Consider the following 115,343-nt stretch of genomic DNA (forward strand, 5'->3'; position numbering starts at 1 on the left):
AAACCATTTAATTGTTCATGACTCACAAACATCAACAATATATAAATGGTGTACTGATTCATAAAAGAGTACCCTATAATGGTGCTCTTTTTTATTTTTTGTAACAACTTACACTCATCTTACATACATTATCTTGAATCCTTACTTGTTAAACCATTTAATTGTTCATGACTCACAAACATCAACAATATATAAATGGTGTACTGATTCATAGAAGAGTACTATATAATGGTGCTCTTCTTTATTTTTTTATAACGATTTATACTCATCTTACATACATTATCTTGAATCCTTACTTTTCGAACCATTTAATTGTTCATGACTCACAAACATTAACAATATATGAATGGTGTACTGATTCATAGAAGAGTACCATATAATGTAGTGATCCCTGTCAAGTAGACAGGATTTAAAAAGCGCAACTAAGCAACCTGAGTTCTATATTTATATGGACTCAGGTTGCTTAGTTGCGCACGGCAAATTTAACCTCATCTGCTTTGCGGAAGGAATATAAATGAAAGCATTCTGCCTTAAAGTGACTGAAGAAGTTTTCCATCCAAGCTTTATCCCAACAGTTACCTCGTCGAGACATACTTGCCTTCAGCTGATTTTTTTTAAGTAATTGATTATATTGACGAGATGTATATTGAGACCCTTGATCACTATGTAAGAGGATTCCCGTTACATTTCTTTTTTCTTTACCTTTTTAAGTGTATCTAACGCAAGCTTTAAGTCGTTTCTACGACTGGTTTCATAGGCAACAATTTCATTGTTGTACAAATCCTAAATAGCTTATAAGTACAGGCGTTGCCCATTGAAAATCAAGTAGATTATATCCGTTACCCATTTCTCATTTGGTTTTGAAGCTTGAAATTCTCTATTTAATGTTTAACTAAGAATTATAGAAAAAAATCCTTTTCTCTACTTTACATACACATAGGCTTCATTTGCAGTTACATAGTATGTTGTGCCTTTACTGTTGTGTACTTTGTATTGTGGTGAACCATTAACGGATACTTTAGCATCAATAGTAAATCCAAGTCTTTCATCTACCGTTCCTGCTACATCTTTATCAGACCAAGAAGCAGAGTCATAGAAACGAAGGTCATCCACTTTAGAAACAACACGTTTTCCTATTACAGAACTTGAAGTAGTAGTTTGTTCCCCTTGATATTTAATGTAAGATGGGTTGTTATAAATCCATTGATTACCGCCAAGATTTAACCAATCACCTTGTTTTCCCCATACTTGATATGCTTCTCCGTTATTTAATTGACGGATAACACCATAATTTGTTGATGGTCCACTTCTTAGGTTTATGTTAAATCCATCAATATAAGCTACTCCTGTTTCGCCTACAACGTTTTGAGATAGTTCTTGTGGTTTTGGTTTAACTGTAACTGTTTCGCCTTCATATGCCTTTTGTACGTCTACTCTGAATTGTGATTCTGATACACCGTGACTGCGAAGGTAATCAATCGGATCTTCGTGGTCAGTTCCACCTAATTTGTAAGTAATATCTTTATGTGTCCATAAACCTTTGCTTGGATGAATCCCTCTATATTTTAAAATCTTAGCTAATAGTTTTACATAACGCTCATAAGAAGATTTAAATTTATCTGGGTTGCTAGTTTCAGAAAGTTCTACGTGAACAAATCTTTTATTTGCAGCTGGTCCAGCACCATAAGCAACATATTTTGTATCGGCAATTTGGACTGTTTCGTTCCAATCTACAGCATAATGTACAAATGCATTTCTCCATGTTCTAGCTTCATAATTTCGAATGTTAATTGCTGGTGCTTCTGGTGTTGCAGTACTATGTGCTACAACGCCCTCATAAGCGCCTACACCGTAGCGATATGCTTGTTTCGGTAAGTCTTGGATAATTAGTACTCTATCGGCAAAAGAAGCCGTAGCAAACGAAAATAAGAGCAATAGAGTCATAAATAATGAGCTAAATAGTTTAATTGGTTTTTTCATTGTGTATTTTCCCCTTTTTGCCAAACAAAAAGAGCACCGTCTTTTGACAATGCTCTCCTTATGTAAGGCGTGTATTTTTTATTTGGTATTATGTTTTTCTTTTCGTGCATCACTTCTTTGGATTTTCGCTTGAATTTCGGACGCTACACTTTCTAATAACCATGCAGGAATCCATTTTTCCCAGCCGATTCGTGCACAGTTTGCTGCGAAACTATTAAAAATGTGGTAACTCAATCCACCGACTACCATGAAGAAAAAGAAATCAGGTAGTTTAAGAGCAATATCAAATAAATGTGCAAGGGCTGGTAATGATAAAAGCACCACGGTTCTCGTGATGCCCTCAATTCCATATTGTGATGAGTATGTTCCATCTAGTTTTGAAGCCTTACTACCAGTAATCCAGTCGAGCATGATAATCCAGCAGTAAATCGAGATCCAAATTAAGTTCGCTTTACCGTATAACAAATTAATTATTGTTCCTAATCCACCACCTATAGCACCACCTACTTTAAATTGAGTACTTGTAATAACATCGCTTATATTCAATGCCTTGATGAGTTCGTGAATTCTTTCCAAGTTCTCACCTCCTTTCAAATTTTGACCAAAATAAAAAAGCCTACTGTTGTACGCTTAGAATTTACGTATTTAGTCTCTTCCAAGAATGCTCTAATGGTTCTTTACGAGGGTAGTTCATTTCTTGTTTTGAATCATTATTTACTATTAAATCCTCACAAAAAATCATTCCGTTTCGTTTTAGAGACTTTCTACTTCCGATAAAAAAAATATCGTCAATAATTTTTCCGGTTCTTTGAACTGAACTTCTCTTTAATAATAGGAGTTCAGGCTCAAGAATAATGCCTTTAAAGACAGTAATGATAATCACCTCATTCAATACGAAATGCTAATGGAGCAGGTAAGGAACCATAACTACCACTTGCATATACGTATTTATATTTTTGTATGTTCCCATTCACTTCAATTTCTAATATATCGCCACTTACTATACCCGTATCTGAAGTCCGATATATTCCTTCCAATTTCCCACGCACACCATAACTATCTGATAAAATATAAAACGGAGATAGTAGAAAGGTATTATCGATATTTGGATTTAATCCTGTAGGTATTTGCAACCAAGTACTACGATATGATTGTGAGATATTCGTCTCATTAGATCCTTTTGGACGATTAAAAGTAAGCCCGGTGTTAGATGTTGAATAATTTCCACTCCAAGCACTAGCGTACCAAACTAAAGCGCGTGTATATGGTTCATGTTTTTCCTCTAGCATTAATTCTCCTAGTACCCCAATATATGTAACTGCAGGAGCTAATCTTGTGCTTACAGGTGGAATTGTGCAAGTTATAATTTTTTCCTTATCAACGAATAGATAGAATTCAATCTCAGTATCTATAGCGATTTTAGGGCCATTTGAAGTAACACCATCAGAGTAATTCCTTCCACGGAACCAACTAGCCGGCCAAGATTGATCCGGAGTAGTCCCACGACCTTTCTCTTTATCATATCCATAACAAAATTTAAAGAAAGCATCAGAATATAGCGTTGATCTCACATCAAAATCTAATTTTTGTGGGCTGTCCTCCATGTTTCTCCCGTCATATGGTATAAGTTCGATATAGATATTTTTTTTACCATCATTTCCGTTCGAATACATGACATAGACATCATTTGAAGTTGGTTTTCCTTCATTCAGTTGTTTCCAACCAACACGTAACATCTCGTCAATAACCAGATTAAATATATTCTTTTTTAACGGTGTGAATCTTTTGAAGATATGTTCTGTCATAGAAGACACTCCTTTATTGTAAACTTACTGCTTTAATGATTAATGTAAATAAAGCTGGTTCATTTCCTTTGTTTTCAATAAAAACATGAGCAGCACTTGTTTTATCTTTATCTTCGCAAGGGATTGCTAATATATCGTAAGTTTTCTTCTCTTGATTACTCTTATATATTTGTAGTCCGTTTTGTTTCTTATCAAAAATTGAAATAATAGATTCAATATCTTTATCGTTTGTTACATGAATAGTTCGAATATCAAATTTGTTGTATTCCATATTCATTGAAAGGTATTGAGTTTGTCCGTTTTGTAAGAGTATTTGTTCAGATTTTTCAATAAGTACGGGTGATGAACTATCACCTACAGTTTCTTTGTAACGATTGATTTTCATTTCAGTACCCATGTAAACACCTCAATCATGTTGCAATTTAATGTTAAATAAAATAGGTTCAAACCCAATGTAGTTTAAATCTTTAGTTACCAGTACCCAAAACTCCCTAGAACTATTTGCGCTTAATGTATTTATTGAAATTTGTTTTACCCAAGCTAAGCTATCTAACGAAATATTTGCCCACGTATATCCCACCTTTTCCATATATTGCTCAATAGAAATTTTGAGATTATGAACAGCTACAGAATTTTCATTTTGGACCATCATTTTAATGATTCTTTTTCCCTCAATCATATTTCCTAAATTAGTTGGATCGGTATCGTTTAATTCTTTAGAGTCCATTATGATTTTTAAAGGAGAACCCATATTATAGATGTCACCGCCATAAAATAGGGCTTTCTTTTCTGCTATAAGGCTATTTTGTTCATCGTAAACTTCAATGGTTCCTTGGAACTCTAAAGATGGTAGGTTTATATCTATACCGGTATTTAATTTGCTCACTTGATTAATAGATAGTGTAGTGCCATTTTCATCTCTTAAAATTACTCTGTTATTTGGGAACAGTTGTCTTAACTTTAATTTGTGGCCACTCGTGATAATGATACGATCAATATCTAGCGGCTTGTATGAATCTGAGACACCTTTCTTTAATACAACACCGATTTTAGTCGCTTCTAATTTGTCGCTATCTGCATAATCAAAGGTAGCATCTACCTTGCTATAAAAGTCCCATTGTTCACCAGTAGAAGTAGCAAGCCATTCTCTGTGTTCTTTAGAACTATTAATAGAATGAGATTCAAGAAATTCTATTTTATTATCAGCGTTTTGATATATAATCAATCCGCCCTTATCCCCTTCAACATCAGGAGTATAATCAGCAATGACTTGTATTGCTATATCTCCTTGCGGTTTGTTGATTAGTAACATTACATCTTTATCTGCTGTATGATTCAATCTTATAAAGCCTTTTCTTGCAGCGATACTAAAAGATTCGGAAGGTGATATAATCCATTCCGGGTTTATGGAATCGAAATCCTCTATAAATATTTTCCCTGCTTCTTTTTTATATAAAGAGACTTTTCTCATAAAATCAATTAAGTATCCAGAACTATCAATATCAAAAGCGTTAAACCTATGGAATGATATATTGTTGTTTTCGATTTTAATAATACACTCACGGATTGCCTGTTCCGTGAATTGCTTTTCATATTTTAAAACATAATTTTCATCTGCTTTACTATTTAAAGAGAAGTAATCTTTATTTCCGTCTATCGATATAGAAACTTGTCCAGGAAGATTAGAAACTTCCGCAATAACACGTAGCTGTTTACCAAAAAACTTGAATCGTATATATTGACCATTTGTAATACCGGAGTAAAATCGGTCAGAGCTACTTAGGTCAAAGTCTGTATCAAATAGTGAGAAATTTTGAGAATTACAGTCATATCTTCTCCACCCCAGTTCGGGTGTCTTTAACACTTGTCCAATGGTAGCCATTTCATCACCTTCTATCTTGTTTTCTTCCAATTAGAATTTGTCCACCAAGAAGAACGGCTATGACGTAACCATAGTTTCGGTTTTTCTTTTTGAACTTTTCTATTTTCATCAACTTCAATGATTTCAGTAGGGTAAATATTATTAACAATAAAATCATCAAATTGTATGTACTCGGTTTCAATGAATTTATTAATAATAAACCGTTCACTTTCGATGATTTCAGTATCAATTCCCAGAACTTTCTCCGCTGGTTCAAATTCCGCCACTGAACTTTCTATGCAAGTATCCCTGTTAAATCGCTCAAATTCTTCTATATCAGTTGCTACACTTACATCTCTATCAAATGTATCTAGTTCTAGTATTAAAGACTGCTTTGCAGGTGTGTCAGCTGCATCATAATCATTAGCGATTTGTGAATCTAATTCTAATACAGGTCTTTTAAAATCTATTATTCCGGACACATCCGTCATGATATTTTGGGTGCAACGCTCCATATCAATGCTATCAGCTATTTCAGAAGTTATAGTAACTTTGGAACGATCCATTATATCGGACAACACCGTCGTTGCTTGTAACTCCCGTTTAACCCTTGCAAATAAATCATAATCGGGTAAATAAACAGGTAATCCCATACCTTCAAATAAATCAATTTCTTCATTTTGGGCTTCTAATTCGATAACACTTCTTTCTGCTGTAGAGGATTCTCCTTCTATAACATCAATTTGTTTGTTTTCTCGTGTGCTCAATTCATCTGTTGTAATGTATGAAAGGATATTTTGTGATTTCCTATTAAACTCCCGTGATTCAATGGAATCTGCTATTACTTCTGGTACTACTTTTTGAGCATTAGTTCCATTGTCTAATATGGTATGGATCAGTTCTTTTTCACGAGTAGCATTATCAAATCCAATGATGTTTTCTGCGATAAGATACCGAGTTAAAACAAAATCACCTGCAGTATTGACCACATCAATAGCAAGTTCACGGCCCTTATTATCCATCGATTCCAATACTTCGATAGAATTCCCAGTTAATTCATTTGTAACTCGAATTGATTGTGTTTCATCTTCAATTTCACTATCGTGACATGAGTGAATTTTATTTGCCTGTTCATATCGTGCAGAGGATGCTATTACTTCATTTTGAGTTCTTTTTGAATCTTCCATATCAAAGGTTTCTAGTTCCACAGATAAGTTTTTTCGTATAAATGTTTCATCTGTTGGGATCGCTGCTATAGTTTCTATCTGTTCTCTTTCAACTAATTCGAATGATATTGAACCTCCATCAACTTGAATAATATTTCTATCTGCAGTATCAAATTTTGTATAATCTGCTTTTAATTCTCTTTGGATTCTTGCAAATAGATCATAATTAGGTAAATAAACAGGTATTCCTAGATCATTAAATAAATCATACTCTTCATAAGAAGCAGCAACTTCATGAATACATCTATCTGCCATTTCTAAAGGATGTGTTGTTACTGCAGTTAACTCCTTAATTACAATCTCACCTGTGCCATTCTCAAATATATTAGACTGCAGTTCTTTTTCTTTTCGGTCTGCCAATATACTTTTGTAGAATTTTTCTCCATACAATACACGAGCTACTTTCACCCATTCAGGAAGTTCTTCTACTTCTGTAGCAAACTCACGAATTTTCTTATGAAGAAGCTCTTCTTCTATACTTTCATTTATTTCATATTCATCTGTAGTTCTAGACATAATAGATTCATTTACGATTTTAATTTCACGCGTATCAAATGGTTTATCTGCAAGTTCTTCTTTCGCATGGTCCATATCAAAAATACGACTGCGTTGCTGCGCTGACTCATCATCTGTAATATCTATTGCAAAGCATCTTGATTGTGTGAGGTTTTCCATTTCAGAAATATCTATATTAACGTTACGATCTATATCGAAATAGTTGAATGTCGTAATGCTTGTATCAACTTCAATAATGTCTCTAGAAGCCCGGTTAATCACGTCAGATAAAACACCTTTAATTCTGTTTACCTTTGTTGCAAATACACCTGCATTATCCTCTTTAACAGCCTTAAACCTTGAATTAGGCGGCATACTTACAGGAAACTCATGCTCGTTTTCACCAAAAGGATTAGCAATTGAAATAGAAAGACAATAAGTCTTTTCATACGAAAGACTTGGACTAACAGAAACTATATGATTCTTTTCATTTATAAATAAAGAAGGGGCAGCAATCGAATAATTTTTCTCGTTCATCTTTTGCCTTCCCCCTTTCTTGTTTAAATATCTTCTTTATAGATTGCTAGGCCAATTGGATTGAAAGGCGAAAACTTACTTGTGAATGGAGAAACTGCTGTTGTTGGTAGTGTGTAGCGATATAATTGCGCCATTTGATAATTAGCTAGAATTTCACCACCAGGGTATTCCTTAAAAGTTACAGTTTTATCTTCCGGATTATAATCGTAATCCGTTTTAGGAACTTCCTTACAATCCATGAATAGATTCAATGTATTTTCTTTTGGTTTGTGCTCTAAATGGAATATCTTTTTAGTTCCATCGCCTTTACCAATCACTTCATCTGTTACAGTTTTTTCAATTTCAAGCTCATCTGCTTGTTGAATATTTTTTGGATGTACTGCGTATACATCATCAAGTTTCCCTACATATCCATCATTAGGATGTACGATATAAATTTGTGATAAATGGTATTTACCGCTATACATAGAAGGATTAAATCTCCCTTGGCCACTATCGATATCGGCATTATGAGTTATAAAGGCAAGGTAATGCTGCTGATACATAGATCCAGTTAATGATTGAGACAAAACAGGCGTAAGATTTCCACCCGATGTATTTTCGCCATAATCCATATTTGCATTACCAATTTTCTTTGTAGAATTGCTGAATTCTTCCCCAGAACGGCAACCGCCCATAATAATTAAATTCTTTTGCGGTTTATTATCAAATGTATACATTCTTCCAATGTACAATGGAACAAATAATGCTCGTACAGGGCTTGGTGTTGGATCAATTCGCATAAACATTACAACACGATCTTTATGAGCGTTACCGTACATGTAAACAACGGAATCACGTTTCCAGTCCTTTGTGAATCTTTGCTCCGGTGTCAAACTTAGTACTGTATAGGGAGAAGCGTTCACAAAATTGATAGATTTAAAAATTTCAGCCAGGACACTATTTGTGCTCTGTACGGTAAATTGCGTCTTAGCAGGTAGTATTTCTGTTACATCGCTACCGTTACTAGATTCTAGCAAACGAGTACCTGCAATTTTTATGTTGTCTGCACTTGCAGGAGCAACTTTGAAAATAATTGTATCCCCTGTAAACGTATAGTTGTTTGCATCTAAAATTGTTCCGTTTTTGTATACTGCAAAACGGCTTTCATCAAAATCTGGGTATGGTAATTTAAAAGCTGTTTTTGTACCATTACCATTTCCTAAATCTGCATCTTGATCACTCATTTTCACTTCCTTCTCAATAAAGTATCGAGTATAAGTGAAGAAAATAATATCGTTCGTTGGTTCATAGGCATCGTTAGCTAAACGATATTCCCCCGTAACTCTAGCTCCTTTTGCTACTGGTGTATTAAATTTAATTAATCCTGTTCTACCATCCACTGTATAAGTGTTTTTTTCTTGATAGATACTATTTATATAAACAGATAAGGAACTAGCAATGATTGGAGAAGTAGGAATAATGAAGTTTGTTTTCTTACCATCTCCTACTCCAAAATCCCCTAATCTTGATTCAGTGGCTACATATCTGGAATCTGCGAAATCAGAATCCGCAGTATCGTATGCAACTGCAAAACCAAATCTTCTACGCTCCAAATCACTTCCAGTGGATTCGAATAATCGCACATCTATGAATTTGCTGGTTTCTCTTCGGATACGGAAAAATAGATCACGTTTCCATCCGTTATCTACAAATAACTTTTCTAATTCGGTAGGTAAGGTTTGTAAATTTACAATTTTATCGAACCACATTTATATTCATCCCCTATATTGTTTTCTCGAAAATACCTAATCCTGCTGGACGATATACAGTAGCTGGCATCTTTGTAATTGGTGAAATTGCATCCACGGTAAAGAATCTGTAGATGTCGTGTGTATCTGGACATGTATTTTTTCTAACTTTTAATTTATCTCCATTTAGCAACCCTAACGGGGAGAGAAGTACAACGTACGGCATATAACCACGTACCCCTTCATCTGGATGTACAATATAAGCCCTAGATGTATGAACTCTACCACTATATAAAGATGGATTGAATTGATACTTATATTCGTCATTATCGTGGCTTTGCCATGCTGTAGGATATTGGCCACCATTAGCACCTTTCCGATCTGGTGGCATAATATTACTTGGTATATTCCACGCAATATAATGTGCTTGGTATCTTGCACCAAAACGGGAACGTTTAATAATTACATTATCAATGCCATTACCTGGCGACTTAGGGTATTTCTTTGTGCGTGGCATATAGTTTGATACGTCCCTAAATGGCGTTTTACTTTCAAAATTAAAGCTGTGAGAAGAACTTTCTCCACCTTCATCGTAAGCAGTTCCAGCCCAAAGAGCATCTGCTATGGTGTCGTCATTTCCATAGCTTTCTAAGCGTCCCATGTATACTGGGGTTACAGGGACAGTATTATTTTCAAATGCTGGCGTTTTATCTGCTTGTATTAGTAGGACAACTCTATTTTTATCAACTTGTCCTGTAATACGAACTAAAGAATCTGGCCACCAATTTGTATCAGCATCTATATTTAGCAATTTAGGGTTTCTCAAAGTAGATTTAACCCAAGGAGACATCATTAAATCAGGCTTATCTGTATAGTCATAAACGGTATATGTATAAGGTCTTCCGTTGTTTATTTCTGTTTTTTCTGTAGCTATCACTTCGGCCAATTCTACATCTATAATGGATTGGAACTCTTTCTTGTCCTCGGCTCCCATAATAACTACACTATCCTCTTGATAGCTTGGTAGTTTTTCAATCATATATAAATACATACATGAACGATCTTTATATTGTGGGTTGTTTTCTAAGTATGTTTTAAATGCAGTTTTACCATCAGGCTTAGAAAAATCGATGTCTAATTGAGTCTTTGCGGTCCACTTCCAAGCTTGAACAATTCCGTATAAACCACCATCATTATTTTTTAAAATTACATGCTTTGCAGCCCAATAATTATGAACAGGGTCGTCTGATTTCGTAGCTTTATAAATAACCTTGTAAAAGCTGCTTACTTTCTTCCATCCATTTTCAATCATGGTGTTTATTAACTCCATATGGAATTCTGCTTCTGATACTATTTTTTCAATATATGCCATAGGTTTCACGCTCCTAATCTCTTAATAGTTGATAATTCAGCTTTACTACTTTGGATGTTCCGGTTATATTGTGGTATTCGAACTTTAATACAGCGTTAGCCGGAATAGGTCTAATAATAGAAAAATTGAATCCTTCTGGTACGTCTTTTACATAAACATTTTTAAATATTTGTTTTCCATCGATAAATAGATTCCAATAATCACGATCACTATAACTTGATGCAGCTATAGAGAATGCAATTAACTCTGTATCAAATGGTAGTGAGAATTCATCATTTTTTACTGGATCATCTATTCCAATTCTTCTACCTTCTATATACGGTTCCGTTTTTGTAGGGAAATAAGGAGCGTCAAATCTACCGCCCGCCATATATGTAACAGCAAAACTCATGATATCCCTCCTTTATGATAAAAAATGCAATTCAAACCATACTGTTTTATCAAGGATTCCTTGGTTTTTAAATGAAAATTGAACCGTACTACCTGCTGCTAAAGGCTTATAAACCATAAAGTGCATACCTTCGGGAATATCCTTGGTATATATGTTTTTACACATAGTTTTACCGTTTACAGTTAAGCTCCATTTATCATCTAATTCATATATAGATGCACTTACACTTATTGCATAAAGCTCCATATCTGCAGGTACAGTATATGTAGTTTCATTTGTTTGGAATGAAAAAGAATCCATAATGAATCCAGGTATGAATGGTTCTGTTTTAGTTGGATGAAAAGGCGGATCTAATCGACCGCCGGCTAAATAGGTTGTTTCAAACAAGAGTAATCACCCTTTTTCGTGTATTAAAAAATTCCCGTGCATCATTACGATACATCGGGAATTGGTAAATCAGACAGCATACCGTTACCTTTGTTTAGAAGGCGCGGTTGCACACGTTCTAGCTGTTTTTGTGCATTGTATATTAATTGTAACTCCATCTCTTTTCCAGTTACTTTATGAGAGACAAGGACCTTTTCTAGCATACCTTGTGCGTTGAAAACCAAATCATAGTGTAGGTATTTATCGCCATCGACTGCAGATAGGCGGGCACCGTCACGAATAAGTGTATATCCTTCGGTCATGCCTTCTTTAAATACGTCATTTGGATCATTCCCGGGCATTGGTTTACCACCGTTATAAATTTGCCTATCAATTAAGCCCTTCATCAAATACATGATTGGATCATATAAGTTTTTTTGCATTATCATAGAATCACCCCTAGTTCACCCTCGTAACAGACCAAGTTTTTGCTGGTCGTTGGATATAATAGTGATCTTTGTCTTGATTTACCCGAGGAAATGATAAATCTGGTAAGGAACCATAATCGAACAAGATATTGTTCTGCGTATCCAGTACTTGCAAACGCCCTGTAAGAATCCCCTTAGGATTTCGAACTGCTTCAAATACAATAATATTCACACCATATTCAAGTGGAATATCAACATATGTTGGATTGTTTCGGATGAAATAGTTTTCCGCGACTAATTTATCATTACAGTAAATATTTAATAAGTCCCCATCCTCTACATCCCAATCCCAAAGTTTCAATCGTAATGTATCTACGTTTACTGTGATACCAGTTATATCTGTATATGGGGCTGGTTCATAACCGTAATTAACAGTTAAATCTAAAGTTTGATAGAATCCATCATCTGCAGAGATCATTGTATTAATCCCTTTAACAAAGTAATTCCATTGTTGGCCAGAATCTCTATTGTAAACAGAAATAACATCAAATAATTGAACCCTTGGATCACCTATTACTGCGACTGTTAATGTTCTGAACTTCTGAATCGCTTTTAAATGATAAGCTGCAGCAACCGCTCTTCTTGCAAAGAACGTTGTCGCCCAAGGAACTTCTATCATTTCTTCTCGTAAATCACCCTGCGATACATTTTTTAATAGAAATGAATTAAGAAATCCGTTTGCGTAATCTCCACATTTAACAACAATACTGTTACTTATGTCCTGGTCAGTTAGCTGCATATCTAAAGAGATAAGATTTTCACCTTCTCTAAAACTAAATTTTGCAGGTTCGTTAATTGCATAGTCCGGCATCTTCATGAATGTACAACTTCCATCCGGTTCATGTTTTATATAATGGAATGTTGTATCTATAATATCGCGTACAATTTCATCCCACTTTTGAAACCTCTTACCGGTTGCTCCTTCAACAATCCAACTTTGATTAGTCCCAGGAATGTTTACCCTACTTCCGTGTAATGTAACTCCTGCTTTTTCAAAGAAGAATTTAACCACATCATAAACATTACCGGTGGGCGCTACAATTTCATCAGAACCCGGTGTCGGAATAACTGATTTATGCAGAACCTTCTTATATGATGTTGTACAGGTTACTGAAATCGTACCACTTTCAGCATTTACCTTCACATCAGATACAAAACCATGTATATACGGTAAAGCTTCTTCACCGTATCCGATAGACACCTTAAATTCAGTCTGCGGATATAGCTGATTTGTATTTGTTACTTCACTGTTATAAAACCATTCTTGAATAGAAGAGAACTTGCCATACCAGTTATCAGGAGCCATTTGCCCGTATTCATTCGCAAAGGTAATAGTAAATGTACTAGCAAACTGATCTGCGTTCTCCTGTACTTCTAAGCCTATTACACGGTGTTGTATTTGTACGTAAGAAGAAGAGTCTCTTCTTTTCATATAAACAATTAAATTAGGGGAGTTATCCCCAACCTGGAAATAGCTCCCCAACATTCTAATTAAAGAAATAGATCCTTCTCTCACATTCCATCAACTCCTACTCCTGCTTGTGACATGGATATTAATTTGCATTTTGCTATGACTAGCGTTCCTTTTCGTATTGCATCTACTTCATTCGGTGGTATTATACCCCCATAGGTACCGTAATCGCCAGTAATAATATGAGGGCGGTATATTTCCCTCATGAAATCACGCCAATAACTGATATCGTTAAATAAAACATTGAATTCTACTTCGCATCCTTTATTCCCGTTACTTTGGAAACGGGGATAACCATGCATAATATTATAGTTTTTTAATCCGTCTAATGATTTAGGCATTTTTGTTTGCTCAATCATTGCGATGTTTGGGACGAATCCAAAAGCGTAATAATGAACGTCACGTATATAAGCTACATCTGCACCGCCATAACCGCTTGTTGTGAATTCAATTGTTTGTGGTCCTGCACCAACAAAAATTTCTCTGGATTCCCAGGCATAGGCACCTCTTGCTCTAAATTTTTCAATACCATTTACCCGAACAATAAAGTATTTATCCGGTAACATACCATCAGAACCAATAGGAACTTGGGACATAAAAGAGAAGTTATATGTCCCAGGCCATGAAAAATTAATAGTATATGTAATTGTACTTTTTAATTCTGTAGCATCCCATAAGAGGTGATATGAACCACCTCTTCTATGCAATGTTTTTAATATACTCATACATTTCGCACCGCCATTCCCATTAGATCATCAGCAACTACGTTTTGTAGCAGCTTTCTCATTTTTACAAAGTCGTCTGCAGATTGTAGTTTTTCAACAGAGACTTTAAATGTAGCATTTTGAATTGTTACGCCATTATCCGTTTTCTTCTCAACGTGGGTTTGTCCAGCAAATGGATGTGCAGTTTTACCAATTAAATCAGCAGAACGTGCGCCCATTTGTCCAATTTGATTAGATACATCGGTTACTAGTTTCATTGGTTTAGGTGGAACGACAGCTTTATTTAATAGTTCAGAAGCTTTGTCTACTGCAGGAATCATTTTTTCCATCCCTACACCAAGACCTTCTGTAATATAGCCCCCGTATTCCATCATTAACCGGGATGGGCTTCGGATACCAAAGAACTTTAATACGGCTTTAGGTATTCCCGAAACAACTCCTTTAGCTTTTTTTATAAGCCAATCTGCCATACCGGACATACCTTCACCAATACCGGAAATGATATCTTTTCCCCAGCTAACTGCATCTTTTGCTACATTTTTTACTATAGAACCAACTTTACTAAATACATCCTTTACAGTATCTACAACGCCTGTAAATGCACCAGTGATTGCTTTCTTTATAGTTTTAAAGTTACTAACAATAAATTCTTTTATACCGCCAACAACATCGGTTATTGTGTTATATAATTTGTTGAAATTAGTAATTACAAACCCAACAAATTCACGAACTGCATTAATGATTGTAAACTTTATAAAATTCCAAGCTGATTGAATCACATTTTTAATTGTGTTCATAACGCTAGAAATTGTATCTTTAATAGATTCCCAAGAAGATTTCACAAAATCTGTTAAGAATTTTAATACTGTAGTAAAGGTTGATTTAATTGCGTCCCAGGCTTTTTTTACAATTTCCTTAATCTTGTTAAAAACACTGGATATTGTATTTTTCATTTTTTCGAATTCAGTTTTTACGTACTGCTTTATTATTGCTAAAGCCATAGAGAAAATTCTCTTAATAGCATTCCATCCAGTAGTAAAAATTTTCTTCCAGGTGTTAACCGCCTTTTGGACACTATTCTTAATGAATTTCCATGTGCCATCTACAATTTTTTTCAAACCACTTAATGCTAGATTAAAAACAAATTTAATAGCATTCCATCCAAATTCGAAAATATTTTTCCAAATTTTAATGTTGTATTCAATTCTTTGTTTTATATATTTCCAAGCTTCTTCTAAGACTTTACCCAAAAATGATGAAGCAGATTTGAAAAGTTTTTTTGTACCATTCCAAAATCCAGAGAAGAACTTACCTAAACCATTCCATGCCTTTTTTGCACCTTTTACGGTTGCGTCCCAAGCTTTAGAACAGACATCGCCAATCCATTTAACTGCTTTCTTGGTGTATTTTACGATGTCATCCCAGTTTTTATAAATTAGATATACTAATCCTACAATTGCTAGTATGGCAATCGTCCAGGGATTCATCAGTAAGGTCATCATGGATCTGCCCAACAGCGCTAGAGCTTTCCCAATTCCACCAAACATACCGATAAGTTTAGGGCCGACTTTAAGAATACCTGTAAATAATAATGGTACTTTAGTAAGTATTGGTACTAGGAACCTTAATGAACCAACAAATGCACCAACTCCACTTGTCATAAAGCCCATCATGGCGACTAATGGACCTAAGACAGCGACCATACCTAGAATTGCTACAACACCAATTTGAATTGGCTTAGGCATAGAACTAAATGCTTTTGCAGCAACTTCTACCGCTTTAATAATTGGAGGGAGTGCCACTTCTGCAATATCTAAAATAGCTTGTCCTAATGGTTCTAAAGATGCCATTGTAGTACGCATTAACTTTTGCCAACGAACACCAAAAGCTTCTTGCTGCGTCTTCTGCATTTTTCCCATTGTGCCCTCGACATCGCCTAACGCACCATTTGCATTATTAAGACCTAAGACAGCTTGAGCACCCATGTCTTCCCATTTTGTACCGAATACAGCAACACCAAGTTGGTTTGCTTTTACTTTATCGTCCATCTTACCTAAATCACCTAAGACGGCATTAAACACATCTGCAGAAGTTCCTTTACCTTTGTTGAAGTTATCCCAGACCTTTTGTGTTTGGGGTGACATTTCAGCAAAGGCATCAGATACACCTTTAGAACCATCCTGTACCCGAATACCGAACTCTTTTACAAGGTCGTTAATGTAATCGAGATTATAACTGCCATCACGAGTCCCGTTTGCCATAATGGTAAACATCTCGTTAGCAGAGAAGCCGGCTTGTTTGTACAATGGCGCATATTCGGCCACATTATCAAACATTTCATTTGAATAGTTTAAACCTTCTTGTCCACCAGCAGCAAATAAATCAAATGCTTCTTTGGAAGAAATACCAAATTGATTCATTAACTGTCCTGCACCACGAGTTACTTCATTGATATCAGAATCAAATGTTTTACCCAATGTCATAGCGCTTTTTGTAGCTTCTTCTAATTCTTCATGAGGAACATCTTTCATGTTCTGATACACTTTTATCAGAGACTGATCGACTTCTTCAATACTTTGACCAAATCCATCTTTCCAAGTTTCTTTTGCGATTTTACCAAGATTTTCAGCACCTTTTTCAGTAAGTCCTAAAGAAGATTGGATGTTTCTTTGAGAAGTATCAAAATCAGAAGCTACTTTAACAGCGGCAGCACCAATACCAGCTAAAGGTAAGGAAACGCCCGTTGTCATGTTAGTACCAACATCTTTCATTTTGTTACCTGCATGACTAATTGAATCTCCTGCTTTTTGGAACTTATCATGCATTCCATTTGCAGTTTTTTGTACTCGATCTTCAAATTGTTGTAAATCTTTATAAGCGCCTTCTGCTTTAATACCAATCGTTCCGAACAGTTGGAACATTTCAGCTAACATTTACGCACCCCCTTTCCTGGGGCTGATAACCATTTTATTCTTCATCGTCTTCTTGGAAGTGAGCTATGATTTGAGCAGCATGTGCTTCACACTCTTCTTTCGTCCATACTTCACCCATTTCATAAGATGATTCTTTATCGTCCTTGGTGTCAGTTAGTCCAAAAGCTTGAAGATAATCATTAAAAGTAGTACCTTCTTCAAGTTGACGGGTTTGAAAGCCAATGAACGCCATCTTCTTCCACTCATTTAGTTCTTCTTGCTGCTCTTCTCGTGCAATTAGAGAAAACAGGTCCATTAAACGCGAATACGGTATTGATAAGACATAATCATCTGTCCATCCATACCGTTTTTGTATCTTGTCGAAAGCACGTAACATATTTTGTTCTGCTTCCTCTAAATATTCATCTGAGTCTTCATTTACGCTAGGATTGGCGCTGCTGCTGATTGGTTCCATTTCTCGCTCTGAACTTTCACTAGCCCCTGCACTTGGTTGAAAAAAGTCATTAAGTCTTCACTTTCCAGTAATCCTTGAATAACAGAAACCATTGCTTCGGGAGGGAGTTGGCAAAATTCCTCTTTCTTAGCTTTTAGTAAACTTGCAAAGAACTCTGTGAAATCATCCTCACAAGCCGGGATCATTGTTAGTACACGTAAAGCAAACTCTAAACCTTTTTGTTTTTGTTGCTCTTTAAGTGCAGCTAACTGAACGTTTTTTTCTTCTTCTGGAAGAGACTCTGCAGCTTTTGTTAGTTCATCCATTTCATTTTTAGCTTTACCGAAATCTGCAAAATCAGCTATTGCATGGCGTCCAACTTTAGAAATAATCTTAGCGAACCGCCAAACATCCGTTACATTTAAGCGACGCATCAATATCTTCTCCCCTAAAATCGTGATTTCTGTACCGGTATTCATCATTTTTTCTAAAATAGATTTCATTTCGTGCTCTCCTTTTAGCATTTAGCTCATTTTATGTAATAGAAAACCGACTACCATTTATGCGGTAGCCGGTGCTTTTTGTACTGTTGCTTTCTTTTTCTTTGGTAAATAGATTTCGTACGGTGGTGTAGTTGGTGCAGATTCACTGTAATGACCGATAAACTTACATTTCAAACCAACAGTTCCTTTACCATCTTTTAGATCCACTTCAATAGATGAAACTACCATTGCATTACGAATTACAAAAATTACTGGTAACTCACTACCCGAAATCATACCGATTAGTGCGATATCATGGTAATTCGAATCTGGAATATCATTTGAAGGTTTCATAATATCGTAATCTGTTTCAGTTGTGCTATCTACCGTCATCCCTGGTAAAGCTAACTGCAGGTTTTCTTTTGTAAACTCTACTAATGTAAGTTCTACATGCGGTTCATCTTTTAATAACCACTTACCACGCACCATTTTACCTAGTACACCATCAATATCTGCATCATAATACTCACGATCAAAACCAACTTTTGTTCCGCCTGTAGTCGCTCCTACAAGTTCACCTAATTCTTTTACACTTTTAAATCCTTTGTACATGACACCAGGACCGATAACAAAATTATCTGTAGTTCCTTCACGGACACCATTAATTAATTTCCAGCTCATTTGTCCTACCCCCTAATACAAGTCCGTTCGCATGGTTCGGACAAGAAATTTTGCATTTATATGAATGATAGATGGGTCTTCATCCGGTACCGGCAGTTTACCGGCACGATGTATAGAAAGTATCCCATCATCTTTTAAACCAACTTCTCTATCTAGTAACTTTTCAATACGTGTAGCAATTAACTTTGCCTTATCATAATCCCCATTATCACAATACACATCGAAATTTAGAATCATACGATCTATAATTTCAACATCATCCGGATTATCTGCTTCAATTCTCATAACTACATAAGGCATTTCCATATCATCTTGTGCAGTTTGGAATGAAAGAGCAGGGCCTTTGTCCTCGCCTTCACCATATTCTGATAGATTAGCTTTTATTATTTCATCGTTCTCTACAAGCATTCTAATAGCTGCAATAGCGTTAGACACCTATTACCCTCCCATCATTCTTTTAAGTTCTCTACGTTCTTTTTCAAACGCTTTTAATAGGAATGGACGGGCTTCCATATGACTTGTACCAGTTTCAAGCCATATTGCTTTCTGCAAGTCGCTCCCTACTGCACCTAATACCTCTGATTGTGACCGTTTAACATTGTATTTAATCGAATTTAACAAGTCACCGGTACGAACAGCAGGAGCTTCACCTGGTTTAGAAGCAGTATATTTACGACTCATATGAGGTATTTTGTATTGTTTACCGCTACGGCTACCCGTGAGATTCTTCTTCACTTGATTTTGTAAATGAATAGATGCTGCTGTGACCTTTTCAACACACATAGCGTTAATATGCGTCTTGATTTGCTCCATATTGCTTGAATACTCAATTTCTACTGAATTAGCCATATAGAATCATACCTTTTCGCAATAAATTTCAATGTGGTGATTCATAAACGCAGGATTGCGCGGTTCTCCTTTAACTTCAAACGTATAATCAACGCCCACATCTTCATTTTTGAAATAAATAAGATCATTGGGTTTAATTATGTAAGAAGCAGGTGCATATATCTTAAAGGTTGTATCAAAATTTTGTTTATCACGCTTAAATCTCTCATTATCAGTAGCAGAATTAGTAGTTATACGGCAAATCATCTTCTCGTAAATGTCCTCTGGTATTTCTGCATAGTTACCAGCGGATTGCTTCTTTTTCTTTTTTCGTTTTACAACTACCTCATGAATATATAAATCATCCATTCCACCATCATCGAAATACATTTCGTTCATGTGGCCATCACCGGCTTAACTCTTGCTCTAAAGCTTTTTAAACCATTGAGTATCTTATTGTTTGTTGCTGGTTCATCCAGCGTTTCTGGGCTAATCTGGTACGAATAATCGCCAATACTCTCCGATGTTTTCATACCTTTTCGTTGTAAGTTAGCACGAACTACTGCAGAAACAACCAAATCAATAATACATTTCTTCATAAGTACCTGCAGATCATCATAATCTTGTATCTTATATTCGAATTCATACAATTGATTTTCGGATAAACCATAAACAATACGGCCATTTACAGTAATAGAATCGGTCATATCCTGTTTCGAACTAACATGAGTGACTTTTGCTATAGATTCAGCAGGAAAAGAAAGCCACGCTAGTTTACTTGTTTGAATGACTTCTTTCATTGGATTCTCCGACTTAACTCTTAAATACTTCTTAACAATAACTGCATAGTAATCTATTAGTTCTTGAATTACTGTATCAGGCATCTTCTGCACATTTACGCGGTCTTTAATGTCTTGCGAAGTAATATCCATTATGTTTCTTTCTCCTTCTTATCGACTTCTTTTACAAGCTCAAAATGTCCAGTACTTACAAGGTAATCAGCTTTATCATTTGTAACTGTTTCTTCTTGGCCATTCTTAAACTTTTGTCCATAAGCGGTGTAAGTGCCACCGTATCGCAGCGTAACTACTTTCATAATTAACACCCCTTTCACGAATGTAAACTATTGCATGAAAGTTTACATTCGCATTGTTGGTTTTATTGGTTATATCTCATTTTCCATTAAAAACAAGAAAATATTAAAAAAGTATACATTCAAAACCCTAATAACAAAGAGTTTGTTTCCATAAAAAATACGCCTGGATATTAGGCTCCAAACGTATCCGGAATATTTGTTAGGATTGCTACTGCATCCATTTCTTGAATTACAGCATCATCATCAAAGTGGATTACATAAAATCGTTTATCTTCCATTACTGCAGTTTTACCTTCTGTAGTTTTACGAACACGAGTATCGTATGTATTGACTGCAATAAAGTTTTTAGGGTCTGCAAGAATAATAACATCGTCTTCTAAAGATGGAACCGTAACAATTCCGTATCCCATCGGTTTATTAACTTGATCTCCTGCTCCAAGTAACGCAGCATCACCAGCACCAGTAGGACGATTTGTTAAATACTCAATCCATTTCTCTCTACGGCTTGGAGACATAATCCAACGAAGGTTGCTGTTTTTATATTTATTCGGCATTGCACCGGATAAAGCAAAGATAGAACCTTTCCCAAATCCATTTGCCGCAGCAGCTTCACCTGTAACAGTTACCAATTTAGCATGATCGACAATATGAGACTCTTTTGATTTCTTGATTTTTTTCAACCAACCATCATTGATAGATAACATTCCGTCGGAAGAGTCTGTATCACCATTCCAATGTAAATCTTCTAAATCGATACCTAATTGTGTAGACATAAGAGCCATTACAGTATCTTCATAACCTTCACCTTCAATATTTTCGCGGAGTAATTCTTCTGTAATTTCCCAAGGTAAACGAATAGCCTTTGTATTGTACTCAATTTTAGAAGTTTGAACACCTGCGCGGTAATTATCATCGCTGTTTTCTGTTTTCTTGCGTAAGATACGGCCACCAATTGCAATTTTATCTAATTCACCTTGTTTTGCTTTACGCATTTCTTTACGGTGTAATTGTGAGAATGGCGTTGTATCAAATGCCATACGGAAGAACTCTTTACTTTGTTCTGGATTTAATAATCCTGCATTCATTCCACTTGTTGTCATTGCTGCCTTTTCAATACGATCTAAACGTTTTAATAATTGTGCGTTAGTCATTGTCATAATGATAAATCCTCCCCTTACAGGTTCAATCCTGCCCATTTAGATTTTTTAATTTGTTGTTGTCCTGGTGTAACTTCTTCATCTGGATCTAAACCTTTACGGATAGAAGCAGCATTTTCGATATTTTCAAGTCGCTTTGTAATTGGTTCTAATGCTTTTTGAATAACTGCTGCAGCTTTTTCTTCTTCTGTTTGCTCTTCTGACGTTGGCTCTACCTCTTCACCATTCACCTGCTTTTCAATCTTTTCTAACTTAGTAGCTAGTGGCTCTACTGCTTGTTTAACAATCTCTGCAATATCTTCTGCTTTCATTTCATCTTCCTCCTGTGGTGTAGCGGTTTCTTTTATTTCACTAATTAAAGCTAATGCTTCATCTAATTTTGCATGATTTTTTTGGGACAATACTTTCCCAGCTTTTTTAATACTTTCTAATACAATGCTTTCTGCTTGTACACTATCTTCTGATTTAGCGATGGTATAACCGCCTTTAATAGAAGAAAGTATGTCCTTCATATCATCAAGAGCAGCCGCCATTCGATCGATATCAGGGTTACTTTCCCAAATCTCCCAATAGAACACATCTTCAAACAAATTAAATACAGCTCGTAAATCACGTTTTTGTTTTTCATCAATAAAGCGGTCTTTTACTTCGCCTTTTGTGATTTTGTGAGTTTCACCTTTAACGAAATCTAACATCTTTCGAATAAGACCTTTATCTTCATGAGTAAAATCATCAGTCTTAGCGATTTCCACACGTTCACCAAATCCACCCATAGAAAAACCAGTGACTTCACCTTTTTTAATTTCTTCCCAGGTATCTGCATCATCAACGCGAACGGTCATAAGCCATGTTCCTGCTTGTACTTCTTGTTCGCCTACTGTCATATCACTTTTAGCAATCCAGTTTTCAACAACTGTTCCTTTACCAGCAATTTCATCATGTTGCTTGTCGATGTGTTGGTAGTTTTCCATAAAAGTATAAGCAGCCTTTTCTATTTCTTCTGCGGTCATTTTATCCCCGTGTGAATCTTCTACATCTGGTTCATATACCACACCTGTAACAAGCTGCTTCTCTTCTTCTGTTTTAAGAATTGGAACTTGCTTTGTTATATTTTGTTGTTTAGCAGATTCACTTTTCATAATGGCGAATTGACGACCGTTAGCGCCCTTTGTAACTAATGAAACATAGCTGATATTGGCGTTTTTTAGTTCGTATCCCATCGTTTTACCTCCTTCCCTATAAATATTGGGGTTCCACTGTCAAAACGCATAGCAGCCAATTTAAAGCCGTATACATTTTGACGATGAAACCCCAATCAAATAGGTGTATTTTATTACTCTTCTGAAATCATAGTGCAGCGACAATGTGGATGAGCTGGCGGACACATCTTTCCGTTGCTAAATAAATCATCAATATCTACTGTTTCGCCATGTAAACCACCACATTCTTTACAAACACGCTCATCGTTTCCTGTAAGCCATGTTTTCTTGTTTCTATTTGCGCCCTTATAAGCAATTAAATTGCCGTAATTCATTGCATATGTTGTTTCTGTACGTGCAATCATCATTGCTCTGTAGTTGCTTGCTTCTGACATTACATCTGCAATAGAAACACTTAATGCATCGACACCCATTCCCTCACTAAGATTCTTTAACATTGTTTCTCTTAATCTATCTTTAGTAGTTTCATGGATTCCCTTTGCTAATTCAAAGGCATAAGCAGCAACCCATTTTGCAGCAACGTCACCTATTGGATCTAATACCATCCAGGTTAAACCGTTTGATGCAATAGCACTTTGTACAAATTCTGTTACATCATCATGCAGAGTGTCTGTGACTTCATCGACAAACATTTGTCTTTCTTCATCCCAATCGACACTATCAAGAAATTCATCAACTTCTGCTTCAGCAATTACAAGATCAATCTCTTCATCTGCTTTATTAATACGAATTACGGGAAGCAGGTTTAAGAGCCGTTTTCCCTGTTCGGAAAAAAATCCGCTACCTTCTTTTGCATAGCTTTCTCTACTTCTTCATGCTTTTCCCTAAATTCATTAATAGCAATTAAGTTATCTTGCTCATTATCTGCAGCTTTTGCAATTGGTACAGGAGAAGAAGATTCGGTTTTACCATCAAAGAATTTGTCCCCTTCTGGTACAGGTTCATAACCTACTACTTTACGGGACTCATTCAGTTTTAATATTCCACCCTCATAACTGTCTTTTGCATACTTCAAATCCGCTTCACGATCATCCGTATCAATTTCATTTAATTTAAAATGCCAATCTAAACTGCCTAGTATTTCAGCAAATACACGGAACAATTGATAGTTTAATCGATGTTCTAATATTCCTTGTCCAGGCTCAATAATAGAACGCTTGTACATCTCGTTCATTTCTTTAGCGGTTGTTTGTCCTAATGAGCCTGTCATAGCCCAGCCGATACGATAAGGCGGCACACGATGAGCCACACATATCTCCATTGCGCTATCCTGCTTATATAAACGAAAACTGCCTTCTTTTACATCTGGACTAACTTTTTCTAATCTAGCTTTTGCCCCTGGCGGTACGGGGACAACGGCCAATTTATGATGTTCTCCTTTTGTTTCTGCAGAGAAGAATGCTTTTAGTTCATTTTCCGTTCCATCATCTATTTCATCAACGCCCTCAAGAAATAGCAGAGCATCTGGAATTGTCTTTCCTGTAAAGAAGTTAATATTGTAATCTCTTACTGCTTGAGATCCAACTATCGAGCCGATAGAACTAACATAATTAGGTATCCCATAATAAGAAGAACGAGAACCGAATTTACGAATAACAATTACTTCTCCAGCTTTTTCTGTTCCGCTTTCTGCAACATCCTCTGCATTTATCGCCCTACCATCAGCAAGACGGAAATCATCGGGATAATTGAACTTTTTAAACCATCGTTCTTTGTTATTTACAATTTGAGCAAATCGGACTTTATCCTTATGAGCACGAACCGTATGTGCTGGAATATGGTACAGTTCCGATGGTTCGTTTTTTTGATTCCGAACAACTTCGATAATCCCCCAGCCAACGGTTTCATAATCATCCCATACAGCTCTAAGAATTTCTGAACTCGTCATTTCTGGATTACAATTCCGCATAAATTCTTTTAACCTTTTATATTGCTCCTGGTTCGCTTCTTTCACTTCTTCAAAAGGAGCAAAGTCGAAACCAACACCTGCAATATCATCGACTTTCGCGCTAATACAAGCAGAATGGATTGGATTACTTTCCTTTATTTCCAACAGCACTGACATATCATACGGTGGTTTAACCAACCCTTTATCGCCATATATTTGCGCGAATGGATCTACAGTCATTTGCTTACTGTTGTCTTCCCAATTCTTTGGGTCATCTGCTGCTTTATTAATACCAAATACTTTTACATTCTTAATTGTTTTCTTATCGCTCATATCGTTTGTATGTCCTCCTTTCTTCTATTAATAAAGAGCAAAAGAAATAGCCGAACAATAAATGTCCGACTATACTCTTTTAACCTTACCGCCCATAACTACTTTTGGTTTATAGAAGGCTAAAACTATAGCATCTGCTCTATCGGGTGATTGCAATCCGCGTTTCTTCATTTCTTCTTTTCGCTCTAATGCAATCTTACCTCTACTTGTTATTCTGTATTTACGGCTAGAAAATTGAGAAATCATTTTTTCATCATTTGGAATCTCCATTGTAGGTTCTTCACCCTGTATAAATGCTTTCATATTCTCTTCAAGTAAATCTCTTACTACGGCCCAACCTTCTGCACCTGCATTATCATAATGCTCATCATCAAGCGGCTTCCCGTTATTCACAACCGGATATACTTTGAATGGTAATCGTTCAGATTTAATAACTTCTTTCAATCTGTCCGTAACACCACCACCAACACCACTATCATCGACTTTTATATCAACTCTTTTTAACTGCTTGTACTTTGCCATGTATTCCTTAGCTAATTTCAATACATGACCAGCAGTTTCCATAGTATCTTGTTTATAGTGGTTTAATAATTTAAAGACTTTATTTCCTATCCTTGGAGCAATTACAGTTTCATCATCACCAAATCGTGCAACGTCAACACCTAAGTCAAGTGTTTCACCAGTCGGTTCCACTTTACAAGATGCTGCTTGCTCTACAATTTCTAACGGGATAAATGCATCTGCCTCTGCTTTAGGAAATTCACCAAGTACACGTACACGCCAAACATCTGAACCCTCACCATATTTCTTTTTCAATACCTCTATATTGTCTTTACTGGTTCGAGGGCTATCTAAACTAGAGACTTTATGTATTTTATATAAATCTCTGTCACGATTATGAGAATCATAAAATACACCGCTTGTTCTTGTTGGGTTTCCGCATAAAAACAATTTATTTTCTGCGCCAGATAAAGTACCAAGTATAGCTTCCATAATAGGATCTGCTATACCAGAAGCTTCATCACATACAAATAACATATAATCTTCGTGGAAACCTTGCATATTCTCCGGCTTCGTTGCTGTTCTAGCAGTAGCAAACCAACGTTCTTCACTACCAATCATGTATACTCGTGTTTTAGTCCATTTAAGAAGATTTTTAACTGCACTTCCTTCTAACCATTTGGCTATTTCGGCCCAAAGTACAGTAAATAACTGCTCCTTTGTAGGGGCTGTACATATAACTTTTGGATTCGGCCTACAGCAGAGGAACCAAATAACAACAACTGACTCAAGACCAGTTTTACCAACACCTTGACCAGAACGCACAGAAACCTTTGGACTTTGTGCCAAATCCATAAGAACTTTTCTCTGCCATTCATCCGGATAAAAACCCAGCATATCCTCGGCAAACGCAACCGGATCATCCCAATAAACATCGATAATCTCCATAAATTCACTAAAAGCCGTATTACTCATTAGCTTCAGCTTCCTTTTGTTTACGCCTGCGCTCCGCTATCTTCATAAGAGACTCTTTCCAGTCTTCAGTATTCTGATTCGTATCACCATCAACTTTAATAGCAGCGATCTCTTTCTTGAGTTTCTCAATGCGTAGTTTTTGTTCTTCTGTATTAGCTAATCTATCGTATTTTTCAATTAGATTTACTAGCGTTGACATTGCTTTCGATTGAGCATTTAAGAAACTAGCTTGTTTATCCCAAGCGAATTGTATCTCCCACTCTTCTTCAAAACCACTTTCAGTAAGTTTATTTTTCCGCAGTTCTTTGGTCATGTCTTCGTTGTCTTTAACAAACATAATACGTTGAGCATGGATGATTTGAGTGTACTGCAGCATAATACTGTCCCAAATGATTGTTAAGGAATCGTTGTTAACTGCTTCTTTTAATTCTTCTTTTAAATCATATATTTCTTGCGGTAAATACTTTCTATACAATCCATGACTAACAGCATTACCATTACGAAGTGGAGCAGCGCCACCGGAATTACCAACAGCATTTTTATTACCCTTTTTGGCTCCACCACGATTGTTTACAGCATTCTTATTACCCTTGGGTGCTCCTGGTTTCTTTTTGGAGTACTCCGTATCTTTCTTTGGAGTACTCCGTTCATTTTTATGGAGTACTCCATTTAATTTGTCTATCCATCCATCTTTAGATTTCCATCCGCCAACCGTTTTTTCGCTTACAGTTTTTTCGGATGTAGACAACAATTCGGCAATTTTACGATTCGTAATATCACCATTATGTTCTTTAAATATTTCATACGCTTTGTTACGGTCTGGACTTCGTTGTCTGGCCATAATTACATAACACCTGCCCCCTTATCCAATTGTTTGCACTTCCTTCTCTAAACACTCAATGCATATATGAGCATTATCCGTATTTGCTTCACGGAGATAAGTTTTATCAAAATGAGTAATAGTTAATGGCATTTTTAATGTCCACATGCACGGCTCATTACAAACAGAGCATGTAGGAACGTTTATAGTTTCTTCTTCCATTTACACCACCTCACGCTAATTGCTTTACAAAATAAAAAAGCAGCGTAATCGCTACTTTTTTGGTTTCTAATTTATAAACTGAAATCTTCTAATGATTTATCTATCTCATCTTGTTGGATTCCTATATAACGTAATGTAATCGATGGAGCAGAATGATTAAAGATTGTTTGTAGCATTACTACATCTTTTGTCTTTTGGTAATAATGATATCCAAAAGTTTTTCTAAGAGTGTGCGTTCCAATTTCATCAAGCCCTACTTTTTCAGCAGCAGCGTTCATAATTCGATAAGCTTGGATTCTCGTGATCGGTTTCCCTGTCTTTTTAGAAGCAAATAAGCAATCTGTTTCGTTCATTCCATTTACATACTCATTTATTTTTTCTCTTAACGTTGTATTGATAATGAAACGTTTCTCTTTTCCAGTCTTCTGTTCTTTAATAACAATGTGAGTTCTTTCTTTCACATCATTTACATGTAACTTTAATAAGTCACTAATTCTTAGACCTGTATTGATTCCCATTTCAAATAAAAACAAATCACGATAAGATTGGCGACGTAAAACTTCTTTCACTTCTTCTAATTTTTTCTTATCTCGAATTGGTTGCACAAACTTCATTCCTTACCCCTCCACACGTTATGTTACATTAGATGTATCTTTATTATACAATATGTTACATAAAATATGGTAGTTATTTTTTAAAATAGAAAGAAACGTTGATATAACGGCATTTCTATTCATAAATTTAATGTAACAAAATATATGATTTGTTACATTAGATAGTTTTTGAAACTTTTTTACAATATTTGGTTTGTGTTGAGTTTGTTTTGTTAGAACAAGGTAAATCTATCAATTTAACTATTACATATTAATATTCAATTCATATACTGTAGTAGTTTACTAGAAGGGAGGCGTAACCATGGAAAGTTGCGTTGTGTTTGTAAATGGCCAACCTTTTTAGTTCTTACAGTAGCTGGTATCGAGATTGCTAGATTAGAGATTTCTCTTCAAGTAGCATTAGCTCTAAGAGTGCTTGGAATACCGATTTGTGATTAATTAGCATATCAAAAGAAAAAGAACCTGAATGGATGCTCTGATATCAATTATTTATTTGTATTTTAATTACGGTAAATAAAGTTTTACCCTTCTTCCAATCACCTAATGTGGCTGCACCAATCTTTTTATGCATTATTAAGTAACTGGAAGAAGAGCAAAAGCTCTCCTTAATAACGGTATCATTCAATCACTACCATCTGCTGGTTTCGGATTTTATGCGCCGTCATTACGAACCGTTTAGAATTTTAGAAAAAACATAGTGGGTAGTGTTTTCCGCCACTTCTCACAATACAAATATAACACGTTTATACCAAAACAACCGGCACATTTCCTGCCAAAAAGCGGTCACGACTCTGCCACTTATTTTAATTCACTAATAACCTTTATTTTTCTAGACAACCTCACTGCAACAGTCAAAGAATAGATTGAATTTTATTTAGGTATTATGCTTGATCTGATTGTAGAACATGTAATGGAGGCGGAATAATCCAACCTTTTTTCTTATTCAGACGAAGTAATATAGCTCCAGCTTGTGCTTTTTTCATATGAAATTGACCAAACATCATTCCTACATCTTCTCGAAGGGATTGTCCCATAGCTTGGCTACATGCTACTAACCCAGCAGCAAGATCCATAGAAACTTTAGCTGCAATTTCCGCATCATTAATACGAGCACCAGGAGGAATCGTTTCAATAGATGCAACCGGTCTTTCTGGAGGTGCTGGCGGTAATGCAACTCCATTTAATTTTAATAAATTTTTTAATTCTTCAACCTCTGATTGGATATCATTCTCTACAAGGTTTTCTAAAAATTTCTTTAAATCCTCGTCTCCTGTGTGGTTAATTAGAACTTGATATCCAGCAATTGCACCTTGTGCCGCTGCAAGGTAACTCCAAATCCCAAAGACCTCTCCATAGTGCATTGGTTCATTTTGTGGATTTCCACTTAAAATACCCATAAAAATATTCCTCCTTAAAGAAATTAGACTTTTAGCAACAATACTTACTATAGAAAAAATTTTCCTAACCATGTTCTGGATTAAAGAAAATAAGTTCTTATAACTCATAAGGAACACCTTACCCAAATATAGTAATTACCCCTCATAGAATGTACCGTTACCAAAAATTTATTCTTATAAATAATAAATACATTTCAATTAACTTAATTAAGTATTATAAGTACTTTTAATAATAAAAATTAAAGATGTTTATCATAATTTCAATTCAAATGGTTTTATATATTTTCAAACGAATATTGTCTAAAGAAACCGGAGACATTACTGAATATGAAAGGAGGGGAAAACTATGAAGAAAAAATTCTCATCTATTTTAAGTGCCCTATTACTAACTATTATGGTTTTTGGTACCAATGTTCATGCTGAATACGATGGAAATAATATGGATAGAGTTAATAATAATGGTATTACAACTCGAGTTAATGACAATAATATGAATAGAGTGAATAATGATACTAGAACTCGAAATGTGAATACAACGAATGATTTGAACAATGATCGTGATAATAATAATAATTGGGCGTGGCTTGGTTTATTAGGACTAGCAGGTTTATTTGGTCTTAGAAGAAAAGAAAAAGAACCAGAAAGACGTTAATATAGAACATTGTATTTAAAAGATACTTACTTATCAAAAGAACGCAAAATGAATAAACTATGAATCGCCTTTACTAAGGCGATTTTTTATTCTTTCAAAATCTATAACAATTACATAAAACGGATACTATTAATCGGAAACAATGAATTTCTTAACTTGATGATAATGAAGCGTTACGTTCATTTGACGAACTACGCTTCTTTTTATACCGTTTCTTCACTTACCCATATCTTATATTGTGTGTAACTAATCCCTTCGCCGAATTACTTGATATCATTGACTTGATTAAACTTTTCCTTTTGAGTTACACAGTATAAAATTTATGAGTAACTGTATAGGGATACCACCGACATTTTAAAAACACACTAAGCAAAAAACTAGCCCGCACAAGAGAGGCTAGTTAACGTAAAATTCGTTATTGGTAGATAGTCTGTTTGTAAAAATAACTTTTTTATAGATAGTACAAATATTTAAGAGGAAATAAGGAAATTGACTTTCAGTGGATTTCAGAAGAGAAAGAGATGGAGGATTTACCTCGTTTTAAACATGTCTATCTAAATCACAGCAACAGTTATGTTTCTTCTTTGGAGCTGTTAGTTTGAAGAAAACATCAGGATTAATTTGACCATTTAGAACATTTCGATTATCACCCCAAGAGTGAAGTAAACAACTTCCGGGACCTGCAATGATTTGATTGTAATCACCCATATAGCATCCGGAAGGTATTGGATCAGGGTTAGCAATCGTAATCGGCACTGGAGAAAATTCAGTACTTACCATCCTCTCTTCACTTAAACCATCAAAAAGAGAGAAGCTTTTCATAAATATTGCGAATGTTCCATCACCCACTCCACTGACTCTACCACGACGGTCATTAAAACGATTATACTGAATATGAGCTCCTTGACAATTGGCTGCTACTGATGGAAAAAACGAAAAGGTTAAACTTTTATGAGTAGAGATATTCACTTCATTCCATGTATTTCCTTCATCAGTGCTATATGCTAAAAGGACATCAATAAAACGCGTATTCCCAATAACTCTACCAGCATTCCATACAACATATAAAGTGCCATCTGGTCCAATAGCAGCTTGTGGGAATTCATTCGTACGAATCAGTCTTGTATTATCAACACGTATTGTTGGACGATTATCTCCAGCACAATTTGATATTTCATTTGCTGCTGCAAAGAAAGGTGTTGAAACTGGCACGTTAATCGGAAACGTATTGCCACCGTCAGTTGATTTAAGCATTCGAATCGTCCTGTTAGAATTATTTAAATTATTTCGAGGCTCCAATATTTGTTCATAAAAGACATAGATGACACCTCGATTATCTACGACTACAAAAGACCCACTGACAAAAGTATTGGGTGCCGGAGGAACAATAACTTGGTCTGTAATGATAGGTGTTAAGTTGACTCCTGTTGTATATTTTGAAAAGCGAATACTTCTTGGGTTAACAGTAAAATCAGTCCACGTAATATACAGTGCTTCATTCCCTGGATTATCAGCATCAGGTCCTACTGCAATCCATTCTTTATCTTGAGAGGCGGTATTAGGATTTGGATTTTGACCTCGTCCAACAACTTGAGGCAGATTCATTGTGATAGTTCCAGTAGGATTAACGGTTCCAGTTGAAACACTAATTACACCTTGCAGAGTTCCTGCTACAACTTCTCTCCCAACTTGACCATAATAGAAAACACCATTTCTATCTACAGCTATTACAGGATCACCGTCATTGAATCCTCCTGGATTTACAGGTACAGGACCACCATCAGTCCAGGTATCACCTAAATTATTAGAGAAAGCAAATCCTGAAAAGCTATGAGTCCCTGGTATCTCTGGCGGGGGTGTAGTGTTATTAGTATCATTAAATCCATAGAGTATAAAATCATTAAAACGCGCTAAGCTTGTTTCACTTTGAGTTATGCGTGGAAAATTAGCTACATCATTGGCTGGGTTATTAACTTGCCTCTCTATTTCTTTACGATTGCAACAACAGTCATCATGTTTCTTATGATCATCTTTCTTATTGTTGTTATGATCGGAACAACAATTTACATTTATTTCAATAGAATGATCATCGAATTCATTTTTGTAATACTTGTAGTATTTATCATCATCACACCTATCTTTGTAATACTTATCTTTATAGTGTTTATCTTTGTAGTATTTATCTTTGTAGTATTTATCTTTGTAGTATTTATTATAGTCTTCCATATTTTAGCTCCTTTTCAATGTTATAATAAATACTATTAAGATTTTTATAGTATTGCTTGTATGATTATCCAATATTTCCTACAAAACTTTCAAAATGTATACGGTATTCAAGAAAGATTTACATAACCTATCATCCTATCATTGTCAGTAGCAATAAAAAGTGGGTTCTTACTCTCAGAAGAACTCCCTTTTTTTCTGTTTTATAACTCTATTCACCTTTAAATATATATTCCTATCCTGGCATGGTTTTTAGGGTTCGCGTTTGTTACTGCATTCACCGAAAACTGTATAAATTTTTTATACCATTAACGTGTTTTTTCAGAAACGCTGGCGATACCCTAGATTTAAAAGAGAAAATGCAAAGATTAGATTTTAAACCTAGTCATTGCTTTATCCATTGCATCTTGGTTTACACCTATATAACGTAAGGTGACCTTCTCTGACGAGTGGTTGAATATCTCCATGAGTAATGCTATGTTTTTCGTTTGCATGTACATATGGTACCCGTATGTCTTTCTCAGCGTATGCGTTCCTACTTCATCTAATCCAAACTCTCCCGCTGCACCACTTAATATCTTATATGCCATACTGCGACCTATTGGACGATTCCTACCTTGTCTACTTTGCAATGGGTACTCGTTATCTTCTCTTTCTTCAATAAACCATTTAAGTTCTCTTTTCAATGCTGCTGTAATTTGTATTCGTTTCTGTTTCCCTGTTTTCATTTCCCTCATTGATATATGACTACCTTTGACATCCCCGACCTTCAGTTTCAAAATATCTGAGATTCTAAGACCTGTATTAATGCCCATAATGAAGAGAATGTAATTACGTAAGCTCTTTTCCTTAAAATACTCTTTAAGCTGCTGTATTTGCTCCGGATCACGTATTAGTTGAACGAAATTCATTATTCATTACCTCCCGTTTCTTCTGTCTCGTAAACTTCTAATCCAAGTGCAAAAGCAAGTTTATAAAACGCCTTGGACTTCCAACGTCGATAAGTGCGCTCTGACATACCTATTTCGTTATAAACCATGTAATCACATACGTCCTCTTCTTCTAAATAGCGTTTATAAATAATCTCTCTCTGAATGCTTCCTGCACGTCCATTTCCTAATCGATTTAGAAATTGGTCAATACGTAATGATATTCTTTCAAGCCATTCTTCTCGTTTGCTCTGTTGAATATTTGCTATAGCAACATCTTCTAACGGTTTACCAACTGCATGTGTAGGGCCATGCTCACGCATTTCATAAGAAGGAGTGACCTTCATTTCTTTACGCATCATCCCGAATTGTCTATGTATACGTACACTTTCCAACACACCTTCTAATTCCTCTTGTGTCGCTGTTCTATCAATTTTTGGTAAGAAAGATAATTGTTTAGTCATGAACAACCACTCCTTTTTATTTTTGAATTATTTTTGTCTGATTGCTCCACGTCTTCGTTCATAACAAGGTCTATGCATCCCCATTAAATCTTCAATTTCACGAGTGCTAAATTTCTCTTTTCGTTTTTTCTTTTTTGCTTGATTCGATTTCTTTTTCCATTCACGTAACTGGTCCTTTAACCCTTTCATTTCCTCATCTCCCTTTTCAAAATAAAAAGGACACCTATTCCTAAAACAGCTCAAATTGCTGCTTTAATGAATTGGTGTCCTCTAGTTTTCTAGCCGGACTATATTTTGTTTGCTTTACTTTAAAAGGATTATTTTGTTTAAATTCTCATATACACTTTTTAAATTCCTTAACATTGGAAATAGCTATATAATGAAAAAGACTACATTTTAGGAGTGCTCTAAATGTCCGATATAATTAAACTCTGTATTGTATTAATCGTTACCCTATTTTTAACATTTTCCATAATAGCGGAGTTTCAAAAGCCTCAAAAAGATATGTTTTGGTTCTCGATTGAAGTAATGTTTCTCCTTGCAGGTTTTTTGATACTAAAAGACTATATCGTCAAGCATATAACATAATCCGATGAATAAAACTCAATATTCCGTCGATACTATATACACCCCATTTCGAACCATATTCCATTACCTGAGCAGTTAGCTTTTGCTAGCTGCTCTTTTATTGAATAAATTTCTAAAACATGTTAGACAATATAGATACACCACGGTTGAATACGAATGACCATTACGTTCTTCTTATTCACTATGCAGTTAGCTTTTGCTAACTGCTTTTTATTGCGTTCCAACTCTTGCTTCTTAAAGAATTCTTTAACCGCGTTTTCTCAATAAGTGCACATTATCCATCCCCCCTTGAATAAATCTATAAACCTTGTCCATACTATAAATACACTTGAGTTCTGAACTTCCTTCTTAACGTTTTTTCAGAGAGCAGTTAGCTTTTGCTAGCTGCTCTTTTAATTACACATTTTTGTCTTAACACTCATATAATATTGAGAATTAAAAAATCATCTCATGTATAAAGGGAAAGTATTCTTTTTCATTACTCCACTCCCTCTTTAAATAACACTGTTTGAATAAGGCTTTTAAAGAGGGAATACATCTAAAAATCTTGGTTACACTGTAAACAGGCTCGTGAATAGCCAATTTTACTAATACCCACTCTATGTCTATTATCTTGAGCCGAGCAATTAGCAAAAGCTAATTGCTCTTTTATATTGAGTTAATAATAAAATTTAGGTCTTATTCCTTTTCTACATCATATACTTTTAACCTAACCATCCAGCTCAAAGTGTTACCTCCTATCTTAAAGAGCACTGATGCATGGTGCTCTTTTTAGTTTCCTTATTTCTATAAAATGAAATTTTTATTGAATTTTTCCCACATAGCATTTCAAGTTCTGTACATACTATAACTGTAACTTAAAGTTACATATAATTTACTTGTATGCGTGGGCTTCTTTTTCAACAAACCGCAATGGAGCAGTTAGCTAATCCAGCTAGCTGCTTTGTTGTATAAAAATCTGCACACCTACCTAAACCAACAAAAAAATTCGGGAGCAAAATCATGCAGATAACAATCAAAATTCTTAAATATTTATTTTTATAATTGGGATTGGCTTATTAATTACTTTAGATATATTTGCTATTTTTCCATTGTTATTCAAATAACGTTTTTGTTAAAAACTTATCACCTTTTAACTGGACAAGCATATGTTATTGTATCGAAGCATCCATTCATAAAAACCTACCTTTCTTGTCAAAGAGCATGCTTATATGCGTGCTCTTTTTTTCTTGCTATGAAATAACGATTTTGTTTAAAAACTGCACATACATTAAGAACATACATACAATAATCATATTCACCTTTATATAAAGCTTAGTCATAGAGCGCCTTTGAAAGCGCTCTTTAGTTTTCAAGTAAAAATTCTGGTCAAATGATTCACATTCTTAGAAAAAGTCACATATATTATCCTGTACTCTTTTACAGTAAGAGTCTTGGTCCTAAGAGCACTGTCAAAAGTGCTCTTTTAATTTATTGCAATGTATCACGTTTTACATACAATAGACATACAATGCAATGAGCACGCAAGACATAGTTTCTATATAATCGTGTACATTTTTTGTGCGCGATTTTTTTATTAAATAAGGCTTTTATTTAACTTTTATTCATTTTTTTGTTTGCTTTGAATACATTACTATTAAGCCAAAGAATACACAGGTTTCTCTGGACCAGTTTCCTTGTATTCCTTGAACTCCTTGTACACAGAACCTGTTATTACTAACAGGTTCTTTAATTTTTGTCATTATACAATAACTATTTTATTATGTTTCCTAACTTACAGTAATGTCCTTGAAAAACATTCATATATATTTATCGAATGCACTTTAAAATCCCTACAGTATCAAATACTTTTAAGAATTGACTGACCAATACTATTCGGCTAAATTTTACAAACTTATTAAAAATAACATAGATACACAAAAAAGCTACGTTTTATATGAGATAAAAAATTATCTTACACAAAGGAGTTTGATTATTTGTGAATTACCAAAATGATAACAACTCTAAAATTCACAAACCTTGCACTTGTCCATCCCCCACGGCTAACAGTTTAAATGTTGTTCAAACTACCCCAACAATAGTTTCTGTAAATTCTGCGATCCCACTAGATACCGTGGTAAATTCTAATGGTACAGCAATTTCATTCACACCACCAACAACTGTTTTACTTGAAGGTGGAAGAACCTATTTGGCAATCTATGAAGTGCAAGTTATTATTCAACCAGGAGGTAATTCGGCAGGTATCACTATGTATCTGAATAATAATCCAATCATTGGCTCAGGTACTTCTCTTGGATATACTGCAGGATTCACTTCTGTATCAGCACCCGCAATTTTCACTACACCTTCAGGTATAACAAGTACTCTTACTGTTAATGTAGGACCATATTCTAATACATTAAATACGTTGGGCTTAACTCTTGCTGTTGTAGCATTAACATAATAAAATCTAATACTCTCTAAAATGATTTTCTTTGTCCTTTAACTGTGGTTTTTGAGCTAGCCTCTAGGAACTCAACATAAATACATATAGAAAAAGAACATTATTTGGATCGATAGTACTGGGTGACTCGGCTGGCGCACTTGCTGAGTCACCTATTTTCCTATAATAAAATAACGCTTTTATGAAAATTCCATTGTCTAATTCCTCACTTGTCCATTTCGCTTTTCTCTATCCCTGCATTTACTATTAGTAATACTAACTATTCAGAGGTGAAAATATAATGGACGATTTTTTATCTTCTGCTGCAATAAATCCTAATTTAGTTGGACCTACTTTACCACCTGTTCCACCATTGACACTACCTACTGGGCCAACTGGACCGTCTGGGTCTACTGGACCGACTGGGCCGACTGGGTCTACTGGACCGACTGGGCCGACTGGACCGACTGGGCCGACTGGGCCGACTGGGCCGACTGGGCCGACTGGGCCGACTGGGCCGACTGGAACACTTTCAGTAGCTTACGGAACTTTTTGGCAAACGGAATTCATTACAGTCCCTTTCGAATCCCCTTTTTCTTTTAATCAGGCTGACCCTATGGTAGGGGGAATTTCTCTGTTAAATCCAACCACAATTAATATCACACAAGCTGGAGATTATCGGATTTCTTTCATTTCCTCGATTAACTTGACTGTAGCCCTTTCATTCCCTTATTCGCCTACCATTTCTATATTATTAAATAACAGTCTGATTCCAAATTTCAAAGCTACTTTCGGTCTTTTAATACGAGATTCAGAGGATGTAGATTGCACTCAACTCATTGGGGACACTATTTTATCAGTCCCAGCCAATTCAACACTTCAACTTATTAATAATAGCTTTCTAGGCGACACAGACATTCTTACATGCGATAATGGAATAAATGCTTTGGAATTAAACATTATCAAATTAAACTAGTGCAAGTACTCCTTTAAAACTAAGTGCTATTATGGCATCTAGTTTTCAGTTTCTAATGAAATTTTTGTACAAAGAATACACACAAAATCAAAAATAAATTCATAAAATATTTTATATTCTTTTCTTTTAAGAATGAATAGTCTTTACAGAGCACTTCCCGGAGTGCTCTTACATTTACATATCAAATAACGTTTTTAATTAATTACAAGAGCGGATTTTCTTATTTTGTACAAGCACTCTATTCTTTTTTTAATAAAATATAGAGATATCTCAAAGAAAGGAGAGCGACATAAGTATGGCTGATTATTTTTATAAAGATGGTAAAAAGTATTATAAAAAACAATCGTACACTCACCATCAAAAAGATAACTGTTTTATCGAAACCCATACAATAACTGGTTCGAATACAGCTTTAAATTTCAACGTACCGGCTAACACTACAAGAACTGCTTTTGAAGATTCCACCAATAACCACAATAAAACATTACTTGATTTTCGCATCCCTGGTACTTCTCAACCAATTGAAGTAACTATCCGAACAAGAAGTTCTCGTCTGCCGATTACTGTAACAATAGTTGCAGGTGAAACCAGGGTATTCCAAGTAGAGGATTTCCATAGCCTCACTCTCACAAATAATACTAATATCAATAGCAATATTGGTATATTTATTCAAAAAACATTTTGTATCTGCTGCAATAATCAAAATGATTCTCGTAACAAGTATTATAAAGAACAATCAAATTCTCACTATCAAAAAAATAACTGTTTTATCGAGACTCATACCGTAGCTGGTTCAGAAACTACACCAACCGAAAATGAACCTTTAACTATTATCGTACCCCCTGACACTTCAAGAAGAGTTTTTGAAGATTTCACTAATAATCACAATAAAACATTACTTCAAATATCTGTACCCGGAGATGCCTTCCCTATCGAAGTAACTATTCAAACAAGAAAATCTTCCACACCAATTACCGCGACTCTTGCTACAAATGAAACAAGAGTATTTCAAGTAGAAGATTTTCAAAGCCTTACTCTCACAAATAATACCGAATTCATTAATTTCATTGAAGTATTGATCAAAAAGACCTTTTGTATCTGCTGCAATGATAGGAATGATTCGTGCGATGAATATTATCGCGATTACGAATGTGAGTGTTAGATTGACTCCCCAAAAGAATCCTTATAAAGGGTTCTTTTTCTTTTACTTTAGTATCATCTAATCATTCACATTTGTTCAACATTTCATCTCTTAACAAAATTCCAATTTAATTAATATCCTACAAAATAATACTTTCATTAAAAAATCATTCATATTTCATTTTACGAATAATCTTTTTTATATCGTACATACTATCTGCAAGCCGATTTCCCATGGCTGTACTCTTTCCAAACGGAGCTCTCTCCTCCGTACCACTTGAGAACAGGCGGGTAACTTAATTAGTTGCCTGCCGTTTTTACGTATAATCGTAAAACTTCTTTTCCGTACTTTTTAGAGAAAACATCTTATGCCATTTGGAGCGACCTCCGGCACATGATATTTGTACGGCCGTTCCTATAAAAGGAGCGGTCGTATTTTATCTTTGCTTGCCCCTTTTCTATTCAAATAACGATTTTTTTAAATCCCATTGCCTAATTCCTCGTTTGTCCATTTCACTTTACTCTATCTTCACATTTACTATTAGTAATACGAATTTTTTAGAGGTGAAAATATAATGGACGATTTTTTATCTTCTGCTTCAATAAATCCTAATTTAGTCGGACCTACTTTACCAGCTATTCCACCATTCACACTACCGACTGGACCTACTGGATCTACCGGGAACACCGGACCTACCGGCAATACTGGGCCTACTGGACCTATCGGGAACACCGGACCTACTGGCAATACTGGGCCTACTGGACCTACCGGCGACACCGGACCTACTGGTAATACTGGGCCTACTGGACCTACTGGCGGCACCGGATCGGCTGGCATAGTTAATGTATTTTTTACAGGTGACAATGAACCTGTACCTGTATTTACCACACCTACTTTAAATCTTCCCCTTATAACTGTATTACCTGGACAAATAGTCGTACTTGATATTTTTGCTACAGGAGACTTCTTCCCTACCGACTCTGCGACCCAGTTTGGTGCAGGTGTTGAAATTAGGTTATTAAGAGATGGAAATACAATTACAACTGGAAATGAAAATATCTTCTCTGCACTTGTTAACCAAGTCCCACGAATAACCGTAAATCCATCTGTCATGTGGGTAGATATTCCACCTCCAGGAACATATCAGTATAGCCTATTCATCATCACAAGTAGATCATCTGATACAGATGATGATAGTAGCACTATAGGACCTCGTGCTATTAGAGCACTACTTGTTAACACACTTTAATGCTTAAGCAAAATTGTATTAACCTAAAGTCCCTTTTGATACTTACAGGGACTTTTATAATTTAATAAAATTCAAATTCCATTAAATTAACTGTGTTTTTCGTTCTTCCATACGAATAACTTTTCCACTTTGATATACAAATGATTGTTCACCAAATCCACCTTGGGGTGGTTTTATTAGTTGGACCTGACCATTTTTAACAACATATATTCCGTTTATTTTCAAATCTATTTCAGCTTTCATTTCTACAAGATTTTCTTTAATAATTCCCATTAAGACCACTCCCGTATGTTATGATTATTTTGTCGAAGCAAGTCGGGAGCAATCTCGACTTTTTTATTTGCTTATAAATACTGCACAACATTCTCTGGAATAAATGATTGTTCTAATGATAAATAAAGTCGTATTGAAATCGGTTCTTTATTATCTCTCGCAGACTTGCAAAGCTCCTCCGCTTCTTCCCACTCGAACTGTTTATCTTCCACTCGTTTAAATCTCCAAATCCCAATTGTATATTCCTCAAATAATTCATACTGATCATTTGGCGCTGTTGTTGGTTTTAATTCATCAGTAGCTCTTACTTGCTTTGGTACTTGAACAACTATGTCCGTAAAACGAACTTTAGAATTTAATCGATGAATATGTGCTTTCTCAGTATCGAATGCTACTACAGACTCAACATCAAATATTGTTAACTGCTTTGGCATTACAATCCTCCTAAGCCTCTTTTTTATATTTAGATAACACTTGTTCTAAACGTTTACGTTCACCCTCTAAATCCATTTCATCGTGCTTTACAGGCTGAGATTGCACTTCTGTATCTTGAGTATGTAACCAATCAGGGACGATTTCTTTTCTAGTATTACTTCTCCCACCACGAGACTGGTATTTCTTACGGAATTGAGTTTGTGCAGCTTCAACATCAGTAATACTCTTATACCCCTTAGCATGCCAATCTCTTAAAATACCTTGTACATAAGACATATTAGGTGCATTCTTTTCTAAAGCTATTTGCATTGCTTTAATAACAAGCTGCGCATTTAGATCATCAATCCAAGCGGTAATCCCCTCTGCTACAAATGGTTTAAGAACTCCAAAATTTTGCTCATAAAATGCTATTGGATTTTCTTCTGCAACTTTTTTATCTCTTGAGCAGCTTGCTGCTTCTTCTTTTGTTTTTGTTTCTTCTTTTTCTTTTGTTTCTGTTTCTGTTTTTGTTTTTGTTTCTTCTTTTTCCTTCATAGGGTCTTCGAAGCCCCTTATAAGCCACTCAAAACGAGCTTGGAAGTATTCCTTAATACGAGGAATTTTAAAATCTTGCTGCTGTTCTAAATCTAAACATGTCTCATAAAAATCAATTAAAAAATCTTCACACTTAATATTCTGGATTTCTTTTAACACACACTTTTCAATATTCATATTTGTAATAGCATTGAATTTAAGCCAATTAATCAACATAATTTCTTTCGTCTTTTTGTTGTAATGAATTTTCCCGTAATCAGCAAAACGCTCTAACAGCTTTTCAACCGTTTCACGGTTATATCCTGTATCCATTTCTATCACTCGTAATGGAAGCTCATAGATACCACTCTGAGAAGTTTTGCTATTAGTCATTAAGTATAAGTAGAAGTATTTCTCCTCCGGTGTAAGATCTAAAACGAAAGCATCTTGCCAATATGAAACTTGAACAGGTCTATAAACTGCCATATTATTCATCCTCCATTGTTTTACTTGGTTTGCTTTGATATACTTAATCTCCAATTCAATTTTTAGAAAGACTCTCTATTAGAGTCTAAAATCTATCACTCTGCAAAGTGATAGATTTTTTATTTTTTATTTTTTATTTTTTACGACTAACTAATGATGCATTAATCCCCTTTTCTTGAAACCTTTTAATAACTACACGATAACTCTTAGATATTTCATGTTCCTCTTTTTCATTACGAAGGCTCTTGAATTCTTTTGCGCATCTATTTAATTCCTTCTCCCAATGATCTGCTTCATCTAATGAACCAGCATTGAACATGTTATGAATACATGTAACCATGCAATTATGTAATTCATTCGCAAAGGTAAAATCCCCTGGTAGAACTAAATCAAACAGACGATTACATTCTGATTTCATGACTTATTCCTCATTTCTATTAATTTGATACTGTACGCATCGTTATGAACAGAAAGAAAAAGCAGAACCTCTTAAAAGATGGGGCTCAGACTTTCTGATCATAACGACAAGCACAATTGCTTGTCGCATTAAATTGAAGTATGCTATAATTCATATGTTAATTTTCTTGGCTATCGCGGGCTATGCGGTAGTCTTTTCTTTTTTATTTTTGTTTTTCAAAACGAAAGCTGCTTCTATAATTCGAATTCTTATCTCCATCAACTTCTTCTCTTGCTTTAAGTTTTTTGCTTTCCTATAGTCTCCACAAACTGATGCAATTCGAATATCACCATATAAATTTGCTTCCTTACGAATTAGAGCTTTATATTGATTTAAAGTTGGACTTACATAATCAATCTTCATAACTTAAACCTCCCCAATAAAATAATTAAATTAAGCTTTTATATACTTCCTAGCTCGTAATGATACTTTCCAGTACTTAAAGACTTCTTTCATTGAAATACCATATTGATCACATAGGACCGCTACGAGGCTCATCATTGAACCTGTAGCATCCAAGACTACATGCATTACCTTTTTCAAATCTTCTTTCTCACTTTCGGACCAAGTTTGTGAAGGCTTAAACCAACATACCGTATCGAGTTGTTTCAAAGCTTCATTTATTTCTTGATTGACCATGTACCTCATGCTTGTAGGATGAATATCTATATGCTCTCCATTAAAGAATGGGATACTTACATGACCTGTTGCTTCATTCCACATTTTAAAAAATAACTGCGGATCATCAATTCCTTCTGTAATGCATTTTCTTAAATCTTCTGGTAATCGTCGCTGTTCAGTTTCATATTTTGCTAGTGACTCACGACTCACGGGGATTTCTAAGGAGAGTTGTTCTTGGGTGATTCCCTTTCGTTTTCGTGCCATAGCAACTTCTTTTCCTATGGACATCGTTTACTTCCCCCATTCGTACCTAAAGCAATATTTATTTGTGACAACTTACTATGGTAATTTACTATTAGACGGATTCTTTAAATGGATTGTAATACTCAGTATTGTTTTCTACCCATTCAGTGTGATTCTCCATCCACTTAAAAAGAAGGTGTGTAGGAATAAGAACCCCTGCTTCACGACATACTGGAAAATCAGAACGGTTTAATAACTCAGATGCTTTTGTACGTTTGATATGTAACAGTTCCATTAATTCCGTAATAGTTAAAAATGGTGGTAATTCTTTCATTGGTTGAAGATGTTCGGTTGCTTTTTGAACTTCTTCTCGGATGATTCTGCGAAATGATTCAATGTCGAAATTAATCATATATACCACCTCTTCATGTAATTATTTGTTCCTTTAAGGAACATTGATTCCCAAAAAAATATGTCCAATCAAAATTCAAACTTCCCCCTATTTTTTTAGCTATTTCTACAGAAGGTGTTTTTGTTCCATTTTCAATATGAGTGTAATAACTTCTAGATATTTTGCATTTATTTGCAATATCTTCATGCGTATAACCTTTTACACATCTAAATTCTTTTAACCAATCTCTCAATATTATGACCTCCTTGTTTCTTAAAAGAACATCTTAACAAGATTATAAGTTACTTTAAGGAACAAATCAATAAAAATGTTACCTTTAGGAACAATTATTCAAGTTACTATTAGTAACACAAAAATTCGTTTATAATTAAAAGTAAGATTTAAATATAATGGTGGTGACTACTTTGAATACTTTTGGTGAAAAATTGAAGTGTTTACGAGAAGAGAAAAAGAAAGAAAACGCTAAATGGACACAAACACATGTAGCTAATCAACTAGGTGTTGCTCGTACTACATATACTGCATATGAAAATGACACTAAACAACCACCTATGGAGACTGTATTGAAGATAGCCAATCTTTTTTCAGTTTCTACTGATTTTTTATTAGGCAGAGTATCTAATTGTAAGCAAACTAAATCATCTGACATAGATGCCATAATAAATGATCCAGAACTAGGTCTCTGGTTTAAAAATATTAAAGAGGCTTCCCCTGAGAAACGCGAGGAATTAAAACGTTTTTGGGAGTTTTTGATGCAAGGAGAGAAAAATCAAAAATAAATATGAACGATGGGACATATAGCAAAGAAAAACATAACATTTTTACACTCTCCAGTTCTTATATAAACTGGAGAGTGTTTTGGGACTACCATTCTAAAATAGAATCAAAAATCAAATCTCAAATAAATTACTCAAGTGGGAATTACCAAAGTCACCACTTCGTTTCATACTAAAAAAGAAGATATACTAGCTAAGAAGGAAGTTAAAGCTCAAACAGCAGATTATTATTTTAAATGGGAATCAATTATTAAACAAGCAAAGTTCAAGAGAGATGCTTTCCTTGAGATTTATATAAAATAACCGTTAGAATCTGTAAAACAGTTCTAACGGTTATTTATTTGCAGTTACTTTAAAATGATTCCTATGCTATTATTTCAAACTGCTCAATATAGCTTCTAATAGAGTTAATTAATAAAATTACATTCTCATTATCTACATTCTTTGATTTTGTAGGACCATACCCTAAAGATTCATTTCTTTTATGAATAATGTCATAGATTTTAAAACTTGCATCAACTAATCTCTTAATATCACTATCTATTAATACGTTTCTCTTGTCTAAATGCTCTAGAAACTCAATATGATGGCGATTGGTTAAACCACCCAAACGAATATTATATTCTTTACTTAGTACACTTTGAATAGATAAATATAACTCTCTTTCAAATAAACTTACTTTTTGTAAATCAAAAACTACAGTATTATCTGTTTTCAATTCTCCTAAGAACTTCTTCATTTCTGGTAATTTCTCTATCATTTTGTCCTCCTATTTCTAAAGCTTCTTTACAAACAGTAAATAAAGCCTCTATTTCATTCAAAATTTCTAAAAGCTTTACTTCTGTTGGAAAATCTAATTGGAATCCTACTGCTCTCGTATAATTTAACCTCCACTTTGATAAATAAATATAATTATCTCGACTAAGTGGCGTGGACCCTATTCTGCCTACTAAATTATCAAATACAGAAATCCGACCAAATGTAGGATTGGATAATTTAAAACATGTAAGAAGGCATATATTTCTACAAATAAAGAATAATTGTGAAAGATCGTATTCATTCAATCCGTTTTTTTGCAAACTCGATTTTGCACTTATAAAGAGATTTTCATATATTAGATAGTTCTTTTTAAAATTAGTAAAAGGTTCTAGGCCATTATATAAATTCAGATCGGATTTTGTGTAAAGAATTCTTCCTTCAAGTTTTAAATGCCATAAAAACATAGAACCTTCTAATAGTAACTGCCTATATGTACTTATCGTATAAAGAGAAATACCTATATTATTAAATGGTAATTTAGTTTTTATTAAATTAATAATCTCTGTTATTCGAACTTGCGGAACATCATCAACCAACAAAAATATATCTACATCTGAAAAATCATCTTCATCTTTTCTTGCTTTTGAACCAAAAAGAACAATACTTAATAGTCCCTTAATTTCCTCAAAATCATCCCTTTTATTCACTTGGCTATCCTCCTATATACGCCCGAAACTAAAAATCCAATAAAAATTAATCCTAATACATTTTCAACTGCAAACAATAGTATACTTGCCGTTCCAAGTGGTGTGTAATGACCATATCCAACAGTTGTAAAATTAGTATAGCTAGCATATAGAGATTCCCAAAAATTCAATTTGGTATGGATATTTCCACTTGCTGTTACAGCTAAATAATCCTTATCAGTAAAATAATAGATTAACATACCAAACATAAGAATCGTTAATATTGCTGTTCTAAACAATCGAGACAATTTCAATCCATATCCCCAAATGAAATCATTCATCTGCAGCATAATGTAATTGAATAATGCACCAGCTCTCGAGACTAGATCTTCTCTGTTTCTATGATAACTTGTCCTACACATTACTCTTTCTAACAGTAATTCTTTTTCTGTATCATATATCTTTACTAATATTGCATCACTAGACTTGTTATCGCCTAAATCTAATTGGTTCTTTCTTAATTCTTTTAACAATGCTACCTTTAAATTTGGTTCTGTTGGTAAACACCCTAGAATTTCTTTAAGGTTCAACTTACAATTTCTAAATTTTACATATCTTAAGTTACATGAATTAAAATTAGCATTTTCTAGATCACAATCTTCAAAGGTGGATCCAGTAAAGTCTACATTTACAAATTTCGCTTTACGTAAATAACACCTTTCCAGACGAGTCTGTGTAATTGCACATGTAGAAAACTCAGCATGTTTCATACCTAAATTCACCAGTTTACTTCTCATTAGTTTTATATTACTTAATCTTAAATTATCCTCTTCATCATCAGTTATTTCAATTCGATTTGAATGAGCATTAGATTGTACATTCTGTAAATCAATTAATCGACTTACCATTTTAATTCAACTCCTACTATAATTTACATCTCGAAACAAAAAAGCCCTACTTATTGCACCATTCTTTGATAGGGTTATATGATAAAGTATTTTAATAGTTAAATAAAAAGGATGAGCATACATACTTTATTACGATTTTCTTATACTTAACTTTTTTTCTTTATGTTTAATTATTTCCCTAACAACTTATTTTAGAGTTCTTTTATATTTAGGGGAATTTTCTAATATTTGATACTTATGGATGTACATAATTTTCATACCATATTGTTCTTCTAGTGTTCTCCTTAAATTCTCTGCTTTTACCGGAAATCTTTCAGCAACAATACAAACAACCTTATTTTTATTTGTATCTTCCAACACAGATACATTTTTTACTACTTTCCCTATTTCTTTATCTGCAATCATCCCTAATTTCACCTGAATATATAATTTTTCCTCTTCATTTTCAGCTAATATATCAATTTTAAAATTTTGATCATAGTTAGGAGGTGCTTCTTCAGCTTGATAGTTCATACTTTTAAAAAAATCTATAGCTGCTCCCTCAGCTAATTGTCCTTTTGCCACCTGATATGTATTCAAAAACTTAGACAAATCCTTTTGTTTAGCTACCATACCATCCGGATGAGGTGTATTGATTACCGAACCTTCAAAATTTCCAATGAATATATTAATTACAAAAAAATCTTCAGGATTACTTATAATTGTATTTATAATCTCTTCAATTAATTCTTCCTTGACAGTAATTGAAATATCTTTTGTAATAATTAAATTACATATTTCATCAGAATTATCTTTCATAAATTGTATGTGAAGTTCACCTATATTTTCATTCATATAATAAATATCATATTGCTCACTAGATGCCGTTCTAATGCCTCTTCTAAATCTAAAATTATAACTATCCATTAAACACACCCTCTTATCTATAATCATTACAGTATATAATACTACTATCCACTAGTTTACCACTGATTAAATAAACTTATCTATTCTGTTATTCCATAGACAATCTGAAAGTCTTATATATAAATCCGGCGACCTATCTCTATGGAATTTATATGTTTGTTTGTGCTTTATTCTTCACTTTTAATTTATTATATTATATATAATAAAATATTTATTAAGCAGAAAGGATATTATAATGAATTTTTTACAAAGACTCAAAACAAATTTTAAAGACGGATCAGCTGCCGATAAGTTAAGCATTATTAGTAGTATTGTTACCATTTTCGGAGTCTTCAGTATACCATCTCTTATCTACCTACAATACGCCCCTAATTTTTTCTTTGCTGGTTTTTTAATTTGTATGTTCTTTATGGTTTCTCTAACTATAATCTATTTTGGAATTGTATTAGTACAAATTTGTTGGGGATGTTTTGAATCCACAATCCCTAAAATAATAATTTTTTTAGGGATTGTAGGTATTGGCTTATTCCTATTTTCCATTGTATTAAGCTTTTTACCCGCTGCCTATCGAGATGTATTTTCAAAGATTACACAACTTTAACACATTGAACATAAAGAAAAGGTTGGCCATCTGCCTCCTCTCTTTATGTTAATTTAGATTATTAATTGCACAATTAGAATAATAAAGGATATGCCTTATATATATTTCACTGTAATTTCCAATGTATAGAAAGTTAATACCGTATATATTTTAGAAGGGCTTCCTACTCAATCTAACTTTTTAAAATCTTATAAGCAATAAATATAATATAAGTAACTGTCTATCATATTTCATACTTTTTTACTCTCTCCTTTTCCTATCCTTCCAAGTTTATCATTTTTGTTATATTATAAGAACGTACGTTCTTATAATACGAATGGAGTGAAACTATGTTTCAATCGCAACCCTACTACACAACACAACTTGAAGACTATATCCAGCACTTGTACCAATCCTTATCTATTTTTGTTCCCGAGCAAATTGATATGATGGAGATTGCGAAAAAGCTAAACATTTTGCTGTACTTTGCTCCGTTTGGAAGTCATGCAATGCAACGAAATCAAATCTCTAACTTAGTTATTGATAATCGTATCTCTCAGCAAGAACAATGGGAGGATTTTGGCCATGAGATCTGTCACATTCTCTTTCATTCTGGTAATCAATTATTAATGCATCAAATGTTTCTAGATTATCAAGAAGCAAAGGCTAAAAACTTCGCACAACAGTTTTGTGTACCTACTTTTATGTTACGAAAGATTCCTCCCCTACAGTTAAAAGCATATATAATCTCAGAAAAATTCAATGTAACAACAAAATTTGCTGAAAAAAGGCTTTTACGTTATAAAAATCAATTATTAGCAAGTAAATTACAAAATCAAATATCAAAATACTGTAATTTTTAGAAATAACGATTCAGGAGGTGTTGACTATGAAAGGAAGTTTTCGTAAACGTGGAAATACATGGTCTTTTACAATAGATATCGGTATAGATCCGGCCACAGGAAAACGCCAGCAAAAAAGTAAAAGTGGATTTAGAACAAAAAAAGAAGCCCAAAATGCTGCTGCAGCGATGATTACAGAGATAGAGAAAGGAATATATTTTGATGACAAACAATTAACTGTTTTAGATGTATGGGAAAAGTTAAAGCCTCTTCGTAAGGCTGAATTAAAAATTACATCTTATGAGAAAGACATGAGCTTAGTAAATCTCTATATCCTTCCCCCATTTGGTTATAAAAAAATTAAAAGTATTAAACCTGTAATGATTCAAAGCTACTATGCTAAACTTAAAGAAAAAGGCCTGTCAAATGGTACAATCAGCAATATACATCGCTGCTTCAGATGCATATTCAAACATGCAGTAGAATGGGAAATCATACATGATAATATAATGAATAAAGTAAAAAAACCACGTGAAGAGCAAGGCGAGATGAAAACATGGTCTAGTGAAGAATGTAATCGATTCCTCCAGTATCTAAAAGAAAAAAATATTAAGTACCATATGTTCTTCTTACTTGCAATCTATACAGGTATGAGACGTGGAGAATTACTTGCACTAACGTGGAAAGATATTGACTTTGATAATAAACGTATCCTGGTTAATAAATCACTTGTAAAAACAGAAAAAGGACTATTTAAAGCTGCTACAAAAACTAAGTCCTCAAATAGAAGTATTAGTATCTCTTCTTTTGTTATAGGAAAGTTACAATCCTACCACTCCTATAAAAAGAAAGAATTTTTCCGTTGGGGTATACACTTGAATGAAGAGGCGTTTATTTTCACCGGCAATACGATACATTCGCCCTTACATATAGATGCTCCTCATCGCTTTTTGAATGATCACTATAAAAAAGCTGGTGTTCCTCGGATTCGTATACACGACTTACGACATACTCATGCTACACTTATGCTTCAGGCTGGAGAACATCCTAAAATCGTACAAGATCGTTTAGGACATTCATCTATTCAAATGACTTTAGACAAGTATAGTCATATCACACAGAACATGCAGCAACAAGCAGCGGAAAACTTCGAGAGCATAATAAAATCTAATGAAAACGTCTGATAAAAAATGAAAAGATTTAATGTGAGCAAAATGTGAGCATCGAGGAAAATCATCACTTAGAAACCCTGATATGATAAGGTTTTCCATACTATCTCGTTGAATCTTGGGAAAAGAATGAGCAGTTTTAAGGGTTGTTTATTTGATAAAATATAAAAAACACAAAAGTGCCAAACCCCTTATACCACAAGGATTTTGGCACTTTTTAATATCTAAAACAAATTTTATTGAAATAATTATTTTTATAGATTTTCATACTTTTTTATATAGTACGTGAACATATACAGTACAAAAATACACCTTTGTATACACATTTTTAGAAACATCTTACGTTTATCAAACAATAACCAAAAGACGTACCTGCAACCTCATCATATAAATAATAGATATTAAAAAGAGGACACTATAAGCGCCCTCTTCCTTAGGTTTTAAATATGTTCTCCATGATCCATAAACACTTCAATTGCTTCGTTTTGTGGTATGTCTTTTGCATTAGTAAGACCAAAAGTAAAAACAGCGGATAACATCATCATTAATAAGATTGCTTTTTTCATTTTAGCGCCCTTCTTTCTATGCTCTTTTTGTCTGCATCTAAAGCGATGTGCAAATACTTGCTTGCTTTTCTATGATTTTCTGAACCATAGAATATTTCACCTAAAAGAGAAGCATATTCTTTTACCCAATCATATAATTCTTCTTTTTCAAAATACGAAATACCTTCTATAACCACATTTTCTAATTCTTCTTGCGGTACATAGTTATGTACTGCTTTTAAAATTCGGAAATGATGACGATAACATAAGTCGCTAATCTTATAGCCATTCTCAATATATTCATTAGCGATATGACTATAACCTAACTTAAAATGTTCTCTTGCTAAAAGAAACATAGTTTTAGCGTTATTTTCTAATGAATCCTCTAAGTGTTTAATTGCTAACTCTGGCATGTTTTGACTTGCGTATAAAAGTCCTAAATTATGCTTAACTCGTTTAATAAGAAGTTCATCATTAGATTTTTGGAAGGTACCTAGTGCTGAAAGTAAATATTCCTCTGCACTTTCGAATTCATTTAGTCGAATGTGTGCCATTCCTAAAGTATTTAAGCATGCTGCAGTTTTTAATTCATACCCTGGACTAATTGAAAATACTTCATTCGCCTTTGTAGCAAATTGAACTGCTAGGATCGGTTTTAATACGTGATAGTAATGGACTGCAACCCAATAATTAAATTCAGCTTTTTCAATTTCATCATGCATGTACTCTAAAAACGTTTCAGCTTTTTCAAATTGCATTCTTGCTTCACTATGGTTTGCTTTATTAATAGCGTAAATTGCTTTAAATAAATGATGATAGTACTCTAAAAATGTTTCTGTAGACTCTGGTAAAGGCTCGATTTTGTCCAGAATATCTTTTGTACTATCCATATCCCGAATTAGCAGTTTATACCGTGCATTCAATAAAGCGTAGTAGACTAATATTGTTTGGTCTTCCTTAATATTATTGATTTTATTTGCAATATCTTCTTTTATTTTCTGAGACTGTAATACACGTTGTGAAATCATAGCTTGATACCAGTCGTTTAATAATTGTGTGATTTCTTCTTTAGAAATAATGTCAACACTCATCTACTTCTACCCCCTTTTGTTAAATGTTATCATGACATGCTTGTTTGCATAAATAAGTTTTTGAATATTCTAACTTGAAAAAATTATTTTTGAATATTCATGTTAACAAAATGGTCCCATTTCAAACCAAAAAAGAACACACGTTTGTTTGTAGTGGAGTTAAAAAAACAAAAGTGAGGTATTACATCATGGAATATAACGGCTTTCCTGTAGTACGTGGAAGAGGTATGGTGAAATGGAATCCGTTTGCTTCAATACCGGAGCAATACGAGGAAATACATAGAATGTTTGAGGAACAATATAAAGTACCTAAACCTTTTTTAACACAAGATACTATGGAACGAATAGAAAGAGCGTTAATGCAATCTTTTCACGAGGAAGAAGAAATACATATCTCATACTATCGTGATGGAATGGTGCAAGACATGTACATAAATGTATTACATATTGAACCGATGACGAAAACTATATATTGTACAGATGCTTTTGGTTTGAATACTAAGTTTAAGTTTGATGACTTGGTGAATATAAATTAAAAGAAGCCGCCCGACAGGACTGAAGTGCACCCCAATTGTTAGACACAGCCTAACAATTGGGGTGCACTTCACATATATAGGTGGCTTTTGTACGACAAAAAAAGAGCTCTGCTATACAGCAGAGCAAAAGAAAAATATATAACCCTATAAAAATAATACAAATTATTGATACTTTCAAAAGACGAAATTTAAATTTCCATCACAATAATACCTATGTTTAAGTATGAAACATTCTACCTTCCCTATAGCTATGAATATTCTTATTTTAGAATTCCATAGTATCCAAATAGCTCTTTGAGAAATACCTCAATACCGAACTTCTTCAAAGAATCTTTTCTTTATTCAAAGAGAAGTTCTAAAACTTTTTTCTTATCTTTGTCTCTTCCATAATGAATCAACCTATGACAGTTCGGACATATACTAACTATATTTCCAACAACATCTAAACTATTTTCAAAATCATGTTGCATTCTTAACGGTATTAGATGATGGGCCTCCATATAATTTTTTCGGCTGGCTCCCGATACAAATGTTTCATGTGTGTCATCTATTTCACATTTAAATTCTGCCTGTTTAATAGCTTGTTTAGCTTTTTTCGGATCACGAGGCCATACTTCCCTACCAGATTCCATTTTAGTTTTTTTCGATTTTCCGATTTCTCTTCTTCTGCAATCTTTACTTTACTAAAATCCGAATCAATATTAGTAAATCCTTGTGGTGTATGGTTCAATTTGTAGCCAAAGAAAGCTGCGAATTCGATTGCTTTAATGTTTACAGGTTTTAGGTCCTTAATAAAATAGATGTATTCCCAAGTTTCATCATTATCGTTTGTTTTCTAAATTTTTCTAGCCACATCTGGGTTATGAGTCTTAGCAAAAATTGTCCCGAAAAACTTAAATTCCCCTTTAGAATATGCTAAAATCCCGTCACCCTCTTTTAACTTTTCCCATCTATCAACATTTGAAGAACCAGGAGTTGCTCCCCACATACATACATTCTCATGTAATTCATTATCTTTAAGTTTAGTTACTGTATCGGCATCTAAATCTGCTAAACATGTAGAAATAGGATATGTTTTTTCAATAGTAGCTTCCAAATTTTTTATAGCACTATCTTTACTTGCAGTAAAAAGATATAACATATTTAATTCCACCTTTTTTAAATTTCATTATATTTCTTTTTAGAGTCTCGAGATTTCTCTACTGGATATTTTTTATTATTTTTTCTATTTTGTTTATAATAATCTCTTCTAAGTCAATATCCAATTGATCTGCCAACTCATCTTTCATGTCTTCTTTTTTTGTTTCTACAGCTTCCTCACTGCTTTTCCACTGAAAATTCTCCAACAACTCACTCGCCTCTAAAGAAAGAGAAATAGCTAAATCTTTAGGATTGTGGAACTGCTTCCAGTTCCTATCATCCCGAAATTTTAGGACTTTCTCTAAAATAGTTTGATTCATTTTTTGAATCCCCCAGTTACTTTTCATTGGTAAACTCTTCTATTTATCAGGTAAACTATCATAAAAACGTTCAATGGCCGCTACTAAAACTAAATCTTCTAAATGAGCAGTTTTAGGGTTGTTTATTTTTAAAAACATCAAAAATGCCAAATCCCTTATATCACAAAGGATTTGGCATTTTTAAGTATCTAGAACACTCGCTAAGTTTAAGGAGAACTTAACAGACATGCGTCCGGCATAATGCCATGTCCACACCCAAGAATCGGTTACATAAAATAACGTATCTAACATGGGAAGTCTATTGGTCTTTTCCCCTTATAGTAACACTCTCTTCTACTAAGACCTTTTCTTTCTAGGGCCTACAATTAATTTAATCGCTGTTCTTTCTTCATTATTGATAGAAATCTCTTGAAATGCTGGTACGAAGGCTAAGTCAATACCACTTGGAGCGACGAACCCTCTTGCAATCGCAATTGCTTTAATCGCTTGATTTATAGCTCCAGCCCCAATCGCTTGAATTTCCACATTACCACTTGTTCTTAGTACACCCGCTATTGCACCCGCGACTGAATTTGGGCTTGATTTTGAAGATACCTTTAATATATTTTCCATGTAAGTTGCTCCCTCTATTATTTAATCTCTCTTTCGTTACAATTTTAAATATTTTAGCGTATCTTTAATTACTATTCACACCAAAAACAAACGATGCTTCATATGTACATTATTCTATATTTTCTGACTTCTTCCTGCTCAGCTACGCAAATAAAAAAATAAACTGAATAACCTAATATACATACAGTTAAATGCCATAACTTCACCAAATGATAACATCCATACAGCGAAAGATAATATTGCTGTTTGTCAGACGAAATTAATATAGTAAAGTGAAACTTTAATGAGTGGGGGTTTTGTTCATCCCCACCTAACTTCTTTGCTTTCGCTGAATTTTGAGATGGGAGTCTTACTGCTCGGAAAATAGCGGGATAAACGTTTCCTCATTACTTCAATCTATTTAGAAATTCCATTTATTTTTCTATCAAATTATGAACCTTATCATCTTCAAAAGGTGTTACAGGTAATACCCAAATACTACATTTCATCATTTGACCACTTTATATTCCACATCTATCTCCTTTTATAGTACAAGCATACACGCCAATTGTGATTCACCTTCATAAACTACTATGTGGTTTAAATTTATTAAGAATAGGAGGTAATATATTGGGTTCATACTATCATTCTTCAAACTCGTATAAAAAATGTTCATGTGACCATTCACATAAACGAAGCTGTCCTGCATACGGAACTTTTTGGCAAACTGAATTTATAACTGTTCCTTTTGGCGATCCTTTTCCATTTAATCACGTTGGACCTTTAGCAGGAGGCGTTTCCTTACTAAATCCCACTACTATACACTTTAGACAAGCTGGTGATTATAGAGTTTCGTTCATTTCCAGTATTAATACTACTTTAAATCCTGTATTTCCACATATCCCAGTCATAACCATATTTTTAAATAATAATCCACTTGCTAATAGTCAAGGTGACTTCGCTATTCAAATGAATACTTCATCAAATAACGAATGTCTTCAACTCGTTGGCGAAACGATTGTTACAGTGCCTGCTAATTCAACTCTTCAACTTAGAAATAATAGTGGTTTTAATCGTCAAAGTATTGTAACTTGTGACAATGGTATAAATTCAGTTGAATTAACAGTTACAAAACTAAGTTAATATTATTTCTTTACATTCAGATGCTATTTCAGCATCTTTTTTTATTGAATAACAGTTTTCTTCGACTTTTATTATCTTTCATCACGCAAAAAAAGTGCAGAATTCTTTCTAACACAAGATTTCTGCACTTTTTTATTATACTTATTTATTCTTCCTTATTTCTCTACATAAACCGACTTAACAATCGTACGATTATATGATTTTCCTTCTTTATTCATCCCTTTTATATCCATCGTAACGTTATATACTCCCGGTTGTTTTATATCTTTCAAAGCACCTGTAAATGTATTCGTATTAACATTTTGTAATTCATTAAATTCAGAGACTAACTTACCTTCTTTATTAACGACTCTTACTGTTATGGAAAGATCCCCTTTCATTTCAGGTGCTACAGGTGATTTTTTCAGTTTATACTCAGGTTTATTTACTTTAACTTTTGTAGGCATTTGAAGAACAAATGGCGCGCCATCCTTGTAATCGCTTACAACTAAATATGCATCTTTCGACTGCTTCGCCATCATTTTGATTTTCCATTCGCCTACTTCCAATTTATCAAACTTAAATGTTCTAATTGTCGCCCCATTAAAGAAAGATTCGCCTTCACTAGTAGTTATAGCGCTATCTTTATTTGCATAGATTTTTCCTTTTGGAGATACCATTTGTACTTCAACATCAGAAGAAGCAGTTAGTACAGAAACTATTCCTTCAGCCTTTTTATCAACAGAAATACTTTGCTCTATCCACTGATTTTGTGGTAATTCGCCTCCTAAAATATTTTGATTTGAAGTTGTATTTAATTGTTCTAGATTTTCATTTGAACTAGTGCTGGATGCTACTAAAGCTGGTAATCCCACATTTGTCGTACGTAAATATGGTTCAATTCGTGCAAAAACAGCTGATCCTTTTCTTATATTGTCATGATCAAATCTGGAATCTGTAAATAAATGTGTACCGTACGATAGCTTGGCACTCCATTCATTTACTAGTCCATCATTTGAACCGTACGATGATAAATATAACCCACCCATAGATAATGCAGAAAATGTTGGCCCCCAGCTAGTTCCAGTAGCCGTATAGTAACGGTTTAATTTAGCTGCTGGGTTGTTATCTATTATTGAACGAAACTTTGCCATTTCACCTATTTGTAACGAGTACGTACCATCATCTTTTTGACCTAATATAGAAGCAAGCCACCCTGCCCACCAACTATATGACAAATCTGCTAAATTTGAGCCGTGATGCGGTGTAGCAAGTGTAATAACATTTCCAACAAATCGATTCGCACCATATTCAACTAATGCAGCTTGTGTATCAATTCCACCTTTACTATGCGCTACAATATTAACTTTCTTACCGAAATGATTATATATTTCTTCAAGTTTTTGTGCCAACAATTTTCCGTTATCCCACTGACTAGCCGAACCTTTCCCCGCTGCATCATACAATTGTATAAACACTGTTTGATAGCCTGCTTTTAAAGCATAATCATACATATCATTTATATCATGATATACTGTCTTTCCATACCAACTATCAGCATTACCATTTCTTCCTTGTACAAAGAGAATTGGCGGTTTATTCTCATCATAATTAGCAGGTTTTTGGCCTAAAAACCATTCTCCAGGTGTGAATACTTCTGTATCAGGAAACCCCTTTCCAAGCTCTTTTACAACTTCTGCCTGTACATTTGTGCTAATCGTTGGAGCCATGATAAAAAATACAATTAGTAAGGCCACGCATCTTCTCATCAGTCGCATATTACTCCCCCTATTTTTTTGAAAGAAGGTGTTCTTTATAATATTTTATATTTTCCCTTCCTTAATAATAGCTAATCTTTTATTTTAAAAAGATGTTAGCCCTATTTTTAGAAGGTTACTAGTTGTATACCCTCTTCCTTAACTCTCGTTATTCTCTTTGTTTCTACCTCTTCCTTTTGATAGAATACGACAAAAAAGTTTCTCAATAATTGTTAACTTAGCTACATCCAGATATTTTTTAAATCAATATTGTTTATATAAAGCATACAAATCTTGAAAAAATTTTAGTGAAAAAACATTTTATTACTAGTTAGTTATTTAAAAATATAATAAAGATATGTACTTTCTTTTCATTAAATACAAACTAATTTTAAAGGAGCTTATATTATAAGACTTTCCTACGATTAAAAATTAAACTGAAATTTCAGAATAGAAAATCACATTTCTAGAAACATATATTATGATAATTTCCGCGCACTTGAATTAACTTTTTAGAAGTACTAACCTATCGGTGAGCAGAAGAAAATTCTGTAAAAAGAAAGGAGAATACTTTATGATGACCAATTTACAAAAGGAGTTTTTTAAACGCTTAAAAATTCCTGCAAAAGAAATAACATTTGATGATTTAGATGAAATTCTCTTAAAAATGGGAATGATTCTCCCCTATGAAAATCTTGATATTATGGCTGGTACTATTAAAAATATCTCAAAAGATAACTTAATAGAAAAGTTACTTATTCAAAAACGAGGTGGACTTTGTTATGAATTAAACTCCTTATTGTATTATTTTTTAATTGATTGTGGGTTTCAAGTATACAAAGTAGCCGGTACTGTTTATGATCTGTACGATAATAAATGGAAACCCGATGATGGTCATGTCATTATCATATTAAGCCATGAGGGTAAAGATTATGTTGTGGATGCAGGTTTTGCATCTCATCTCCCTTTACATCCAGTCCCTTTTAACGGAGAAGTCATCTCCTCTCAAACAGGAGACTATCGAATTCGTAAGCGAAATACTCAAAAAGGTACGCATATTTTAGAAATGAGAAAAGGAGCTAACGGAGAATCTACAAGTTTCTTACAATCTGAACCTTCAAATGAATGGAAAATAGGCTATGCTTTCACTGTAGATCCAATAGATGAGAAAAAAGTGAATAACATTCAAAAAGTGATTGTAGAGCATAAAGAATCTCCTTTTAATAAAGGGGCTATCACTTGTAAATTAACTACTTATGGTCACATATCATTAACAAATAAAAATTATACAGAAACCTTTAAAGGCACTAAAAATAAACGACCAATAGAATCTAAAGATTATGCTCGCATTCTTCGTGAATCTTTTGGAATAACGCAAGAGAAATATGTAGGAAAAACACTAGAAAGAGGTTAGTTAACTACAAGTACTTCATAATAAAGCAGATTCTATATTTAGAATCTGCTTTATTTTATACTTTGTTATAAATTAATTTAATTTTGTTGTTACCCTTTAATTTTCAATTATATATTCATCATCATATTTATCGTATTGTAACCCTTTCCCTATCTTTGATTCTGTAACTTGATCTCTTAAAAACGGTGCAGCATCCATTTTGCTAGTTGCAATTTCAATTCCATATTTTTTCGTTAAATAAGCTAACTCTAGTAAAAACCACTCTCTTCGCAATGTAATTGGAATATCAAATGTTTTTCTTTTCATATATAATAGCACCTCTTTTATTTTCATAACTTAAAAACATCACTGGATGCACTTATTAAAACTACCTTTCACCGCTAACATCCAATGAAACATTATAGTATATGCATGTCCATTTCAAACGTGCTATCACAAATATGATATTTAAGTTTACATAATTATATTATGTAATAGTAGAAAAGGAAGGCATGTCCCTTCCCCTTCTACTATAGAGATTTAAATTAAGAACATCTTGGTACACCTAAAGCTAAAAATAAACCTGCTACTCCCGCAGTAATCGGTACTTTTAACGTAATAACATCGTCTACCTTCGTTACTAAAAAGTAAGCATTACCTTCTTGTAATATACAAGTTACCAACAATTGAAATTCCATTCAAATCTCCTCCTTTCAATCGATATACTATAATTTATGAAATCTCTTTCAAAACGTAATAGGAAATATATCTATTTTTCCTTATATACAAAATAAATGTTTATAAGTCTAGTAAAAATATTAACTTTCTAAATTTATATAAAACGTGTAATATCCAATAAGTTCCTATATAATCAATAAGAAGAATCTTACAAATTGAGGTATGAAAATGACGATTTTAAGTAATATTGGTGCAGCTTTATTTTTTATTGCTTTTATTCTTTTAATCTTATGTATTATTTCATTCTTTAAGAAAAATGGAAAAGCAAAACAATATGGACGTCCTACCGTTATTCTTTTTATGATTTCTATTATATTAATAACGGCCAGTACAACAAAATCGGAACACCCCGTCGTCGAGTTTTTTTCTACTTTAAGTTTCATTCTATTTATATTCTTCCTTGTTCTAGCAATCTTATCTGTTATTAAGAAAACAGGTGTAGCGAAAAAACAATTTATTATTACAGCCGTATTATTTGTCATTTTTGTTGCGCTATCAGGTATTTCAGATTCTTCTTCTGAAAAAACGACAGCAACTAGTACAAAAGTTGCTTCTAACAATGAAGAACAGAAAGATAGCGAAAAGAAAAAAGAGGCGGACGAAAAAACTCAAAAGCAAGAAGATGAGAAGCGTCTAGCCGATGAACAAGCTCGTAAGCAAGAGGGTGAAAAACGTCAGGCTGATGAACAAGCCCGTAAACAACAAGAAGAGCAAAAACGTCTAGCCGATGAACAAGCTCGTAAACAACAAGAAGAGCAAAAACGCCTAGCTGATGAGCAAGCTCGTAAGCAACAAGAAGAGCAAAAACGCTTAGCTGATGAGCAAGCTCGTAAGCAACAAGAAGAGCAAAAACGTCAGGCTGATGAACAAGCTCGTAAGCAACAAGAAGAGCAAAAAGCACAGCAAGCTCAAACACAACCTGCTTCAGGAAATACTAGTAGTGCATATTACAAAAATTGTGCCGCAGTTAGAGCTGCCGGGAAAGCTCCTCTATATAAAGGACAACCAGGTTATGACTCACATCTTGATCGTGATGGCGATGGAGTTGCATGTGAAAAATAGTAGTAAAAAAGAAGCTTCTAGTAAGCTTCTTTTTTATTATCAGAAACTATTATGACGAATTCCCTCTCCCTCTTCCTTTTATAAAACTCATTTGATTATCCTTAAAATTGACACATTATAAGTGATTTCAATCACCACATTGTTTTTCATTTATTGCTATTCTTAATTTAGATATTACATTCAAACTTTATGGAGGCATTCATATGGAACATACATTTACTGAAACTTCTATTGTCGGTGAGATTGTTACACAATTTCCAAAAGCTAGTAATCTTTTTAAATCATATAGAATAGACTTTTGTTGTGGTGGTAATAAACCACTTATTGATGCAATTGATGAAAGAAATTTATCAGCAACAGAAGTACTTACAGAATTAAATACGCTTTATCATAATACGAAACGATTAAATGAATCTGAAATTGATTGGAAAAATGCTTCTTATCGTGAATTGATTGATTATGTTATAAATAAGCATCATCGCTATTTAAATGAAGAATTACCACAGTTAAGTCCGTATGTGACGAAAGTATTACGCGTCCACGGAGCAAGTCAGCCTCACTTAGCTCAAATTCATAAGCTATTTCACGAATTAAAGATGGAATTAGAACAGCATTTAATTAAAGAAGAAACAGAAGATTTCCCATTAATTTTAGAATTTGAACAAAATCCAATTGACGAAAACTATGTGAAATTACGTAAAATAGTAGATGAGTTGGAAAATGAACATAACCACGCAGGCAACATTATTAAAGAACTTCGTAAAGTTACAAATGACTTTACTCCTCCAGAAGGAGCTTGCGGTACTTATCGACTTGTTTACCAACGTCTTGAAGCGCTAGAGTCTGATTTATTTGAGCACATTCATTTAGAAAATAATATTTTATTTCCACGTGCCATTACGAGAGCATAAATAAAGAGCAGGACATGAGTATACATACTTATGTCCTGCTCTTTCATTTGGTAAAGACTATACACATCCCTCTCGAATAAATCCGAATTTTAACAATTTGTGAATCATTATAAAAATGTGATAAACATCACATCTCTTCCTTTTTGGATTTTCTATAATAAAAACATAATCCTTTGTTCAACATTTCACAGAAAAAGGGGAAACGAAAATGAAAAAACGTTTAGTTATGATCGGAAATGGTATGGCTGGCATACGCTGTATGGAAGAAATATTAAAACATGATAGTGATTCATATGAGATTACTATTTTTGGAGATGAACCTCATCCAAACTACAACCGTATTATGCTCTCTCATGTTTTACAAGGCAAAACAAATATGCAAGATATCATTATGAATGAATACAGTTGGTATGAAGGAAACGAAATAACTTTATATACAAATGAAAAAGTTCAAAGTATTAACCGAGAAGAAAAAATTATTATTACAGAAAAGAATTGTACTCTTACATATGACAAACTCATTATCGCAACAGGTTCTAGTGCTTTTATTTTGCCTGTAGAAGGTTCCACTCTCCCTGGTGTAACAGGATTTCGAACAATTGAAGATACACAATTTATGATTGATACCGCTAATGAAAAGAAAAAGGCTGTTGTCATTGGTGGTGGGTTACTTGGTTTAGAAGCCGCAAGAGGTCTTATTGACTTAGGGATGGACGTACATGTTGTTCATTTAATGCCAAACTTAATGGAGCAACAACTAGATACGAAAGCAGCTTCTCTATTACGCGAAGATTTAGAAGCGCAAGGCATGAAATTTCTAATGGAAAAGAAAACTGTAAAAATTCTTGGTACAGACCATGTTGAGGGCATTCAATTTGAAGATGGTGAAGTTGTAGATTGTGATTTAATCGTAATGGCTGTCGGAATACGCCCAAATACGCAAATAGCAAAAGATGCTGGTTTAATTGTAAATCGCGGTATTGTAGTCAATGACTATATGCTAACAAATGATGAGTCCATTTATGCAGTTGGAGAATGTGCAGAGCATGACGGTATCGCATATGGACTTGTTGCTCCTCTTTATGAACAAGGTGCGATATTAGCAAAACATATAACAAATTTACAAACTGATGGATATTCGGGCAGTATCGTCGGTACGCAATTAAAAGTTGCTGGTTGTGATTTATTCTCTGCTGGTCAAATTTATGAAGATGATCAAACGAAAGCAATATCCATCTTTGATGAATGTAAACGTTCCTATAAAAAAGTATTAATTCGTGATAATAAAGTCGTCGGTATCGTTTTATATGGTGACACAGCTGACGGTACACGCCTCTTTAGCATGTTAAAGAAGGAAGAAGATATACAAGAATATACACCAGCTTCCCTTCTTCACAAAGCTGGTGAAGAAAGTGAATTTGACGTTGCTACAATGAGTGCGGATGACACGATTTGTGGATGTAATGGTGTTACGAAAGGTTCAATCGTTCACGCCATTTTAGAACAAGAGTTAACGACTTTTGAAGAAGTTAAAGGCTGTACGAAAGCCGCAGGTTCTTGTGGTAAATGTCGTCCACTTGTGGAACAAGTTTTATCTCATACACTTGGAGATGCTTTTGATGCCTCAGCGCAATCTGCCGGTATGTGTGGATGTACACCTTTATCCCGTGATGAAGTCGTAGCAGCCATTCACGAGAAAGGCTTAAAATCTCCAAAAGAAGTACGAAATGTTCTTGGTTTTGCACATGAAGACGGCTGTTCGAAATGCCGCCCTGCTTTAAACTACTATTTACGTATGGCGATTCCAGAAGAATATGAAGATGATAAATCGTCCCGTTTCGTTAATGAAAGAATGAATGGTAACATCCAGCACGATGGTACATTCTCTGTTATTCCACGTATGTACGGAGGCGTTACAACAGCTGATGATTTAATGAAAATTGCTGAAGTTGCGAAAAAGTACGATGTTCCTCTTGTGAAAATTACAGGTGCAAGCCGAATCGGCTTATATGGTGTTAAGAAACAAGATTTACCTAACATATGGGCTGACTTACATATGACTTCGGGATATGCATATTCAAAATCGCTTCGTAATGTAAAATCATGTGTTGGTTCTCGCTTCTGCCGTTTCGGTACGAAAGATTCATTAGGACTTGGTATGCTCCTTGAACAATCATTAGAAATGGTAGATACACCTCATAAAATGAAGATGGGTGTAACGGGCTGTCCGCGTAACTGTGCGGAAGTACTGACGAAAGATTTTGGCGTTGTTTGTGTCGAAAATGGATACCAACTTTATATTGGCGGAAATGGTGGTACAGAAGTACGTGAAGCTGATTTTGTAATGATTGTCCCTACTGAAGATGATGTCCTTCGCATCGCTGCAGCTTACATGCAATATTATCGTGAAACTGGTATTTACGGAGAGCGTACCGCCTACTGGACAGAACGTTTAGGCTTCGATCACATAAAAGAAATACTACAAGATGCAAGTATGGTTACTACGTTAAATGAACGTTTCCAAACAGCTCGTAGAACATATACGGAAGCATGGGGACAAGCACTAGAAACGAAATCATTAAAAGCGATGTATGAAGTAGAAACTGTGAAATAAGGAGCTGTGATCTAAATGATACACACGAAAGAAAAAATAAAAGTTATGCGTGCGGAAGATCTTGCTATTCAAATCGGTAAAGAAGTGCAAATGAAAGGTATGTCTATCGCCCTATTCCGCCTTTCAAATGGCGATATTCGAGCTGTAGAAAATCGTTGTCCTCATAAAAACGGACCGTTAGCAGAAGGGATTGTGTCTGGAGAATTCGTCTTTTGTCCACTGCATGATTGGAAAATCTCACTACTAACAGGTGAAGTTCAAAAACCTGATGACGGCTGTATTCAAACATACGAAGTAGAAGTTATTGACGGTGACATTTATTTATACATGTAATTTTCGAAAGGAAGCCTCCTCTGGCTTCCTTTTAAATAAAAATTGATGAGGTGCAATTATGAACGGATATGTATATTTAGTTGGTGCAGGACCAGGTGATGAAGGGCTTATTACAAAAAAAGCGATAGAGTGTTTAAAACGTGCAGATATTGTTTTATATGACCGTTTACTAAACCCTTTCTTTCTTAGCTATACAAAACAAACATGTGAACTTATGTATTGCGGAAAAATGCCAAAGAATCATATTATGCGACAAGAAATAATTAACGCACACCTTCTTCAATTTGCGAAAGAGGGCAAAATTGTTGTCCGATTAAAAGGCGGAGATCCATCTATTTTTGGCCGTGTTGGTGAAGAAGCAGAAACTTTAGCAGCAGCAAATATTCCATATGAAATTGTACCAGGCATTACATCTAGCATCGCCGCTAGTAGCTATGCAGGTATTCCCCTCACCCACCGTGACTACAGTAATAGTGTCACTTTATTAACCGGACATGCAAAAGGTCCCTTAACCGATCATGGAAAATATAATTCATCTCACAATAGCGACACGATTGCCTACTACATGGGTATAAAAAACTTACCTACAATTTGTGAAAACTTACTACAAGCAGGAAAAAAAGAAGATACGCCAGTAGCAGTCATTGAATGGGGTACAACTGGTAAACAGCGCGTTGTCACAGGGACACTGTCTACCATTGTTTCTATTGTCAAAAACGAAAATATTTCTAATCCTTCTATGACAATTGTTGGTGATGTTGTTACTTTGCGGAATCAAATCTCTTGGAAAGAACGTAAACCATTGCACGGCAAGAAAGTTTTATTTGCAGCTGCAACAAATAAAAAAAGCGCAATAAAGCAAAAGTTACAAGAGTCCGGTGCAGAAATATATCAAATTCCAACTTTCAAAAAGAAAGAATACACAGTAACCTCTGAACAAATCAATAAGATTTTTAACGTTGATCGTCTTGTATTTTGTTCCGCTGACAGTGTAGACATCTTAATGCAATCATGCAGTAAATATCATAAAGATATTCGTTCCTTACAGGCAGGACTTCAGTATATGAACCTTTCTATTCAAGAAAAGCTCATGCAATATGGATTGTTCAGTAAACCTGCGCAATTTTCTTCGAATTCAACGATTTATTTAGGACGAAACATTAACCGAATTGCTGTTATTCAAGAAAAAATTGGTGCTGGTTCCTATATGATGACTCATGAGTACACAATTGATCATCGCTTCGATGAAATTCATTCACGTATTCTTTCTGAATTCTCATGGGATAGCATTGTATTTGAAGGTCGTGCTTCTATTGATACGTTTCTAGCAGAAATAAAACGCCTTGGCTTTATCAATATTCTTACTCTCCCATTCTCGTATACCGACGTTCCAACTTTACACTATGCAAATAAAGTTGGGTTTCATAACGTAGATCATCAATTACAAGAAACTCTTATGAAGAAAGACATGGTGAGACAATGAAAGGAATTGTATATGTTGGACATGGAAGCCGGCTACAAGAAGGTAATGAACAATTCATTCAATTTATTCAATCTGTTATGAAAGAGCGAAACGAAAGAATTCAAAAAATAGCTTTTCTAGAACTAACGACACCTACTATTTCGGATGCAGTTACAGAAACGATAATAGAGGGAGTAACTGAAATAATGATTGTACCTGTTTTATTATTTGCAGCAGCTCACTATAAACGTGATATTCCTTTGGAGATAGCGAAAATGAAAAATCAATATCCACATATCTCATTTTCAGTTGTACAACCTTTTAGTACGCATCCGCATATGGTTGAACTTGTAGTGAAAAGAATACGTGAAACTATGCCAATGCAAGGTAGTAGTGTTTTACTCGTAGGGAGAGGTAGTAGTGATTTTCAGCCGATACATGAGTTACAACAAATCGGAGCAGCTGTCGAACAAAAACTCAGTCTACCAGTATCATGCTCCTTTTTAACGAAAGGAACGCCCTCTTTTACTGCTGAGCTAAAGACTATAACATCGACTGCGTCCCATGTATATGTCATGCCGTACCTTCTCTTTACCGGATTATTACTTCAAAAAATTAAATTGCATACAAAAAAATATGATCACGTTACGACTTGTAACTGTCTTCAGTTTGATACATACATGAAGTTAACATTATTAGAACGAATGGAGGAATGCATATATGTATAACATGTACCCTCTTATGTTTAATCTACAAAATAAAGTGGTCGTTATCATTGGTGGAGGTAAAATTGCATATCGAAAAGCGTCTGGATTAAAAAATACAGGTGCTTTCGTCACTGTTGTCAGCCCAGAAATTTGCGAGGAAATGAAGGAACTTTCTTATATTACTTGGAAGCAAAAAACTTTTAGTAATGATGATATTAAAGATGCTCATCTTATTTATGCAGCTACAAATCAACATGCTGTAAATATGATGGTCAAACAGGCCGCTCATGATTTCCAGTGGGTTAACGTTGTAAGTGATGGTACAGCATCATCGTTTCACACACCTGGCGTCATACGAAATGATGAATATGTTGTCACTATTTCGACTTCAGGTATGGACCCCTCGTTTACGAAGCGTATGAAACAGGAATTAACTTCTGTCCTTCCTAAACTTATAAAAAGACTTTCTCGTACTCATAAAATGTAATCTATCACTTAGCTAAAATAGTAATTAACTGTGAACAAACGTTTTTTAGAGGCGTTTGTTCTTTTTGCTTTAGTTTCGTTTTTTAGGATCAGACAAACAATTGGACAAGAATCTGTGAAGAAAAATAACGGCAACAATTACGGACAAAAAAGCAGTTGCTTGAGAGCAACTGCTTCAATACAGGTTTTATATTGGATATTCATTCAACCAAATTAGCGCTTGTTCATAATCATCAAAAAATCTCACAGATTCTTTCGTATTAGATTGTTGTAAATAATCCATTATCTCCCCCTCTTCAAGGAGAAATGCAATTGCCTTACTGTTATTCAAAATGATTTCATTGAAGAACTTCTCTTTCCATACTTTTTGAACAGAAAAATGATTTGGCGTGTATCCTTTTCTATCCACCAACAATTTGTATTTCCGCCCTTCAGAAATGAATTGCTGACAAACCTGCTCAAAACCATTAAACCATTCATACACATCATCTGTTTTTATATTGCCAACTAGATGGGTAACAATTATATCTCCTGAAACTGTTGTGCTGATATTCTGTTTACTCAACTTGGAATCCCCCTTAGTTACAATTTTGCGGAAAAACCGCATAAAATCAATAAAGAAAAATTTCTTACTTGACACTCCCACCCCACCGCTATCAAACTAAGCTCATGTAACGTCAATTATAAGCGAAATTGTGTCTTTTTTCGCTAAGCTACTTGATTATCAGACATGGTACAATTGTAAACGATACCCAATATATCATAGACTGTTTTCTTCTCATATCTATGGGATTTCCGCCATCATTTACCGCCTCAAATCTATTCGTTTTAACACGTATATTCAAAACAAAATATATGACAAATAAATAACGACAGTTACTGTAATAATGCTGAAAAGTGTTGAAAATAAAACGATTTGTGCATGTAATTCAGGCTCTATTTGATATTCCATAGCAATGGTTGATGTATTTCTTGAAGTAGGAAAAGAACTTGCAATAAATAATGATTGTGCAACAATACCATCGATGTTTAGTATGTATATTACGGCAAGTGCTAATAATGGTCCCATCAGTAACCTTCCAATTAAAGCCCATGTTATGACTCGATGGAAAAAATTAAGCTTAATGTTGGATAATTGTGCCCCTAGCAATATGAGTGCTATTGCAACAAAACCATTCGCAAGCTGACTAAGAGGAATAAAGATAGAATTAGGTATTTGAATTGTAAAAGATTGAAAGAAAACCCCTAATACGAGTGCATGAAATACAGGCAGTCTTAGAAATGATTGAATAATACCTCCGATTGTTTTTGTTGCTGATAGTAAGTTATATATCCCATATGAATAAGTTGAAAGATTCTGGAAAATAACAATAAAAATTTGAATGGAAACCCCCACTGGATTGTGACTGAAAATCAATTGACTTACTGGTAACCCATAATTACCGGAATTCATTAACGAAATGCTATTTTTTAGAGCTGCACTTTCTCCTTTTTCTAACTTTAATATTTTTGAAATGAAATGACTTACTATGATCAGACTCAGACTATAAAGCATTAAATAGTATATTATCTGGAGCAACAAACCTGTTTCTATACGAATATCATATATATTCACAAATACAGCCGCTGGCATTAAGCAATAAGTAATAAGTGTAGATAGCTGCTTTAAGTTAAATTGGAACTTTCTTTGTAAGATTGCACCAATTAGCATCAATATTAATATCGGTAATATTACGTCTAATATAATAAATACAAACATTTAAAACCTCATTCTAAATATATTTTAGTTGGATTAAACGCTTTACTAAATGTGGACACATTTCATTCATCGGAAAACACCCTTAGTTCTCAATAATCAGAAAACTGAAATCGATAATATGAAAATGCTCATCAAAAATTCTTATTTCATTTCCCTCCCCTCTCTTTTCTTTAACATATCAAATATAACTCATAAAGAAAATTATGGATTATTTATACAAATTCATAATTTTATCTTATTGAACTAAACTGTATTCTTTAGTGTAGTACTTTTTTCACAATATCCGTTAGCCTTACCAAAAAATTTGGCCCTAAAAAAATCTGATACTGCAGTTACTATGCGAAGAATACTTACATCAATCCCATACTTGTCGCTTAAACCACCTAACACACCTGATACTTGTTTATCTTGAGTGGACTTATATTTTTTTCATCTAAACATCCCGATTCAATTAAATATTTGCATTCTAAAAATGAGTTCGATCTTTAGAATAGATTTAAGATTTCCTTCACTAATCTACCCTTTAAATGAATAACTTTTGACTTCTATATTTTAAAATAAAATTCCATAAGCCTTCTGTTTTTCATTTTAAAAACACATTCTTATAGAAAACAAGCGTTTATTGAGATATCAATAAAAACATGTTGAAGCCTATTACTAAAAGAACCATCCCAATATACTTTGGGATGGTTCTTTTTCCTTATTAATGATTCTTTAACATCACTAACAATTTCTCTTGGCTATACATCCATACTGTAATGATTAAACAAGCAAGTGCGACTTCTGATAGCGCCATAAATCCAATTGCATAATGACCTGTTAATTGGAATAGTAATGTTAAAATTAGCGGTGGGAAGAATCCTCCTAGTCCACCTAAAGCTGATACGAGACCATTTACAATACCAGCTTGTTCTGAGAAATACATTGGAACGAGTTTGAAGATTGTACCATTACCAATCCCTGCACAAAATGCTACTAGTAAGCAACCAAATGTATACACGTTCATACTTGGCATAAACGATAAAATAATACCTGAAAGTGTTAAACCGATAAATACGAAGATTAATATTTTAAATGGATTAAACTTATCACCGAGCCAACCACCAATCGGGCGCATAATTGTTGCGAGTACGATGAATCCGGCTGTCCGCATACCTGCATCTACTTTCTCTAATCCGAAGTGAGATACTAGAAAGTTTGGTAAGTATACTGTAAATGCGACAAATGATCCGAATGTTAAAAAGTAAAAGATACATAAAAACCAAAGTTTCTCATTTTTATATACACCTTTTATTTGTTCCATTAGTGGTGTATTCACTTTTTTCTCCTTACGATCACCTAATAAAAAGTTCATAAGTGCAAACGCTGCAAGTAAAACTAAATAACATTGTACTGTCGTTCTCCAGCCAACTGAAGTTGCAATGACAGGTGCTAAAAACGAAGTAATTGCTGTTCCGGCGTTACCGACACCGTAAATACCATTTACAAAACCGTGACTCTCTTTCGGAAAGTATTTTGGTAAAGAAGTTACTCCTACAGAGAATACAGCACCACCGATTCCTACAAATAATCCACCAATAATTAAATCCATCATAGAATTGGCAACACTAATATAAAAAACAGGAAATAATAATAGAATAAAACTAATAAAGAATAATTTTCTTGCTCCGAAACGATTCGTCCAATAACCAATTGGAATACGAAGAATAGAGCCTAAAATAACAGGTACTGCTGTGACCATAGAAATTTGTCCCGCAGTTAATGGAATATCCGCTTTAATATAAGGCATTAATGATGATAAAATGACCCATACCATAAAACCGATAATTAGATTAGAAGTTTGTAAACTTAATTGAAAATTAGGACTTTTCATCCTGTTCCCTCCTATGTATGCATAGTTATATTCATTCTCTCCAGCCTAATCACGTCCTAACATGATTAGGCTGAAAAGAATCAACCACCACTTACTGGCGGAATCATTGCTACGACATCACCAATTTGGATGATGTCATCCTCATTTGCGTATTCTTCATTTATCGCGACCATAATCTCGTTTGAAATTGCTATGTTGTATTTCTTAGTGAGGACTTCCTTTAATTCCGCAACCGTAATATTTTCATAGTCTATATGCAAAGCCGGCTTACTTGCTCCTTCTTGCAAATGTGCAAATAATAGTACTTCAATCATATTCTCATCTCCTTTCCAGGCTCGCCATTACCATATGCTGTTTTCTCTAACTGATCACCAATCCATGATTCACCATCTTCCCAAAACTCTTTTTTCCAAATAGGAACAATTTGTTTTATACGCTCCATAATATATTCGTTCGCCTCATATGCAGCTTTCCGATGTAGTGTAGACACAGCGACAACGACAGCAAGATCAGAAATTTGTAATGTACCAATGCGATGTGTAATAGCGACATATGTCCCCGGCCAATTCTCTCCTACTTCAGTGCCAATTCTCTCAAGCTGTTTCTCCGCCATTGTCTTATAAGCTACATACTCTAAACAAAGTGTACGTCGACCTTTCGTAAATTCTCTAACAGTACCAATAAAAGTAGTAACCGCACCACACTCACGACGAATTACTTTGTTTGTAACTTCTTCAATTGAAATAGGTGTATCAATTACTTCATAATACGTATGTGTCATTTTGCACCTCTTATCTTTATATAAGTTAGCAACCTATTTTTCTATTACTTGTATGATCGAAGCGGTTCTTCCCACGGCCACTCACTTCCGTTGTTTGATTCTAATAACAGTACCGAAACAGTAATTCCAGCTTTAAATCCTCTCGTTCCCCCTGGCAAAACGATAAATGCATTCGCTTCTGCAAGTGAAGAAATTGCGCTAGATTTATCTAAACCAACTGGTGTAACTTGTAATTGCCCATCTACAATTTCCACTCTCCCTCTTACAAAACGAGTAAATGGGTTTGCTTTCGGAAAGTCTTTTTGTAAAATTGCCTCTGCACGATATATGTGCGAATCTTCCCTATGCAAGTATTTTCCAATCACTGGTCTAACATATAATTCACAACCGACATAACAAGCAGAAGGATTACCAGATAGACCAAATAGTAATTTTCCTTCTACCTCAGCTACAGTTGTCACACTTCCTGGTCGCATCGCTATTTTGTCAAAAAGTACATTAGCTCGTAATCTCTCATAGATGGCAGGTAAATAGTCATAGTCTCCTACTGAAACACCACCAGTTGTAATTAATATATCAACTTCTTTTATCGCCTTTTTTACAGTGTTATAACACGTCTCAAAATCGTCAGCGAATTGCCCATAATACTGTACAATCCCCCCTGCTCGTTCAATTTGAGCAGCTATCATATAGGAGTTACTATTTCGAATCTTCCCTGGCTTTAATTTTTCATGTACTTCAAGCAGTTCGCTACCCGTCGTTACAATTCCAATCACTGGTTGTTTTATAACATATACCGTACTATAACCAAACGTAGCAAGAAGCGCTGCAACTCCCGGATTAATAACAGTCCCTTTTTCCACAAGGATGCTATTTTGTTTTACATCTTCTCCTTTAAAAGAAATGTTATCACCAGCAACAAAGGAGCGTTTCAATTTCATATAAGTCTTTTCGTTTTCTTCAAATCCTTCCGTTAGCTCTAACATAACTACTGTATTACACCCCACAGGAATTGCCGCACCTGTCATAATACGGACAGCTTGAAATTCTTTCACTTCTTCTGTAAAAACAAAACCTGCTCCAATTTCACCAATTACTTCAAACAGAATGGGATTACTGCTACTTGCTTCTTTCGTATCTTCTGCTCGAATCGCAAACCCGTCGTACGGAGAGCGATCAAAATGCGGGACATCATGATCTGCAATAACATCTTTTCCAAGCGTTCTACCGTAGCTTTCTATAAGAGAAACCTCTTCTATTTCACCCTGATAAGCATATTCCATTACTCGTGCAACTGCTTCTGCCACTGGAATTGGATTACGTTTTAATACCATTCTTTTTCACCTCGTTTTTGGAAAGTGAAACTCACTTTCTATTCATCCTATATATTTTGCGTATAATCGTTTTGCTAGTTTCACATCATTTGTCCCATGAATAAATGCCCTACCGTCTGTAAATAAAACGAAACGATATTCATCAATTACAAATGATAGTAAGTAAGGTGTTTTTTGGACATGTACACTTTTTTGTAATCGTTTTTGAACTTCCTCTAAATGAAGAACGCGTTTTATCCCTGGACGGATTTGAACCGTATTCCGTCCACATAGCACTTCCGTTTTCATCTGTGCATCAAATGTTAAACTTGGATACGTTCGTGATTTCCCACAAGATGGACATGTATTTTTCTTCTGCCTATTCACTTTCAATGAGAGATACTGATTGTTCCAAATATCAAATGATAACATTGTTCCTCGTAGCGTCTCGAAATCATCCACCAATATTTTCATTGCTTCTGTCACTTGGTGAGCAACAACCATCTGTACAGCTGGCTGAATAATTCCCGCTGTATCACATGTTGCACCGCCCATCGGATGATCCATTAAGCAGCGAAAACATGGTGTTTTTCCTGGAAGAATTGTATACGTTACACCGTAACTTCCAACGCATCCACCGTATATCCAAGGTATATTTTCTTTTTGTGAAATATCATTTATAAGTAGGCGCGTATCGAAGTTGTCAGTGGCATCTATAATGAGATCCACTTCTTTTGTTAACTCTTCTATTTCTTGCATTGTGACATCCATTACAACTGGTACAATTTCCACTTCAGAATTAATCTTTCTTACATGTTCTGCCGCTGCAATTGCTTTTGGTTTGCATTGTTTTGCATCTTCTTCTGTATATAACTGTTGCCGTTGTAAATTACTCCATTCAACGTAGTCACGGTCAGCAATTGTCAATTTCCCAATTCCCATTCTAACAAGAGCCTCTGCATTTGCAGCTCCTAGTGCACCCGCACCGATTAGGAGCACATGCTTTTCTCTTATTTTTCTTTGTCCCATTTCACCAATTCCAGAAAACAACACTTGTCTTGAATAACGCTCTTGCATAAGAAATCCTCCTTTCACTATCCACCAATGTAAGACATTTCAACTTTTGGACGTTTACTTGCACTCTCAACCGTTCTTTCATCTGAATATCGATCTGTTCTATATCGCCATGTATGTTGTAAAATTTTTAATAGTGAGGCATCAGAAATATTTTCTCGAAGAAGCGTTCGCAAATCCGTTCCTTTTTCTCCAAATAGGCACGTAAAAAACTTACCATCTGCCGAAATACGTGCTCTCGTACAAGAAGAACAAAATGACTCAGAAACAGAAGTAATAAATCCCACTTCTGCATTACTCCCTACATATCGATACAATTTCGCAACCTCTCCAAAGTAACGAGGCTGAGCGGGCTCAATTGGATATACACGATTAATTTTCTCTATTAATTGTTCCTTCGTAACGACTTGCTCAAAGTTCCATCCGTTCGTACTGCCTACATCCATAAACTCAATGAAACGTAACTGTATTTCTTGTTCTTTAAAATAACGAACCATAGGAAGAATTTGACTATCATTCATCCCTTTTTTTACGACCATATTTACCTTTACTTCTAATCCAGCTTCCTTCGCTGCTTCAATTCCTTTCAGTACAGGTTTCGTACTTACATTTCTTCCATTAATTTTTTGGAAGACATGATCCTCTATTGCATCTAAACTAATATTCACACGCTTTAATCCTGCTTCTTTTAGCGCCTTAGCTTGTTTTGCTAAATGAATTCCGTTTGTTGTGAGTCCAATATCTTGTAAGCCTTCTAGATTTGTAAGTCTTGCAATTAACGTCGATAAGTCTTTACGCAATAAAGGTTCACCGCCAGTAAGCCTAATTTTATTAACTCCCATACTTATAAATAATCTCGCTAACCTTTCTATTTCATCGAACGTTAATAAAAGCTCTTCCTTTAAAAAAGCGTAATCAGGTCCGAACACTTCAGCAGGCATACAGTATGTACACCTAAAATTACAACGATCAATAACTGAAATACGTAAATCTTGAAGTGGCCGCTTTAAAGAATCTTTTATGTTCTCGTGCATCTCTATCCCTTCTTTTCTGCTGCAATCCTTAGTAAGCTTTCATTTTTTTATTTGCCTTTATTATAAAAAAGAAGCTACATATTCAATGTGACTTTTCTCACATCACTTTCCCCATTCAAAAACTTTTCACAAATCCGTTCGCATTTTGTTCACATCTTCAGGCCATACTCTTTACGGTCATTGAAATTTTACATTATTTTTAAAATAGCTCTTGCATTTTCATCATATTTACACTCAAAATAGGAAATGTATTGCTTATAAGAAGAAAGGTGATTGCTGTGGCAAACAGTATGACATTATCTCAAGATTTAAAAGAATTACTTGCATCTGTTGAATATAAAATGCAAATTAAAAAAGGTAGTTTTATTTTTCAGGAAGGTATGGAGGCAACCGAACTCTATATCATCCACTCTGGAAAAGTACAAATTAGTAAACTTAGTGCTGACGGGCAAGAACTAACACTTCGAATTTGTTCGGCATACGACATTATTGGAGAATTAACATTGTTCACGGATAATGCGAAGTATTTATTAAATTCAAAATGCCTTGAAGATGTTGAAGTAGGCGTTATAAAGCGTGAAGCGTTAGAAAAAGAATTACTCCAAAAACCAGCTCTTGTATTTGAATTTATGAAATGGATTAGTGAACATTTAAGAAGAATGCAAACGAAGTTCCGAGATTTAGTATTACACGGCAAAAAAGGTGCCCTATATTCTACTCTCATACGAATGACAAATAGTTATGGTGTTTTAAAGGAAAATGGTATTCTCATCGATTTACCATTAACGAATCAAGAACTTGCTAATTTCTGTGCAACTTCACGTGAAAGTGTAAATCGAATGTTAAATGAATTAAAAAAGCAAGGTACAATTTCTATTCATAAAGGAAAGATTACAATCCACGATTTACAATTTTTAAAATGTGAAATTGCTTGTGAAGATTGTTCTGCTTCTGTTTGTAGTATTGATTAGCGTCTTATTTAGATACTTATACCTACAAAGAAAGCCGAGGTCTCCAATTAGATCTCGGCTTTCTTTATAAATTACGAAACATATAAAACTAAATTATTTTTTCAACTCATTAGGAATACGTCTTCTGTAAATTACATAGCTACGGCTTATATATTTAATTGGGGCACTAAATACGTGTACCAGTCTAGTAAATGGCCATACTGCGAAAAGCCCCATTCCCGCAAGAATATGAATTTTAAACCATACAGGTACTTCCGTCATATATTCAACTTTCGGTTGGAAAATAAAGAGACTTCGGAACCAAGGGCCAATTGTTGTACGATAATCAAATCCTTTTGAATCGATATTTAAAAATGTTGAAGAAAGTCCTGCTAGCATTACGATAAGTAATAAAATAAGCGCAATATAATCTCCCTTTGTACTCGTTGCAATGATACGTTTTACAGTTAAGCGGCGGTACATTAATATAATTAAACCGATGATAGAAGCAACACCTGCCGGAAGCCCGAAACTAATTGCCATTATGTGATACGTATGCTCAGAAATACCTATCGAACGGTATACAGCTTCTGGAATTAATATCCCCATAACATGACCGCCAATTACGAACATAATCCCAAAGTGGAATAATAGACTTCCGATTCGGAGCATTTTCTTTTCTAATAGTTCACTAGATTTTGATGTCCATCCAAATTGATCATAGTTGTATCTAAAAATATGTCCACCGATAAAGATTGCAAAAATGATATAGGGAAACAATACCCATAGAAATTGATCCATCATTTTAACAACTCTCCTTTCTAATTTGTCTGTACACCCCATGTATCGATAGCGAGTAGAACAGCCGCAAGAATTGGTTCATACATACTACCTGCTTCTTTTAACTGAACGTGTAATGCTTGGATGTTCTCCTTGTATTTACTCATAATTGGTTCAATGTCTATCTCATTTGCATTTGCAAAAAACTCAAGCAATAGCGGTAAATAATCAGGTAGTTCTTTATCTGTTACTTCAAAACCAGATTTTTTATAATGCTGTTTTAACTCCAGTAATTCAATACCTCTTTCTCTTTGTTCACCAGTGTTCATATAAGTAAGATACATATTTGTTTTCTTACCAAAATCGAATGTATATACGTAACTATCAATGAGTTGATCATTCGTTTTATTTAGCGCTTGTTTTATAAATGTTGCAAGTGAAGCTTTAACATCGTCCTGTTCAATCGCTTCAATCTCTTCTAGTAATTCAGTTACAGCTTCCCTCCACCCTAGTTCAGGATAGGAGAGAAGAAAAGAAGAACAAGAAAAAGCAGCTTGTAAAATTTGTTTCATATTTTTCTGCCCCCTTTATTTAAGAAATTGTCATACAAGAGCCTGGACCACCTGCGAATGATAAACCACAGCTTCCTTGTTCGCTATATAAATCTGCCACTTGTTCACGGTGAGTGCCCGGAATGACGAAGCGATCTTTATATTTCGCAATAGCAAGAAGACGATACATATCTTCTACATCCTGTTTTGTTAAACCAAGTTCTTTTAATACAGCTTCATTTGGCTCTTTATTAATTTGCAGCGCTCTCATATGCGTTCGCATAACAGCCATTTTCTTCAATGTAAGACGAATGTGTGATTCATCTCCTGCAGTGAGTAAATTCGCTAAATATTGAATTGGAATACGCATATTATCGATAGCAGGGAAAATCTCTTCTGCTTTCCAGTTACTTCCTTTCCCTTCCACCATATTCATAATTGGACTAAGCGGCGGGATATACCAAACCATTGGCATTGTACGATACTCTGGGTGAAGAGGTAGAGCAATTTTCCAATCGATAATCATTTTATAGATTGGTGACTCTTGTGCCGCTTTAATCCATTCTTCAGGAATGCCTTGTTTTTTCGCTTCAGCTGCCACTTCTGGATCATTTGGATCTAGGAAAACAGTAAGCTGAGATTCATATAAATCTTTTTCGTCTTCAACAGACGCTGCTTCTTTTACTTTATCAGCGTCATATAGCATTACCCCAATATACCTGATACGTCCTACACATGTTTCTGAACAAATTGTTGGCATACCAGCCTCAATACGTGGGAAACACATTGTACATTTTTCAGCTTTATTCGTTTGCCAGTTAAAATACACTTTTTTATATGGACAAGATGATACGCAGAATCTCCAAGCACGACATGCATTTTGATCCACAAGTACAATCCCGTCTTCTTCACGTTTATACATTGCACCAGATGGACAAGATGATACGCACGATGGATTCATACAATGTTCGCATATGCGTGGTAAATACATCATAAAGACGTTTTCAAAATCAGTTTTAATTCCTTCTTCCATTTTCTTTACATTCGGATCTTGTAATCCTGTTATATGTCCGCCTGCTAAATCGTCCTCCCAGTTTGGACCCCATTCAATTTTGTCGATAAATTCGCCTGTAATTGCTGATTTTGGACGAGCAACTGGTTGATGCTTACGCTGTGGGCTATTTGTTAATGTTTCATAATCATAATTCCAAGGTTCAAAGTAATCATCAATTGTTGGTTGATCTGGATTGTGGAAAATGTTCATAAGACGTTTCATTTTCGAACCAGATTTCAGCTGAATTTCACCATTTTTCAATTCCCAGCCGCCTTTATATTTCTCCTGATCTTCCCATTGTTTCGGATAACCAATACCTGGTTTCGTTTCTACGTTATTGAAATACATATATTCAGCACCTGGACGATTTGTCCAGGTGTTTTTGCATGTTACGCTACAAGTATGACAGCCGATGCATTTATCTAGGTTCATTACCATTCCGACTTGTGCTTTAATCTTCAAGCCAATCTACCTCCTTCAGTTTGCGAATTACAACGTTTAAGTCGCGCTGGTTCCCAGTTGGACCATAATAGTTAAATCCATAACTTAATTGACCATATCCACCAATCATATGTGTCGGTTTTACGTGAATTCGAGTTGGACTATTATGCGTTCCCCCGCGATTACTTGTTAATTTCGTACCAGGTACGTTAATGTGACGATCTTGCGCATGATGCATAAATGCCATTCCTCTCGGTATACGGTGCGTTACAACAGCACGCGCTACAACAACACCGTTACGGTTAAAGCACTCAATCCAATCATTATCCGCAACGCCTGCTTCAGCTGCATCCTCTTTATTCATCCAAACGGTTGGACCACCTCTAAACAGCGTTAACATCGGTAATGAATCGAAGTACATACTATGAATGGACCACTTATTATGCGGTGTTAAATAGTTTAATGTAATTTCTTTCCCTTCTACTTCAGGTCGTGATTTACGGAACGGTTTATGTTGCAGAATTGGTTTAAATGTTGCCATCGTTTCACCAAATTCTTTCATCATGTCATGATCTAAATAGAAAGATTGTCGTCCAGTGATTGTTCTCCAAGGGATGAGACGTTCTACATTTGTTGTAAATGGTGAGTAACGGCGCCCACCTTTTTCAGAACCTGTAAAGGCTGGAGAAGTAATTACTGTTTTTGGCTGCGCTGTAATTTGTTCAAATGTGAAGCATTCTTCTTCACGTTCTTCTGCTAAATCACGTAATTTTAAATCCGTTTGTTTTTCAAGTGCTTCCCATGCTTTTACTGCCATATGACCGTTTGTTGTAGAAGATAGTGTTAATACCGCTTCAGCAGCATTGATTGCTTCTTTGATGTCTGGGCAACCTTTCGCGATAGAATCCGTTCGAACAACTCCTAATTTGCTCTTTAATTGCTCATATTCTTTTTCCGCAGACCAAGAGATCCCTTTCGTACCAATCGGTTGTTTTCCGGTATTTGGTCCAAGCGCAGTCATTTTGTCATAAATCGTTTTATAATCCCTTTCAACAACGTGAATTTGTGGCATCGTTTTACCCGGGATTGGTTCACATTCACCTTTACTCCAATCTTTAATCTTGCCAAGTGGTTGCGCTAATTCTTGCGGTGTATCATGAAGAAGTGGTGTTGCAACAACTTCTTTCATTGGTTCAAGATCAATTTTCTTCGCTAAATCTGACACAGCTTTAGAAAGTGAAGTGAAAATATCCCAGTCAGAGCGCGCTTCCCACGGTGAACCGATTGCCGGATTAAATGGATGTACAAATGGATGCATATCTGTACTGCTTAAATCGTGTTTTTCGTACCAAGTTGAAGCAGGTAAAACGATATCAGAATACAGTGCTGTTCCAGCCATACGGAAATCTAAATTAATGAGTAAATCAAGCTTTCCTTCTGGCGCTTCTTCATGCCACTTTATTTCTTCTGGTCGTAATGAATCACTGTCGTCATTCATTAACCCGTTTGTTGTACCTAATAAATGTTTTAAGAAATATTCATGTCCTTTACCAGAACTCGAAATTAAATTCGCACGCCATACGAATAAGTTGCGCGGGAAGTTATTTTTGTTATCTGGATCTTCAATCGCAAATTTCAGTTCTTTTTCTTTTAGTTTTTGTGCAACGTATTTTCCGATTTCTTCTTGCGTTGTTGCACCAGCAGCAACAGCTTCTTTATATAGTTCAATTCCATTTTTCTCAAATGTAGGATAAGAAGGTAACCAACCAAGTCGCGCCGCTAAAACGTTATAATCACCGTGATGTTGATAACGAGAGTTTCCTTCCACTGGTGATGCTAAATGTCCAACTGGTGTATCTTCATAGCGCCATTGATCTGTTACGAAATAGAAGAAAGATGTACCATTTTGTAATTTTGGTGGCCCTTGCCAATCTTTTGCCATCGCGATTGTTTGCCATCCTTCTGCTGGTCGTAATTTTTCTTGCCCAACATAATGCGCCCAGCCACCGCCGTTTACACCTTGTGCCCCAACGAGAAGTACAAGATTTAAAACGGCGCGATAAATCGTATCAGAGTTAAACCAATGGTTAATACCAGCTCCGACAATAATCATTGAGCGACCGTTCGTATCAACGGCATTTTGTGCGAACTCACGAGCGATTTGAATAATAAGCTCACGTTTTACTCCTGTCATTTTCTCTTGCCATGCAGGTGTAAACGGAACGTCATCATTGAAGTCTTTCGGCTCTTGTCCGCCAAGCCCTCGGTTCACACCGTAATTTGCTAACGTTAAGTCGTATACAGTTGTAACGAACACTTCGCCTTCTTCTGTCATAACCTTTTTCACTGGAATTGTACGTTCTAATACTTTGTTTCCATCATCAGAGAAGTACGGAATTTGTACAGTTCCAATCGATTCTTCCATTCCAAGTAAAGAAAGACGTGGATCAATCTTTTCACCTGTTTCTTCATCTTCTAAACGCAAGTTCCATTTCTTTTCGTTATCCCAACGTGAGCCCATTGTGCCATGAGGTGTTGCAAAATCATTCGTGTTCTCGTTCCAAAGAACAGGTTTCCATTCTCCTAACTTCGTTTCGCGTCCAATATCAGCAGCATTTAAGAAACGATCAGCAACGAATTGATCTCCTTTTTGTTTCAATGTGACAAAGAAAGGAAAATCAGTATATTGCTTCGCATACTTTGTGAAATATTCCACTTGATTATCTACGTAAAACTCTTGTAAAATCACATGCCCCATTGCCATCGCAAGTGCACCATCTGTACCTTGTTTCACACTAATCCAATCATCCGCAAACTTTGTAGATTCAGCGAAGTCAGGACTGACAGAAACGACTTTCGTTCCTTTATATCGAACCTCTGCTAAAAAGTGAGCATCTGGTGTTCTCGTCATCGGTACATTTGAACCCCATGTCATAATGTAACCAGAGTTATACCAGTCACTACTTTCTGGTACATCTGTTTGATCACCCCAAATTTGCGGAGAAGCTGGTGGTAAATCTGCGTACCAATCATAGAAACTAAGCATCGGTCCACCCATAAGTTGCATAAAGCGGCTGCCTGCAGCATGACTTAACATCGACATAGCTGGAATTGGTGAAAAGCCAACATTTCGGTCTGGACCGTATTTCATTACTGTATATAATAATGAAGCTGAAACGAGTTGTAACACTTCATCCCAATTCGCACGAACGAATCCTCCTTTACCACGTGCCTGCTTATACTTGCTTGCTTTTTCAGGGTTTTCCACAATGCTTTTCCAAGCATCTAATGGTGACTCATTATTTTGTAATTCCTCTTGCCACATACTCCAAAGAACACCACGTACATACGGATATTTCACACGAAGTGGACTATAAATGTACCAAGAAAAACTTGCTCCACGTGGGCATCCTCGCGGTTCAAAATCTGGCATATCAGGACCTGTCGTTGGATAGTTAAGCTCTTGCCCTTCCCACGTCACAATTCCATCTTTCACATAAATATTCCAACTACATGAACCAGTACAGTTCACACCATGTGTAGAACGAATTACTTTATCATGCTGCCAACGCTTTCTGTACACATTTTCCCATTCGCGATCTTCATATGTTTCTTGTGTATGATTATCGTTATAACGATCTATTGGTGAAAAATATTTTAAACGTCTCATTAGTGCTGAAGGTTTTTTCTTCATACTGTTCACTCCTTTAATACGTCTCTCTTACATACCCTTACTATAAGAGATGTTGTAAAATACAGATGTGACATTTCGCACAGTTCAAGAGATTGTCAAAAATTCAGTAGAAAATAAGTTTGTGAGAAAATCTTGTGTTCCGTTGTGAAGATTATGGTTAATCGTAATTATTAGGAGAATAGTATTTTGAGGTATCGACTATTTTACAAAAGAAAAAGAGTTTTGATATTATTTCAAAACTGCCATAAGGAAAAGAGTATAAATTGTATGTAAAAATATTTTTCCCAATGTTATTATTTTATATCGAGTCTGATTTTACATAAAACTACAAATCATTATTTACTGTATTGCCCTTAGTTACGGAAACAATTATACTAGATGTAATCGAAAAAAATAATCTGAATATTCTCAGAATTTAAGGTAGACCTTTTACTATCTACATATAGAATTAGAAATATGTCCACTAAATTGATTAGAAAACGATAATAACATTAGGAGGATTACGATGCCCCAGCTTGATTCATTACATCCCACTGTAGAAAAAATAATCAATAATATTGAAAAAATAATGGTCGGAAAACGAAAAGAAACAATCTTAGCTTTGACAGCTCTCTTAGCTGAAGGTCATGTGCTATTAGAAGATGTTCCTGGTGTCGGGAAAACAATGCTAGTACGTGCTCTTTCTAAATCCATTGATGCTGATTATAAGCGAATTCAATTTACACCTGATTTATTGCCGTCAGATGTAACAGGAGTTTCTATTTATAATCCGAAAGAGCTCCAATTTGAGTTCAAGCCTGGACCAATTATGGGGAATTTTGTACTTGCTGATGAAATTAATCGTACATCTCCAAAGACACAATCTGCTTTACTTGAATGTATGGAAGAAGGCAATATTACAATAGATGGTATTACAAGACCTTTACCAAAGCCGTTCTTTGTCATGGCTACACAAAATCCAGTCGAATATGAAGGAACATATTCTCTACCAGAAGCTCAGCTCGATCGTTTCTTATTGAAACTAAAAATGGGATATCCTACACCAGAGGAAGAATTTGAAATTTTAAACCGGATGGAAAAAACAAATCCACTCTCTCAATTACAAACCATTACTACAATAGAAGATTTACTTTATTTACAACAAAGCGTACAGGTAGTAAGTATGGACAAAGCAATTAAGCATTACATTGTAAAGCTTGTTAATCAGACTCGTACGTACAGTTCTATACAGTTAGGTGCAAGTCCACGTGGCTCGATTGCTTTAATGAAAGCTTCACAAGCTTATGCATTTATCCATGGCAGGAATTATGTTATTCCAGACGATGTTAAATTTTTAGCTCCTTACGTTTTAGCACATAGACTCATTCTAAAAATGGAAGCAAAATTTGAAGGAATAACTGGCGAACAAGTTATCGCAAAAATCGTTGCACGAACTACCGTGCCTACTCAAAGGACGATGAACCCTTGATGAAACGAATGCTGCGAGCGCTATATCACGTTATGAAGTTATTGCTACTCCCTTTATGCCTAGTCTTAACATTTATGTACGCTATGTTTCAAGGCGGGTTTGTCAGTTGGTTTTTGTTTTACAGCATAATTCCCATTGCTCTTTATTCGCTACTACTCCCCTTCTACGCTTTACGGGACGCTGAAGTAAAGCGAATAACAAACCAGAATGGATATGTAGTAGGAGAACAATTTGTAAGCACGATTACAATAAAAAGAAAATTTCCTTTTCCCTTACTTTATTTAGTTATAGAAGATGAACTGCCACCACAATTTATAAGTTGTAAACAAACAAAGATGAATAAGGTAGTACTCTTCCCAGGATTGAAACGAAATATTTCGTTTCAATATGTTATTGACACAATCCCTAGAGGCGAGCACACTTTTTCAAGCGTTCGTGTCAAAACTGGCGATTTATTCGGCATGATAGAGAAAGAAGTAACTTTTTCAGTTCCAGATACATTTTTAGTCTATCCCCAGTATGTAGATATAGCATATCGACAATTGGAAAATCATTTCGAACAAGGAGCGCTTTCAGCAAATATAAATTCAGCAAAAGACTCTACAATCTCTGTCGGTGTCAGAGACTATAAACCTGGTGATCGCTTTTCATGGATTGATTGGAAAGCAACTGCACGAACAAGCAATATTATGACAAAAGAGTTTGAACAACAGCGCAGCCATAATGTCATGATATTCATAGACAGAACCGAGTCTCCTCTATTCGAATCAGTCGTCACATTTACTGCCTCTATCGTAAGGGTTGTCTTGAAACAAAATTCACCAGCATCATTCGTGTCTATCGGAAAAGAACAAACTATCTTCCCTTTAGACAATGGAGATACGCAGTTACAACAAATCCTTTGTCATTTAGCAAAAGTGCAAGCAGACAGTGTATTCCCGCTCTCCCAGAGTGTAGACATGGAACTAAGAAAAATTTATGAGCCCGTCACGGTTATACTCGTGACCAGTAATCTTTCTCCCGATATTCAAAAGGCGGCTGATTGTGCTGCTATAAAAAATAGAAAATGTATGGTTTTTGTCGTGAAAGAAAAAGCGAATCAACTTTCACACCGAGAAATCAGTATAATAGAAACTCTAAAAAAACGACAAATATTTGTAAACACGGTTTATGAAAACCGGTATACAAACGTGTTTTTTGAGGTGAGCAAATGATAACATTACAAACAAAATACAAGTGGGATACGAACAGATTCTTTATGCATGCATGTGTATTTCTTCTTTTACTAGAATGGCTAAGACCTCTTATAGGTATTACAAATGTAGGTAGATTAGATATTTTCATAACATTTATAGGAATTTGCTTCGCTCTCTCTTTTTTTCAAACGAGGTGGCAGATTCCAATAAAAATTGTCACAGTCCTATTTATCATTCATTCCCTATATTATAAAAATGCTTTTATAAATCCATCTTGGCTAACAACATTCTTTTCTGATATGTCTCGAAATTCCTCCCTATTTTTCCAAGGGAATTTACTAGATATTTCTCCAGTTTTTCCGACGGTTTTATTTTTTCTCTCATTTTGGTTTTTGAGTTCTTTCACTTCATTTTGGATTATTCATAAAAAACGTGGGTTTCTATTTCTTGTATTGACTATTATTTATATCGCAACTTTTCATAACTTACATTTATACAATGCAAACTACGCTATTATTCGAACTGTTGTCATCGGATTTTTTATGTTTAGTCTTCTTCAAGTAGAACGAATAAAAGAGCGTGAACACTTACAAAATTATGCTAGGGAAATCTCAAAATTACTTAGACCACTTACAATATTTATTGTATTATTAGCAACCATCGCATACTTTGCGCCAAAATTTGGCCCTCAATGGCCAAACCCAATGGATTTTTTAAAATTCAACACATCTGAAGCAAGTAAAGAACAAAAAGTTTCTACAATTGGGTATGGTTTAGATGACTCGCGATTAGGTGGTCCTTTTAAGGCGGATCCTACAATTGTTTTCAAAGCACGAACGCAAAACAAACACTATTGGAGAGTAGAAACAAAAGATTTCTATACAGGAAAAGGCTGGGAAATTTCTGAAAATCCGAAAAAGATTTCTTTTAAAAATAAAAACGACGTCGTAAGCTGGTACGAACAAAATACAAAAACGGAAACGACTGAGGCAACAATTACCATGCAAAAAAGTTACCCTCACCTTACCTATCCAGCAGGATTAGTATCAGTTGAGGCTTCTTCTGATGTATCATACAGTGTTGACCCGTTTTCAGAAAAAATTTATACAATGAATGAAGACTCTTCTACTACTTTACATTCGTATAAAGTAACATATGAGATCCCTGAGTTTTCCATAGAAAACTTGAAAGCTGTAAAAACAAATGAAGGTCAAGAAACAAACCCTTATTTTATGACAAAGTACACACAACTTCCCGAGTCATTACCACAGCGCGTAAAAGACTTGGCTGTCAATCTTACAAATGATAAAGACAACCGATATGATAAAGTATTAGCTATTGAAAATTACTTCACAGACAACTCTTTTACATACGAATCAACGAATGTCTTATTCCCTGCCAAAAGCCAAGATTATGTAGATCAATTCCTTTTCGATACAAAAAGCGGCTACTGTAATAATTTTTCGACGTCTATGATTGTACTACTTCGTTCTGCCGGGATTCCTGCTCGCTGGGTAAAAGGCTATACAGAAGGAACTCTTGACAATACACTTGCCTCTGCAGAAGGTGCGGATGTTTATACAATCACGAACGATAACGCACACTCTTGGGTCGAAGTATATTTCCCAGGATACGGATGGATTCCATTCGAACCAACAAAAGGATTTACCAATCCCTATAATTTTATAAATAATACGCCTGCTCCTATTTCACAAAATAGCGAAGCAAATAATTCTAATAACGAGCAAATACAACAACGAAATAATGAAGCAAAACTTAAAAGTTTAATAGAAAATACAGAAGAAGCTTCTACTAAAAAGGTCACAAATTCTAAAACTAGTTTTTCTTGGTGGTACGTATTCCTCTCTACGATACTAATTAGTATTATAGGATACATTCTCTTCACCACTAGAATGAAATGGATGACATTTCTTATTATTCATTTCTATAAATACCGAAAAAATGATGCTGTTTATCAAAAAGCTTACGGTGCACTTTTAAAACAATTTGCGAGAATTGGCATACCACGGAGTGAAAGTCAAACATTCCGAGAATACGCTCTCCATATCGATACACTTTACAACTCGGCCGATATGCAACAACTTACTGCCAGTTATGAGAACGCTATGTATAAACAGGAGCAGGCTGCAGAAGAATGGAAGAAATCTGTACACTTATGGGAAGTGCTTATGAAAAAAGCAGCTTCTCTACCTAAATCAGATGGCTTTGATACAGTTATTTAATCTTGAAAATGTGAGTTTAAAGAAAACGTCTCAAAGAACTACATTGTTCTTTGAGACGTTTTTTAATAAAGTGAAACTCCTAATTATTCTCCAAGCACCTTCTCAATCTCAACCTCTAAATCTACCGGCTTCGTCTGCGGAGCAAAACGCCCTACTACTTTCCCGTCTTTTCCGATTAAAAACTTCGTAAAATTCCATTTCACTGCTTTCATACCAAGTAAACCTGGTGCTTGTTCTGTCATGTATGTATATAGAGGGTGAGCCTTATCACCTTTCACATCAACCTTTGCAAACATCGGGAAGTTTACACCGTAGTTTAATTCACAAAAACTAGTAATGTCCGCTTCTGTACCTGGTTCTTGTCCCCCGAATTGGTTACAAGGAAATCCGAGTATTTCGAGTCCTTGGTCTTTATATTTATCATACACCTCTTGTAATCCTTTATATTGTGGTGTGAAACCACATTTGCTAGCTACATTGACAATAAGAAGTGCTTTTCCTTTGTAATCTTTTAACGATTTTTCTTCACCTGTAATTGTTTTAGCTGAAAAATCATAAACTGTCATTGTCTTTGCCCCTCTCTTCACTATCATTCTATGTTTATACTATACTACATTCGTGAATATACAGCTCTTATTACGTACTTATAAGTTGTAATGATAGCGCTTTATTTCTGTTCGAAAATTCGACACAAACTACTAGACTTTTATGATGGAAAGTTTTACAATTGAAATGTGAACAAAATGTGACAGTTTATATTCCATTATAAAAGAAAAGGATGGTGTTCATTATGAAAACTGCACAACATGAAACGATTTCAAATCGCGAGTTTTATTTCGTACTATATATGATGTTATTGTATGTTACTGGCTGGGTAATCGATGTAAATGGTTTATTCTTAAGCTCCTACTTTAATTTAGCAGGAGAGATTATGCTTCCATTAGTAGGCGGGATTGTTGGACTGTTCATTATGTCTATTAATAAACAACAAACGAAATAATAATATTACAAAAAGGCAGAAGACGAGCTTCGTTTTCTGCCTTTTTTCTATTTTAGCGTATAATAGAAACATGCAGTATATAAGGAGTGGTAACTATGAAAAAAGTAGAGCAATTATCTTCTCACCTATATCTTATTGATGATTTCGATTTACAGCATAATGAACGAACAGGTACCTACGTTTTATTAGGTGACGATATTACTTTAATTGAAACTTGTGCAGCCCCTTCTCTTCCGTATATTTTAGACGGCTTACAACAATTACATATTGATTTAAACGATGTTAAAAACATTATCGTTACACATGTGCATTTAGATCACGCTGGCGCAGCTGGTTTAATGATGGAAAAGTGCCCAAATGCTACGTTATATGTGCATTCTCGTGGTGCTCGTCATATGATTGATCCAACAAAACTTATTTTAGGTGCAAAAGCTGTCTACAAAGAAGATTTCGATAAACTCTTTGATCCAATTCTTCCAATTGAAGAAGAACGTGTTCATATTGTACAACATGGTGATACGTTAAAAATTGCAAAAGACCGCACCCTTACATTTTATGATACACCAGGACATGCGAAGCACCATATTAGCATTCATGATTCATTAACAAACGGGATTTTTACTGGCGATACAATTGGAATTTATTATAGAGAACTCGCAGACGTTGATGTAGAGTTATATCTACCATCAACGTCCCCTTCACAATTCCAACCAGATGCGATGATTACTTCTAAAAATCACATTCAAAGTATGAATGTAGATACTATTTATTTCGGTCATTACGGCGCATCCTCTCATGTTACAGAAGTATATAATCAACTGGAATATTGGCTACCTATTTTCGTTCAGACTGGTAAGGAAGTCTTTGAAAAGTATAATGATTTCGATGAAGCGACTAAAGCTTTACAAACTTTGTTAATGGATAAAATCTCTTCTCATCTTACAAAGTTAAACGTTCCATCAGATCATTCCGTTTATAATATTTTACATTTAGATATAGAAATTAGCGCAATGGGCATTATTGATTATTTCACGAAGCAAGAAAAAGCAAACTCCACTATTAACTAACAGTAAAAGAAGAGATATACAACAGTAGTTATTGTATATCTCTTCTTTTTTTGAATATATTTTGAGTAAAGGATGGTGGAATATAATGCAAAAATTGATGCTATACCTCTGCTTCACATTATTTATCGTCTTATTATTATTTGTAGGAGTAAAAATTCAATTTTATTTAGATACAGATGCACAAGTGAACTTTAACGTTTATCCAAGATTATTCTACTTTACACTCTTCCCTCTTATAGTTGGCATTTTATTACGATTCCTTCAATCTATTAATCGCGAAACGAGTAAACAAAACTGGAGCTTTCAAACGGATAAATTTATTGCTATTACGTTGCCTACGCTATTCATTTCCTTTTCTCCAGCTCTACTCTTTTCACCAGTTGGTTCGTACTTACCTTATTTAGCTAATATTATTCTTATAAATACAACTTTTGTTACGATTATTAGTTTAATAGCTGGTTATTCCCTTTTAGATTGTTTTATACAAAAGGATCATGCAACGATGAAAAAATATAATTGAATACTTTATTTTCTTTCAATAAAAAAAGCTCGAAGCTAAAGCTTTGAGCTTTTTACTTATCGCACCTTTTCATTTACATACTCCATAAACTGCTCTGCTTTAATAAATCTTTCTTTGTACGCCTCAGGTACTTCTTCTACTGTTATCCCTCCACTCGATTTCGTTTTTACTAACACAGTTTGATGTGACATTAATGCCTCCATATATTGTTCATACTCTTCAGGAGTTAGTACTTCTTTACTAGATTTATGGCCATTTAATTTATCAAAATACGGATGAAGCTCCATTACTACCTTTTTCAATTCCTCTTTTTTAGCTGATGATAATTGATCATAATCTATATTACCGTTCGAATCTCCGTACGCAAGCTTTGCATTAGTTAATTTTTTCAGTTCTTTTGTAAACTCTTCATATTCCTTCGCACCCATTTCATCTTTCGCTTCTGATAATTTTGCATTAAAACGCATATACGTTTCTAATGTCATTGCTCCGGCATGTTTTTTTAAATTCTCAAAAGATCCATATATACCATCCGCCATAATAGATTGGTACGCAAAACCTGTCGTCGGGATTAAAAGAGCTGCTGCAAGTACTCCTGCGATAAGGCGTTTCTTCCTCTTACTCCCGCCGTGCTTCATTTTTATTTGCACGATTACTTTTTCTTTTAAATCCGGCGGGGCAACAATACCCTTTGCTTCTTCTTGTATAGATTCCCTAACTCTACAATCTAAACTCATTTCACATTCCCTACCTCTCCTAAAAAAATTTCTTCTACTTGCTCTTTTTGACGTAGTTTCTTTAATGCCGCATGAATTCTAGATTTCACTGTACCGATTGGAATATGTAATATTTGTGCTACTTCTTCTTGTGAATAATCGTGTAAGTATCTTAAGATAATAACTTGTTTCAATTTATACGGTAATTTATGAATGAGTTCGATTAGTTTTTGGTTTGATATTTTACTTACAACATCGTTAGAAAAATCAATTTGCACTGGCTTTCTTTGCTCTTCTGCTTTTTTTATAATTCGTAGTCGCATCCACCTCTTTCTTCTATAAGAATGAATTTGTTTAATCGCAAGCCCAATTAGCCAAGGGCGAAATGGCTTCTCGCTATCATATTTACGAAGCGATTCATATAGCTGTATGTATACTTCTTGAACGACATCATCTACATCCGTTTTATCTTCAATTAAAAAATGTGCTGTTTTATATACTTCTTGAATCGTTACATCATACAATTCGCTTTACGCTTCTTTATTGCCTGATAAAGTTAATTGGATTAAATTTGTATACACTGTTCCATCCTTCACATACCATCCCTCCTTTGTCCTACACTATATATTGGCAAGTAATTCATATTTCGTTCGATTTTTTTAAAGTTTTTTTATATAAATTAATATTATGATTCATTGAGTTCATAAGCTTCACTTATAACCACACATAACTATTATATAATTTTCCAATTTCTGATAAAGATTTAAAATAATTTATATAGTCAAATTTAGGAGGACATATAATGAAAGCTATCGTTGTAACGTCGTTCGGTGGTCCTGAAGTGATGAAATATACAGATTTTGATATACCGGCTATTTCAGAAGATCAAGTTTTAATTCGCGTAGTTGCTACTAGTGTAAATTTCGCTGATATTAAATCACGTTATGGCAAAAAAGGAAATAAAGCACTACCTTTTATTCCAGGTATAGATGCCACTGGTATTGTAGAACGTGTCGGTTCTCATGTGAAAAATATTCACCCTGGACAACGTGTCATTGCTTTTACTCAAAATGGATCTTACGCAGAATACGTTGTTGCAAATGAAAATCTTACTTTCGTATTACCCCATGAAGTTGACTTTCAAGCTGCAGCCGCTTGTCCAATCGTATCCTTTACAAGCTATAATTTACTCGCAAATGTTGCAAGAATTCAAAAAGGTGAATCTGTACTCATTCATGCAGCTGCTGGCGGGATTGGTACTACCGCAATTCAACTTGCAAAACTATTAGGGGCTAGAACAGTTATCGGTACTATCGGAAGTGAAACGAAAAGAAAAATCGCTTTAGATGCTGGAGCTGATTATGTAATTTGTCATTAAACTGAAGATTTTGTAGAGAAAGTCAATGAGCTGACAAACGGAGAAGGAGTGAATATTATTTTGGACTCTATTTCTGGAACTGTTTCTGAAAGAAGTTTAAACTGCCTTGCTTTTTACGGTCGCCTCGTTCATTTCGGTAATGCTAGCGGTGAAATTGGTAACTTTCAAACGAAAGATTTACATGCAAGTTGCCGCTCTATACTCGGTTTTAGCTTTGGAACCACACGAAAAAAGCGTCCTGAACTGCTCCAAGAAACTGCAAATGAAGTTTTCCGTTATTTGCGTGACGGACGTTTACAAATTAAGGCTACGAAATCTTTTCCACTTCAAGATGCAGGGAAAGCACATGAATGGGTCGAAAGTAGAAAAAGTACAGGGAAAGTAATACTAACTGTTCAGTCCTCTTCCTGAAATGAATACTGGAAACAGAGGTGGCATTCATGGGATCACGAATTATGCATGTTATTATCGCTAACGGTATTGCTGAGAAACTATCTATTCACGATAAGACTTCTTTCTTACTTGGAGCTGTAGCCCCTGATGCTGTTCATTCAAAAAAAGAAAAAGGAACCTCACATTTTTATGCCGGTACAACGAAGAACTATACGAGAAGAATAGATTATGATTCATTTTTTCATAAATATGAATCACATATAGATTCCCCATTTATTTTAGGCTATTATACCCACCTCATTGCCGATGATAATTGGCTAAGTGGATTTTTTCTACCTTGGCTAAAAAATAGAATAGAGAATGACGAAACTATCGCACCCCTGTACTATAACGATTTTAAATTGTTAAATGCAAAGTTGCTTCATCATTACGATCAAGAACAACAGCTTTTCTCTCTTCTCAATCAAGAGGCTCACATTGTGGATATTGAAGAGGTTTCTAAAGAAAACGTTTTAGCTTTTCGAAAGTATCTTTTTGAAGATATGTTGTATCCAAAGCAACATTTGCATGAAGACTTACAGGTATTTACGTTTGACCAAATCGTTGGCTATATTGAGACAGCGATTGAAAAAGGAGTATTTTTTATTAAACAACTCTCTAATGAAAAATCCACTTCGAAAATTTAATCCCCCTCAAATATATTTGAGGGGGATTTTCACATAGCAATATTATTATTGGTTCTTCTCCATAACCGCAAAATAATTCCCTTCGCTATCAGCAAAGTTAAACACTTTACCAGAAGGCATAGTTACCATTTCTCCAACAGTAACATTTTTGTTTGTTAAATCTGTATATAATTGATCAAGATTTTCTGAGAAGAACATTAAGGACGGTGTACCAAGATTCAATTCTGGGCTCATTTTAGAAATAACTTCTTTATTATGTAATATAATGCTCGTTTCTGCACCGCTTTTCGGAGCGATTTCAATCCATCTCATTCCTTGTTTGTTATCTTCCTCTGCTACTACATGAAACCCTACCTTTTCCGTCCAAAAATTTACTGCCTCATCTTGATTATTTACATATAACATAATTTGTCCTACTTTATGGATCATTACATTTCCCCCTAATGGTTTTTATATTCTATGTAGCTTTCTACAAATACTATCGTTATTCCTTTTGAGTTGGTATGTACTTCTTTGCAAAATTTATCGACTGACTCATCCCATCCAGTTCATCAAAATAATCATTTCTTTCAATCATGTTATATCCGTCGAATCCAATTTTATCTAATACTTTGAAGAATATATCGAAATCTACTTCACCATTCCCTGCTGCGACTTCAATATACTTACTTGAACTATCGCTTTTCACCTTTGTACAATCTTTAATATGAGTTTGTACTATATAATCTTTTAGTAGTAACAAACCTTCTCCCGGATTTTCATTTACATCACTTATTAAATTTGCTGGGTCAAAGTTAACAGCTAGTCCTTTCGAGTTTGCAGTTTCTAAAAATCGTTTTAATACTATTGCTTTTTCAGATCCCGTCTCAATGGCGAAGAATCCTCCAAATCTGAACGCTAAGTCCCCTATTTCATTACAAACACGTAGCATTTTATCATAGTAGGCACTTTTTTCATCATCTGGAACTTTTCCAATATGAGCTGTTATGATCTTTGTCCCAAGCCCCAAACCTCTGTCAGTAATATATTTAAACTGATCTATTGCACTCTCAGCTTCTATTCCCATAATTCCATTTTCTCCAAAACTAATTGCTAATGATGGAATCTTTATTCCATTAAAAGATAAGCTTTTCTTTAAAGCATTCCATTCTACCATTGAGATATTAGCTAAGTTAAAGTTTTTATTCATAGCATATAATTGAATATATTCTAAATCCCATTCCCTTGCTTTTTGTATTCCTTCGTTTACTTCAATATGTTTCGTATTTAAAAACATTCCTAATTTCCTATCCATATGTGTACCTTCTTTTTATTATTTCGTGTCAGTTTAATATTCGACTTTTTTTATATTATTTCCTCGTATAAACCAAATAAATAAACTACCCTTTTTTCGATACTCCCAGTAGAAGCATATATATGATAGGCACATTAAAAACACTAATACAATTCCCATTATCGCTTGTTTACAAACAAAAAAGACGTAACTACAAATAGTTACGCCTTCCCTATCATTTATCTAGGCTTTTTCTTCCCAGTAAATGCTGGTTTCTTTTTCTTTGGTGCTTTCGGTTTCGTTTCTACAAATGATCCCTTGAACATTTCTTGCTTCGTAAATACGATGCCTAGTTTTTTCGCAAATTGTAGTAATTTACGCTCTTCTTGTGGTGTTACAAGAGACACGACAGTTCCTTCTTTACCCATACGTCCAGTACGTCCTGAGCGGTGAATATATTGGTCTACTGTGTCTGGTAACTCTAAATGAATTACGTGTGTTAAATCGTCAATATCGATACCGCGTGCTGCAATATCAGTAGCAAGTAGAATTTCTAATTTCCCTCCGCGGAAAGCACGCATTGTCGCTTCACGCTCTTGTTTACTTGCTTCTGCATGAAGAGCTGCTGCTTTCATTTTACGGAATTTCAATTTCTCAGTAATTTCATCTAAACGGAATGGGTCGTTTAAGAACGCAACTGCTTTTACATCGCCCATATGCATAATTCTTCTTACGTAATCATTTTTTTCGCGTCGCTCACAAATGATATACGTATGCTCAACTAAGCTTTTTGATTCTGCACGTGTTACACGTACTAATTGTGGTTCCACTGCTAAATCACGTGCCGCATCTTCTGCCGCTTTTGTCATTGTCGCCGAGAAGAATACTAATTGACGATCGCGCATCGTTGATTTAATTACATCTTGCACTGCGCCCATCATTTTTTGCTTTACAATTTGATCAAACTCATCAAATACAATTGTTTTTACTTCATGCATTTTTAGCTTTTTCATACGAATTAATTCTAAAATACGGCCTGGTGAACCGACAATTACTCTTGGGTGTTTCTTTAATTTTTCAACTTGGCGCTTAATATCTGCACCACCAATTAAAGATGCACCTGAAATTTCAGTTCCTGCTGTAAACTTTTGAACCTCTTCATGAATTTGCATTACAAGTTCACGTGTTGGCGCTAAAACAACAACTTGTGGCTGTTTTACTTCAGGATTAATTTTATGTAAAAGTGGTAATAAGTACGCTAATGTTTTTCCTGTTCCAGTTGGAGATTCAGCTATAACGTCTTGTCCTTCTAAAATAGTTGGAATCGCTTGTTTTTGAATTTCAGTTAACTCTTTAAAACCAGCCTTCTCCCAAGCTTGTTGTAAAAATGGTTGCATATCTTTTATCATTTGTTTTTCTCCTTTATCTCTATTTTTGAAGAAAATGCTGTATTGTTCGCACCGTTTCTATCATGTGTGAAATAACAGCTATTAAATCATCAACATGGTCTTCTGTAATCGCTTTTTGAAATAGAACCTCTACCTTATTATGATATGAAATCGCTTGCTTATTATATTCGTATGAAACTTTCTGCATAATCATTCTTTCTTTTCCCCATATAGAACGCATTAATGTTTCAATTTCTTCACATTTTACTTCTGGTTGTTCTAACGGGAATGAAAATGCTAGCTTCATCTCACAACCTGGTGTAAACTGAGGCACTTCTAGTATTTCACCAGACAAGTTCTTTGCATCCACAGATAATGAAAATGTTGCTTCTACTAATGGTTCAAACGGTTCTGTTAATTGAAATGAGATATGATATATACGACTTAATGAAGCAAGATCCATCATATCTTTTCGATCTGTTACAAGAATATCTCCATGTAGATCAAAATCATACACAGCACCTTCTACGATTACTTTTAAATTGTCAAAAGCAGTTGGATCAAACATAATTTCCTCCAAAAAACAGGCGCCTTTCGATGGAAAGGCGCCACTTGATGTATATATAGTTTACAGATAAACGAGATGAATTACAACCTTTTAGAATAAACCTACTGCTTTTCCATCTTCATTTACATCCATTTGAAGTGCTGCTGGCTGTTTTGGAAGACCTGGCATTGTTAACATTGTACCTGTTAACGCAACGATAAAGCCTGCACCGATAGATGGTTTTAACTCACGAATTGTAACGATAAAGTCAGATGGACGACCTAATTTTGTTGCATCGTCAGAAAGAGAGTATTGTGTTTTCGCCATACAAACTGGTAGATTACTCCAACCTTCTCCTTCATATTGAGCTAATTGCTTACGTGCTTTCGGAGCAAATTCAATATCTTTTGCGCCATATACTTTTTGAGCAATTGTACGAATTTTTTCTTCTAATGGTAATTCTAATTCATAAAGTGGTGCGTAGTTGTTTTCACCTTTTTCGATTTCTTTTAGTACTTTTTCAGCAAGGTCAACTCCGCCTTGGCCACCTTTCTCCCAAACTTCTGTTAAGGATACTGCATAGCCACGCTCATTACACCACTCTTGTAAGTATGTAACTTCTGCATCTGTATCTGTAATGAATTTATTAATTGCAATTACGAAAGGCACACCGAAGCTTTGAATTGTTTCAACATGCTTCTGTAAGTTTTCCATACCTTTTGCTAATGCATCTACATTTTCTTCTTTTAATTGATCTTTTGCAACGCCGCCATGCATTTTAAGCGCACGAATCGTCGCAACAATAACAACTGCTTCTGGTTTAATGCCAGCTGCACGAGCTTTAATATCTAAAAACTTCTCAGCGCCTAAATCAGCACCGAATCCAGCTTCTGTAATAACATAATCACCTAATTTTGCTGCCATTGTCGTAGCGATAACACTGTTACAACCGTGAGCAATATTCGCAAATGGTCCGCCATGAATAATAGCTGGTGTATTTTCTAACGTTTGTACTAAGTTCGGTTTTAATGCGTCTTTTAATAATAGTGTCAAAGCACCTTCTACACCTAAGTCTTTAACCGTTACAGGTTGATTTGCAAAGTTATAAGCAACTACGATGCGAGATAGACGCGCTTTTAAGTCTTGAATATCTGTTGCAAGGCAGAACACGGCCATAATTTCAGATGCTACTGTAATGTCAAAACCGTCTTCACGTGGTACACCTTGTACAGGTCCACCAAGACCAATTACTACGTTACGAAGGGCACGATCATTTAAGTCAACACAGCGTTTCCAAACGATTTTACGTGTATCAATTCCAAGTGTGTTTCCTTGTTGGATATGATTATCAATAAACGCTGCTAATGCGTTATTGGCAGTTGTGATCGCATGGATATCTCCAGTAAAGTGAAGGTTAATGTCTTCCATTGGTACGACTTGTGAAAAACCGCCACCTGCTGCTCCGCCTTTTAATCCCATCGTTGGTCCAAGAGATGGTTCACGAAGTGCAATTACTGTTTTCTTACCAATTTTGTTAAAAGCTTGACCTAAACCAACTGTTACTGTTGATTTACCTTCTCCAGCTGGAGTTGGGTTAATTGCTGTTACTAAAACAACTTTACCGTCTTTCTCATCTTGTAAGCGCTTAAAAATATCAAGAGATAACTTACCTTTATAATGACCGTATGGCTCTAATTCATCTTCTAAAATATTTAAATCAGCTGCAATTTCTTGAATCTTCTTCATACTCGCTTCTTGTGCGATTTCAATATCGGATTTCACTGTTGTAGTAGTTGTCATATACCCTAGTCCCCCTTTAATTGGTTCTGATGATATTGTATCAGTTTTTTGTATTTTCTGCACTTATTTACCTCCTAAAAATTCTTTCATTTCTTTATACGTTTTTTAACATAAATACCCATAAGAATGTTAACGATTGTTGCAACTCTGTAGGTAGTTGACCTAACATCTTCTCATTTACTCCGCGCTTATATACGCCGATGCCATCTACAACTTCAAAACCTTGTTCTTTCGCTAACTGTTCAAATTCCCAAGGCATCATTGTATTACAAACAACGTCTTTTCCGTACAAGCGAGGATAACTGTTCTCTCGTGGCTTTGCTGTCGGTCCTAAAATTGCAATACATGCATATCCATCTTTCTTTAACACACGCTTTATTTCATTTAATGCTCGTAATGGCTCTTCCGTCCATTCTAAAGAATTAATTGCCATAATTGATTCAAATTGCTCATTTTCAAATGGTAATGCAGAAAGATCTCCTTTTATAAAAGATAAATTTGGTCCTTCTCCGCGCTCCTTACCTTTTTGAATCATCACTTCCGATAAATCTACTCCCACTGCTTTATAGCCTGCGCGACTTAATTTATATGTACCGTACCCATCACCACAACCAACATCGAGCACTTGTGCTTCTTTCTTCACGTATTGTTCAAAAAACGGAATAATTGTACTCCTACTCCCGCTATCCCACATTTCCTGACTATTTTTATTCCAAAACTCTGCGCTACTATCCCATTTCTTCTCTGCTGATTCATGCCAATTAAATGTTGTCATACATTCCCCTACCTTCACGTATTATCACTCATTTCATTCTACATCATTTTCCAAAATTCCTGTTTTATCTTCATAAGGAGATATACATGCTAATGAAGGAATCTTTATTCTCCAATTTTTGCTTTACTTGGGTTTAACTCATACTCATGTTCTTCTCTTTATGAAAGATACTATAGGTACACCCAATTGAAAGAGAGGGATGTACATGCGAAGAAAGAGAAATCATCATTTTAAAAGTGGTGAAAAAAACGAAGAGTATGCAGCTGAAATATCACCAGCTGGCATTCCAATTAGACATAAGCGTAAAGAAATTGCAAATGAGATAGAAGGTACAAATACCGGTGCAATGGTAGGCTATGTCGCTTTATTTCTTTCGTTATTCTCCATTGCTTTTTATCCAGTTACGCTCGGCTCCCTAGCAATTTTAGTTGGCCTATTAGCTGTCAATTTCGGAGCAAGAACACTTGGATATACAGCAATTGGTTTTGGTAGTTTTTCTGTTTTATTCACTTTATTTTATCCGCTTGCTTTGTCAGCGTTTTAAAAAAACACACCAAGTTATGCTTGGTGTGTTCATTCATGATACAACATAATATGGCCGCATCCACAACAATGTTTCGCTGTAATTTCTTGAAACACTGGATAATTTTCTTCATCTCGATGCTCAATAAATACTTTTTCAAATCGGTACATGTTTGGTGCATATGCCCAATCTTGTTTCGTACGTGCATATAACGTTGAGGAAAAAAACTCCTCACCACCACAAACAATACATGTGTTCTTCATCAATACCCCTCCTATGCTTGTCTTACTTCATCTATATGAACATAAGCATAAAAAAAAGACCTTCTATTACTAGAAAGTCTTCTCTGAAACAAAAAGAAATGTACCAAACATTCCTACTCCGCTATATTCTTTTGAAACACCAGCTTCTGTTTTAAATGTTTGCTTTACAGTCATAAAGAATACACCATTTCGTGCATCTGTACTTTCAAATTGTAGTTTTTCTTTTTTACCATCTACATTTTGCGTGCATTCAAAACTACTCTCATTACAATTCAACGCATACTTATCCTGTACATACACTTTAAAATCTGATTCTTTCGGACAAGTTATAAGTAATATTGCCACGAGAATAATACTTATAATACCCACAATTGTATAATATTTCTTCATTTGTACTCCTTTCAAATGACAAGAAAACTTGACTTCATACGCCAAGTTTTCTTAGTCAACAACCCATTGCCACTCTTGTTCTTTCTTATCAAAAATGAGCCAACCTGTTTCTGTTGCTTCCTCTTTCAATTCATCGATATTATCTAACACCTCATCCGTACTTTCATACGAACCAACTACATATACCGGAATTTCAAGACCTCTTCTTGACTCAATCTTCCCTGCTAAATCTATGTAAAGACCATCTTCCATTAGTGGAATAAGTCCCATAATCAATTCTTTTGAAATCGCTGGGAAAATTTTTGATTTTTGGAAGAAAGAAAAACGTTTCTTACCGAAAGCACCGAGTTTATACGGAATGACTTTACTTAACATTCCTACAAAATCAGCAATTCTACGATAATACACTTTGTTGTACCATCCGTCATCATGTGAAAAATAAACAAATCTATTTTTCAACAGCGGAAAGAATGTTCTTGCAAGTGGTTCTTTTTTGTGAGCCAAATATAATAATTCTGCAATTTCTTTCGGCTCTAATTCATCTAAATCGCTTGCATCATCAAAATCTACCCAACAAAATTCATCAAATTCATCAATCTCTGCTTGAATTAACTTATGTATATTTTCTTCCTCAACATATTCAAATAAAGTATGATAATGAAAATCCGTCCATTCAAAGTTGTGCTTCAAAAGCAACACTTGATGAAGCGGTGAAGGGATGTTACTCGCAAACTCTTTAAACGTAATTCCTGATGTAATAAAACAATGACCTCGACGATTACCATTAATATATATCATATTCTTTACTTGGTCAGATCCTCCAGACAAAGCACCTAGCCACCTTCGTTTTATATGTTTCAATTCTATAGCATATTTTAACATGAAAAATTTTAGAAACATAGAAAAAACTTCAAAAACTATTTACAATTTCATGTGTTTTATTACATAGTGATTACAAGAAAAAACGCCTGCTCATAAGCAGGCGTTTTTAAAGGATTTCATCAGGGTTTTGAGGATGATGATTTCCCTCTTTCTTTTCTTCTTTTTGGAACATCGATTGAATTTTATCAATTGTTTGTGGAGCTAATTCAATCATTTTTTCTGCTAAATGTGTCGCATTTTGTAGATGAAGAATATTTACTCCGTCTTTATTCACCACAAGAAATGCTACTGGTGTAATCGAAACACCACCCGCGCTACCGCCACCAAATGCAGGGTTACCGTTCGCTCTTTGTCCATCATTCGTTTGGAAATCAGAACCTCCTGCTCCAAAACCGAACGCTACTTTAGAAACCGTTAACACCACACCACCGTCAGCCGTTTGAACAGGCTCTCCAACAATCGTATTTACATCGACCATTTCTTTTAAATTTTCCATTGCTGCTTTCATTAACCCTTGAATTGGATGATCCACCGTTCATAACCTCCTTTGTCATATCTTTCCTAGTTTTTCCGAAAGTTTGTGAACTAAACATAAAATTTAATATTGATTTCAAAAAACTTAAGTTGTAATATTTAGAAAAATAAAAAAAGAGGTCGATTCGTTATGATGCGAAAATTAACAAAGAAAGATCATGAACAAGTATTAGCTTATCTAAAAGAAGAAGAAGCCCTTAACTTGTTTATTATTGGAGATATTGAAGCTTTCGGTTATGACACAGATTTTCAAGAATTATGGGGAGTATTTAAAGAGAATGGAACATTAAAATCAATTCTACTCCGATTCCACGATTCATTTATACCCTATAGTAAAGAAGAATTTATTACCACTGATTATGAGGCACTTCTTTCCGCATATAAGCCACTTAAACTCTCTGGTAAGTCAACTATCGTAGAACAATTTGAAACTGCTTCAAATATAGAACTAGGTACTAAAAATGAAATGTATTTTTGCGAATGTCTAAATGACAACAACTTACCTAGCACACCAATTCATGAAACAATTAAACTTGCCTCACTCGATGATATAGAACGAATTATGAAATTACGAAGTGACATCGCTGAATTTCCGACTACCAATGAATCAGAGAAAATATTAAGGCAGGCTATCGAAACAAATACAGGACGCACATACTATATTGAAAAAGATGGCGTGATTATCGCATCCGCCTCTACTTCCGCTGAAAATTCATTATCCGCTATGGTAGTTGGTGTATGTACACACCCGAATTATCGCGGAAATGGCTACGCTTCACTCATATTACAAAAAATGATCCAAGACTTTACGAAAGAAGGCCGAACACTTTGTTTATTTTATAACAATCCAGCTGCTGGACGAATTTATAAACGACTAGGATTTAAAGACATTGGAATGTGGACGATGTATCGATAATAAGAAGTACTCTATAAGAGGAAATAGTTGTAACTTAGCAATAAAAGCAAATTACAAAATAACTCACACCGTTATTATGAAGATGGAGAAACTACTTGTAAAGCCGTGCCCCTAACTAAAACATGTCATGTATTCAAGCTAAATTTAGACAGATAAACGCTCCAGTTGCATCTACTCCAGCAACTGGGGCTACATATTTATACTCAATTTCTTTCCACTACAAATAGAAATATTTATGAAACATTTATCACACTTATGTCGCTATTATCTTTCCGTACAAATGCCCTTCTAAATATTACTGCGTCTCATTATACTGTGCTTTAAAATCAATATATTCCTGTTTCGCATCCTGATTATTACCTTGGTGACTATCAAAAGATGTATGTATTTGTGATATATATTCTACTAACTTACCTTCATCATTTCGCTTCTTATAATTTATTACAATACTTACTTCCAATATCTGCTTTGAACCATTTTTAGAATCAATATGCAATGCGATTGATCCACCATCATATTCATCATATTGTATTTTCAACTTATCATTAACAATACTCTGAAACTCTGATTCATTTAGTTTATATCCAACTGTACTAGGTTGATCAAACTTTTTTATATCATCTCCGGGCTTCATCTTTAGTTTCCCTATTCCTTTTAAACGATCAACAATTAAGTTTACGTATGAAACATCCAGATTTGAATCCGGACTTTGTACCTGTCCATTTTTATACATAATATTGGTACGATAAACACCTTCTTCTTTATTATCTTTGCTGTCTACTGCTGAAGTAACCTCTTGTGTTGTATTTCCATATAAACTTTTATCTTTCGTATTATATATCCCTTCCGAAGTTTGATAGATTGTTTTTCTATGCTCTCCATCTTCTTTTTGTTCATATGTACTATATATACCTCTTTGTTCTACAAAAGCATACCCATCATCACTCGCAGACATAGCCATCTTCATATCACCTTCATCCAAAGCTTTGACAAATGGCTCATACTCTATCTTCGTCTCCCCAAAACCACATCCACTTAATAAACTTGATACTATTAACAGAACTATCATCATCCTAGCTTTCTTCTTTAACTTCATACTGACACCCCGTTGATTTCTCTAGGCATTTTTAGGTTCATTACATTCCCATTTTGATAGTAATATAGTTCACCTTTACTTACCGGTATTTATTAACTCATACAGATTATATTGAAGATACTTTAATTTTTAATAGCATCGATTTTTATACAATCCTTAATTGTTTATATATTCCGTTCGAATTTTCAGAAACCAAAACTTATTTTATTTCTTTGGCTTGCTTTTTTCCTTTTCTTCATAAAGCTTTAGTCTTTTCTGACGTTCCTTTTCGTGCTCCTCCCACGAAATATAAAATGACGGAAACTTAAATCTACAATAGACTAATAATTGGAACTCTGCTGCACCTATGGCTACCGCGTACATTATTAGAGTCCCTCCCGCATACAATCCTAAAATATTTAGTGTATAATCATTATGCACATAAATTAAAATGAGAAGAGTTAACACATAAATTAGAGCACACTTAATTGCAATCCTCTTTGTTTTACTAAAAAATGAAGAGGATTCTTCTCCCGTATTAAATGCCCCTTTACTTGCCTGTCTAAAAGTATCAATAGTCGCTAAAATATGTAATATGACTGCACCTAAAAATAATAACCCAACATACATTAATGTAATTTGATCAATTGAATAATTTGACATTCCCGGGATTATCAACATTGTAAATGTAATAGTACCTAGCTGAAACGCATATAACAGTACCACAAGTGTTTGTAGTTTCTGAAATTTAAATGGCATCTTAGGAAACAGATAAATAATTAAAAAAATTACTTGAAGACTATAAAGCACTAACTCAAGGCTAACAATTATTTTATCAAAGAGAGTCGGGTAATAACTCCAACCAAACCTTATTAACCCTCCAATAAGAAAAAACATTATTAATGAAATAAAAAACATCGTTCCAAACATAAACCCTGTAGCCCACTCGGGGCTTAAGCGATTCTTGCAAGTACTTTTAAATTCATTTAAATCTTCTTCTTTTATATTCCACATATAATTACACCATCTTTTCTAAAATCATGTAATAACTCTATTTTTGTAGACAAACTGAAAGTAAATAAATGTTTTTAGTATTTCATATTAAACTAGCCTTTTTTACTTTTTTTAACAAACACAAAATACAGCGATAGCATTAGTATTAAGCCTATTCCACAAACCAATACACCTCCATATTCTTTCTGGTATAAAAAAATAAACATAGTAACAATATAGCTCGGTATTGACAAAATAATGAGCCACTTCCCCAGAAACTCTGCTATTTTATATAGAATTAAAAAGATAAACATAATCCCCACAATAATAGGTGCTATTACACTTTCAAATAAACCTTTTTCTTTTTTTACAGCTTTAGAATCTTTATTCAAGATATTACATTCCTCCCTTTACTAGTTAATTTATGAATAATGTATTCATTCTATCTTCAATGTAAGTTTACGAGTATCATTTATAACTTTCATTTCAGTTTTTGTTTCGCTTTTGTTCTTTCTCTCTTATTCTTTTTCTATTTGCTATAAATTCTTGGTGTTCCTTTTCATGTTGTTTCCACGTAATATTAAATGATGGAAATTTAAAGCGACAATACACCAATAGGACGAATTCTGCTGATACTACAGCGAATATATATAATATTATTGTTTGTACAACATAAATTGCCATTTGGCTAAATGTATAATTAAGATTTAAAAAAATTAATATAAGTAGAACCATTACACCAATTGTCATTCCAATCGATAAATATAATTTTGCGTTAGTAAAAAATGAGACGGCTGGTCCTTCCGATTTATATCCTCCATGTTTTGCCTTTTTAAAAACATCAATTGTAGTTACAATGTGAGTACAAAGCGCCCCTAACATTATTAAACCAATATAAACTAACGTTTTATTATTACTTGGAAAATCAAACATTCCTTCAACCATCATAACAATAAATGGTAATGTTGCTAATTGAAAAGAATAAAATAAAGTCACGATGGCTTGGAGTTTCTGTAATTTAAAAGCAACCTTTGAAGACATGAAAATTATTAAAAAAATCAACTCCAAAATGTATAACTTTACCTCAGATCGTACCAAAAATATTTCAAATGGTGTTAAAGAAATCTTATCACCGTTCAGCAAAACACCTAAAAACACGATGAACATTGGTATAGAAGTATATGCAAAAACTCCTACATAAAAGATTCTTATATAATCCGGACTTAATCGGTTTTTATTTGCAATTTTTAATAAACCTAAATCTTCTTCCTTTATTTTAAGCATCCATCTTTCCTCATTTCGACGCAAAACTTATTTCTTTATTTTGTTTGCTTCTTTTCCTTCTCTTCATACATCTTTAGTCTTTTCTGACGTTCTCTTTCATGTTCCTCCCACGAAATATAAAATGACGGAAACTTAAATCTACAATAGACTAATAATTGGAACTCTGCTGCGCCTATGGCTATCGCGTACATGATGAATGTAAATATAAAGTAACCAAACATTATGCTCAATGAGTAATTATTTTGTATATAAATTAAAACGAGAAGAATTAGTACATAAATTACCACACCAAACATTACATTTTTCTTTTCCTTATTAAAAAATGAAGTAGATCTTTCTCCCATACTAAACGCACCTTTACTTGCTTGTTTAAAAGTATCAAATGTTGTTACACCATGAACAAGTATTGCTCCTAATACTAGTAAACCTACATAAATAAGCGTAATAAAATTAATAGAATAATTACTCATCCCTGGAAGAACAAACGCCGTAAGACCTATAGTACCTAACTGAAACGCATATAATAATATCACCAATGTCTGGAGCTTTTGAAATTTAAAACGTACCTTAGGGATCAGATATATAACAAAAAAGATTACTTGTAGGCTATATAACAACAATTCCATTCTGACCATTACTGTGTCAAAAAGAGTCGGATAGTAATCCCAGCCAAATCTAATTAATGCTCCAAAAATAAAAAGCATCAATAACGAACTATAAAGCATTCCACCAAACATAAACAACATAGCTCCTTCAGGGCTTAAACGATGTCTACATGTAATTCTAAATTCATCTAGATCTTCTTCTTTTATGTTCCACATTTGTTAGCTTCACCTTTCCCCGAACTATAGTATATTACCAAAATAAAGATTCAATTTTCTTAGTCACTGATTTTATGCCTTTTTATTTTCATCGCCACTCTTAACTATCTCTTTTGTTGTACTGCGCCTTGTATTTTAAATATTCCTGTCTCGCATCTTGGTTATTATCCTGTTTTCTATTAAAATACGTTATTATTTGGAACATATTTTCTATTAATTTTCCATCCTCATTCTTTTCTTTAAAATCTATATCTATCCTCATTTGCAAAATTTGTTTTGGATTTTTTGAGGCATCCAGGTGCAATACGATTGTTGCTCCATCAAATTCATCGTATTGTATCTTTAATTTATTATTAATAATATCTTTAAATTCAGATTCAGTTAGTCGATATCCGACTGAATTAGGCTGATCAAACTTTTTTATATCATTCTCGGGCTTCATCTTTAGTTTCCCTATCCCATTTAAACGATCTACAATTAAGTTTACGTATGAAACATCTAGATTTGAATCCGAACTTTTCACCTGTCCATTTTCATACTTAACATGAGTACTATAAATAGTTTCTTTTTTATAATTTTCATTTGTCCTTTTCCCCTTGTCTTTTTCTATATCAGTCGCAACTGTTTGTATCGCCTCTCCATATAAACTTTTATCTTTTGTATTATATACACCTTCCGTAGTTTGACGAATTGTCTTACTGTGCTCTCCATCTTCTTTTTGCTCAAACGTACTATAAATACCTCTTTGAGTCACATAAGCATATCCATCATCACTCGCAGACATTACCGTACTCATGTCCTCTTCATCCAATGCCTTTACTAATCTCTCATACTCTATTTTTGTTTCCCCGAAACTGCATGCGCTTAGTAAAAACGTTACAGTCATTACAATAACTATTTTTTTAACTAACCTTTTACTCATACCATAACTACACCTTTCCCCTTATTTTATACATTACTTGCTATTTGAATATTGTTTTTCATACTTCTCATATCGGGTTTTAGAAGCTTTATCGTTATCTTCTTTACTATTTAAATAGATTGCTATTTTTTGATCATGCCTTATTAATCGGCCTTCTTTATTCTTTTTTTCATATCCCATTGTGATGCTTATTGTAGTGAATTCCATTGGATTTTCTTTTGAATCTTTCGCCGAACTAAACTCCATTAATAATATTGCTTCATCAAATTTATCGTAGTCCACCTTTAACTTATTATTAATTATTTCTTGAAATTCCGATTCAGTTAAGTAATATGTTACCTTGGATGACTCACTAAATCTTTTTTTATCTTTTTTGGTTCTTAAACTATCTATTCCCTTTAATCTATTAAATATAAATCGAACATTCGAAACATCCAAATTTTGATCTGGACTTTTTAATTGATTATCTTCATATTTAATACTAGTTCTATATACAATCTCTTCTTTTTTTTGCTCACTATTTAATGAACTAGCAATTTCTTGCAAAGTTGTTCCATAGAACTTTTTTTCTTTGACATTATATACTCCTCCTGTTGTTTGATATACAACACTAATGCGATTATCATTTTCCGCCCAAAACGTGCTATCCCTAACCTCTTCTTTCACATAAGCATACCCATCATCACTCGCAGACATAGCCGTCTTCATATCACCTTCATCCAATGCCTTTACTAATCTCTCATACTCTATCTTCGTCTCCCCAAAACCACATCCACTTAATAAATTTGCTATTATTGACAGAACTATCATCATCTTGGCTTTCTTCTTTAACTTCATACTGACACCCCGTTGATTTCCCTAAGCATTTTTTTAAGTTCATTATGTTCCTTTTTAAAAAGTAATACATTTCACCCTTATTTACTTTTCGTTTTGGATTTTGTATTTTGTTTTCGAATTCTCCCACGCATTCTCTCATTCTCTTCCCACGTAATATTAAATGATTTAAATTTGAATCTACAGTACACCAATAACTGGAATTCCGCTGCACCAACGGCTACTGTGTACAGTAAAACAGTACCTATTACATATCCAATAAAAGTATCAATCGCATAATCATTATGAAAATAAATCAAAATAAGTAGGATTAATGCGTATATTGAAGTTACTTTCATCATAGTTCCTTTTGTTTTACTAAAAAAGGAAGCGGATCTTTCATTCATACTAAATGTACCTTCACTTGCCTGTTTAAACGTATCAATCGTTGTCACAATATGAACAATCACTGCTCCTATAAATAAGAAGCCTACATATACTAATGTAATTCCGTCGATTGTATAATCAGACATTCCAGGAAGAATCAGAGCTGTGAATAATATTGTACCTAATTGAAATGCATATAATAACACGACAATCGTTTGTAATTTTTGAAATTTAAATCGAGCTTTTGGAAATGAATATAGAATTAAAAAAATTATTTGTAAGCTATATAGCACAAGTTCAATTTTAACAATTGTTTTTTCGAATAAAGTAGTATAGTAATCCCAACCAAAGGTTACTAAAGTACCAATAAGAAAAAACATCATAACTGAAACGTACACTATTGTTCCTATCATAAAACCTAAAGTACCCTCAGGACTTAAACGGCTGCTACATATTACTCGAAATCCATCTAAATCTTCTTCTTTTATGTTCCACATTCAGTTTTTCACCTTCTATACAGTTTAAATAATTTCCAGGCACTAAAATCCCATTACATTCCTAACTTTTTAAGTACATTCATCTTTGTGTAACTAAATTTAGATAATCTTTTATGTATATCATCACTACATTAATTACCGTACATAATCAGAATGCTTTTGATAGTTCAAATAGCCTTCTTTCTCCTCAAAAGCTCTAAATATTCTTCTCTCTTTCACTTAAGCATATCCCTCATACTCTATTTTTGTTTTCCCCGAAACTGCACTCACTTAGTAAAAACATTACTTTCATCACAATTGTATCGAGATAATATAGCTCTTTAATTTTATCTTCAGAAAGATGATAACCTCCCATCAACAATATGCTAGGAGGTTATTACAGTTATTTTAAATTTGTTTTTATTTTAATGGATTCGATTTTTACAAATAATAATGTTATTTAATGTGAGAGAAGCGAATACTAAAAACATACTGCTTAATAACTCGTAATTAAGTCTTCACCCTCATATCTAGGGTCTTTCTCAACTTTACCATCTTTTGTTTTGATGACTTTTAGTCTACCTAACCACTCTGCTCCCTTATATGTCTCTTCACTTACCCATACATTATGCTTTTTACCATCTACCTCAACTACTAATGTGGGGTGTGTAAACATGAATTCCTTCTCTACATGCCTACCTACAATTTCTGCATGTAATGATGTACCTTCTTCAACTAATTTACTATTTTGATACCCTTCGATAATAGGTAATCCAATAAATACAAAGAATATGAGTCCAAATACGATTACTTTCTTCTTTGTACTCCATTTATTCTTTTCTTTCAATTCCTTCTGTCTCGCTTCTCTTTCTTCGCGTTCCTCCAAACTCTCATTTAAAGCATCTTCCCATGCCTTAATTTCCGCTTCAATTTCTGCTTCAGCTCTTGCTAGTTTTTCTAGTTGTTCATCGGTTGCTACCATCTCATATGAGTTATCTCCAACCAAACGAATTTCAGTACCATTTTCTTTTACTTTTCGCAAGTCTTTTTCTGTACAATTAAACTCTCGAATGATTTCCCCTTGTGTGTTTACCAATCTAACGTAAATGTTTTTTTTCTCCTTCTTCTTAAACATCTGCACTCCCCCTTATTTGTTTCCTATCATAGATAACCCTATTGCAATTAAGAGAAAGAAAACGATAATAAGGAAAGTCTTCCCTTTGCTTAATTGTGTTGTACAACCTTCCAAGACAGCCCATATAAGAATTGGAAAAAGAAGAATACCTAGGAAAATATCAACTAACTTGTTGCTACTCTTCTTTAGTGGTTTTTCTTCTACTATCGTTTTTATCTGAACAGCTTCTTTTCTTATTTGTTTCGGTTTCTTTTTCTTGCGTCTATGATTCACCCAACTTACTCCTTTTAGAATAACTTTTTCCTAACTATAAAAATACCGAAATATCCCCATTTTCATCGTACAGGATAAAAAGTATAAATTCTCATTAATACCATTTTTCAAAACATCTATTTTATTTTTTAACAAACTCATTCCGCCACATTTTAAACTTAGCTGCAAATTGACCTTCAATTCTTCAAAACAAATCAAATCCCTTAGAATGATTTATTATTATGAAAAGACTTTTCATAATTCACATAATCTTGCTTCGCTTTCCTCTTTAACTTCATACTGTCACCAGTTACTCTAGGCATTTTTAGTTTCATTACGTTCCCTTATTGTTCCTATCATAAATCCTAAAGCATCCTCAGGACTCCACCAATGTTTATATATCACCCGGAATTTATCTGAATCTTCTTTTTACATTGCACATTCAAGTGTCCCACCTTTAACTACATTCATTTAAATCATGTAGATTAAATATAAAAACCTTCTCATTTTAATGAAAAGAGAAGGTTTTCTTGCTGTTATACATTCATGCCATATTCAGAACTTTCCCTCTTCAAATAATGTATTATAGTTGTTAATCTTTGAAATTTTATTTTCGCTATTAATTTAGGCATTTTTACTTTTCTTAAAAAATACCAAATATGCAAATAATGACGAGATTAAGAGGAATACACCCGCCCCTATACCCTCATATATTTTAAAATAAACAGCAGCAATTATCACAAATATTGACATTGTTATTATTAGAATCATTGTATATTTCATTATAAATTCTAACGCTTTATATATAGATACTATTGTCCTTTCAAAAAAACTTTTCTCTGTTTTCAAAACATCCCGCTCCTTATTCAAAGTAACACCTTCCTCTCTTTACAAATTGATTTTTGAATAAACTTTTCCCTTCAAAATAGCAACAAAGCGAACTATAGAACGTAACTACTACCAATACAGAATGATTCAACTGAAAATCACATGTCGAAATATTAAGTTAATTATATGTAGATTTGAGAACGAAAAACCTCCTCATTCTAACGAGAAGAGAAGGTTTTATTTATGTTATTTCCCCAAACCCTATTCAAAACTATTTCTTTTATGATATTTCCATATTTTAAAAATCACAAGCTTAAAATATTATTCTTCATTAAATACAGCAATCTTCACTTCAACATACTGTAAAGACTCATCACCGCTAAACACATGATAAATTGGCGAGGCTAAATTCAGATTATTATCCTCCATATACTGAAGCATTTCACCATATACCTGCTCTGTTAATTTTTCATAATCTCCCGTATATCGTTTCATGAGCATCTCATCAACATAATAATAGCTCCTAAATTGAAGTGTTTCTGATGTTAGAATTTTATCTTCATTTACTGGCATGAATAATTCAACATACATATTTTCATCAGATGGTATATTTTTCAAAGCATAAAACATCGGACCTTTTACTGTTAAATTCGCTGTTGCAATTTCTGACATAAAATGTTCAATTGCTTCTTCCATATCTTTGTAATGAAAATAGTATTCTTTCGAAACAACATTTGTATACGCAATACTTTGTCCTTCTATTATCATTTTATTGTTTCACCTACTTCTATAATAGGAGCATAAATATCTAGCCACATGTCACCGTATACGTCTAAACATACGTGATAAAAACCGTTTTCTAATTTAATATGATGCTGTTCTGCAAACTCATGTATTAAATTATAAGCCTCTTCAATATCACCATCTTCATCAGTAAATCGAACACTTAATGCCTCTTCAATAATTAATCCATCAACATACTCATATGCAGAATTCTCTCCTAATTTAACACGTTCATTTACTGGAACAGAATATGTATATTCGCCGTACTCTGGTTCATTTTCCAATGGCTGATATTTAAAAAGAACGGGACCTACAGCATATATTCCATTATGAACAACTTGATTTCTCAGTGCGATAGCAGGTAATAACCAATCTTCTTTTTTTACAATTTGGGTAATGCTAATTAAATTTAAGAGTGATAATGCTTTATATTGAATTTTCATAATACCTACTCCTTTTACTATACCTTCTCTTGGCTATATTTTTTATGTTTCTTCAAATGTCACTTACGCTCTCCTTCATATTCCTTCCACATTATAGTAAATGACAAACATTTAAATCTACTATACTCATTTCCTTTACGCCTTACGTTTTGATTTACCTTTTTTATTTTTCTTTTGATATCTTGGAGACTCTCTTTTATGTTGCTCCCATGATATGTTAAATGAAGGGAACTTAAATCTACAATACATTAATAGTTGAAATTCAGCTGCACCGACAGCAATTGTATACATTAATACAGTACCCACTACATAAAGGACTAAAACATCGAACGCATAATTAGTATGAAAATAAATCAAAACAAGAAGGGTTAGTGCATATAGTGTAGCCCACTTCATCACATTCCCCTTTGTTTTACTAAAAAATGAGGTAGATCTTTCATCCTTACTGAACGCACCTTCACTCGCTTGTTTAAATGTATCGATAGTTGTCACAATGTGAACAGTGACTGCTCCTAGGAATAACATACCTACATATATTAATGTAATTCTGTCAATTGAATCCTCCGAAATTCCAGGAAGAATCAACGCTGTGAATGTTATAGTACCTAATTGAAATGCATATAATAATATTACAAAAGTTTGTAGTTTTTGTAATTTAAAACACACTTTTGGAAATGAATATAGAATTAAAAACATTATTTGTAAGCTATATAACACAATTTCAATTTTAACAATTGTTTTGTCAAAGAAAGTATTATAATACTCCAAGCCCCCCATAAAAATAAAAAACATAAATACTGAAGTATAAACTATCCCTCCAATAAAGAAAACCATAGCACCTTCAGGGCTTAAACGACTGCTACATGTTGCTCGAAATCCATCTAAATCTTCTTCTTTTATATCCCACATCATCTATCTGCACCTTTCGTGTAGTCTGATTACCAAAATATAGATTTAAGTTTCTCCCCTATTTTAAATTTTTCTTCTATCTTTTCAGTTACATTTTTTACTCCTTTTTTAGCAAGATCAATCGCACTGTCCCCGCCAAATTTTTTCCATTTTATATTTGCTACGGCTGTAATACCTACTGCAACACCAGCCCCAACCACAGTACCAAGCGGCGGAAGGAAAAATGATCCTGCTACAGCACCAGCTGCCATAGCTCCAGCATTCGCTCCAATATCTACAGCTGAATCTGTTGCTATATCCACTACATCTTTTAACTGCCAACCGCCTTCTTTAGCATCAACAACATTACCTCCAACTGACATAACCGCTCCAAAAATACCTGCTCCTTTCAAGAATCCGCCTGCTTTACCCAGGCCTTTAAACGATTCTTTCCATTTCATAGGATTAATATCCTTTAAGCCGTCTGCCCAAGCAGCTTTAAATGAACTCAGTCCTTTTTTCCCAATCGCGGTAGGCAATCCTTTGTTCTCCCGATCCATCCGAAAATCTGCGTAATTTTGAAACTCTGGTAATTTATAAATATTTCTGCGTGCCTTTTTTATTTGTTCCTTTGTTGTTTTCAAACCCTCGAATTTAAATTCTAATTTATCCTTTAAATATTTGAATAAAACGTCATCTTTATTATCCATTTTAAGTATTCTTTCTGCTAAAACCATATCTTCTTTCTTAGAAGTCGATAATGTATATGCCCCTTTACCTTTTCGGCCTTTAGGATCAAAAAGGACTTCCAAACCCAATTTCTTTGTAACATAATGCATACGTATGTAGGCATTTAAAGTAGCCTTAGCTCCCTTGTTCCCAATATCAAACTTAGTCATGCCATCTGCCAATCCCTTAATGATATTTCCAATTGATGCGTCAGCTAATAACTTCCCTATTGAAGCGATAGACAAATTCCCATTATTCACTTTTATTTGTTTCATTCCCTCATCTATTTTACGCATTAATTCATCAAACTCTTGCAGGTCACTTTGCTTACTGTTATAAGTCTCTAATTTTTCTAATGTCTCACTGATTTCTTTTTGGCTTTTTACAGCGCCTTCAGTGATGCTTGATGATGATGGATATTGAATTGCGACGATGTCACTAATCGTACCTACTGTTTTTTTCGCCTCTTCATTAGAGTGGCTAAATCCCTCACTATATCCATTAACTTTTTTCTTTACATCATCCAAATAACTTCCATGAATTTTTGCATCTGCATCACTGTCAACCTCACTGTTAAACTCCTCTATTGCTTTTTGAAATTGACTTTTTAACATTTCCGTTGTAACTGTAAATCCAGTGATAACAGCTCCATGAACTGTAGATAAATGATTCTTAATAGTATCAGCAGCTTTCCCTTGAAAAGAGTT

126 protein-coding genes and 3 pseudogenes (1 of these 129 running past the window's edge) are annotated in these 115,343 nt (G+C 34.4%); 31 read left to right on the forward strand and 98 right to left on the reverse strand.

The annotated features are described in order from the left end of the window. Window positions 1-463: 463 nt before the first annotated feature. The 31 genes from ACTFSL_RS15430 to ACTFSL_RS15580 all read right to left on the reverse strand — a co-directional run bounded on the left by ACTFSL_RS15430 (window position 464) and on the right by ACTFSL_RS15580 (window position 28,630). A complete protein-coding gene (locus ACTFSL_RS15430) occupies window positions 464-676 on the reverse strand; it encodes a DDE-type integrase/transposase/recombinase (RefSeq protein WP_098299503.1) in 213 nt (70 codons plus the stop codon). 245 nt (window positions 677-921) lie between these two features. Continuing rightward, on the reverse strand, window positions 922-1,980 hold the full coding sequence (locus ACTFSL_RS15435; protein ID WP_440041963.1) for an N-acetylmuramoyl-L-alanine amidase: 1,059 nt from the start codon (window positions 1,978-1,980) through the stop codon (window positions 922-924). 78 nt (window positions 1,981-2,058) lie between these two features. Next, window positions 2,059-2,556, reverse strand: coding sequence for a phage holin family protein (locus ACTFSL_RS15440; RefSeq protein ID WP_000439586.1), 498 nt, complete (start codon window positions 2,554-2,556; stop codon window positions 2,059-2,061). Between the two features lie 308 nt (window positions 2,557-2,864). Next, complete coding sequence (locus ACTFSL_RS15445) at window positions 2,865-3,785, reverse strand: hypothetical protein (protein ID WP_440041964.1); 921 nt, start codon at window positions 3,783-3,785, stop codon at window positions 2,865-2,867. Window positions 3,786-3,798: 13 nt separating this feature from the next. Continuing rightward, window positions 3,799-4,182, reverse strand: coding sequence for a hypothetical protein (locus ACTFSL_RS15450; protein ID WP_440041966.1), 384 nt, complete (start codon window positions 4,180-4,182; stop codon window positions 3,799-3,801). 9 nt (window positions 4,183-4,191) lie between these two features. Next, on the reverse strand, window positions 4,192-5,697 hold the full coding sequence (locus tag ACTFSL_RS15455) for a cell adhesion protein (protein ID WP_440041967.1): 1,506 nt from the start codon (window positions 5,695-5,697) through the stop codon (window positions 4,192-4,194). Further along, window positions 5,679-7,904: a hypothetical protein gene (locus ACTFSL_RS15460; RefSeq protein WP_440041969.1), complete on the reverse strand. Its 2,226-nt coding sequence runs from the start codon at window positions 7,902-7,904 to the stop codon at window positions 5,679-5,681. The genes ACTFSL_RS15455 and ACTFSL_RS15460 overlap by 19 nt, the downstream gene beginning before the upstream one ends. 23 nt (window positions 7,905-7,927) lie before the next feature. Then, window positions 7,928-9,655, reverse strand: a complete 1,728-nt coding sequence (locus ACTFSL_RS15465; RefSeq protein ID WP_440041971.1) for a hypothetical protein — start codon at window positions 9,653-9,655, stop codon at window positions 7,928-7,930. A 13-nt stretch (window positions 9,656-9,668) separates the two neighbouring features. Next, entirely contained in the window at window positions 9,669-11,006 is a 1,338-nt protein-coding gene (locus ACTFSL_RS15470) for a hypothetical protein (RefSeq protein ID WP_440041972.1), read from the reverse strand. A gap of 13 nt (window positions 11,007-11,019) precedes the next feature. After that, on the reverse strand, window positions 11,020-11,397 hold the full coding sequence (locus ACTFSL_RS15475) for a Low copy number virion structural protein (protein WP_098293147.1): 378 nt from the start codon (window positions 11,395-11,397) through the stop codon (window positions 11,020-11,022). A 12-nt stretch (window positions 11,398-11,409) separates the two neighbouring features. Continuing rightward, a complete protein-coding gene (locus ACTFSL_RS15480; protein WP_063536235.1) occupies window positions 11,410-11,784 on the reverse strand; it encodes a hypothetical protein in 375 nt (124 codons plus the stop codon). 44 nt (window positions 11,785-11,828) lie between these two features. Further along, complete coding sequence (locus ACTFSL_RS15485) at window positions 11,829-12,212, reverse strand: hypothetical protein (RefSeq protein ID WP_224414122.1); 384 nt, start codon at window positions 12,210-12,212, stop codon at window positions 11,829-11,831. 10 nt (window positions 12,213-12,222) lie between these two features. Further along, window positions 12,223-13,767: a hypothetical protein gene (locus tag ACTFSL_RS15490; protein ID WP_440041975.1), complete on the reverse strand. Its 1,545-nt coding sequence runs from the start codon at window positions 13,765-13,767 to the stop codon at window positions 12,223-12,225. Then, window positions 13,764-14,447: a hypothetical protein gene (locus ACTFSL_RS15495; protein ID WP_440041977.1), complete on the reverse strand. Its 684-nt coding sequence runs from the start codon at window positions 14,445-14,447 to the stop codon at window positions 13,764-13,766. The genes ACTFSL_RS15490 and ACTFSL_RS15495 overlap by 4 nt, the downstream gene beginning before the upstream one ends. After that, complete coding sequence (locus tag ACTFSL_RS15500) at window positions 14,444-17,380, reverse strand: phage tail tape measure protein (protein ID WP_440041978.1); 2,937 nt, start codon at window positions 17,378-17,380, stop codon at window positions 14,444-14,446. The genes ACTFSL_RS15495 and ACTFSL_RS15500 overlap by 4 nt, the downstream gene beginning before the upstream one ends. 34 nt (window positions 17,381-17,414) lie before the next feature. Continuing rightward, window positions 17,415-17,834: a hypothetical protein gene (locus ACTFSL_RS15505; protein WP_440041979.1), complete on the reverse strand. Its 420-nt coding sequence runs from the start codon at window positions 17,832-17,834 to the stop codon at window positions 17,415-17,417. After that, complete coding sequence (locus tag ACTFSL_RS15510; protein ID WP_000836019.1) at window positions 17,798-18,316, reverse strand: hypothetical protein; 519 nt, start codon at window positions 18,314-18,316, stop codon at window positions 17,798-17,800. Before ACTFSL_RS15510 ends, ACTFSL_RS15505 begins: the two co-directional genes overlap by 37 nt. Before the next feature lie 57 nt (window positions 18,317-18,373). Next, window positions 18,374-18,976: a hypothetical protein gene (locus ACTFSL_RS15515; protein WP_000118571.1), complete on the reverse strand. Its 603-nt coding sequence runs from the start codon at window positions 18,974-18,976 to the stop codon at window positions 18,374-18,376. A gap of 12 nt (window positions 18,977-18,988) precedes the next feature. Continuing rightward, entirely contained in the window at window positions 18,989-19,411 is a 423-nt protein-coding gene (locus tag ACTFSL_RS15520; RefSeq protein ID WP_000063393.1) for a hypothetical protein, read from the reverse strand. Window positions 19,412-19,414: 3 nt separating this feature from the next. Next, window positions 19,415-19,825, reverse strand: a complete 411-nt coding sequence (locus ACTFSL_RS15525; protein ID WP_440041980.1) for an HK97-gp10 family putative phage morphogenesis protein — start codon at window positions 19,823-19,825, stop codon at window positions 19,415-19,417. Window positions 19,826-19,831: 6 nt separating this feature from the next. Next, complete coding sequence (locus ACTFSL_RS15530; protein ID WP_440041982.1) at window positions 19,832-20,203, reverse strand: hypothetical protein; 372 nt, start codon at window positions 20,201-20,203, stop codon at window positions 19,832-19,834. After that, the gene (locus tag ACTFSL_RS15535) at window positions 20,200-20,736 is read right to left on the reverse strand and encodes a hypothetical protein (RefSeq protein ID WP_440041983.1); all 537 of its coding nucleotides are present in this window, start codon (window positions 20,734-20,736) and stop codon (window positions 20,200-20,202) included. The genes ACTFSL_RS15530 and ACTFSL_RS15535 overlap by 4 nt, the downstream gene beginning before the upstream one ends. Continuing rightward, complete coding sequence (locus tag ACTFSL_RS15540) at window positions 20,736-20,900, reverse strand: YqbF domain-containing protein (RefSeq protein ID WP_440041985.1); 165 nt, start codon at window positions 20,898-20,900, stop codon at window positions 20,736-20,738. Before ACTFSL_RS15540 ends, ACTFSL_RS15535 begins: the two co-directional genes overlap by 1 nt. 170 nt (window positions 20,901-21,070) lie before the next feature. Next, window positions 21,071-22,057: a phage major capsid family protein gene (locus tag ACTFSL_RS15545; RefSeq protein WP_089607445.1), complete on the reverse strand. Its 987-nt coding sequence runs from the start codon at window positions 22,055-22,057 to the stop codon at window positions 21,071-21,073. A 17-nt stretch (window positions 22,058-22,074) separates the two neighbouring features. Further along, the gene (locus tag ACTFSL_RS15550) at window positions 22,075-23,277 is read right to left on the reverse strand and encodes an XkdF-like putative serine protease domain-containing protein (RefSeq protein ID WP_089607444.1); all 1,203 of its coding nucleotides are present in this window, start codon (window positions 23,275-23,277) and stop codon (window positions 22,075-22,077) included. A 113-nt stretch (window positions 23,278-23,390) separates the two neighbouring features. Next, complete coding sequence (locus tag ACTFSL_RS15555) at window positions 23,391-23,909, reverse strand: phage head morphogenesis protein (RefSeq protein ID WP_089607443.1); 519 nt, start codon at window positions 23,907-23,909, stop codon at window positions 23,391-23,393. 113 nt (window positions 23,910-24,022) lie between these two features. After that, window positions 24,023-25,498: a phage portal protein gene (locus ACTFSL_RS15560; RefSeq protein ID WP_440041986.1), complete on the reverse strand. Its 1,476-nt coding sequence runs from the start codon at window positions 25,496-25,498 to the stop codon at window positions 24,023-24,025. A 69-nt stretch (window positions 25,499-25,567) separates the two neighbouring features. Further along, window positions 25,568-26,974 (reverse strand): DEAD/DEAH box helicase family protein, encoded by a 1,407-nt coding sequence (locus ACTFSL_RS15565; RefSeq protein WP_000072122.1) that lies wholly within the window; start codon window positions 26,972-26,974, stop codon window positions 25,568-25,570. Continuing rightward, entirely contained in the window at window positions 26,967-27,815 is an 849-nt protein-coding gene (gene terS / locus ACTFSL_RS15570) for a phage terminase small subunit (protein ID WP_440041987.1), read from the reverse strand. The genes ACTFSL_RS15565 and terS overlap by 8 nt, the downstream gene beginning before the upstream one ends. A gap of 21 nt (window positions 27,816-27,836) precedes the next feature. Next, window positions 27,837-28,016: a hypothetical protein gene (locus ACTFSL_RS15575; protein WP_000390790.1), complete on the reverse strand. Its 180-nt coding sequence runs from the start codon at window positions 28,014-28,016 to the stop codon at window positions 27,837-27,839. A 71-nt stretch (window positions 28,017-28,087) separates the two neighbouring features. Then, the gene (locus tag ACTFSL_RS15580) at window positions 28,088-28,630 is read right to left on the reverse strand and encodes a site-specific integrase (protein WP_000673905.1); all 543 of its coding nucleotides are present in this window, start codon (window positions 28,628-28,630) and stop codon (window positions 28,088-28,090) included. Window positions 28,631-28,931: 301 nt separating this feature from the next. On the opposite strand from ACTFSL_RS15580, the pseudogene ACTFSL_RS15585 reads away from it, so the two are divergent. Further along, window positions 28,932-29,068 (forward strand): annotated as a pseudogene (locus tag ACTFSL_RS15585) (DUF3956 domain-containing protein). A 443-nt stretch (window positions 29,069-29,511) separates the two neighbouring features. Here the strand turns inward: ACTFSL_RS15585 and ACTFSL_RS15590 are convergent. Then, the gene (locus ACTFSL_RS15590; RefSeq protein WP_290102364.1) at window positions 29,512-30,027 is read right to left on the reverse strand and encodes a DUF3231 family protein; all 516 of its coding nucleotides are present in this window, start codon (window positions 30,025-30,027) and stop codon (window positions 29,512-29,514) included. A gap of 346 nt (window positions 30,028-30,373) precedes the next feature. Here ACTFSL_RS15590 and ACTFSL_RS15595 point away from each other — a divergent pair, with 346 nt between their 5' ends. Next, window positions 30,374-30,679 (forward strand): WGxxGxxG family protein, encoded by a 306-nt coding sequence (locus ACTFSL_RS15595; protein ID WP_440041989.1) that lies wholly within the window; start codon window positions 30,374-30,376, stop codon window positions 30,677-30,679. A 540-nt stretch (window positions 30,680-31,219) separates the two neighbouring features. On the opposite strand, the gene ACTFSL_RS15600 is transcribed toward ACTFSL_RS15595, so the two are convergent. From ACTFSL_RS15600 to ACTFSL_RS15615, 4 genes are all read right to left on the reverse strand, one after another. Further along, window positions 31,220-32,905, reverse strand: coding sequence for a sialidase family protein (locus ACTFSL_RS15600; RefSeq protein WP_440041990.1), 1,686 nt, complete (start codon window positions 32,903-32,905; stop codon window positions 31,220-31,222). Between the two features lie 365 nt (window positions 32,906-33,270). Further along, window positions 33,271-33,813 (reverse strand): site-specific integrase, encoded by a 543-nt coding sequence (locus tag ACTFSL_RS15605; RefSeq protein WP_440041991.1) that lies wholly within the window; start codon window positions 33,811-33,813, stop codon window positions 33,271-33,273. Beyond that, window positions 33,813-34,295, reverse strand: a complete 483-nt coding sequence (locus ACTFSL_RS15610; protein WP_440041992.1) for an ArpU family phage packaging/lysis transcriptional regulator — start codon at window positions 34,293-34,295, stop codon at window positions 33,813-33,815. Before ACTFSL_RS15610 ends, ACTFSL_RS15605 begins: the two co-directional genes overlap by 1 nt. Before the next feature lie 27 nt (window positions 34,296-34,322). Beyond that, window positions 34,323-34,484 carry a hypothetical protein gene (locus ACTFSL_RS15615; protein WP_162900585.1) on the reverse strand — a complete coding sequence of 54 codons (162 nt, stop codon included), beginning with the start codon at window positions 34,482-34,484 and terminating at the stop codon, window positions 34,323-34,325. A 2,377-nt stretch (window positions 34,485-36,861) separates the two neighbouring features. Between ACTFSL_RS15615 and ACTFSL_RS15620 the strand changes: the two genes are divergently transcribed. From ACTFSL_RS15620 to ACTFSL_RS15635, 4 genes are all read left to right on the forward strand, one after another. Continuing rightward, window positions 36,862-37,326: a hypothetical protein gene (locus ACTFSL_RS15620; protein ID WP_109140198.1), complete on the forward strand. Its 465-nt coding sequence runs from the start codon at window positions 36,862-36,864 to the stop codon at window positions 37,324-37,326. A gap of 280 nt (window positions 37,327-37,606) precedes the next feature. Next, window positions 37,607-38,281, forward strand: a complete 675-nt coding sequence (locus tag ACTFSL_RS15625) for an exosporium leader peptide-containing protein (RefSeq protein ID WP_440041993.1) — start codon at window positions 37,607-37,609, stop codon at window positions 38,279-38,281. Between the two features lie 295 nt (window positions 38,282-38,576). Further along, complete coding sequence (locus ACTFSL_RS15630; protein WP_440041994.1) at window positions 38,577-39,443, forward strand: exosporium protein D; 867 nt, start codon at window positions 38,577-38,579, stop codon at window positions 39,441-39,443. Window positions 39,444-39,996: 553 nt separating this feature from the next. Beyond that, on the forward strand, window positions 39,997-40,671 hold the full coding sequence (locus ACTFSL_RS15635; protein WP_257116028.1) for a collagen-like triple helix repeat-containing protein: 675 nt from the start codon (window positions 39,997-39,999) through the stop codon (window positions 40,669-40,671). 81 nt (window positions 40,672-40,752) lie between these two features. On the opposite strand, the gene ACTFSL_RS15640 is transcribed toward ACTFSL_RS15635, so the two are convergent. The 8 genes from ACTFSL_RS15640 to ACTFSL_RS15675 form a co-directional block, all read right to left on the reverse strand. After that, window positions 40,753-40,944 (reverse strand): DUF3954 domain-containing protein, encoded by a 192-nt coding sequence (locus ACTFSL_RS15640; protein ID WP_257116027.1) that lies wholly within the window; start codon window positions 40,942-40,944, stop codon window positions 40,753-40,755. Window positions 40,945-41,015: 71 nt separating this feature from the next. Then, entirely contained in the window at window positions 41,016-41,378 is a 363-nt protein-coding gene (locus tag ACTFSL_RS15645) for a cell division protein SepF (protein ID WP_440041995.1), read from the reverse strand. Between the two features lie 10 nt (window positions 41,379-41,388). Next, window positions 41,389-42,378, reverse strand: a complete 990-nt coding sequence (locus ACTFSL_RS15650) for a DnaD domain-containing protein (protein ID WP_440041996.1) — start codon at window positions 42,376-42,378, stop codon at window positions 41,389-41,391. Window positions 42,379-42,511: 133 nt separating this feature from the next. Next, the gene (locus tag ACTFSL_RS15655; RefSeq protein ID WP_044797199.1) at window positions 42,512-42,796 is read right to left on the reverse strand and encodes a hypothetical protein; all 285 of its coding nucleotides are present in this window, start codon (window positions 42,794-42,796) and stop codon (window positions 42,512-42,514) included. A gap of 180 nt (window positions 42,797-42,976) precedes the next feature. Then, entirely contained in the window at window positions 42,977-43,198 is a 222-nt protein-coding gene (locus ACTFSL_RS15660; protein ID WP_368506217.1) for an RNA polymerase subunit sigma, read from the reverse strand. Between the two features lie 30 nt (window positions 43,199-43,228). Then, window positions 43,229-43,744 carry a helix-turn-helix domain-containing protein gene (locus ACTFSL_RS15665; RefSeq protein WP_098134315.1) on the reverse strand — a complete coding sequence of 172 codons (516 nt, stop codon included), beginning with the start codon at window positions 43,742-43,744 and terminating at the stop codon, window positions 43,229-43,231. Window positions 43,745-43,811: 67 nt separating this feature from the next. Further along, window positions 43,812-44,111: a helix-turn-helix domain-containing protein gene (locus ACTFSL_RS15670; protein ID WP_000606757.1), complete on the reverse strand. Its 300-nt coding sequence runs from the start codon at window positions 44,109-44,111 to the stop codon at window positions 43,812-43,814. Between the two features lie 13 nt (window positions 44,112-44,124). Continuing rightward, window positions 44,125-44,343, reverse strand: a complete 219-nt coding sequence (locus tag ACTFSL_RS15675) for a helix-turn-helix transcriptional regulator (RefSeq protein WP_440041997.1) — start codon at window positions 44,341-44,343, stop codon at window positions 44,125-44,127. Window positions 44,344-44,515: 172 nt separating this feature from the next. On the opposite strand from ACTFSL_RS15675, the gene ACTFSL_RS15680 reads away from it, so the two are divergent. Further along, complete coding sequence (locus ACTFSL_RS15680) at window positions 44,516-44,890, forward strand: helix-turn-helix domain-containing protein (protein WP_440041998.1); 375 nt, start codon at window positions 44,516-44,518, stop codon at window positions 44,888-44,890. A gap of 361 nt (window positions 44,891-45,251) precedes the next feature. Here the strand turns inward: ACTFSL_RS15680 and ACTFSL_RS15685 are convergent, their stop codons facing one another. The 4 genes from ACTFSL_RS15685 to ACTFSL_RS15700 form a co-directional block, all read right to left on the reverse strand. Then, on the reverse strand, window positions 45,252-45,647 hold the full coding sequence (locus ACTFSL_RS15685; protein ID WP_440042000.1) for a hypothetical protein: 396 nt from the start codon (window positions 45,645-45,647) through the stop codon (window positions 45,252-45,254). Then, on the reverse strand, window positions 45,592-46,353 hold the full coding sequence (locus ACTFSL_RS15690) for a nucleotidyltransferase domain-containing protein (protein ID WP_440042002.1): 762 nt from the start codon (window positions 46,351-46,353) through the stop codon (window positions 45,592-45,594). The genes ACTFSL_RS15685 and ACTFSL_RS15690 overlap by 56 nt, the downstream gene beginning before the upstream one ends. Then, window positions 46,350-47,240, reverse strand: a complete 891-nt coding sequence (locus ACTFSL_RS15695; protein ID WP_440042004.1) for a pentapeptide repeat-containing protein — start codon at window positions 47,238-47,240, stop codon at window positions 46,350-46,352. The genes ACTFSL_RS15690 and ACTFSL_RS15695 overlap by 4 nt, the downstream gene beginning before the upstream one ends. 186 nt (window positions 47,241-47,426) lie before the next feature. Continuing rightward, entirely contained in the window at window positions 47,427-48,146 is a 720-nt protein-coding gene (locus ACTFSL_RS15700; protein ID WP_440042005.1) for a hypothetical protein, read from the reverse strand. 235 nt (window positions 48,147-48,381) lie between these two features. Here ACTFSL_RS15700 and ACTFSL_RS15705 point away from each other — a divergent pair, with 235 nt between their 5' ends. The 3 genes from ACTFSL_RS15705 (at window position 48,382) to ACTFSL_RS15715 (ending at window position 50,752) form a co-directional block, all read left to right on the forward strand. Beyond that, window positions 48,382-48,747 (forward strand): hypothetical protein, encoded by a 366-nt coding sequence (locus tag ACTFSL_RS15705; RefSeq protein ID WP_440042006.1) that lies wholly within the window; start codon window positions 48,382-48,384, stop codon window positions 48,745-48,747. 329 nt (window positions 48,748-49,076) lie between these two features. Then, a complete protein-coding gene (locus tag ACTFSL_RS15710; RefSeq protein ID WP_440042007.1) occupies window positions 49,077-49,589 on the forward strand; it encodes an ImmA/IrrE family metallo-endopeptidase in 513 nt (170 codons plus the stop codon). A 26-nt stretch (window positions 49,590-49,615) separates the two neighbouring features. Beyond that, the gene (locus ACTFSL_RS15715) at window positions 49,616-50,752 is read left to right on the forward strand and encodes a tyrosine-type recombinase/integrase (RefSeq protein ID WP_440042008.1); all 1,137 of its coding nucleotides are present in this window, start codon (window positions 49,616-49,618) and stop codon (window positions 50,750-50,752) included. 425 nt (window positions 50,753-51,177) lie between these two features. On the opposite strand, the gene ACTFSL_RS15720 is transcribed toward ACTFSL_RS15715, so the two are convergent. Then, window positions 51,178-51,303 (reverse strand): aspartate phosphatase, encoded by a 126-nt coding sequence (locus tag ACTFSL_RS15720; RefSeq protein ID WP_000709201.1) that lies wholly within the window; start codon window positions 51,301-51,303, stop codon window positions 51,178-51,180. After that, a complete protein-coding gene (locus tag ACTFSL_RS15725) occupies window positions 51,300-52,373 on the reverse strand; it encodes a tetratricopeptide repeat protein (RefSeq protein WP_440042009.1) in 1,074 nt (357 codons plus the stop codon). The genes ACTFSL_RS15720 and ACTFSL_RS15725 overlap by 4 nt, the downstream gene beginning before the upstream one ends. Window positions 52,374-52,561: 188 nt before the next feature. Between ACTFSL_RS15725 and ACTFSL_RS15730 the strand changes: the two genes are divergently transcribed. Beyond that, window positions 52,562-52,909: a YolD-like family protein gene (locus tag ACTFSL_RS15730; protein ID WP_119683260.1), complete on the forward strand. Its 348-nt coding sequence runs from the start codon at window positions 52,562-52,564 to the stop codon at window positions 52,907-52,909. A gap of 338 nt (window positions 52,910-53,247) precedes the next feature. Here ACTFSL_RS15730 and ACTFSL_RS15735 read toward each other — a convergent pair whose 3' ends face one another. The 4 genes from ACTFSL_RS15735 to ACTFSL_RS15750 all read right to left on the reverse strand — a co-directional run bounded on the left by ACTFSL_RS15735 (window position 53,248) and on the right by ACTFSL_RS15750 (window position 54,981). Beyond that, window positions 53,248-53,541: an HNH endonuclease gene (locus ACTFSL_RS15735; protein ID WP_119683259.1), complete on the reverse strand. Its 294-nt coding sequence runs from the start codon at window positions 53,539-53,541 to the stop codon at window positions 53,248-53,250. A gap of 203 nt (window positions 53,542-53,744) precedes the next feature. Beyond that, complete coding sequence (locus ACTFSL_RS15740) at window positions 53,745-54,050, reverse strand: hypothetical protein (protein ID WP_000966109.1); 306 nt, start codon at window positions 54,048-54,050, stop codon at window positions 53,745-53,747. A 58-nt stretch (window positions 54,051-54,108) separates the two neighbouring features. Next, entirely contained in the window at window positions 54,109-54,396 is a 288-nt protein-coding gene (locus ACTFSL_RS15745) for a hypothetical protein (RefSeq protein WP_002025705.1), read from the reverse strand. A gap of 309 nt (window positions 54,397-54,705) precedes the next feature. After that, window positions 54,706-54,981 (reverse strand): stage V sporulation protein S, encoded by a 276-nt coding sequence (locus ACTFSL_RS15750; RefSeq protein ID WP_000427801.1) that lies wholly within the window; start codon window positions 54,979-54,981, stop codon window positions 54,706-54,708. A gap of 609 nt (window positions 54,982-55,590) precedes the next feature. Between ACTFSL_RS15750 and ACTFSL_RS15755 the strand changes: the two genes are divergently transcribed. Then, complete coding sequence (locus ACTFSL_RS15755; RefSeq protein WP_322375408.1) at window positions 55,591-56,103, forward strand: preprotein translocase; 513 nt, start codon at window positions 55,591-55,593, stop codon at window positions 56,101-56,103. A gap of 155 nt (window positions 56,104-56,258) precedes the next feature. Here the strand turns inward: ACTFSL_RS15755 and ACTFSL_RS15760 are convergent, their stop codons facing one another. Continuing rightward, entirely contained in the window at window positions 56,259-57,860 is a 1,602-nt protein-coding gene (locus tag ACTFSL_RS15760; protein ID WP_001238704.1) for an esterase/lipase family protein, read from the reverse strand. Between the two features lie 553 nt (window positions 57,861-58,413). On the opposite strand from ACTFSL_RS15760, the gene ACTFSL_RS15765 reads away from it, so the two are divergent. Continuing rightward, window positions 58,414-59,253, forward strand: a complete 840-nt coding sequence (locus ACTFSL_RS15765; protein ID WP_440042010.1) for an arylamine N-acetyltransferase family protein — start codon at window positions 58,414-58,416, stop codon at window positions 59,251-59,253. A gap of 96 nt (window positions 59,254-59,349) precedes the next feature. On the opposite strand, the gene ACTFSL_RS15770 is transcribed toward ACTFSL_RS15765, so the two are convergent. Together ACTFSL_RS15770 and exsG are read right to left on the reverse strand one after the other, a co-directional pair. Continuing rightward, entirely contained in the window at window positions 59,350-59,559 is a 210-nt protein-coding gene (locus tag ACTFSL_RS15770; RefSeq protein ID WP_440042012.1) for a hypothetical protein, read from the reverse strand. 218 nt (window positions 59,560-59,777) lie between these two features. Beyond that, on the reverse strand, window positions 59,778-59,930 hold the full coding sequence (gene exsG, locus ACTFSL_RS15775) for an exosporium protein ExsG (protein WP_000395679.1): 153 nt from the start codon (window positions 59,928-59,930) through the stop codon (window positions 59,778-59,780). Between the two features lie 208 nt (window positions 59,931-60,138). On the opposite strand from exsG, the gene ACTFSL_RS15780 reads away from it, so the two are divergent. The 7 genes from ACTFSL_RS15780 to ACTFSL_RS15810 all read left to right on the forward strand — a co-directional run bounded on the left by ACTFSL_RS15780 (window position 60,139) and on the right by ACTFSL_RS15810 (window position 67,546). Beyond that, the gene (locus ACTFSL_RS15780; protein ID WP_440042014.1) at window positions 60,139-61,032 is read left to right on the forward strand and encodes an excalibur calcium-binding domain-containing protein; all 894 of its coding nucleotides are present in this window, start codon (window positions 60,139-60,141) and stop codon (window positions 61,030-61,032) included. A gap of 203 nt (window positions 61,033-61,235) precedes the next feature. Beyond that, entirely contained in the window at window positions 61,236-61,943 is a 708-nt protein-coding gene (gene ric, locus ACTFSL_RS15785; RefSeq protein WP_017673375.1) for an iron-sulfur cluster repair di-iron protein, read from the forward strand. A gap of 208 nt (window positions 61,944-62,151) precedes the next feature. Further along, entirely contained in the window at window positions 62,152-64,557 is a 2,406-nt protein-coding gene (gene nirB / locus ACTFSL_RS15790; RefSeq protein WP_440042015.1) for an NADPH-nitrite reductase large subunit, read from the forward strand. Between the two features lie 15 nt (window positions 64,558-64,572). After that, complete coding sequence (gene nirD, locus ACTFSL_RS15795) at window positions 64,573-64,890, forward strand: nitrite reductase small subunit NirD (RefSeq protein WP_000581982.1); 318 nt, start codon at window positions 64,573-64,575, stop codon at window positions 64,888-64,890. A gap of 58 nt (window positions 64,891-64,948) precedes the next feature. Then, a complete protein-coding gene (locus ACTFSL_RS15800) occupies window positions 64,949-66,373 on the forward strand; it encodes a uroporphyrin-III C-methyltransferase (RefSeq protein WP_440042016.1) in 1,425 nt (474 codons plus the stop codon). Continuing rightward, the gene (locus ACTFSL_RS15805; RefSeq protein WP_440042017.1) at window positions 66,370-67,080 is read left to right on the forward strand and encodes a sirohydrochlorin chelatase; all 711 of its coding nucleotides are present in this window, start codon (window positions 66,370-66,372) and stop codon (window positions 67,078-67,080) included. Before ACTFSL_RS15800 ends, ACTFSL_RS15805 begins: the two co-directional genes overlap by 4 nt. Continuing rightward, window positions 67,073-67,546: a precorrin-2 dehydrogenase gene (locus ACTFSL_RS15810; RefSeq protein WP_440042018.1), complete on the forward strand. Its 474-nt coding sequence runs from the start codon at window positions 67,073-67,075 to the stop codon at window positions 67,544-67,546. The genes ACTFSL_RS15805 and ACTFSL_RS15810 overlap by 8 nt, the downstream gene beginning before the upstream one ends. A gap of 186 nt (window positions 67,547-67,732) precedes the next feature. On the opposite strand, the gene ACTFSL_RS15815 is transcribed toward ACTFSL_RS15810, so the two are convergent. The 9 genes and pseudogenes from ACTFSL_RS15815 to moaA form a co-directional block, all read right to left on the reverse strand. Beyond that, entirely contained in the window at window positions 67,733-68,152 is a 420-nt protein-coding gene (locus ACTFSL_RS15815; RefSeq protein ID WP_073339619.1) for an STAS/SEC14 domain-containing protein, read from the reverse strand. Window positions 68,153-68,386: 234 nt separating this feature from the next. Then, a complete protein-coding gene (locus tag ACTFSL_RS15820; protein ID WP_440042019.1) occupies window positions 68,387-69,304 on the reverse strand; it encodes an AEC family transporter in 918 nt (305 codons plus the stop codon). Between the two features lie 300 nt (window positions 69,305-69,604). Beyond that, window positions 69,605-69,733 (reverse strand): annotated as a pseudogene (locus ACTFSL_RS15825) (PspC domain-containing protein); the annotation flags it as partial. 274 nt (window positions 69,734-70,007) lie between these two features. Next, the gene (gene narK, locus ACTFSL_RS15830) at window positions 70,008-71,177 is read right to left on the reverse strand and encodes a nitrate transporter NarK (protein ID WP_000841841.1); all 1,170 of its coding nucleotides are present in this window, start codon (window positions 71,175-71,177) and stop codon (window positions 70,008-70,010) included. 80 nt (window positions 71,178-71,257) lie between these two features. Further along, window positions 71,258-71,491: a molybdopterin converting factor subunit 1 gene (gene moaD / locus ACTFSL_RS15835; protein ID WP_000573692.1), complete on the reverse strand. Its 234-nt coding sequence runs from the start codon at window positions 71,489-71,491 to the stop codon at window positions 71,258-71,260. Further along, on the reverse strand, window positions 71,488-71,958 hold the full coding sequence (locus ACTFSL_RS15840) for a molybdenum cofactor biosynthesis protein MoaE (RefSeq protein WP_119683250.1): 471 nt from the start codon (window positions 71,956-71,958) through the stop codon (window positions 71,488-71,490). Before ACTFSL_RS15840 ends, moaD begins: the two co-directional genes overlap by 4 nt. A 44-nt stretch (window positions 71,959-72,002) precedes the next feature. Continuing rightward, the gene (locus tag ACTFSL_RS15845) at window positions 72,003-73,292 is read right to left on the reverse strand and encodes a molybdopterin molybdotransferase MoeA (RefSeq protein WP_440042021.1); all 1,290 of its coding nucleotides are present in this window, start codon (window positions 73,290-73,292) and stop codon (window positions 72,003-72,005) included. Window positions 73,293-73,334: 42 nt separating this feature from the next. Then, a complete protein-coding gene (locus tag ACTFSL_RS15850; RefSeq protein WP_119683248.1) occupies window positions 73,335-74,348 on the reverse strand; it encodes a molybdopterin-synthase adenylyltransferase MoeB in 1,014 nt (337 codons plus the stop codon). A 17-nt stretch (window positions 74,349-74,365) separates the two neighbouring features. Continuing rightward, window positions 74,366-75,379: a GTP 3',8-cyclase MoaA gene (moaA, locus tag ACTFSL_RS15855; RefSeq protein ID WP_000545004.1), complete on the reverse strand. Its 1,014-nt coding sequence runs from the start codon at window positions 75,377-75,379 to the stop codon at window positions 74,366-74,368. A 278-nt stretch (window positions 75,380-75,657) separates the two neighbouring features. On the opposite strand from moaA, the gene ACTFSL_RS15860 reads away from it, so the two are divergent. Continuing rightward, window positions 75,658-76,350, forward strand: a complete 693-nt coding sequence (locus tag ACTFSL_RS15860; protein ID WP_000013859.1) for a Crp/Fnr family transcriptional regulator — start codon at window positions 75,658-75,660, stop codon at window positions 76,348-76,350. A gap of 93 nt (window positions 76,351-76,443) precedes the next feature. Here ACTFSL_RS15860 and narI read toward each other — a convergent pair whose 3' ends face one another. Genes narI through ACTFSL_RS15880 form a run of 4 tightly spaced genes read right to left on the reverse strand, consistent with a single transcriptional unit; the run spans window position 76,444 to window position 82,849 of the window. Further along, complete coding sequence (gene narI / locus ACTFSL_RS15865; protein WP_326264280.1) at window positions 76,444-77,133, reverse strand: respiratory nitrate reductase subunit gamma; 690 nt, start codon at window positions 77,131-77,133, stop codon at window positions 76,444-76,446. A gap of 17 nt (window positions 77,134-77,150) precedes the next feature. Next, a complete protein-coding gene (gene narJ / locus ACTFSL_RS15870; RefSeq protein ID WP_134266048.1) occupies window positions 77,151-77,681 on the reverse strand; it encodes a nitrate reductase molybdenum cofactor assembly chaperone in 531 nt (176 codons plus the stop codon). 19 nt (window positions 77,682-77,700) lie between these two features. After that, the gene (narH, locus tag ACTFSL_RS15875) at window positions 77,701-79,176 is read right to left on the reverse strand and encodes a nitrate reductase subunit beta (protein ID WP_440042024.1); all 1,476 of its coding nucleotides are present in this window, start codon (window positions 79,174-79,176) and stop codon (window positions 77,701-77,703) included. Beyond that, window positions 79,166-82,849 (reverse strand): nitrate reductase subunit alpha, encoded by a 3,684-nt coding sequence (locus ACTFSL_RS15880; protein WP_119683246.1) that lies wholly within the window; start codon window positions 82,847-82,849, stop codon window positions 79,166-79,168. The genes narH and ACTFSL_RS15880 overlap by 11 nt, the downstream gene beginning before the upstream one ends. A 505-nt stretch (window positions 82,850-83,354) precedes the next feature. On the opposite strand from ACTFSL_RS15880, the gene ACTFSL_RS15885 reads away from it, so the two are divergent. The 3 genes from ACTFSL_RS15885 to ACTFSL_RS15895 are packed head-to-tail and all read left to right on the forward strand — an operon-like array spanning window position 83,355 to window position 87,756. Next, window positions 83,355-84,317, forward strand: a complete 963-nt coding sequence (locus ACTFSL_RS15885; protein ID WP_049107454.1) for an AAA family ATPase — start codon at window positions 83,355-83,357, stop codon at window positions 84,315-84,317. Beyond that, the gene (locus ACTFSL_RS15890) at window positions 84,317-85,531 is read left to right on the forward strand and encodes a DUF58 domain-containing protein (protein WP_440042025.1); all 1,215 of its coding nucleotides are present in this window, start codon (window positions 84,317-84,319) and stop codon (window positions 85,529-85,531) included. The genes ACTFSL_RS15885 and ACTFSL_RS15890 overlap by 1 nt, the downstream gene beginning before the upstream one ends. Next, on the forward strand, window positions 85,528-87,756 hold the full coding sequence (locus ACTFSL_RS15895) for a transglutaminase TgpA family protein (protein ID WP_440042026.1): 2,229 nt from the start codon (window positions 85,528-85,530) through the stop codon (window positions 87,754-87,756). Before ACTFSL_RS15890 ends, ACTFSL_RS15895 begins: the two co-directional genes overlap by 4 nt. An 83-nt stretch (window positions 87,757-87,839) precedes the next feature. Here the strand turns inward: ACTFSL_RS15895 and bsaA are convergent, their stop codons facing one another. After that, window positions 87,840-88,322, reverse strand: coding sequence for a glutathione peroxidase (gene bsaA, locus ACTFSL_RS15900; protein ID WP_000219440.1), 483 nt, complete (start codon window positions 88,320-88,322; stop codon window positions 87,840-87,842). 224 nt (window positions 88,323-88,546) lie between these two features. On the opposite strand from bsaA, the gene ACTFSL_RS15905 reads away from it, so the two are divergent. From ACTFSL_RS15905 to ACTFSL_RS15915, 3 genes are all read left to right on the forward strand, one after another. Further along, complete coding sequence (locus ACTFSL_RS15905) at window positions 88,547-88,756, forward strand: DUF3925 domain-containing protein (RefSeq protein ID WP_000844984.1); 210 nt, start codon at window positions 88,547-88,549, stop codon at window positions 88,754-88,756. Between the two features lie 95 nt (window positions 88,757-88,851). Next, on the forward strand, window positions 88,852-89,823 hold the full coding sequence (locus ACTFSL_RS15910) for an MBL fold metallo-hydrolase (RefSeq protein ID WP_416810142.1): 972 nt from the start codon (window positions 88,852-88,854) through the stop codon (window positions 89,821-89,823). An 85-nt stretch (window positions 89,824-89,908) separates the two neighbouring features. Further along, window positions 89,909-90,343: a hypothetical protein gene (locus ACTFSL_RS15915; protein WP_119683241.1), complete on the forward strand. Its 435-nt coding sequence runs from the start codon at window positions 89,909-89,911 to the stop codon at window positions 90,341-90,343. A gap of 56 nt (window positions 90,344-90,399) precedes the next feature. Here the strand turns inward: ACTFSL_RS15915 and ACTFSL_RS15920 are convergent, their stop codons facing one another. Then, window positions 90,400-91,080 carry a DUF3600 domain-containing protein gene (locus tag ACTFSL_RS15920; RefSeq protein WP_440042027.1) on the reverse strand — a complete coding sequence of 227 codons (681 nt, stop codon included), beginning with the start codon at window positions 91,078-91,080 and terminating at the stop codon, window positions 90,400-90,402. Next, entirely contained in the window at window positions 91,077-91,583 is a 507-nt protein-coding gene (locus ACTFSL_RS15925; RefSeq protein ID WP_440042028.1) for a sigma-70 family RNA polymerase sigma factor, read from the reverse strand. Before ACTFSL_RS15925 ends, ACTFSL_RS15920 begins: the two co-directional genes overlap by 4 nt. 278 nt (window positions 91,584-91,861) lie before the next feature. Here ACTFSL_RS15925 and ACTFSL_RS15930 point away from each other — a divergent pair. Continuing rightward, window positions 91,862-92,848, forward strand: a pseudogene (locus ACTFSL_RS15930) (quinone oxidoreductase family protein). A 29-nt stretch (window positions 92,849-92,877) separates the two neighbouring features. Continuing rightward, the gene (locus ACTFSL_RS15935; RefSeq protein WP_033695483.1) at window positions 92,878-93,516 is read left to right on the forward strand and encodes a zinc dependent phospholipase C family protein; all 639 of its coding nucleotides are present in this window, start codon (window positions 92,878-92,880) and stop codon (window positions 93,514-93,516) included. A gap of 45 nt (window positions 93,517-93,561) precedes the next feature. On the opposite strand, the gene ACTFSL_RS15940 is transcribed toward ACTFSL_RS15935, so the two are convergent. From ACTFSL_RS15940 to ACTFSL_RS15965, 6 genes are all read right to left on the reverse strand, one after another. Beyond that, the gene (locus ACTFSL_RS15940) at window positions 93,562-93,945 is read right to left on the reverse strand and encodes a VOC family protein (RefSeq protein WP_000581467.1); all 384 of its coding nucleotides are present in this window, start codon (window positions 93,943-93,945) and stop codon (window positions 93,562-93,564) included. Window positions 93,946-94,000: 55 nt separating this feature from the next. After that, window positions 94,001-94,810: a sugar phosphate isomerase/epimerase family protein gene (locus ACTFSL_RS15945; protein ID WP_440042029.1), complete on the reverse strand. Its 810-nt coding sequence runs from the start codon at window positions 94,808-94,810 to the stop codon at window positions 94,001-94,003. A 218-nt stretch (window positions 94,811-95,028) separates the two neighbouring features. Then, complete coding sequence (locus ACTFSL_RS15950) at window positions 95,029-96,198, reverse strand: DEAD/DEAH box helicase (protein ID WP_000588613.1); 1,170 nt, start codon at window positions 96,196-96,198, stop codon at window positions 95,029-95,031. 19 nt (window positions 96,199-96,217) lie between these two features. Further along, on the reverse strand, window positions 96,218-96,745 hold the full coding sequence (locus tag ACTFSL_RS15955) for a hypothetical protein (RefSeq protein ID WP_000460219.1): 528 nt from the start codon (window positions 96,743-96,745) through the stop codon (window positions 96,218-96,220). Between the two features lie 90 nt (window positions 96,746-96,835). Beyond that, the gene (locus tag ACTFSL_RS15960) at window positions 96,836-98,524 is read right to left on the reverse strand and encodes a formate--tetrahydrofolate ligase (protein WP_014482011.1); all 1,689 of its coding nucleotides are present in this window, start codon (window positions 98,522-98,524) and stop codon (window positions 96,836-96,838) included. Window positions 98,525-98,618: 94 nt separating this feature from the next. After that, window positions 98,619-99,299: a class I SAM-dependent methyltransferase gene (locus tag ACTFSL_RS15965; protein ID WP_440042031.1), complete on the reverse strand. Its 681-nt coding sequence runs from the start codon at window positions 99,297-99,299 to the stop codon at window positions 98,619-98,621. A gap of 205 nt (window positions 99,300-99,504) precedes the next feature. On the opposite strand from ACTFSL_RS15965, the gene ACTFSL_RS15970 reads away from it, so the two are divergent. Continuing rightward, on the forward strand, window positions 99,505-99,843 hold the full coding sequence (locus tag ACTFSL_RS15970; protein WP_001253200.1) for a hypothetical protein: 339 nt from the start codon (window positions 99,505-99,507) through the stop codon (window positions 99,841-99,843). Between the two features lie 29 nt (window positions 99,844-99,872). Here ACTFSL_RS15970 and ACTFSL_RS15975 read toward each other — a convergent pair whose 3' ends face one another. From ACTFSL_RS15975 to ytfJ, 4 genes are all read right to left on the reverse strand, one after another. Next, entirely contained in the window at window positions 99,873-100,085 is a 213-nt protein-coding gene (locus ACTFSL_RS15975) for a hypothetical protein (RefSeq protein WP_000798747.1), read from the reverse strand. Window positions 100,086-100,154: 69 nt separating this feature from the next. After that, on the reverse strand, window positions 100,155-100,475 hold the full coding sequence (locus tag ACTFSL_RS15980) for a hypothetical protein (RefSeq protein WP_000761174.1): 321 nt from the start codon (window positions 100,473-100,475) through the stop codon (window positions 100,155-100,157). A 51-nt stretch (window positions 100,476-100,526) separates the two neighbouring features. Then, window positions 100,527-101,303, reverse strand: a complete 777-nt coding sequence (locus ACTFSL_RS15985; protein WP_000014087.1) for an oxalate:formate antiporter — start codon at window positions 101,301-101,303, stop codon at window positions 100,527-100,529. Window positions 101,304-101,463: 160 nt separating this feature from the next. After that, complete coding sequence (ytfJ, locus tag ACTFSL_RS15990) at window positions 101,464-101,889, reverse strand: GerW family sporulation protein (protein WP_000349991.1); 426 nt, start codon at window positions 101,887-101,889, stop codon at window positions 101,464-101,466. 132 nt (window positions 101,890-102,021) lie between these two features. On the opposite strand from ytfJ, the gene ACTFSL_RS15995 reads away from it, so the two are divergent. Continuing rightward, window positions 102,022-102,807, forward strand: coding sequence for a GNAT family N-acetyltransferase (locus ACTFSL_RS15995; protein WP_440042032.1), 786 nt, complete (start codon window positions 102,022-102,024; stop codon window positions 102,805-102,807). A gap of 295 nt (window positions 102,808-103,102) precedes the next feature. Here ACTFSL_RS15995 and ACTFSL_RS16000 read toward each other — a convergent pair whose 3' ends face one another. From ACTFSL_RS16000 to ACTFSL_RS16070, 15 genes are all read right to left on the reverse strand, one after another. Continuing rightward, window positions 103,103-103,903, reverse strand: a complete 801-nt coding sequence (locus ACTFSL_RS16000; RefSeq protein ID WP_440042034.1) for a DUF3952 domain-containing protein — start codon at window positions 103,901-103,903, stop codon at window positions 103,103-103,105. 204 nt (window positions 103,904-104,107) lie between these two features. Further along, window positions 104,108-104,896, reverse strand: coding sequence for a hypothetical protein (locus ACTFSL_RS16005; protein ID WP_440042035.1), 789 nt, complete (start codon window positions 104,894-104,896; stop codon window positions 104,108-104,110). A 92-nt stretch (window positions 104,897-104,988) separates the two neighbouring features. Continuing rightward, complete coding sequence (locus tag ACTFSL_RS16010; RefSeq protein WP_001990239.1) at window positions 104,989-105,267, reverse strand: hypothetical protein; 279 nt, start codon at window positions 105,265-105,267, stop codon at window positions 104,989-104,991. Between the two features lie 94 nt (window positions 105,268-105,361). Further along, window positions 105,362-106,159 (reverse strand): hypothetical protein, encoded by a 798-nt coding sequence (locus ACTFSL_RS16015; protein WP_119683234.1) that lies wholly within the window; start codon window positions 106,157-106,159, stop codon window positions 105,362-105,364. A gap of 35 nt (window positions 106,160-106,194) precedes the next feature. Continuing rightward, window positions 106,195-106,980, reverse strand: a complete 786-nt coding sequence (locus tag ACTFSL_RS16020) for a hypothetical protein (RefSeq protein WP_119683233.1) — start codon at window positions 106,978-106,980, stop codon at window positions 106,195-106,197. Between the two features lie 100 nt (window positions 106,981-107,080). Then, window positions 107,081-107,902, reverse strand: a complete 822-nt coding sequence (locus tag ACTFSL_RS16025) for a DUF3952 domain-containing protein (protein ID WP_029442153.1) — start codon at window positions 107,900-107,902, stop codon at window positions 107,081-107,083. A gap of 33 nt (window positions 107,903-107,935) precedes the next feature. Then, complete coding sequence (locus tag ACTFSL_RS16030) at window positions 107,936-108,739, reverse strand: DUF3952 domain-containing protein (protein ID WP_119683232.1); 804 nt, start codon at window positions 108,737-108,739, stop codon at window positions 107,936-107,938. A gap of 77 nt (window positions 108,740-108,816) precedes the next feature. Continuing rightward, window positions 108,817-109,599: a hypothetical protein gene (locus ACTFSL_RS16035; protein ID WP_440042037.1), complete on the reverse strand. Its 783-nt coding sequence runs from the start codon at window positions 109,597-109,599 to the stop codon at window positions 108,817-108,819. 475 nt (window positions 109,600-110,074) lie between these two features. Beyond that, window positions 110,075-110,713 carry a hypothetical protein gene (locus tag ACTFSL_RS16040; RefSeq protein WP_119683230.1) on the reverse strand — a complete coding sequence of 213 codons (639 nt, stop codon included), beginning with the start codon at window positions 110,711-110,713 and terminating at the stop codon, window positions 110,075-110,077. 12 nt (window positions 110,714-110,725) lie between these two features. Beyond that, a complete protein-coding gene (locus ACTFSL_RS16045) occupies window positions 110,726-110,986 on the reverse strand; it encodes a hypothetical protein (RefSeq protein ID WP_097998241.1) in 261 nt (86 codons plus the stop codon). Window positions 110,987-111,589: 603 nt separating this feature from the next. After that, window positions 111,590-111,835: a hypothetical protein gene (locus ACTFSL_RS16050; protein WP_046392640.1), complete on the reverse strand. Its 246-nt coding sequence runs from the start codon at window positions 111,833-111,835 to the stop codon at window positions 111,590-111,592. A gap of 279 nt (window positions 111,836-112,114) precedes the next feature. After that, complete coding sequence (locus ACTFSL_RS16055) at window positions 112,115-112,561, reverse strand: DUF5085 family protein (protein WP_088230460.1); 447 nt, start codon at window positions 112,559-112,561, stop codon at window positions 112,115-112,117. Continuing rightward, window positions 112,558-113,019, reverse strand: coding sequence for a DUF5085 family protein (locus ACTFSL_RS16060; RefSeq protein WP_000701787.1), 462 nt, complete (start codon window positions 113,017-113,019; stop codon window positions 112,558-112,560). The genes ACTFSL_RS16055 and ACTFSL_RS16060 overlap by 4 nt, the downstream gene beginning before the upstream one ends. A 135-nt stretch (window positions 113,020-113,154) precedes the next feature. Next, a complete protein-coding gene (locus tag ACTFSL_RS16065; protein ID WP_119684184.1) occupies window positions 113,155-113,928 on the reverse strand; it encodes a hypothetical protein in 774 nt (257 codons plus the stop codon). A gap of 29 nt (window positions 113,929-113,957) precedes the next feature. Then, window positions 113,958-115,343: the 3' portion of a T7SS effector LXG polymorphic toxin gene (locus tag ACTFSL_RS16070; protein ID WP_119683229.1), read on the reverse strand. The gene runs 123 nt beyond the window's last position; 1,386 of the gene's 1,509 nt are visible here — the last part of the coding sequence; the start codon falls outside the window, past its right edge; the stop codon is at window positions 113,958-113,960.

The sequence above is a fragment of the Bacillus cereus group sp. MYBK108-1 genome (genome assembly GCF_051917185.1).
GTDB lineage: Bacteria > Bacillota > Bacilli > Bacillales > Bacillaceae_G > Bacillus_A > Bacillus_A cereus.

Excerpts from the sequence above, each read along its gene's own strand:
- ACTFSL_RS15435 (WP_440041963.1), bottom strand. The coding sequence starts at position 1,980 with ATGAAAAAACCAATTAAACTATTTAGCTCATTATTTATGACTCTATTG.
- ACTFSL_RS15445 (WP_440041964.1), bottom strand. The coding sequence starts at position 3,785 with ATGACAGAACATATCTTCAAAAGATTCACACCGTTAAAAAAGAATATA.
- ACTFSL_RS15450 (WP_440041966.1), bottom strand. The coding sequence starts at position 4,182 with ATGGGTACTGAAATGAAAATCAATCGTTACAAAGAAACTGTAGGTGAT.
- ACTFSL_RS15460 (WP_440041969.1), bottom strand. The coding sequence starts at position 7,904 with ATGAACGAGAAAAATTATTCGATTGCTGCCCCTTCTTTATTTATAAAT.
- ACTFSL_RS15465 (WP_440041971.1), bottom strand. The coding sequence starts at position 9,655 with ATGTGGTTCGATAAAATTGTAAATTTACAAACCTTACCTACCGAATTA.
- ACTFSL_RS15470 (WP_440041972.1), bottom strand. The coding sequence starts at position 11,006 with ATGGCATATATTGAAAAAATAGTATCAGAAGCAGAATTCCATATGGAG.
- ACTFSL_RS15475 (WP_098293147.1), bottom strand. The coding sequence starts at position 11,397 with ATGAGTTTTGCTGTTACATATATGGCGGGCGGTAGATTTGACGCTCCT.
- ACTFSL_RS15485 (WP_224414122.1), bottom strand. The coding sequence starts at position 12,212 with ATGATAATGCAAAAAAACTTATATGATCCAATCATGTATTTGATGAAG.
- ACTFSL_RS15495 (WP_440041977.1), bottom strand. The coding sequence starts at position 14,447 with ATGAGTATATTAAAAACATTGCATAGAAGAGGTGGTTCATATCACCTC.
- ACTFSL_RS15500 (WP_440041978.1), bottom strand. The coding sequence starts at position 17,380 with ATGTTAGCTGAAATGTTCCAACTGTTCGGAACGATTGGTATTAAAGCA.
- ACTFSL_RS15505 (WP_440041979.1), bottom strand. The coding sequence starts at position 17,834 with ATGGAACCAATCAGCAGCAGCGCCAATCCTAGCGTAAATGAAGACTCA.
- ACTFSL_RS15510 (WP_000836019.1), bottom strand. The coding sequence starts at position 18,316 with ATGAAATCTATTTTAGAAAAAATGATGAATACCGGTACAGAAATCACG.
- ACTFSL_RS15515 (WP_000118571.1), bottom strand. The coding sequence starts at position 18,976 with ATGAGCTGGAAATTAATTAATGGTGTCCGTGAAGGAACTACAGATAAT.
- ACTFSL_RS15525 (WP_440041980.1), bottom strand. The coding sequence starts at position 19,825 with ATGGCTAATTCAGTAGAAATTGAGTATTCAAGCAATATGGAGCAAATC.
- ACTFSL_RS15530 (WP_440041982.1), bottom strand. The coding sequence starts at position 20,203 with ATGAACGAAATGTATTTCGATGATGGTGGAATGGATGATTTATATATT.
- ACTFSL_RS15535 (WP_440041983.1), bottom strand. The coding sequence starts at position 20,736 with ATGGATATTACTTCGCAAGACATTAAAGACCGCGTAAATGTGCAGAAG.
- ACTFSL_RS15540 (WP_440041985.1), bottom strand. The coding sequence starts at position 20,900 with ATGAAAGTAGTTACGCTGCGATACGGTGGCACTTACACCGCTTATGGA.
- ACTFSL_RS15545 (WP_089607445.1), bottom strand. The coding sequence starts at position 22,057 with ATGACAATGACTAACGCACAATTATTAAAACGTTTAGATCGTATTGAA.
- ACTFSL_RS15550 (WP_089607444.1), bottom strand. The coding sequence starts at position 23,277 with ATGGGATACGAACTAAAAAACGCCAATATCAGCTATGTTTCATTAGTT.
- ACTFSL_RS15555 (WP_089607443.1), bottom strand. The coding sequence starts at position 23,909 with ATGTTTGTCGATGAAGTCACAGACACTCTGCATGATGATGTAACAGAA.
- ACTFSL_RS15560 (WP_440041986.1), bottom strand. The coding sequence starts at position 25,498 with ATGAGCGATAAGAAAACAATTAAGAATGTAAAAGTATTTGGTATTAAT.
- ACTFSL_RS15565 (WP_000072122.1), bottom strand. The coding sequence starts at position 26,974 with ATGAGTAATACGGCTTTTAGTGAATTTATGGAGATTATCGATGTTTAT.
- terS (WP_440041987.1), bottom strand. The coding sequence starts at position 27,815 with ATGGCCAGACAACGAAGTCCAGACCGTAACAAAGCGTATGAAATATTT.
- ACTFSL_RS15575 (WP_000390790.1), bottom strand. The coding sequence starts at position 28,016 with ATGGAAGAAGAAACTATAAACGTTCCTACATGCTCTGTTTGTAATGAG.
- ACTFSL_RS15580 (WP_000673905.1), bottom strand. The coding sequence starts at position 28,630 with ATGAAGTTTGTGCAACCAATTCGAGATAAGAAAAAATTAGAAGAAGTG.
- ACTFSL_RS15590 (WP_290102364.1), bottom strand. The coding sequence starts at position 30,027 with ATGGGTATTTTAAGTGGAAATCCACAAAATGAACCAATGCACTATGGA.
- ACTFSL_RS15595 (WP_440041989.1), top strand. The coding sequence starts at position 30,374 with ATGAAGAAAAAATTCTCATCTATTTTAAGTGCCCTATTACTAACTATT.
- ACTFSL_RS15600 (WP_440041990.1), bottom strand. The coding sequence starts at position 32,905 with ATGGAAGACTATAATAAATACTACAAAGATAAATACTACAAAGATAAA.
- ACTFSL_RS15605 (WP_440041991.1), bottom strand. The coding sequence starts at position 33,813 with ATGAATTTCGTTCAACTAATACGTGATCCGGAGCAAATACAGCAGCTT.
- ACTFSL_RS15610 (WP_440041992.1), bottom strand. The coding sequence starts at position 34,295 with ATGACTAAACAATTATCTTTCTTACCAAAAATTGATAGAACAGCGACA.
- ACTFSL_RS15615 (WP_162900585.1), bottom strand. The coding sequence starts at position 34,484 with ATGAAAGGGTTAAAGGACCAGTTACGTGAATGGAAAAAGAAATCGAAT.
- ACTFSL_RS15625 (WP_440041993.1), top strand. The coding sequence starts at position 37,607 with ATGGACGATTTTTTATCTTCTGCTGCAATAAATCCTAATTTAGTTGGA.
- ACTFSL_RS15630 (WP_440041994.1), top strand. The coding sequence starts at position 38,577 with ATGGCTGATTATTTTTATAAAGATGGTAAAAAGTATTATAAAAAACAA.
- ACTFSL_RS15635 (WP_257116028.1), top strand. The coding sequence starts at position 39,997 with ATGGACGATTTTTTATCTTCTGCTTCAATAAATCCTAATTTAGTCGGA.
- ACTFSL_RS15640 (WP_257116027.1), bottom strand. The coding sequence starts at position 40,944 with ATGGGAATTATTAAAGAAAATCTTGTAGAAATGAAAGCTGAAATAGAT.
- ACTFSL_RS15645 (WP_440041995.1), bottom strand. The coding sequence starts at position 41,378 with ATGCCAAAGCAGTTAACAATATTTGATGTTGAGTCTGTAGTAGCATTC.
- ACTFSL_RS15650 (WP_440041996.1), bottom strand. The coding sequence starts at position 42,378 with ATGGCAGTTTATAGACCTGTTCAAGTTTCATATTGGCAAGATGCTTTC.
- ACTFSL_RS15655 (WP_044797199.1), bottom strand. The coding sequence starts at position 42,796 with ATGAAATCAGAATGTAATCGTCTGTTTGATTTAGTTCTACCAGGGGAT.
- ACTFSL_RS15660 (WP_368506217.1), bottom strand. The coding sequence starts at position 43,198 with ATGAAGATTGATTATGTAAGTCCAACTTTAAATCAATATAAAGCTCTA.
- ACTFSL_RS15665 (WP_098134315.1), bottom strand. The coding sequence starts at position 43,744 with ATGTCCATAGGAAAAGAAGTTGCTATGGCACGAAAACGAAAGGGAATC.
- ACTFSL_RS15670 (WP_000606757.1), bottom strand. The coding sequence starts at position 44,111 with ATGATTAATTTCGACATTGAATCATTTCGCAGAATCATCCGAGAAGAA.
- ACTFSL_RS15685 (WP_440042000.1), bottom strand. The coding sequence starts at position 45,647 with ATGATAGAGAAATTACCAGAAATGAAGAAGTTCTTAGGAGAATTGAAA.
- ACTFSL_RS15695 (WP_440042004.1), bottom strand. The coding sequence starts at position 47,240 with ATGGTAAGTCGATTAATTGATTTACAGAATGTACAATCTAATGCTCAT.
- ACTFSL_RS15700 (WP_440042005.1), bottom strand. The coding sequence starts at position 48,146 with ATGGATAGTTATAATTTTAGATTTAGAAGAGGCATTAGAACGGCATCT.
- ACTFSL_RS15705 (WP_440042006.1), top strand. The coding sequence starts at position 48,382 with ATGAATTTTTTACAAAGACTCAAAACAAATTTTAAAGACGGATCAGCT.
- ACTFSL_RS15710 (WP_440042007.1), top strand. The coding sequence starts at position 49,077 with ATGTTTCAATCGCAACCCTACTACACAACACAACTTGAAGACTATATC.
- ACTFSL_RS15715 (WP_440042008.1), top strand. The coding sequence starts at position 49,616 with ATGAAAGGAAGTTTTCGTAAACGTGGAAATACATGGTCTTTTACAATA.
- ACTFSL_RS15720 (WP_000709201.1), bottom strand. The coding sequence starts at position 51,303 with ATGAAAAAAGCAATCTTATTAATGATGATGTTATCCGCTGTTTTTACT.
- ACTFSL_RS15725 (WP_440042009.1), bottom strand. The coding sequence starts at position 52,373 with ATGAGTGTTGACATTATTTCTAAAGAAGAAATCACACAATTATTAAAC.
- ACTFSL_RS15730 (WP_119683260.1), top strand. The coding sequence starts at position 52,562 with ATGGAATATAACGGCTTTCCTGTAGTACGTGGAAGAGGTATGGTGAAA.
- ACTFSL_RS15735 (WP_119683259.1), bottom strand. The coding sequence starts at position 53,541 with ATGGAATCTGGTAGGGAAGTATGGCCTCGTGATCCGAAAAAAGCTAAA.
- ACTFSL_RS15740 (WP_000966109.1), bottom strand. The coding sequence starts at position 54,050 with ATGTTATATCTTTTTACTGCAAGTAAAGATAGTGCTATAAAAAATTTG.
- ACTFSL_RS15745 (WP_002025705.1), bottom strand. The coding sequence starts at position 54,396 with ATGAAAAGTAACTGGGGGATTCAAAAAATGAATCAAACTATTTTAGAG.
- ACTFSL_RS15750 (WP_000427801.1), bottom strand. The coding sequence starts at position 54,981 with ATGGAAAATATATTAAAGGTATCTTCAAAATCAAGCCCAAATTCAGTC.
- ACTFSL_RS15760 (WP_001238704.1), bottom strand. The coding sequence starts at position 57,860 with ATGCGACTGATGAGAAGATGCGTGGCCTTACTAATTGTATTTTTTATC.
- ACTFSL_RS15765 (WP_440042010.1), top strand. The coding sequence starts at position 58,414 with ATGATGACCAATTTACAAAAGGAGTTTTTTAAACGCTTAAAAATTCCT.
- ACTFSL_RS15770 (WP_440042012.1), bottom strand. The coding sequence starts at position 59,559 with ATGAAAAGAAAAACATTTGATATTCCAATTACATTGCGAAGAGAGTGG.
- exsG (WP_000395679.1), bottom strand. The coding sequence starts at position 59,930 with ATGGAATTTCAATTGTTGGTAACTTGTATATTACAAGAAGGTAATGCT.
- ACTFSL_RS15780 (WP_440042014.1), top strand. The coding sequence starts at position 60,139 with ATGACGATTTTAAGTAATATTGGTGCAGCTTTATTTTTTATTGCTTTT.
- ric (WP_017673375.1), top strand. The coding sequence starts at position 61,236 with ATGGAACATACATTTACTGAAACTTCTATTGTCGGTGAGATTGTTACA.
- nirB (WP_440042015.1), top strand. The coding sequence starts at position 62,152 with ATGAAAAAACGTTTAGTTATGATCGGAAATGGTATGGCTGGCATACGC.
- nirD (WP_000581982.1), top strand. The coding sequence starts at position 64,573 with ATGATACACACGAAAGAAAAAATAAAAGTTATGCGTGCGGAAGATCTT.
- ACTFSL_RS15800 (WP_440042016.1), top strand. The coding sequence starts at position 64,949 with ATGAACGGATATGTATATTTAGTTGGTGCAGGACCAGGTGATGAAGGG.
- ACTFSL_RS15805 (WP_440042017.1), top strand. The coding sequence starts at position 66,370 with ATGAAAGGAATTGTATATGTTGGACATGGAAGCCGGCTACAAGAAGGT.
- ACTFSL_RS15810 (WP_440042018.1), top strand. The coding sequence starts at position 67,073 with ATGTATAACATGTACCCTCTTATGTTTAATCTACAAAATAAAGTGGTC.
- ACTFSL_RS15815 (WP_073339619.1), bottom strand. The coding sequence starts at position 68,152 with ATGCGGTTTTTCCGCAAAATTGTAACTAAGGGGGATTCCAAGTTGAGT.
- ACTFSL_RS15820 (WP_440042019.1), bottom strand. The coding sequence starts at position 69,304 with ATGTTTGTATTTATTATATTAGACGTAATATTACCGATATTAATATTG.
- narK (WP_000841841.1), bottom strand. The coding sequence starts at position 71,177 with ATGAAAAGTCCTAATTTTCAATTAAGTTTACAAACTTCTAATCTAATT.
- moaD (WP_000573692.1), bottom strand. The coding sequence starts at position 71,491 with ATGATTGAAGTACTATTATTTGCACATTTGCAAGAAGGAGCAAGTAAG.
- ACTFSL_RS15840 (WP_119683250.1), bottom strand. The coding sequence starts at position 71,958 with ATGACACATACGTATTATGAAGTAATTGATACACCTATTTCAATTGAA.
- ACTFSL_RS15845 (WP_440042021.1), bottom strand. The coding sequence starts at position 73,292 with ATGGTATTAAAACGTAATCCAATTCCAGTGGCAGAAGCAGTTGCACGA.
- ACTFSL_RS15850 (WP_119683248.1), bottom strand. The coding sequence starts at position 74,348 with ATGCAAGAGCGTTATTCAAGACAAGTGTTGTTTTCTGGAATTGGTGAA.
- moaA (WP_000545004.1), bottom strand. The coding sequence starts at position 75,379 with ATGCACGAGAACATAAAAGATTCTTTAAAGCGGCCACTTCAAGATTTA.
- narI (WP_326264280.1), bottom strand. The coding sequence starts at position 77,133 with ATGATGGATCAATTTCTATGGGTATTGTTTCCCTATATCATTTTTGCA.
- narJ (WP_134266048.1), bottom strand. The coding sequence starts at position 77,681 with ATGAAACAAATTTTACAAGCTGCTTTTTCTTGTTCTTCTTTTCTTCTC.
- ACTFSL_RS15880 (WP_119683246.1), bottom strand. The coding sequence starts at position 82,849 with ATGAAGAAAAAACCTTCAGCACTAATGAGACGTTTAAAATATTTTTCA.
- ACTFSL_RS15885 (WP_049107454.1), top strand. The coding sequence starts at position 83,355 with ATGCCCCAGCTTGATTCATTACATCCCACTGTAGAAAAAATAATCAAT.
- ACTFSL_RS15890 (WP_440042025.1), top strand. The coding sequence starts at position 84,317 with ATGAAACGAATGCTGCGAGCGCTATATCACGTTATGAAGTTATTGCTA.
- ACTFSL_RS15895 (WP_440042026.1), top strand. The coding sequence starts at position 85,528 with ATGATAACATTACAAACAAAATACAAGTGGGATACGAACAGATTCTTT.
- bsaA (WP_000219440.1), bottom strand. The coding sequence starts at position 88,322 with ATGACAGTTTATGATTTTTCAGCTAAAACAATTACAGGTGAAGAAAAA.
- ACTFSL_RS15905 (WP_000844984.1), top strand. The coding sequence starts at position 88,547 with ATGAAAACTGCACAACATGAAACGATTTCAAATCGCGAGTTTTATTTC.
- ACTFSL_RS15910 (WP_416810142.1), top strand. The coding sequence starts at position 88,852 with ATGAAAAAAGTAGAGCAATTATCTTCTCACCTATATCTTATTGATGAT.
- ACTFSL_RS15915 (WP_119683241.1), top strand. The coding sequence starts at position 89,909 with ATGCAAAAATTGATGCTATACCTCTGCTTCACATTATTTATCGTCTTA.
- ACTFSL_RS15920 (WP_440042027.1), bottom strand. The coding sequence starts at position 91,080 with ATGAGTTTAGATTGTAGAGTTAGGGAATCTATACAAGAAGAAGCAAAG.
- ACTFSL_RS15935 (WP_033695483.1), top strand. The coding sequence starts at position 92,878 with ATGGGATCACGAATTATGCATGTTATTATCGCTAACGGTATTGCTGAG.
- ACTFSL_RS15940 (WP_000581467.1), bottom strand. The coding sequence starts at position 93,945 with ATGATCCATAAAGTAGGACAAATTATGTTATATGTAAATAATCAAGAT.
- ACTFSL_RS15945 (WP_440042029.1), bottom strand. The coding sequence starts at position 94,810 with ATGGATAGGAAATTAGGAATGTTTTTAAATACGAAACATATTGAAGTA.
- ACTFSL_RS15950 (WP_000588613.1), bottom strand. The coding sequence starts at position 96,198 with ATGATAAAAGATATGCAACCATTTTTACAACAAGCTTGGGAGAAGGCT.
- ACTFSL_RS15955 (WP_000460219.1), bottom strand. The coding sequence starts at position 96,745 with ATGTTTGATCCAACTGCTTTTGACAATTTAAAAGTAATCGTAGAAGGT.
- ACTFSL_RS15960 (WP_014482011.1), bottom strand. The coding sequence starts at position 98,524 with ATGACAACTACTACAACAGTGAAATCCGATATTGAAATCGCACAAGAA.
- ACTFSL_RS15965 (WP_440042031.1), bottom strand. The coding sequence starts at position 99,299 with ATGACAACATTTAATTGGCATGAATCAGCAGAGAAGAAATGGGATAGT.
- ACTFSL_RS15970 (WP_001253200.1), top strand. The coding sequence starts at position 99,505 with ATGCGAAGAAAGAGAAATCATCATTTTAAAAGTGGTGAAAAAAACGAA.
- ACTFSL_RS15975 (WP_000798747.1), bottom strand. The coding sequence starts at position 100,085 with ATGAAGAACACATGTATTGTTTGTGGTGGTGAGGAGTTTTTTTCCTCA.
- ACTFSL_RS15980 (WP_000761174.1), bottom strand. The coding sequence starts at position 100,475 with ATGAAGAAATATTATACAATTGTGGGTATTATAAGTATTATTCTCGTG.
- ACTFSL_RS15995 (WP_440042032.1), top strand. The coding sequence starts at position 102,022 with ATGATGCGAAAATTAACAAAGAAAGATCATGAACAAGTATTAGCTTAT.
- ACTFSL_RS16000 (WP_440042034.1), bottom strand. The coding sequence starts at position 103,903 with ATGAAGTTAAAGAAGAAAGCTAGGATGATGATAGTTCTGTTAATAGTA.
- ACTFSL_RS16005 (WP_440042035.1), bottom strand. The coding sequence starts at position 104,896 with ATGTGGAATATAAAAGAAGAAGATTTAAATGAATTTAAAAGTACTTGC.
- ACTFSL_RS16015 (WP_119683234.1), bottom strand. The coding sequence starts at position 106,159 with ATGCTTAAAATAAAGGAAGAAGATTTAGGTTTATTAAAAATTGCAAAT.
- ACTFSL_RS16020 (WP_119683233.1), bottom strand. The coding sequence starts at position 106,980 with ATGTGGAACATAAAAGAAGAAGATCTAGATGAATTTAGAATTACATGT.
- ACTFSL_RS16025 (WP_029442153.1), bottom strand. The coding sequence starts at position 107,902 with ATGAGTAAAAGGTTAGTTAAAAAAATAGTTATTGTAATGACTGTAACG.
- ACTFSL_RS16030 (WP_119683232.1), bottom strand. The coding sequence starts at position 108,739 with ATGAAGTTAAAGAAGAAAGCCAAGATGATGATAGTTCTGTCAATAATA.
- ACTFSL_RS16035 (WP_440042037.1), bottom strand. The coding sequence starts at position 109,599 with ATGTGGAACATAAAAGAAGAAGATTTAGATGGATTTCGAGTAATATGT.
- ACTFSL_RS16040 (WP_119683230.1), bottom strand. The coding sequence starts at position 110,713 with ATGTTTAAGAAGAAGGAGAAAAAAAACATTTACGTTAGATTGGTAAAC.
- ACTFSL_RS16055 (WP_088230460.1), bottom strand. The coding sequence starts at position 112,561 with ATGATAATAGAAGGACAAAGTATTGCGTATACAAATGTTGTTTCGAAA.
- ACTFSL_RS16060 (WP_000701787.1), bottom strand. The coding sequence starts at position 113,019 with ATGAAAATTCAATATAAAGCATTATCACTCTTAAATTTAATTAGCATT.
- ACTFSL_RS16065 (WP_119684184.1), bottom strand. The coding sequence starts at position 113,928 with ATGTGGGATATAAAAGAAGAAGATTTAGATGGATTTCGAGCAACATGT.